General features: G+C 65.7%; 95 protein-coding genes, 2 tRNA genes and 1 pseudogene (2 of these 98 cut by a window edge). 59 read left to right on the top strand and 39 right to left on the bottom strand.

Annotated elements, in window-relative coordinates:
- Both gcvP and C7453_RS12280 read left to right on the top strand, forming a co-directional pair.
- On the top strand, positions 1 to 1,990 hold the 3' portion of the coding sequence (gene gcvP, locus C7453_RS12285; RefSeq protein ID WP_114727882.1) for an aminomethyl-transferring glycine dehydrogenase. Its footprint begins 893 nt before the window's first position; only the last 1,990 of its 2,883 coding nucleotides appear in the window; its start codon lies beyond the left edge, outside the window; it ends in the stop codon at positions 1,988 to 1,990.
- 226 nt (positions 1,991 to 2,216) lie between these two features.
- Positions 2,217 to 2,405: a hypothetical protein gene (locus tag C7453_RS12280; protein ID WP_114727815.1), complete on the top strand. Its 189-nt coding sequence runs from the start codon at positions 2,217 to 2,219 to the stop codon at positions 2,403 to 2,405.
- A gap of 260 nt (positions 2,406 to 2,665) precedes the next feature.
- On the opposite strand, the gene C7453_RS12275 is transcribed toward C7453_RS12280, so the two are convergent.
- Positions 2,666 to 2,920, bottom strand: coding sequence for a hypothetical protein (locus C7453_RS12275; protein ID WP_220791259.1), 255 nt, complete (start codon positions 2,918 to 2,920; stop codon positions 2,666 to 2,668).
- Between the two features lie 141 nt (positions 2,921 to 3,061).
- Between C7453_RS12275 and rpmH the strand changes: the two genes are divergently transcribed.
- The 9 genes from rpmH (at position 3,062) to C7453_RS12230 (ending at position 10,155) form a co-directional block, all read left to right on the top strand.
- Positions 3,062 to 3,196 (top strand): 50S ribosomal protein L34, encoded by a 135-nt coding sequence (gene rpmH, locus C7453_RS12270; RefSeq protein ID WP_114727814.1) that lies wholly within the window; start codon positions 3,062 to 3,064, stop codon positions 3,194 to 3,196.
- A gap of 78 nt (positions 3,197 to 3,274) precedes the next feature.
- Entirely contained in the window at positions 3,275 to 3,628 is a 354-nt protein-coding gene (rnpA, locus tag C7453_RS12265; RefSeq protein ID WP_114727813.1) for a ribonuclease P protein component, read from the top strand.
- The gene (yidD, locus tag C7453_RS12260; protein ID WP_114727812.1) at positions 3,625 to 3,915 is read left to right on the top strand and encodes a membrane protein insertion efficiency factor YidD; all 291 of its coding nucleotides are present in this window, start codon (positions 3,625 to 3,627) and stop codon (positions 3,913 to 3,915) included. Before rnpA ends, yidD begins: the two co-directional genes overlap by 4 nt.
- 21 nt (positions 3,916 to 3,936) lie before the next feature.
- Positions 3,937 to 5,724 (top strand): membrane protein insertase YidC, encoded by a 1,788-nt coding sequence (gene yidC, locus C7453_RS12255; protein WP_114727811.1) that lies wholly within the window; start codon positions 3,937 to 3,939, stop codon positions 5,722 to 5,724.
- Between the two features lie 10 nt (positions 5,725 to 5,734).
- A complete protein-coding gene (gene yihA / locus C7453_RS12250; protein WP_114727810.1) occupies positions 5,735 to 6,421 on the top strand; it encodes a ribosome biogenesis GTP-binding protein YihA/YsxC in 687 nt (228 codons plus the stop codon).
- Between the two features lie 28 nt (positions 6,422 to 6,449).
- Positions 6,450 to 7,379, top strand: coding sequence for an acetylglutamate kinase (argB, locus tag C7453_RS12245; RefSeq protein ID WP_174787987.1), 930 nt, complete (start codon positions 6,450 to 6,452; stop codon positions 7,377 to 7,379).
- Between the two features lie 138 nt (positions 7,380 to 7,517).
- On the top strand, positions 7,518 to 8,363 hold the full coding sequence (gene dapD / locus C7453_RS12240) for a 2,3,4,5-tetrahydropyridine-2,6-dicarboxylate N-succinyltransferase (protein ID WP_114727809.1): 846 nt from the start codon (positions 7,518 to 7,520) through the stop codon (positions 8,361 to 8,363).
- Positions 8,364 to 8,374: 11 nt separating this feature from the next.
- The gene (dapE, locus tag C7453_RS12235) at positions 8,375 to 9,520 is read left to right on the top strand and encodes a succinyl-diaminopimelate desuccinylase (RefSeq protein ID WP_170143213.1); all 1,146 of its coding nucleotides are present in this window, start codon (positions 8,375 to 8,377) and stop codon (positions 9,518 to 9,520) included.
- Entirely contained in the window at positions 9,517 to 10,155 is a 639-nt protein-coding gene (locus C7453_RS12230) for a hypothetical protein (protein ID WP_114727807.1), read from the top strand. Before dapE ends, C7453_RS12230 begins: the two co-directional genes overlap by 4 nt.
- A 54-nt stretch (positions 10,156 to 10,209) precedes the next feature.
- Here C7453_RS12230 and truA read toward each other — a convergent pair whose 3' ends face one another.
- The 3 genes from truA to def are packed head-to-tail and all read right to left on the bottom strand — an operon-like array spanning position 10,210 to position 12,489.
- Positions 10,210 to 11,019, bottom strand: a complete 810-nt coding sequence (gene truA / locus C7453_RS12225) for a tRNA pseudouridine(38-40) synthase TruA (protein WP_114727806.1) — start codon at positions 11,017 to 11,019, stop codon at positions 10,210 to 10,212.
- Positions 11,016 to 11,933 carry a methionyl-tRNA formyltransferase gene (fmt, locus tag C7453_RS12220; RefSeq protein ID WP_114727805.1) on the bottom strand — a complete coding sequence of 306 codons (918 nt, stop codon included), beginning with the start codon at positions 11,931 to 11,933 and terminating at the stop codon, positions 11,016 to 11,018. Before fmt ends, truA begins: the two co-directional genes overlap by 4 nt.
- Before the next feature lie 16 nt (positions 11,934 to 11,949).
- Positions 11,950 to 12,489 carry a peptide deformylase gene (gene def / locus C7453_RS12215; RefSeq protein ID WP_114727804.1) on the bottom strand — a complete coding sequence of 180 codons (540 nt, stop codon included), beginning with the start codon at positions 12,487 to 12,489 and terminating at the stop codon, positions 11,950 to 11,952.
- A gap of 176 nt (positions 12,490 to 12,665) precedes the next feature.
- Here def and C7453_RS12210 point away from each other — a divergent pair, with 176 nt between their 5' ends.
- Positions 12,666 to 13,154, top strand: a complete 489-nt coding sequence (locus C7453_RS12210) for an Hsp20 family protein (RefSeq protein WP_114727803.1) — start codon at positions 12,666 to 12,668, stop codon at positions 13,152 to 13,154.
- A gap of 144 nt (positions 13,155 to 13,298) precedes the next feature.
- A complete protein-coding gene (locus C7453_RS12205) occupies positions 13,299 to 13,562 on the top strand; it encodes a DUF1150 family protein (RefSeq protein ID WP_114727802.1) in 264 nt (87 codons plus the stop codon).
- A 67-nt stretch (positions 13,563 to 13,629) separates the two neighbouring features.
- Here the strand turns inward: C7453_RS12205 and hpf are convergent, their stop codons facing one another.
- The 12 genes from hpf to C7453_RS12150 all read right to left on the bottom strand — a co-directional run bounded on the left by hpf (position 13,630) and on the right by C7453_RS12150 (position 24,151).
- Positions 13,630 to 14,217: a ribosome hibernation-promoting factor, HPF/YfiA family gene (gene hpf / locus C7453_RS12200; RefSeq protein ID WP_114727801.1), complete on the bottom strand. Its 588-nt coding sequence runs from the start codon at positions 14,215 to 14,217 to the stop codon at positions 13,630 to 13,632.
- An 87-nt stretch (positions 14,218 to 14,304) separates the two neighbouring features.
- The gene (gene rpoN, locus C7453_RS12195; RefSeq protein WP_114727800.1) at positions 14,305 to 15,690 is read right to left on the bottom strand and encodes an RNA polymerase factor sigma-54; all 1,386 of its coding nucleotides are present in this window, start codon (positions 15,688 to 15,690) and stop codon (positions 14,305 to 14,307) included.
- Between the two features lie 9 nt (positions 15,691 to 15,699).
- Positions 15,700 to 16,491: an LPS export ABC transporter ATP-binding protein gene (lptB, locus tag C7453_RS12190; protein WP_114727799.1), complete on the bottom strand. Its 792-nt coding sequence runs from the start codon at positions 16,489 to 16,491 to the stop codon at positions 15,700 to 15,702.
- Positions 16,491 to 17,450 (bottom strand): LptA/OstA family protein, encoded by a 960-nt coding sequence (locus C7453_RS12185; RefSeq protein ID WP_114727798.1) that lies wholly within the window; start codon positions 17,448 to 17,450, stop codon positions 16,491 to 16,493. The genes lptB and C7453_RS12185 overlap by 1 nt, the downstream gene beginning before the upstream one ends.
- The gene (gene lptC, locus C7453_RS12180; RefSeq protein ID WP_114727797.1) at positions 17,447 to 18,220 is read right to left on the bottom strand and encodes an LPS export ABC transporter periplasmic protein LptC; all 774 of its coding nucleotides are present in this window, start codon (positions 18,218 to 18,220) and stop codon (positions 17,447 to 17,449) included. Before lptC ends, C7453_RS12185 begins: the two co-directional genes overlap by 4 nt.
- The gene (locus C7453_RS12175) at positions 18,217 to 19,266 is read right to left on the bottom strand and encodes a KpsF/GutQ family sugar-phosphate isomerase (protein WP_114727796.1); all 1,050 of its coding nucleotides are present in this window, start codon (positions 19,264 to 19,266) and stop codon (positions 18,217 to 18,219) included. Before C7453_RS12175 ends, lptC begins: the two co-directional genes overlap by 4 nt.
- A 70-nt stretch (positions 19,267 to 19,336) precedes the next feature.
- Entirely contained in the window at positions 19,337 to 19,966 is a 630-nt protein-coding gene (locus C7453_RS12170) for a ribonuclease D (RefSeq protein ID WP_114727795.1), read from the bottom strand.
- 224 nt (positions 19,967 to 20,190) lie between these two features.
- A tRNA-Leu gene (locus C7453_RS12165) sits at positions 20,191 to 20,277 on the bottom strand.
- 112 nt (positions 20,278 to 20,389) lie between these two features.
- The gene (locus C7453_RS12160; RefSeq protein ID WP_114727794.1) at positions 20,390 to 22,351 is read right to left on the bottom strand and encodes a Hint domain-containing protein; all 1,962 of its coding nucleotides are present in this window, start codon (positions 22,349 to 22,351) and stop codon (positions 20,390 to 20,392) included.
- Position 22,352: 1 nt separating this feature from the next.
- Complete coding sequence (locus C7453_RS18975) at positions 22,353 to 22,529, bottom strand: hypothetical protein (protein WP_170143211.1); 177 nt, start codon at positions 22,527 to 22,529, stop codon at positions 22,353 to 22,355.
- Positions 22,530 to 22,547: 18 nt separating this feature from the next.
- Positions 22,548 to 23,840 carry an autotransporter strand-loop-strand O-heptosyltransferase gene (locus C7453_RS12155; protein ID WP_114727879.1) on the bottom strand — a complete coding sequence of 431 codons (1,293 nt, stop codon included), beginning with the start codon at positions 23,838 to 23,840 and terminating at the stop codon, positions 22,548 to 22,550.
- 224 nt (positions 23,841 to 24,064) lie between these two features.
- Positions 24,065 to 24,151, bottom strand: a tRNA-Leu gene (locus C7453_RS12150).
- Positions 24,152 to 24,329: 178 nt separating this feature from the next.
- Between C7453_RS12150 and C7453_RS12145 the strand changes: the two genes are divergently transcribed.
- The 3 genes from C7453_RS12145 (at position 24,330) to gltB (ending at position 31,466) form a co-directional block, all read left to right on the top strand.
- Positions 24,330 to 25,253, top strand: coding sequence for a complex I NDUFA9 subunit family protein (locus C7453_RS12145; protein ID WP_114727793.1), 924 nt, complete (start codon positions 24,330 to 24,332; stop codon positions 25,251 to 25,253).
- Between the two features lie 205 nt (positions 25,254 to 25,458).
- Positions 25,459 to 26,913 (top strand): NAD(P)-dependent oxidoreductase, encoded by a 1,455-nt coding sequence (locus tag C7453_RS12140; protein ID WP_114727792.1) that lies wholly within the window; start codon positions 25,459 to 25,461, stop codon positions 26,911 to 26,913.
- Positions 26,914 to 26,918: 5 nt separating this feature from the next.
- Positions 26,919 to 31,466: a glutamate synthase large subunit gene (gene gltB, locus C7453_RS12135; RefSeq protein WP_114727878.1), complete on the top strand. Its 4,548-nt coding sequence runs from the start codon at positions 26,919 to 26,921 to the stop codon at positions 31,464 to 31,466.
- A 258-nt stretch (positions 31,467 to 31,724) separates the two neighbouring features.
- On the opposite strand, the gene rfaE1 is transcribed toward gltB, so the two are convergent.
- The 6 genes from rfaE1 to C7453_RS12105 form a co-directional block, all read right to left on the bottom strand.
- The gene (gene rfaE1 / locus C7453_RS12130) at positions 31,725 to 33,158 is read right to left on the bottom strand and encodes a D-glycero-beta-D-manno-heptose-7-phosphate kinase (protein WP_114727791.1); all 1,434 of its coding nucleotides are present in this window, start codon (positions 33,156 to 33,158) and stop codon (positions 31,725 to 31,727) included.
- Positions 33,159 to 33,264: 106 nt separating this feature from the next.
- The gene (gene rfbD / locus C7453_RS12125) at positions 33,265 to 34,173 is read right to left on the bottom strand and encodes a dTDP-4-dehydrorhamnose reductase (RefSeq protein WP_114727790.1); all 909 of its coding nucleotides are present in this window, start codon (positions 34,171 to 34,173) and stop codon (positions 33,265 to 33,267) included.
- Positions 34,173 to 34,724, bottom strand: coding sequence for a dTDP-4-dehydrorhamnose 3,5-epimerase (gene rfbC / locus C7453_RS12120; protein ID WP_114727789.1), 552 nt, complete (start codon positions 34,722 to 34,724; stop codon positions 34,173 to 34,175). The genes rfbD and rfbC overlap by 1 nt, the downstream gene beginning before the upstream one ends.
- Before the next feature lie 6 nt (positions 34,725 to 34,730).
- The gene (gene rfbA, locus C7453_RS12115) at positions 34,731 to 35,615 is read right to left on the bottom strand and encodes a glucose-1-phosphate thymidylyltransferase RfbA (protein ID WP_114727788.1); all 885 of its coding nucleotides are present in this window, start codon (positions 35,613 to 35,615) and stop codon (positions 34,731 to 34,733) included.
- Positions 35,616 to 35,638: 23 nt separating this feature from the next.
- Complete coding sequence (gene rfbB, locus C7453_RS12110; RefSeq protein WP_114727877.1) at positions 35,639 to 36,721, bottom strand: dTDP-glucose 4,6-dehydratase; 1,083 nt, start codon at positions 36,719 to 36,721, stop codon at positions 35,639 to 35,641.
- Between the two features lie 447 nt (positions 36,722 to 37,168).
- Positions 37,169 to 38,665 carry an LTA synthase family protein gene (locus C7453_RS12105; RefSeq protein ID WP_114727787.1) on the bottom strand — a complete coding sequence of 499 codons (1,497 nt, stop codon included), beginning with the start codon at positions 38,663 to 38,665 and terminating at the stop codon, positions 37,169 to 37,171.
- Between the two features lie 142 nt (positions 38,666 to 38,807).
- On the opposite strand from C7453_RS12105, the gene C7453_RS12100 reads away from it, so the two are divergent.
- The 5 genes from C7453_RS12100 (at position 38,808) to C7453_RS12080 (ending at position 45,488) form a co-directional block, all read left to right on the top strand.
- On the top strand, positions 38,808 to 40,010 hold the full coding sequence (locus tag C7453_RS12100; protein ID WP_114727786.1) for a glycosyltransferase family 4 protein: 1,203 nt from the start codon (positions 38,808 to 38,810) through the stop codon (positions 40,008 to 40,010).
- Between the two features lie 120 nt (positions 40,011 to 40,130).
- Positions 40,131 to 41,138: an NAD-dependent epimerase/dehydratase family protein gene (locus C7453_RS12095; protein ID WP_114727785.1), complete on the top strand. Its 1,008-nt coding sequence runs from the start codon at positions 40,131 to 40,133 to the stop codon at positions 41,136 to 41,138.
- 176 nt (positions 41,139 to 41,314) lie between these two features.
- Positions 41,315 to 42,991: a capsular polysaccharide export protein, LipB/KpsS family gene (locus C7453_RS12090; protein ID WP_114727784.1), complete on the top strand. Its 1,677-nt coding sequence runs from the start codon at positions 41,315 to 41,317 to the stop codon at positions 42,989 to 42,991.
- Positions 42,988 to 44,232 carry a glycosyltransferase family 4 protein gene (locus tag C7453_RS12085; protein ID WP_220791255.1) on the top strand — a complete coding sequence of 415 codons (1,245 nt, stop codon included), beginning with the start codon at positions 42,988 to 42,990 and terminating at the stop codon, positions 44,230 to 44,232. Before C7453_RS12090 ends, C7453_RS12085 begins: the two co-directional genes overlap by 4 nt.
- 62 nt (positions 44,233 to 44,294) lie before the next feature.
- Positions 44,295 to 45,488, top strand: coding sequence for a capsule biosynthesis protein (locus C7453_RS12080; RefSeq protein WP_114727783.1), 1,194 nt, complete (start codon positions 44,295 to 44,297; stop codon positions 45,486 to 45,488).
- Here the strand turns inward: C7453_RS12080 and C7453_RS12075 are convergent.
- From C7453_RS12075 to C7453_RS12040, 7 genes are all read right to left on the bottom strand, one after another.
- Positions 45,461 to 46,747 (bottom strand): aminotransferase class I/II-fold pyridoxal phosphate-dependent enzyme, encoded by a 1,287-nt coding sequence (locus C7453_RS12075; protein ID WP_114727782.1) that lies wholly within the window; start codon positions 46,745 to 46,747, stop codon positions 45,461 to 45,463. The genes C7453_RS12080 and C7453_RS12075 overlap by 28 nt on opposite strands.
- Positions 46,744 to 53,766 carry a type I polyketide synthase gene (locus C7453_RS12070; RefSeq protein ID WP_114727781.1) on the bottom strand — a complete coding sequence of 2,341 codons (7,023 nt, stop codon included), beginning with the start codon at positions 53,764 to 53,766 and terminating at the stop codon, positions 46,744 to 46,746. The genes C7453_RS12075 and C7453_RS12070 overlap by 4 nt, the downstream gene beginning before the upstream one ends.
- 246 nt (positions 53,767 to 54,012) lie before the next feature.
- Positions 54,013 to 54,237 (bottom strand): hypothetical protein, encoded by a 225-nt coding sequence (locus C7453_RS12065; protein ID WP_114727780.1) that lies wholly within the window; start codon positions 54,235 to 54,237, stop codon positions 54,013 to 54,015.
- A 542-nt stretch (positions 54,238 to 54,779) separates the two neighbouring features.
- On the bottom strand, positions 54,780 to 55,796 hold the full coding sequence (holA, locus tag C7453_RS12055; protein ID WP_114727778.1) for a DNA polymerase III subunit delta: 1,017 nt from the start codon (positions 55,794 to 55,796) through the stop codon (positions 54,780 to 54,782).
- Entirely contained in the window at positions 55,793 to 56,542 is a 750-nt protein-coding gene (locus C7453_RS12050) for an LPS assembly lipoprotein LptE (RefSeq protein ID WP_114727777.1), read from the bottom strand. Before C7453_RS12050 ends, holA begins: the two co-directional genes overlap by 4 nt.
- A 4-nt stretch (positions 56,543 to 56,546) precedes the next feature.
- Entirely contained in the window at positions 56,547 to 59,174 is a 2,628-nt protein-coding gene (gene leuS / locus C7453_RS12045; RefSeq protein WP_114727776.1) for a leucine--tRNA ligase, read from the bottom strand.
- Positions 59,175 to 59,296: 122 nt separating this feature from the next.
- Positions 59,297 to 59,818 (bottom strand): DUF3576 domain-containing protein, encoded by a 522-nt coding sequence (locus C7453_RS12040; RefSeq protein WP_114727775.1) that lies wholly within the window; start codon positions 59,816 to 59,818, stop codon positions 59,297 to 59,299.
- A 326-nt stretch (positions 59,819 to 60,144) separates the two neighbouring features.
- On the opposite strand from C7453_RS12040, the gene C7453_RS12035 reads away from it, so the two are divergent.
- On the top strand, positions 60,145 to 62,088 hold the full coding sequence (locus C7453_RS12035; RefSeq protein ID WP_245949004.1) for a glycoside hydrolase family 3 C-terminal domain-containing protein: 1,944 nt from the start codon (positions 60,145 to 60,147) through the stop codon (positions 62,086 to 62,088).
- 26 nt (positions 62,089 to 62,114) lie between these two features.
- On the opposite strand, the gene C7453_RS12030 is transcribed toward C7453_RS12035, so the two are convergent.
- The gene (locus C7453_RS12030) at positions 62,115 to 62,870 is read right to left on the bottom strand and encodes a competence/damage-inducible protein A (RefSeq protein WP_114727875.1); all 756 of its coding nucleotides are present in this window, start codon (positions 62,868 to 62,870) and stop codon (positions 62,115 to 62,117) included.
- 82 nt (positions 62,871 to 62,952) lie between these two features.
- On the opposite strand from C7453_RS12030, the gene C7453_RS12025 reads away from it, so the two are divergent.
- Positions 62,953 to 63,861 (top strand): SMP-30/gluconolactonase/LRE family protein, encoded by a 909-nt coding sequence (locus C7453_RS12025; protein ID WP_114727773.1) that lies wholly within the window; start codon positions 62,953 to 62,955, stop codon positions 63,859 to 63,861.
- A 17-nt stretch (positions 63,862 to 63,878) separates the two neighbouring features.
- On the opposite strand, the gene C7453_RS19650 is transcribed toward C7453_RS12025, so the two are convergent.
- The 3 genes from C7453_RS19650 to C7453_RS12010 all read right to left on the bottom strand — a co-directional run bounded on the left by C7453_RS19650 (position 63,879) and on the right by C7453_RS12010 (position 67,125).
- Positions 63,879 to 64,880 (bottom strand): bifunctional GNAT family N-acetyltransferase/(deoxy)nucleoside triphosphate pyrophosphohydrolase, encoded by a 1,002-nt coding sequence (locus C7453_RS19650; RefSeq protein WP_114727772.1) that lies wholly within the window; start codon positions 64,878 to 64,880, stop codon positions 63,879 to 63,881.
- A gap of 27 nt (positions 64,881 to 64,907) precedes the next feature.
- On the bottom strand, positions 64,908 to 65,993 hold the full coding sequence (locus tag C7453_RS12015) for an aromatic ring-hydroxylating oxygenase subunit alpha (protein WP_114727771.1): 1,086 nt from the start codon (positions 65,991 to 65,993) through the stop codon (positions 64,908 to 64,910).
- Positions 65,994 to 66,210: 217 nt separating this feature from the next.
- Positions 66,211 to 67,125 (bottom strand): ATP-binding protein, encoded by a 915-nt coding sequence (locus C7453_RS12010; protein ID WP_114727770.1) that lies wholly within the window; start codon positions 67,123 to 67,125, stop codon positions 66,211 to 66,213.
- Between the two features lie 140 nt (positions 67,126 to 67,265).
- Between C7453_RS12010 and yajC the strand changes: the two genes are divergently transcribed.
- Positions 67,266 to 67,646 (top strand): preprotein translocase subunit YajC, encoded by a 381-nt coding sequence (gene yajC / locus C7453_RS12005; protein WP_114727769.1) that lies wholly within the window; start codon positions 67,266 to 67,268, stop codon positions 67,644 to 67,646.
- A gap of 73 nt (positions 67,647 to 67,719) precedes the next feature.
- Positions 67,720 to 69,183: a sugar porter family MFS transporter gene (locus C7453_RS12000; RefSeq protein WP_114727768.1), complete on the top strand. Its 1,464-nt coding sequence runs from the start codon at positions 67,720 to 67,722 to the stop codon at positions 69,181 to 69,183.
- Positions 69,184 to 69,238: 55 nt separating this feature from the next.
- On the opposite strand, the gene C7453_RS11995 is transcribed toward C7453_RS12000, so the two are convergent.
- A complete protein-coding gene (locus C7453_RS11995; protein ID WP_114727767.1) occupies positions 69,239 to 69,847 on the bottom strand; it encodes a superoxide dismutase in 609 nt (202 codons plus the stop codon).
- A gap of 147 nt (positions 69,848 to 69,994) precedes the next feature.
- Here C7453_RS11995 and C7453_RS11990 point away from each other — a divergent pair, with 147 nt between their 5' ends.
- Positions 69,995 to 70,843: a squalene/phytoene synthase family protein gene (locus tag C7453_RS11990; protein ID WP_114727766.1), complete on the top strand. Its 849-nt coding sequence runs from the start codon at positions 69,995 to 69,997 to the stop codon at positions 70,841 to 70,843.
- 13 nt (positions 70,844 to 70,856) lie between these two features.
- On the opposite strand, the gene C7453_RS11985 is transcribed toward C7453_RS11990, so the two are convergent.
- Positions 70,857 to 71,753, bottom strand: coding sequence for an NAD(P)-dependent oxidoreductase (locus C7453_RS11985; protein WP_114727765.1), 897 nt, complete (start codon positions 71,751 to 71,753; stop codon positions 70,857 to 70,859).
- 110 nt (positions 71,754 to 71,863) lie between these two features.
- On the opposite strand from C7453_RS11985, the gene msrP reads away from it, so the two are divergent.
- The 3 genes from msrP (at position 71,864) to C7453_RS11970 (ending at position 75,384) form a co-directional block, all read left to right on the top strand.
- Complete coding sequence (gene msrP / locus C7453_RS11980; protein ID WP_114727764.1) at positions 71,864 to 72,820, top strand: protein-methionine-sulfoxide reductase catalytic subunit MsrP; 957 nt, start codon at positions 71,864 to 71,866, stop codon at positions 72,818 to 72,820.
- Positions 72,820 to 73,431 carry a protein-methionine-sulfoxide reductase heme-binding subunit MsrQ gene (msrQ, locus tag C7453_RS11975; RefSeq protein WP_114727763.1) on the top strand — a complete coding sequence of 204 codons (612 nt, stop codon included), beginning with the start codon at positions 72,820 to 72,822 and terminating at the stop codon, positions 73,429 to 73,431. The genes msrP and msrQ overlap by 1 nt, the downstream gene beginning before the upstream one ends.
- A gap of 456 nt (positions 73,432 to 73,887) precedes the next feature.
- Complete coding sequence (locus C7453_RS11970) at positions 73,888 to 75,384, top strand: malate:quinone oxidoreductase (RefSeq protein ID WP_114727762.1); 1,497 nt, start codon at positions 73,888 to 73,890, stop codon at positions 75,382 to 75,384.
- Positions 75,385 to 75,441: 57 nt separating this feature from the next.
- Here the strand turns inward: C7453_RS11970 and C7453_RS11965 are convergent, their stop codons facing one another.
- Positions 75,442 to 76,059, bottom strand: coding sequence for a LabA-like NYN domain-containing protein (locus tag C7453_RS11965; protein WP_114727761.1), 618 nt, complete (start codon positions 76,057 to 76,059; stop codon positions 75,442 to 75,444).
- 222 nt (positions 76,060 to 76,281) lie between these two features.
- Here C7453_RS11965 and folK point away from each other — a divergent pair, with 222 nt between their 5' ends.
- The 24 genes and pseudogenes from folK to C7453_RS11845 all read left to right on the top strand — a co-directional run bounded on the left by folK (position 76,282) and on the right by C7453_RS11845 (position 99,399).
- Positions 76,282 to 76,779 (top strand): 2-amino-4-hydroxy-6-hydroxymethyldihydropteridine diphosphokinase, encoded by a 498-nt coding sequence (folK, locus tag C7453_RS11960; protein ID WP_114727760.1) that lies wholly within the window; start codon positions 76,282 to 76,284, stop codon positions 76,777 to 76,779.
- A 106-nt stretch (positions 76,780 to 76,885) separates the two neighbouring features.
- A complete protein-coding gene (rpoZ, locus tag C7453_RS11955; protein WP_114727759.1) occupies positions 76,886 to 77,281 on the top strand; it encodes a DNA-directed RNA polymerase subunit omega in 396 nt (131 codons plus the stop codon).
- Positions 77,282 to 77,396: 115 nt separating this feature from the next.
- Positions 77,397 to 79,634, top strand: coding sequence for a RelA/SpoT family protein (locus C7453_RS11950; protein WP_114727874.1), 2,238 nt, complete (start codon positions 77,397 to 77,399; stop codon positions 79,632 to 79,634).
- On the top strand, positions 79,631 to 80,041 hold the full coding sequence (gene acpS, locus C7453_RS11945) for a holo-ACP synthase (protein WP_114727758.1): 411 nt from the start codon (positions 79,631 to 79,633) through the stop codon (positions 80,039 to 80,041). The genes C7453_RS11950 and acpS overlap by 4 nt, the downstream gene beginning before the upstream one ends.
- 189 nt (positions 80,042 to 80,230) lie before the next feature.
- Positions 80,231 to 80,965, top strand: coding sequence for a signal peptidase I (gene lepB, locus C7453_RS11940; protein WP_245949003.1), 735 nt, complete (start codon positions 80,231 to 80,233; stop codon positions 80,963 to 80,965).
- Positions 80,962 to 81,711 (top strand): ribonuclease III, encoded by a 750-nt coding sequence (gene rnc, locus C7453_RS11935; RefSeq protein WP_114727756.1) that lies wholly within the window; start codon positions 80,962 to 80,964, stop codon positions 81,709 to 81,711. Before lepB ends, rnc begins: the two co-directional genes overlap by 4 nt.
- Positions 81,712 to 81,758: 47 nt before the next feature.
- Positions 81,759 to 82,652: a GTPase Era gene (era, locus tag C7453_RS11930; RefSeq protein ID WP_114727755.1), complete on the top strand. Its 894-nt coding sequence runs from the start codon at positions 81,759 to 81,761 to the stop codon at positions 82,650 to 82,652.
- Between the two features lie 134 nt (positions 82,653 to 82,786).
- A complete protein-coding gene (gene pyrH / locus C7453_RS11925) occupies positions 82,787 to 83,527 on the top strand; it encodes a UMP kinase (protein ID WP_114727754.1) in 741 nt (246 codons plus the stop codon).
- A gap of 93 nt (positions 83,528 to 83,620) precedes the next feature.
- Positions 83,621 to 84,187, top strand: coding sequence for a ribosome recycling factor (frr, locus tag C7453_RS11920; protein WP_114727753.1), 567 nt, complete (start codon positions 83,621 to 83,623; stop codon positions 84,185 to 84,187).
- A 142-nt stretch (positions 84,188 to 84,329) separates the two neighbouring features.
- Positions 84,330 to 85,007 (top strand): polyprenyl diphosphate synthase, encoded by a 678-nt coding sequence (gene uppS / locus C7453_RS11915; protein WP_245949011.1) that lies wholly within the window; start codon positions 84,330 to 84,332, stop codon positions 85,005 to 85,007.
- Positions 84,973 to 85,893, top strand: a complete 921-nt coding sequence (locus tag C7453_RS11910; RefSeq protein WP_245949002.1) for a phosphatidate cytidylyltransferase — start codon at positions 84,973 to 84,975, stop codon at positions 85,891 to 85,893. Before uppS ends, C7453_RS11910 begins: the two co-directional genes overlap by 35 nt.
- 43 nt (positions 85,894 to 85,936) lie before the next feature.
- Positions 85,937 to 87,094 (top strand): 1-deoxy-D-xylulose-5-phosphate reductoisomerase, encoded by a 1,158-nt coding sequence (gene dxr, locus C7453_RS11905; protein ID WP_114727873.1) that lies wholly within the window; start codon positions 85,937 to 85,939, stop codon positions 87,092 to 87,094.
- A gap of 37 nt (positions 87,095 to 87,131) precedes the next feature.
- On the top strand, positions 87,132 to 88,235 hold the full coding sequence (gene rseP / locus C7453_RS11900) for an RIP metalloprotease RseP (RefSeq protein WP_114727750.1): 1,104 nt from the start codon (positions 87,132 to 87,134) through the stop codon (positions 88,233 to 88,235).
- A gap of 153 nt (positions 88,236 to 88,388) precedes the next feature.
- On the top strand, positions 88,389 to 90,809 hold the full coding sequence (bamA, locus tag C7453_RS11895) for an outer membrane protein assembly factor BamA (protein ID WP_114727871.1): 2,421 nt from the start codon (positions 88,389 to 88,391) through the stop codon (positions 90,807 to 90,809).
- Positions 90,810 to 90,816: 7 nt separating this feature from the next.
- On the top strand, positions 90,817 to 91,725 hold the full coding sequence (locus tag C7453_RS11890; RefSeq protein ID WP_114727872.1) for an OmpH family outer membrane protein: 909 nt from the start codon (positions 90,817 to 90,819) through the stop codon (positions 91,723 to 91,725).
- Between the two features lie 15 nt (positions 91,726 to 91,740).
- On the top strand, positions 91,741 to 92,814 hold the full coding sequence (lpxD, locus tag C7453_RS11885) for a UDP-3-O-(3-hydroxymyristoyl)glucosamine N-acyltransferase (protein WP_114727749.1): 1,074 nt from the start codon (positions 91,741 to 91,743) through the stop codon (positions 92,812 to 92,814).
- A 94-nt stretch (positions 92,815 to 92,908) separates the two neighbouring features.
- Positions 92,909 to 93,397: a 3-hydroxyacyl-ACP dehydratase FabZ gene (gene fabZ, locus C7453_RS11880; RefSeq protein ID WP_114727870.1), complete on the top strand. Its 489-nt coding sequence runs from the start codon at positions 92,909 to 92,911 to the stop codon at positions 93,395 to 93,397.
- Positions 93,398 to 93,604: 207 nt separating this feature from the next.
- Positions 93,605 to 94,459, top strand: coding sequence for an acyl-ACP--UDP-N-acetylglucosamine O-acyltransferase (gene lpxA / locus C7453_RS11875; protein WP_114727869.1), 855 nt, complete (start codon positions 93,605 to 93,607; stop codon positions 94,457 to 94,459).
- A 24-nt stretch (positions 94,460 to 94,483) separates the two neighbouring features.
- On the top strand, positions 94,484 to 95,356 hold the full coding sequence (locus tag C7453_RS11870; RefSeq protein ID WP_114727748.1) for an LpxI family protein: 873 nt from the start codon (positions 94,484 to 94,486) through the stop codon (positions 95,354 to 95,356).
- Positions 95,357 to 95,366: 10 nt separating this feature from the next.
- Positions 95,367 to 95,762: a lactoylglutathione lyase gene (gloA, locus tag C7453_RS11865; RefSeq protein ID WP_114727868.1), complete on the top strand. Its 396-nt coding sequence runs from the start codon at positions 95,367 to 95,369 to the stop codon at positions 95,760 to 95,762.
- A gap of 105 nt (positions 95,763 to 95,867) precedes the next feature.
- Positions 95,868 to 96,527: pseudogene (locus tag C7453_RS11860) on the top strand (IS5 family transposase); the annotation flags it as partial.
- 360 nt (positions 96,528 to 96,887) lie between these two features.
- On the top strand, positions 96,888 to 97,646 hold the full coding sequence (locus C7453_RS11855) for a TroA family protein (protein ID WP_245949001.1): 759 nt from the start codon (positions 96,888 to 96,890) through the stop codon (positions 97,644 to 97,646).
- Positions 97,643 to 98,659, top strand: coding sequence for a FecCD family ABC transporter permease (locus tag C7453_RS11850; protein ID WP_114727746.1), 1,017 nt, complete (start codon positions 97,643 to 97,645; stop codon positions 98,657 to 98,659). Before C7453_RS11855 ends, C7453_RS11850 begins: the two co-directional genes overlap by 4 nt.
- Positions 98,656 to 99,399, top strand: a complete 744-nt coding sequence (locus C7453_RS11845) for an ABC transporter ATP-binding protein (protein ID WP_114727745.1) — start codon at positions 98,656 to 98,658, stop codon at positions 99,397 to 99,399. The genes C7453_RS11850 and C7453_RS11845 overlap by 4 nt, the downstream gene beginning before the upstream one ends.
- Here C7453_RS11845 and C7453_RS11840 read toward each other — a convergent pair.
- Genes C7453_RS11840 through C7453_RS11830 form a run of 3 tightly spaced genes read right to left on the bottom strand, consistent with a single transcriptional unit; the run spans position 99,371 to position 104,113 of the window.
- The gene (locus C7453_RS11840) at positions 99,371 to 101,662 is read right to left on the bottom strand and encodes a GH92 family glycosyl hydrolase (RefSeq protein WP_114727867.1); all 2,292 of its coding nucleotides are present in this window, start codon (positions 101,660 to 101,662) and stop codon (positions 99,371 to 99,373) included. The genes C7453_RS11845 and C7453_RS11840 overlap by 29 nt on opposite strands.
- Positions 101,663 to 101,708: 46 nt before the next feature.
- Positions 101,709 to 102,911, bottom strand: coding sequence for a sensor histidine kinase (locus C7453_RS11835; RefSeq protein ID WP_114727744.1), 1,203 nt, complete (start codon positions 102,909 to 102,911; stop codon positions 101,709 to 101,711).
- Entirely contained in the window at positions 102,911 to 104,113 is a 1,203-nt protein-coding gene (locus tag C7453_RS11830) for a sigma-54-dependent transcriptional regulator (protein WP_114727743.1), read from the bottom strand. The genes C7453_RS11835 and C7453_RS11830 overlap by 1 nt, the downstream gene beginning before the upstream one ends.
- Positions 104,114 to 104,307: 194 nt before the next feature.
- On the opposite strand from C7453_RS11830, the gene C7453_RS11825 reads away from it, so the two are divergent.
- From C7453_RS11825 to C7453_RS11800, 6 genes are all read left to right on the top strand, one after another.
- Entirely contained in the window at positions 104,308 to 105,630 is a 1,323-nt protein-coding gene (locus C7453_RS11825; RefSeq protein ID WP_245949000.1) for an efflux RND transporter periplasmic adaptor subunit, read from the top strand.
- Positions 105,631 to 105,664: 34 nt separating this feature from the next.
- The gene (locus tag C7453_RS11820) at positions 105,665 to 106,348 is read left to right on the top strand and encodes an ABC transporter ATP-binding protein (protein ID WP_114727742.1); all 684 of its coding nucleotides are present in this window, start codon (positions 105,665 to 105,667) and stop codon (positions 106,346 to 106,348) included.
- A 33-nt stretch (positions 106,349 to 106,381) separates the two neighbouring features.
- Entirely contained in the window at positions 106,382 to 108,853 is a 2,472-nt protein-coding gene (locus C7453_RS11815; RefSeq protein ID WP_114727741.1) for an ABC transporter permease, read from the top strand.
- Between the two features lie 94 nt (positions 108,854 to 108,947).
- Positions 108,948 to 111,413, top strand: coding sequence for an ABC transporter permease (locus tag C7453_RS11810; RefSeq protein ID WP_114727740.1), 2,466 nt, complete (start codon positions 108,948 to 108,950; stop codon positions 111,411 to 111,413).
- A gap of 131 nt (positions 111,414 to 111,544) precedes the next feature.
- Positions 111,545 to 112,927, top strand: a complete 1,383-nt coding sequence (locus C7453_RS11805) for a TolC family outer membrane protein (RefSeq protein ID WP_114727739.1) — start codon at positions 111,545 to 111,547, stop codon at positions 112,925 to 112,927.
- Positions 112,927 to 115,343 carry the 5' portion of an ABC transporter permease gene (locus C7453_RS11800; protein WP_114727738.1) on the top strand. 1 nt of this gene lie beyond the right edge of the window, so only the first 2,417 of its 2,418 coding nucleotides appear in the window; it begins with the start codon at positions 112,927 to 112,929; only part of the stop codon is in view: it crosses the right edge, with 2 bases visible at positions 115,342 to 115,343. Before C7453_RS11805 ends, C7453_RS11800 begins: the two co-directional genes overlap by 1 nt.

Genomic DNA, 115,343 nt, shown 5'->3' with positions numbered 1-115,343 from the left:
CATGCCGGGCCGTCTGGTGGGTGTTTCGGTCGATAGCCGGGGCGAACCGGCCTATCGGCTGGCGTTGCAGACGCGCGAGCAGCATATCCGCCGCGAGAAGGCGACCTCGAACATCTGCACCGCGCAGGTGCTGCCGGCGGTGATTTCCGCGATGTATGCGGTCTATCACGGGCCTGACGGGCTGACGGCGATCGCGCGGCGGGTGCATCGTCTGACGGCGATTCTGGCGGCGGGGCTGCGTGCGCTCTCGGTGCGCGTCGAGACGGATGCGTTCTTCGACACGATTACGGTGGCGACCGGCGGCACGGCCGTGCTGGTTCGCGCCCGTGCCGAGGATGCGGGCATGAACCTGCGTGCGATCGACGAGGACCGGGTCGGGATCAGCCTGGACGAGACGACGACGCCGGAGATCGTCCGCGCCGTGTGGCGCTGCTTCTGCCCCGACGCGCAGCGCCTAGCGGCGATGGAGCAGACGCTGTCGGCACCGGACAGCCTGCTGCCGCAGGGGCTGTTGCGGCAGGGTGGGTTCATGACCCATCCGGTGTTCCATGCCCATCGGTCCGAGACCGACATGCTGCGCTATCTGCGCCGTCTGTCCGACCGTGACCTGGCGCTGGATCGCACGATGATCCCGCTGGGGTCGTGCACCATGAAGCTGAACGCGACGGTCGAGATGATGCCGATCACCTGGCCGGGATTCTGCGATATCCATCCTTTTGCGCCCGAGGCGCAGCAGCAGGGTTATGCCGAGCTGTTCCGCGACCTGGAGCGGATGCTCAAGGATATCAGCGGCTATGACGCGGTATCGCTCCAGCCCAATTCCGGGGCGCAGGGGGAATATGCCGGGCTGCTGGCCATTCGCGCCTATCACCGTTCGCGGGGGGATGAAGGGCGCGATATCTGCCTGATCCCGGCTTCGGCCCACGGCACCAACCCGGCTTCGGCCCAGATGGTGGGGATGCGGGTAGTGGTCGTGGCCTGCGACGACCAGGGCAATGTGGACATCGCCGACCTGAAGGCGAAGATCGCGCAGAATGCCGACCGTCTGGCGGCGATCATGATCACCTATCCGTCGACGCATGGCGTGTTCGAGGAATCGGTGGTCGAGATTTGCGACCTGGTGCACGCGGCCGGCGGGCAGGTCTATCTGGACGGCGCGAACATGAATGCGCAGGTCGGGCTGTCGCGCCCCGGTGCCTATGGCGCCGATGTCAGCCATTTCAACCTGCACAAGACCTTCTGCATTCCGCATGGCGGCGGCGGGCCGGGCATGGGGCCGATCGGGGTGGGCGCGCATCTGGCGCCGTTCCTGCCCGGTGCGCCGCAGGACGGCGGGGCGAACGCGGTTTCGGCCGCGCCGTTCGGCTCGGCGGCGGTGCTGCCGATTTCCTGGACCTACATGATGCTGATGGGCGATGCGGGGCTGCGCCGTGCCACCGAGGTCGCGATTCTGAATTCCAACTATATCGCGACCCGTCTGGCCGGCCATTATCCGGTGCTGTATCGCGGGACCAACGGCCGGGTGGCGCATGAATGCATCGTCGACCTGCGCCCGATCCGCGATACGGTCGGGGTGACGGTGGACGATATCGCCAAGCGGCTGATCGACCACGGGTTCCACGCGCCGACGGTCAGCTTCCCCGTGGCGGGTACCTTCATGATCGAACCCACCGAGTCCGAGGGGCGGGTGGAACTGGACCGGTTCTGCGATGCGATGATCGCGATCCGCGACGAGATCCGCGAGATCGAGCAGGGGCGGATGACGGCCGAACAGAGCCCGCTGCGTCATGCGCCGCATACGGTGCGCGACCTGACCGATCCGGACTGGGACCGCGCCTATGACCGGCGGCTGGGCTGCCTGCCGGGCGATGTGGTGCCGGAGTCGAAATACTGGTCGCCGGTCAACCGGCTGGATAACGCCTACGGGGACCGCAACCTGGTCTGTTCCTGCCCCGATATCTCGGTCTATGCCGAGGAAGGCGCGGCCTGACCTGATGTGGGGTGCCGTTCCGCCGGCGTGTCATGCGTGCGGCGCCGGGCCAGGCTCGGCTGCCGTGCGCCTGGCGCCGGGGAGCGGGCATTGTGTTTCAAGAGATTGCGACTGACCCCGAATCGCCTTTGGAAGCCGGCCCGACAGGGTACATGGTCATGATGCATCTGGACGAACCCGCCGCCGCGCGCGGCAAAGAAGAAGGGACGGTCCGGGGGAGGCATAGATGTTCCATATCGGTATGGCGGGACCGAAACGGTCTTTCGCGAACGGCACGTGGCATGCGATCGCCCTGCATCATGACGATCCGGCATGGATCGATGCGCGTGACCGGATGGTGGTCGGGCTGATCTGTTGCGGTCTGCTCAGCGCGTTTCTGATCGACATGGCCGTGCTCTACTTCTCGATGTTCTGAACCTGATTCTGTGGCCGGAGACGCGCGCTGGTGGCGATCCGGCGCGTGTCTCCGGCGCCCTGATGCTCACGGCCATCAAGGCCGCTGCGCTTCGGTGTTCGGAAACACGCGCCGGGCGTGTAGCCGCGCGACGGTCTCGTTCACCAGCCCGCGTTTCCGGGGCGAACCATGCGGCTAAAGCGGCGAGGGCACCCCGTCCCGGTGCGTTGCGCGCACGTTGGATGGAATCGCTAGCTCGCCAGGGCTGCCGACCTTTGTAGTCAGAAGCGAGGGAGGTCTTTCAGGCGTAGGGCGGCCTGTTCTATGGACCGGACGATCTGCTCGGCCAGTTCGCGTACCTTGGGGTCGGCGTGCAGGCTCAGCCGGTCGGCGGCGAGCATGGCCGGCGACAACTGGCCGCGTATATCGTGCAGCACCTTGGCGCGTGATGCCGGGGCGGCCACCGACTCGGCCTGGGTGTCCGAGGGAGGCGGGGCGGAATGATCGTCGTCCGGAAGCGGGTCTGGGCCTTGCATGGAGGCTCTTTTCTTGCACGTTGACGCGCGGGGAAACGGGACGTATAAGGCGCGCCTCAGGTCAGGCGGCCCTCGGGCTGCTCCGGCGCGTCGTGGATATAGCCGCGTCGCGTTTATTCTTGTCAATCGGGGAGTCGCGTCGTGAAGCGCACGTATCAACCGTCCAAGCTGGTCCGCAAGCGCCGTCACGGCTTCCGCGCCCGTATGGAAACCGTCGGTGGCCGTCGGGTCATCGCCAATCGCCGTTCCAAGGGCCGCAAGCGCCTTTCCGCCTGATCCATCAGGTCTGGTTGCGGTCAGGGCCCGGTTCTTCCGATCCGGGTCCGGATAGCGCGTTAGAGGGGGCTGCGAAGAGTGGCCGACCGTTCCGTCCGTCTCAAGAAGCGTGCCGAGTTCCTCCGGATTGCATCCAAGGGGCGCAAGGTGCCGTCTCCTGGACTGGTGCTTCAGGCATTGGGCCGTGACGATGCCGACCCGGCACGGGTCGGATTCACCGTAACGAAGAAAGTCGGCAACGCCGTCATTCGAAATCGCACACGCCGCCGTCTGCGCGAGGCCGTGCGGATCGTCGTGACGCGTGAGCAGCAATTGACGGGTGTCGATCTGGTCGTGATCGGCCGTGACGGGACGCGCGGGCGCGCGTTCTCCGCCCTGGTCGAAGACCTGCGGCGGGCCCTGCGCAAGGCCGGCGTGCGGGGGGCGGAATGATCCGTCTGGTCCGGGCCGCGACGGTCTGGACACTGGTCGGGGCGATTCGCGTCTATCAGCGGTTCGTCAGCCCGCTCCTGGGGCCGAATTGCCGTTTCGTGCCCTCGTGCAGCGAATATGCGCAGGACGCGATCCGCACCTATGGCCCCTTGCGGGGCGCATTTCTGGCCGGTTGGCGGATCTTGCGTTGCAATCCGTGGAATATCGGCGGATACGATCCCGTGCCCACCCGAGAGCAGGCGCATGCCTCCTGCTGTTCGTCCCCCCGCAGTTCTTCCCATAGATAACGAGAGTCTGGCCGGTCGCTGATGGATACCAAGCGCTTAATCGTGGCGACGTTGCTTTCCGCCATGGTCCTGGTTGGCTTCGAATATTTCATGCCGAAGCAGACCCATCAGGAGGTCGCGCAGCAGGCTGCGCAGACCAACCGGCAGACGCCGCCGTCCGACGCGCGCCGTCCGGCGGCACCCGTCGCGGGCGTCAGTTCGCAGCCGGTTTCGGTTGCGTCGCCGCAGGCGGAAACGCGGTTGGAGATCGACGCCCCGGCCGTGCGCGGGTCGATCGACCTGCTGGGCGCGCGGCTGGATGACATGGTGCTGCGCGACTATCACGAGACGGTGGCCGCCGGCAGCCCGCTGGTGCGCATCCTCGAAGCCGCGCACGACCCGCAGCCCAATTACGTCGAGATCGGCTGGATGAACCTGGCCGGCGGCCAGGTGCGCGTGCCCGATGCCAGCACCGTCTGGACCGCCGACGCGCCGAAGCTGACGGCCGACCATCCGGTGACGCTGTCGTGGGATAACGGCGAAGGCGTGACCTTCCAGATCGTCGTCGGCATCGACGCGCATTACATGTTCGCGATCGAGCAGCGGATCGTGAACCATTCGGCCCAGCCGGTGTCGCTCTATCCGTTCGCCCGCGTCAACCGTGCCTACACGCCCGAGGAAACGGGCGGGTATCTGGTGCATGAGGGGCCGATTTCGGTCGTTGACGGGCGGCTGGACGAGAGCAGCTACAAGAGCCTGCGCACCGGTGCGACGCCGCCGGGCAACACGTCCTGGACCAAGGCCGGGCAGGGCGGATGGGCCGGCATTACCGACAAATACTGGCTGACCGCCGTGGTGCCCCAGCAGGGCGTGCCGGTGACCGGCAGCTATGGCTATCAGGCCAATGGCGGGGCGGGCGTCTATCAGGTCGGCTTCATCGCGCAGACGCCGACCGTGGTGGGGGCGGGTGCGACGGCCTCGACCGCCAGCCATGTCTTTGCCGGCGCCAAGGAAGTCAACCTGCTGGAGCAGTATCAGTCCAGCCTGCATATCCCGGATTTCTGGAAGGCCGTCGATTTCGGCTGGTTCGCGTTCCTGACGCGGCCGATCTTCTATGTGCTCGACTATCTGAACACGCTGCTGGGCAATTTCGGCCTGGCGCTGATGGCCTTCACGCTGCTGGTCAAGGCGCTCTTCTTCCCGCTGGCGACGCGGCAGTTCCGCTCCATGGCCCGGATGCGCAAGCTCCAGCCCAAGGTGCAGGAGATCCGCGAGCGGTACAAGGGCGACCAGATGGCGATGAACCAGCACATGATGGCGCTGTACAAGACCGAAGGCGTCAATCCGGCTGCCGGCTGCCTGCCGATGGTGGTGCAGATTCCGGTGTTCTGGAGCCTGTACAAGGATCTGTACATCACCATCGAGATGCGGCATGCGCCGTTCTTCGGCTGGATTCACGATCTGTCCGCACCGGACCTGACCAATCTGTTCAATCTCTTCGGCCTGATCCCGTGGGACCCGAACGTGCTGTCGCCCTACCTGCAACTGGGTGTGTGGCCGATCCTGTTCGGGGTGACGATGTTCCTGCAACAGAAGCTGAACCCGGCGCCGATGGACCCCGCGCAGCAGCGCGTGTTCCAGGTGATGCCGGTGCTGTTCACCTTCTTCATGGCGCGTCAGCCGGCTGGCCTAGTCATCTATTATTGCTGGAACAACCTGCTGACGATGGCGCAGCAGATGGTCATCCAGCGTCGTATCCAGGGCGCGACCAAGCCGACCGCGGCCGTGGTGGCGCCTACGCCCGCGCCGAAGCCGGCCAAGCGGAAATAAGGTTGGTCTGATGTCGGAGTTCGTCACCCCCGCGCCTTCGCCCGAGGAGCAGGAGCGCCTGCGCGAAGCGGGGCGGCTGCTGTTTGCCGGGCCGTGCGACTTTTTCTTCGGGGCGCAGAAGCTGGAGCAGCTTCCGCCGATCACGGTGCCGGAGATCGCCTTCGCCGGGCGGTCGAATGTCGGCAAGTCCAGCCTGATCAACGCCCTGACCGGGCGCAAGGCGCTGGCGCGCGCCTCGTCCGAGCCGGGGCGCACCAAGCAGCTCAATTTCTTCAACCTCGGCGACCGGCTGACGCTGGTGGACATGCCGGGCTATGGCTACGCCAAGGCCGCGAAGGATGTGAAGGAAGACTGGCAGGGCATGATGTTCGCGTATCTGCGCGGGCGGCCGACGCTTCAGCGCGTCATCCTGCTGCTGGATTCGCGGATCGAGATCAAGGCGTCGGATCGCGAGATCATGACCCTGCTGGATCGTGCCGCCGTGACGTTCGAGATCGTCCTGACCAAGTGCGACGCACTCAAGCCCAGCCCGCTGGAAGCCAAGCGCGCCCAGGTGGCCGATCTGGCGCGCCAGCATCCCGCCGCCTATCCGGAAATATTGCTGACCAGCAGCGAGAGCGGGCTGGGCATGCCCGAACTGCGGGCCGGCCTGGCCAGTCTGGCCCTGCCGCCGGCGGACGAACCGGTTTTATCCTGATCACGAGCACAAGACAGGGCACGACCCGATGAGCCAACCGACAAGCGAGACTACCGGCGATATCGTCCAGACGATGAAGGACGCCCAGGAGCGCGCCGCCGTGCTGGCCCAGGCGCTGCCGTTCCTGCGTCGCTATGCCGGCGATACGATCGTGGTCAAATATGGCGGCCACGCCATGGTGGACGATTCCCTGTCCAACGCCTTCGGGCATGATATCGCGCTGCTGAAGCTGGTCGGGGTCAATCCCGTGGTCGTCCATGGCGGCGGGCCGCAGATCAGCGCCATGCTGAACCGGCTGCAGATTCCCTCGACCTTCGTCGACGGCCTGCGGGTGACCGACGCCGCGATGGTCGATGTGATCGAGATGGTCCTGGCGGGCAAGGTCAACAAGCAGGTGGCCGGGCTGATCAACCAGGCCGGCGCGCTGGCCGTGGGCATCTCGGGCAAGGATGGCGGCCTGATCGCCGCGCGCCGCCTGCGCCGCACGGTGCGCGATGCCGACAGCCAGATCGAGCAGGTGCTGGATCTGGGCTTCGTGGGCGAGCCGGTGCGCATCGACCCCCGCGTGCTCTATGCCCTGTCGGGGTCGGGGCTGATTCCGGTCGTGGCTCCCGTGGGCATCGGCGAGAAGGGCGAAACCTACAATATCAACGCCGACACGGCGGCCGGCGCGATTGCCGGGGCCGTGCATGCGACGCGGCTGCTGATGCTGACCGACGTGCCCGGCGTGCTGGACGAAAACGGCGAACTGATCCCGGAACTGACGGCCGAGGAAGCACGGCGCGGCATCGCCAGCGGCATGATCAGCGGCGGCATGATCCCGAAGGTGGAAACCTGCCTGGAGGCGGTGCGTGCCGGTGCCAAGGCGGCGGTGATCCTGGACGGGCGGGTACCGCATGCCTGCCTGCTGGAGCTGTTTACCGAGGCTGGTCCGGGTACGCTGATCCGCGGCGAATAAGGCGAGGCGGGCCTGTGGCGACGCATCGCAAGATGCGTTGACAGGAGGGGGCATCCTTCGCATGGTCCCGCCACATAGCGAAACACATGGCGAAAATGGGCGCCGGCCGGGCCGGCGCGGACAGAGGATTGCAGGAATATGAACGACGCACACGCCCTTCGGACCCATATCGAGGCGGTGTGGGAACGGCGCGATACCCTGTCCTCCGCGACGACGGGTGCCGACCGCGAGGCGGTCGAGCAGGCGCTGGCCGGGCTGGATGCCGGCACGCTGCGCGTCGCCGCCCCCTCCGATTCCGGCTGGGTGGTCAATGAATGGCTCAAGAAGGCGGTGCTGCTGTCGTTCCGGCTGAATGACAGCGCGGTGATGCCGGGCGCTCCCGCGCCGTTCTACGACAAGGTGCCGCTGAAGTTCGCCGACTGGGACCAGGCGCGCTTTGCCGAGGCCGGCTTCCGTGCCGTGCCTGGCGCGATCGTCCGGCGTTCGGCCTATGTCGCGCCCGGCGTGGTGCTGATGCCCAGCTTCGTCAATGCCGGCGCGCGCGTCGAAAGCGGCACGATGGTCGATACCTGGGTGACGATCGGAAGCTGTGCCCAGATCGGGCGCAATTGCCATATCAGCGGCGGCGTGGGCATCGGCGGCGTGCTGGAGCCGTTGCAGGCCGCCCCCGTGATCATCGAGGATGACTGCTTCATCGGCGCACGGTCGGAAGTGGCCGAGGGCGTGATCGTGGAGCGCGGAAGCGTCCTGTCGATGGGTGTGTTTCTCGGCGCCTCGACCAAGATCGTCGATCGGGCGACGGGCGAGGTGTTCGTGGGCCGCGTGCCGGCCTATTCGGTCGTGGTGCCCGGCACGCTGCCGCCGCGTCAGCCGACAGGGCCCGATGGCGCGCCGCTGCCGTCGCTGGCCTGTGCCGTGATCGTCAAGCGTGTGGACGAGCGCACGCGCGCCAAGACCTCGATCAACGAATTGCTCCGCGATTGACCGGCGCCGTCATGGAGCCGGAACTGGTCGATGCGCTGCATCTGGCGCAGGAACTGATCCGCGCGCCATCCGTCACGCCCGATCGCGGCGGGGCGATCGGCGTGCTGGGCGACGTGCTGCGCCGGCTGGGGTTCGATGTCATCGACCTGCCGTTCGGTGAAGGGGCGGAGCGCACGGCCAACCTGTTCGCCCGGCTGGGCATGGTGGGTCCGCATCTCTGTTTCGCCGGCCATACCGACGTGGTGCCGCCGGGCGACGAAGGCTGGACCACGGGGCCGTTCGATGCCGCCGTGCGGGGTGACGTGCTGTACGGGCGCGGCGCCTGCGACATGAAGGGCGGGATCGCCGCCTTCGTCAGCGCGGTGGCGCGGCACCTGGGGGGCGGCAAGCCGCTGAACGGGTCGATCAGCCTGCTGATTACCGGCGACGAGGAAGGCCCCGCCACCTACGGCACCGTGAAGGTGCTGGAATGGATGGCGGCCAATGGCCAGATCCCCGATTTCTGCATCGTCGGAGAACCGACGAACCCCGAGCATATGGGCGATGTGGTCAAGATCGGGCGGCGCGGCAGCCTGAATGCGCGCATCGTCGTCCATGGCATTCAGGGTCACGTCGCCTACCCGCAACGGGCCGACAACCCGATCCACCGGTTGATGGCGATCCTGTCGGACCTGACGGCCCATCCGCTGGACAAGGGGTCGGAGTGGTTCGAGCCCTCGAGCGTGCAGGTCACGACTGTCGATGTGGGCAACACGGCCACCAACGTCATTCCGGCCAGGGCAACGGCCCGGTTGAACATCCGGTTCAACGACCTGCACACAGGCAAGGATCTGGCACGATGGATTACCGAGACCGTCCGGGCGCGCGCGCCGGGGGCGGAGATCGATATCCGTGTCAGCGGTGAAGCGTTCCTGACCCCGCCGACGCCGCAACTGGGCCTGCTGGTCGAAGCCGTGCAGGACGTGACGGGGCATCAGCCCCGGCTGGATACGGGTGGCGGCACGTCGGATGCGCGCTTCATCAGCCGCTATTGCCCGGTCGCCGAATTCGGCCTGGTGGGCGCCAGCATGCACAAGGCGAACGAGAATGTGTCCGTCACCGACCTGCGGACGCTGACCGATATCTACGCGGCGTTTATCGAAAGGCTGATGGGATGACGCAGGGACGCGGCGCGCCGCCCCGACCGATGCCCGGCTCCCCCGGGGGTATCTTCCGGGGCATGATGCTGCTGGGCCGTGGCAGGCGTGACGGCATGAGCTGTTTCGGCAACACCCCCGATGCCGTGCTGGCGGCGCTGGCGCCCCGTGTCGCCCTGTGGCTGGTCGGCGGCGTGCTGACGCTGGCGCAGGCGCCGACGATGTTGAGCGGCGCCAAGATCGTGTTCTCGCTGTGCCTGGTTCTGACGCCGGTGGTCCTGACCCACCAGTTGGCCCGTCTGTGGGGGCGCGAGGCCCTGTGGCCGCGCTACATGGCGGCGGCCCTGTGGTGCGACTGGCTGGTCCTGTTCGTGATGCTCGCGGCGGTCGCGGTCGTCGCGGGCCTTATGCCCGCCGCAGTGGGCGTGACGCGTTCGGCGCTGCTCCTGAACGGGATCATATTCGCCTATAATCTCTGGCTGACCTGGTTTGTCGCGCGGGCGGGGCTGGCACTGGGGGTATGGCGGGCGCTGCTGGTGGTTCTGGCCATTGCCGCCGCCATCATGGCGTTGAGCGGGGTCTCGTCCGTGCTGCCGCCGCATTATGCGCCATGGCAGGATTTTCTGGCGCTGCCGTCGGGGCACGGCGGCCGATAGGCCGCATGTCCCGGACGGGCGGGGAATCCTCCCCGGCTGCTCGGGCCCGTGCGGTCAGGAAGACAGGCTAAAGGGGTCGGGATCGTAGCCGACGCCGGTCAGGTACAGCCCGTCCGGCGGTGCCGTGGGGCCGGCGGCGCGGCGGTCGCAGGCGCGCAAGGCCTCGCCGACGCGCTCGGGGGCCCAGGTGCCTTCGCCCACCAGTTTCAACGTGCCCACCATGTTGCGGACCTGATGGTGCAGGAAGGAGCGGGCTTCGGCTTCGACCGTGATTTCTTCGCCGTGGCGGATGACCGCCAGCCGGTCCAGCGTGCGCAGCGGGCTTTTGGCCTGGCAGGCGCTGGCACGGAAGGATGTGAAATCGTGGCGGCCCAGAAGCTGTCGCGCCGCCTCGTTCATCGCGTCGATGTCGAGGGCGCGCTTGACCAGCCAGACGCGGCCTTCGTCGAGCGCCAGCCGGCCGCGCCGGTTCACGATCCGGTAGCGATAAAATCGGCGGTTGGCGGAAAACCGGGCGTTCCATGCGCTATCGACCGGCATGGCCTGAAGAATGGCGACCGGGTGGGGCTTCATATGGAAATTCAGCGCATCACGGACCTTGGAGCCCGTCAGTCCGGTGCCCGTGGGAAAATCCAGATGCGCGACCTGACCGGTTGCATGCACGCCGGCATCGGTGCGGCCGGCGGTGATGCTGGCGACGGGGCGACCCGCCGCCAGGCGGCCCGCCGCCTCTTCCAGCACCTGTTGCACGGACAGGCCGGTGATCTGGCGCTGCCAGCCGACGAAGGGGCGGCCGTCATATTCAATCCGGACGGCCCAGCGCTCTACGGCCGGTTCGGGCGCGGTACCCGCGTCGGCGGTCACGAGCCCAGGACCGTTCCGGGCGCTACGGCTTGGCCGCGCAGGAACGAATCGGCATCCATCATGCCGCGACCGGGCCGTTGAATGCGCGTGATGCGGAGGGCGCCCTGACCGCAGGCCACGGTCAGCGCGTCGTCGAGAATGGTCCCCGGTGGCGCGGAACGGGGGGCTGAAACAAGGGCGGCACCGCCGATCTTCAGAACCTGCCCGTCCAGGGTGGTAAAGGTGCCGGGCCAGGGGGTCAGCGCCCGGATCTGCCGGTCCAGCGCGGCGGCGTCGCGCGACCAGTCGATGCGCCCGTCCTCGCGCGTCAGGCGGCCCGCGTAGGTTACACCCTGTTCCGGCTGGGGCTGGCCGGGGCCGACCGGCTGGCTCAGGGTCGTCACGATCAGGCGTGCCCCCATGGCGGCGAGCGCGTCATGCAGTGTGGTGGCGGTGGTGGTCGGCGTCAGCGCAACCTGGTCGGACAGCAGCATCGCGCCGGTATCCAGCCCTTCGTCCATGCGCATGATGGTGACGCCGCTCTCGCTGTCGCCGGCCAGGATCGCGGCCTGGATGGGGGCTGCGCCGCGCCAGCGGGGCAGCAGGCTGGCATGGATGTTCAGGCACCCCAGGCGCGGGGCATCGAGCATCGCCGCCGGCAGGATCAGGCCGTAGGCGGCGACCACGGCGGCATCGAGGTTCAGGTCGCGGAAGGCGGCGTGTTCGTCCGCGTTGGTCCGCAGGCGCGCGGGCGTGCGCACCGGCAGGCCAAGCGTCTCGGCGGCCTGATGGACGGGCGACAGGCGGACCGACTGGCCGCGCCCGGCCGGCCGGGGCGGCTGGCTGTAGACGGCGGCGATCTCGTGCCCTGCCGCGTGGAGGGCGAGCAGCGCGGGCACCGCGAAATCGGGGGTGCCCATGAAGGCCAGGCGCATGACGGGTCTCCAGCCTTTATCGTTTCTGGCGCTGTTCCTTGGCCAGGCGCCGCATGATCATGTTGCGCTTGAGCGTGGAGAGATGATCGACGAAGAGGATGCCCTCCAGATGGTCGATCTCGTGCTGGATGCAGGTGGCCAGCAGATCGTCGGCCTCCATCTCCTGCTGGGCACCGTCCAGGGTGCGGTAGCGGATGCGCACCTGCTGGGGGCGGACGACCTCGGCATACTGGTTCGGCAGCGACAGGCATCCTTCCTCGCGTGAGACGAGGGTCTCCGATTCCGCGATCACTTCGGGATTGATCAGGACCAGCGGTTCGCGCTGCCGTTCCTCGCCCAGGTCGACGATGGCGAAGCGCAGGCCCATGCCGACCTGCGGCGCGGCCAGGCCGATGCCCGGCGCCTCGTACATCGCGGCGAACATGCGGGGCAGGGCGTCGCGCAGCATCGGCTCGTCCTCGGGCCGGACCAGGCGGGTCTTCTGGCGCAGGATGGCCTGGGGGGCCACCAGGATCGGCATGGGCGTGGCGGCGGCGATTTCGTCGTGACTGATCATAGGGGCGATGTAGCGATCCTGGCGCGCGCGCGCCAGTAGGAACGCGCGCGTCAGGCAGCATGGCGGCGCGGCGTTCCCGCGCGGCCTTGCGGAACGGGCCGGGCGTCCCATATCATGACGACGCGGACGCCGAAGGCGGGTCCGCGTGATCGTCTCGCTCGGTTGAGGAGGCCTTGATGTCGGGTAGACTTTTTGGATCCCCCATGTTTCTGGGGTTTGACCATCTGGAACAGATGTTGGAACGCGCGTCGAAAGGGACGGCCGATGGCTATCCCCCGTATAATATCGAGCAACTGAACGCCACGTCGCTCCGGATCTCGCTCGCAGTTGCGGGATTCGTGATGGATGATCTGCAGATCACGCAGGAAGACAATCAGCTTGTCATCCGTGGACGGCAGACCGACGACACGCAGGGGCGCGTTTTCCTGCATCGGGGCATTGCCGCGCGGCAGTTCCAGAAGGCGTTCGTGCTGGCCGAAGGGATCGAGGTCAGTGGGGCCTGGCTTGATAATGGCCTGCTCCATATCGATCTGGTAAGGCCGCAGCCCGAAGTCCGCGTGAAGCTGATCGAGATCACGCAGGGACGTTCGGGCGGGGCACCGACCGAGATCGACCTGCCGAAAGCCCGCCCACAGCGCGTCGTGCGGGCGCTTGAGGACGATTGAACGGCCTGCGGGCCGTGAAGTCCGCTTTTTTAGATCTCCAGCTATCGACATGGCCGTCAGCCCGCGAACAATGACACGACAGGCGCGCTGGCCAACGGGACGATCGCCGCATGATGGGGAATCGTCCTTACGGAGGATCGAATCATGAGAATTACGACACAGAACGGGCAGGTCGTGCTCCAGGCCGACCATACGCCCATGGCCGCCGATGTGCGTCATCTGACGGATATCCAGATGCGGGCGCTTGGAGTCTCGCGGGTTGCCTATATCAAGCCCGTGATCATCGAGGGGGAAGATGCGTTCGCCATCCACGCGGCGGACGGAACCCCGATGGCCCTGACCGAGGACCAGGAGACGGCCGTGGAGGCGATCCTGCAACACGAGATGGTGCCCGCCCTGCTGCACTGAGCTGCCCCTGCCAGACCGGCCGGGACGATACCAATCGTCCCGGCAGCGGGGTTGCCCCCCCCCGGCGTCAGCCGGGAGACGGGTCCAGCCAGCCGATATTGCCGTCCTGCCGGCGATAGATGACGTTGATCTGCTCGCTGATGCTGTTGCGGAACATCAGCAGGGTAGAGGCCGCCAGATCGAGGCGCATCACCGCCTCGCTGACGCTCAGCGTGGCGATTTCCGACGGGCGTTCGGCAATGATGGTGGCATGGGCGCCGGAATCCTGCGCCGCGCCGTCCGCCGCCAGCCCGGAATCGTCGGAGGGGCGGAGGATGTAGCTGCGCCCCATTTCCGGTGATTTGCGGCGGGGCAGGGTGCGGATATGGTCGTTGACCCGCTCGCGATAGCGGCGAAGGCGGCGGGCCATGTGTTCGGCGGCATCATCGAAGGCGCCGTGGGCATCCGTGCCTTCGCCCTCGCCCCGCAGGGTCAGGCCCCGCGCGGCGTGAAGATTGATATCACAGGTAAAGAAGGACCGCGCGCGGCTGAAGGTGACCTGGGCTTCCAGGGCGCGATCGAAATATTTGTCGGCAAGCCGATCGAGATGGCCCGTAACTCGGTGTTTCAGGGCGTCGGAGAGGTCGATCTGTTTGCCAGCGACACTGATCTGCATGTGACATCACCCCTTGCATGGAGGAGCGTCCGAAACCGGACGGAACCGTGCCGGCGGTCCGTAATGCGTGTTCCACCGGGCATGGCGTCAGGCTTCGAAAGCCTTTTCCCGTTTTCTCTGCGCCGAATTGGGTATCCTCAGCGCATCGCGGTATTTGGCCACGGTTCGGCGGGAAATGTCTATTCCTTCCTTTCTTAAATTGTTCACGATTGCATCGTCGGACAGGATGTCCTGATCGGATTCCTGTGAAATTAACAGCTTGATCCGGTGCCGCACGGCCTCGGCGCTATGATCGCCGCTGCCCGTGCGCCCAGGGATGGCGGTGGTGAAGAAATATTTCAGTTCAAACAGGCCGCGTGGGGTGGCGATGTATTTGTTCGCCGTCACCCGGCTCACGGTGCTTTCGTGCAGCCCGACCGCCTCGGCGATATCGCGGAGCACCAGTGGCCGCAGGTGGCTGACGCCATGGGCCAGGAAATCGCTCTGCCGGCGCATGATGGCGGTGGCCACGCGGATGATGGTTTCAGCCCGCTGCTGAAGCGCGCGGACCAGCCAGTTGGCACTGGCCAGGCGTTCGGTCAGGAAGGGCCGGTCCGCGTCACGCAGCGCGGTTCGCAGGGTCAGGGCCGAATTGACCACGACGCGCGGCATGGTGTCGGGATTGAGCTCGATGATCCAGTCATCGTCCGCTGCCGGCAGCATCAGGATGTCGGGTACGATGATGCAGGCTTCGTGCGTCGTCGCGTCCAGCGCCGGGCGGGGCGACAGGGCGCGGATTTCCGCGATCATGGCGGCCAGATCGTCCTGGTCGACGCCGCACAGGGTGCGCAATCGGCGCAGGTCGCGCCGGGCCAGCAGGTCCAGGTGCCGCAGCAGCATGGCCATCGCCGGGTCCAGCCGGTCGCGCTCCCGCAGTTGCGCGGCCAGGCATTCGCCCAGATCGTGAGCGAACAGGCCGGTCGGTTCGAACTGCATCATGGCCAGGCGTACCCGTTCGACCTGCGCCGCTCCGGCGCCCTGGGGCCCTATGCCGAAAGCCTGAATGCCGAGCGCCTGGGCGATATCGGCGGAAGGCGTGACCAGACGGCCGTCGGCATCCAGCAGGGTAATCAGGTGGGCGGCGATCCGCCGCTCGTCGGCATCGAAGGGGGACAGCCGTACCTGCTCCGCCAGTCGTTCGTGCAGCGGCGGGGCGGGGCCGGCCAAGCCATCCTGCGGATCGTGCCATGTACCCGGAGTCCGGGACGTGCCGAGCATGGGCAGGACGGGGTGGCGCGGTATGCCCTCCAAGGCCGGCAACGATGCGTCGGCCGTCTCGGGGCGCTCCAGCAGGGGGTTGCGCTCCATCTCCTGCTCGACCACGGACCAGGCGTCGAGATTGGAGAGTTGCAGCAGCAGGATCGCCTGCCGCAACTGCGGCGTCATGACCAGGGATTGGGCCTGCCGGAGGGCAAGCTTGGGTCCGATCGTCATGGCGGGCGGTCAGAGGGAGAAATTTTCTCCCAGATAAACCCGCCGCACGTCCTCGTTGGCGACGATCTCCTCGGGGCGGCCTTCCATCAGCACCTGGCCGCTATGCATGATATAGGCGCGGTCGATCACTTCCAGCGTCTCGCGGACATTGTGGTCGGTGATCAGCACGCCGATTCCGCGATCCTTGAGGTGCGAGACCAGATCGCGGATTTCACCCACCGCGATCGGGTCGATGCCGGCCAGGGGCTCGTCGAGCAGGATGTAATGCGGCTGGCTGGCCAGGGCGCGAGCGATTTCCAACCGCCGCCGCTCGCCGCCCGAGAGGGCCAGCGAAGGCGAGCGGCGCAGATGAGAAATCCCGAATTCGCCCAGCAGGCCGGTCAGCATTTCCTCGCGCCGGTCAGGGTCGGATTCCACGACTTCCAGCGCCGCCATGATGTTCTGTTCGACGTTCAGGCCCCGGAAGATGCTGGCTTCCTGCGGCAGGTAGCCAATGCCCAGTCGGGCGCGGCGATACATCGGCAGGCGCGTGATATCGGTGCCGTCCAGGGTGATCGAGCCGCTGTCGGGCTGTACCAGTCCCACGATCATGTAGAAGCTGGTGGTCTTGCCCGCGCCGTTGGGGCCCAGGAGGCCGACGGCCTCGCCGCGATTGACCTGGATCGAGACGTTCCGGACGACGGGGCGCTTCTTGTAGCTCTTGCCGATGCCGTTGGCGATCAGTCCACTGAGGGCGCTGCCGAAGGAGGCCCCGGCGGCATTCTTTGCCTCGTCGGACAGGGCGTAGGGGATGTCGTTCATCAGTGGGTTCCGGCAGGAGGGGGATTGGCCTCGTTGGGGACGATCAGGCCGCTGACCCGTCCGCCCGGCCGTTCGGTCATCGTGGCGATTCCGGTACGCATGTTCACGATTGCCGCCGCTCCGCTGATCTGGTTCTGGCCCCGCGTGATATGCACGTTGCCGACAATCCGCGCGATTCCCGTGTCGGGAACGTAGACGCCACGGTCGCCGGTCACGGTCTCGGTCTGCGTGCGGACGAACACATGGCCGAATGCGTTCACTTTTTCCAGCTTCCCCGAACCCGTCAATGGCTCTCCACCATGCCCGGCGGGTTGCGGGGAGGCAGGTTGCGCCGCCGGCTGGTTCGGCGCGCTGTAGCCGACCAGCACGTCGGCTCGGATCTGCCGCCCGTCATTGGTGGTGACCGTGGCATCGCCCCTGCCAACGGACATCCGGGTCTGGGAATAATATTCCATCGAATCCCGGGCTGTCAGGACATCCTGCGGGGTGGTCAGTTTCAGCCCGTTGCCGGTCAGGACCATCACCGCCTGATCGATGTCGTAAACCGCCTTGTCGCCCCAGGCCTGGTCGGTATCGGTGAAGATATGGACATGCCCCAGCGCGTTGAGGCGATAGACCTCGTTGGCGCCCGATCCGGCCTCCATGCCCTGGGCGCCGTCGGCGGCGGGCTGGGCCGGGGGCTCGGCAGGGGCGGCTGCGCCGGCTGCGGCCTTCTTGCGGTAGAAGGCGATCAGGCGGTCGGCGGTCACGGTGACGTTGCCCCTGGTGGCCTGGGCCTTGTCATAGGCGGTGACGGTCTGGGTCTTCTGGTCCCAGTCGAAGCCGCCGGCCGCCGTGACGTTGATCTGGCCGCCATGCGACAGGTCGATGGCCTGGGCGCACGCGCCGCCCGAAGGAAGAAGGAACGCCGAGGCGCCTAGGAACAGGAACGCGGAGGCGACCTTTGCGGGGGCGGTCATCGACTGGGCTCCGTCTGGGGGGCTTGGGGAGGGGCCGGCGCGGGGCCGGCATGGGCGTCGTCGTTCAGGATCAGCCGTCCCGGACCACGGAACTGGGCAATCCCTTCATGCTGGGACAGCAGGAATCCCTGCGCGTCCAGCATGCCGAATGGGCCCTCGGCATGCACCCACTGGTCGGATGCGATGATTCCCTGCCTGAGATCCATATCGGCGGTGACCCCGGTCATGATCACGCCGTCCTCGCGGTAGAGCGATACGTCCTGCGTCAGGTCCAGTACCTGTTCCCGTTGCAGATACACGCCCTGGGCGGCGCTGACCATCATCCAGTCCCCGCCCTGGGTCTGGGTGTCGGCGGCCGGGCGGGTCAGGTTGATGCGGTCCGGGCCGATCTGCTGGGCCTGGTCGGCGGTGATCATGAATGGCCGGTCGTGCTCGTCCAGCCCCCGATAGACGGCACCGAGCATGTTGCCGCTGGAGACGCGCAGGCTCTCCATCTCGCGCAGGGCGCCACGCTGCATGTTGATCAGCCGGTCGACGGCCGGCCACACGGCGATCGATCCCAGCAGCAGCAGGGCCGCCGCCGGCAGGGCCCATTTGGCCCAGCGGACCAGGCGCTGGCGCCGGGCGATGTCGCCGGGCCGGAGCACGCGCCGCAACCGGGACGTATCCTGGTGCAGCGCCGACCGCTGCCGCGCGACCTGATCGGCGGAGCGTGCGAAATCCTCGCGCCGGGGCGGGCTTTGGCCGTCGGAGGGCGGGGGAGTGCTCATGCCACGCCCGCGCGCAGCAGGTCATGGACATGGAGGATGCCGACCGGAACGCCCTCGCCATCCAGCACGAACAGGCTGGTGATCGGGCGGGCGCGCGCATTCATCAGCCGCAGCGCCTCGGCCGCCAGCACGTCGGGTCCGGTGGTCAGGGGCTCGGTGTTCATGATGTCCGCCGCGCGGGTAAGGTCCAGGTCGCGGTCCAGGACGCGGCGCAGATCGCCGTCGGTGATCAGCCCGCACAGCCTGCCGTCGGCGCCGACCACGCCCATGCAGCCGAACGCCTTGCGCGTCATTTCCATGATGACCTGGCGCAGCGAGGTGTCCGGCGTGCCCAGCGGCATGATGCCGCCGCGATGCATCAGGTCGGCGACCCGGCGCAGCCTCGTGCCCAGCCGCCCGCCGGGATGGAAGATGCTGAATTCGGTCGCGGAGAAACCCCGCCGCTCCAGCAGGACCACCGCCAGGGCATCGCCCAGTGCCAGTTGCATCATCGACGAGGTGGTGGGGGCCAGACCCATCGGGCAGGCTTCCGGCGCATCGGGGATGATCAGGGGGATGTCGGCGGCGCGCGCCAGGGTCGATTCGATACGTGTCGTGATCGCCACCAGCAGCAGGCCGTAGCGCCGCGTATGCGCCACGATGTCGGCCAGTTCCGCCGTTTCGCCCGAATTGGACAGGGCCAGCACGGCATCGCCCGGCTGGAGCATCCCCAGGTCGCCGTGCGAGGCTTCCGACGGATGGACGAAGACCGAGGGCGTGCCCGTGGAGGCCAGCGTGGACTGGATCTTGCGGCCGATCTGTCCGGACTTGCCGATGCCCGTGACGACCACGCGCCCCGCCAGGGTGGAGAAGGCCGCGATCGCTCGCGTGAATGTCTCGCCCAGGGGCGGCGTGTCGTCGCCGTCGCGCGCGGGGGCGCGCAAGGCGGCTGCCATCTGCATCAGCCCGTCGGTCTCGCGCGCCAGCACCCTGCACGCTGCCGCGATGTCCGTGTCGGACTGGCCGGAATCGGAAGCGTTACCGATGGGAGGGGCGGATTGGGTCATGCCAGAGGTGTATTGCCATGGCGGCGGTCCAGGTCAAACGGAACGATGGAGCGCGCGGGGGAAAGGGGCGTCATGCCCGGTGGGCGAAGATGTCCGGCTCTTCGTATCCCAGCAGGTCCAGCCGCGCACGGGCGGGCAGAAAATCGTAGCAGGCCTGGGCCAGGTCGCGTCGGCCCTCGCGGTGCAGAAGCGCTTCCAGTCTGGCCCAGAGCGCATGCAGATACAGCACGTCCGATGCGGCGTAGACTTTCTGCTCGGGCGTCAGGTCCGGCGCACCCCAGTCGGATGTCTGCTGCTGCTTGCTCAGGTCCACCCCCAGCAATTCGCGGCAGAGCTGCGCCAGTCCGTGGCGGTCGGTGAAGGTGCGGACCAGTTTGGAGGCAATCTTGGTGCAGATGACCGGGGCGACGGTGACGCCGAGCGTGTGCTGAAGGATCGCCACGTCGAACCGCGCGAAATGCATCAGCTTGGTGATGGCGGGGTCGGCCATCAGCCGGGCAAGGTTGGGGCTGGGGGTGCCGGGCAGGATCTGCACCAGATGGGCGGCGTTGTCTCCGGCCGAGATCTGCACCAGGCACAGGCGGTCGCGATGCGGTTTCAATCCCATCGCCTCGGTATCGACGGCGATCGGGCCGTGAAAGGTCACGTCGGCAGGCAGGTCGCCGCGATGCAGATAGATCGTGGGCGCGGTGGCAATCATGCGTAAATCCCCACAATGCAGGCGTAACGACCAAAAATGAAAGGACAGTCCATGATTCCCAACCCACAAGACGCATGTCCGCGCCGACACGCCGTCATGAGCGGAGGCCGGTGCAGTGACGGACATATAATATCGGAAGCGCCGTTGCGCGAGAGGGATGCCGATCAGTTGCCCGAAGGCTCTTATGTCGCCCGAGCGGGCAATGCCTGATCCGGCTGAAGAGATGGTGCCCAGAAGAAGACTCGAACTTCCACGACCTTGCGGCCACAGGTACCTGAAACCTGCGCGTCTACCAATTCCGCCATCTGGGCTTAGAAGGCCCCCGTTTCCGGGGTGGTGAGGGCGTTTAACCTGAACATACGGAGCGGTCAACTCCGTATGTTCATAATTCTTTACAGGGCATGACGCCGCCCCGCCGATCCGTCAGGCGATGCGGGCGACGGCGTCCGCATCGGTCCCGGAGACGATGTAAGGGCCGCCCGCCCTGACCTCCAGCGCCAGCAGCGCCATGCGATCCGATCGACGTGCGCCGAGCGGCAGGGTGGCGTTCCCTGTGGTCCAGCGCAGCCTGTCCTGCCACGACGTGGTCCAGCCATGCCGTTCGTTCGCGCTCAGATGGGCGGTCAGAGCGGTCGAGTGGCTGCCTTCGAAGAGCGTGATATCGCCGATCAGGACGCCCAGATGGCGGCGGTCGTCGACGAAGGGACCGATGACGTCGCTGGGCCTGCTGGTGCGCGAGACGATGCGGACCTCCTGGATGTCGGCGGGGAGCATGAACAGGACGTGCTCGCCGTTCTGGCGGACGGGCCGGATGATGGCGCCCGTGCCGGTGACCAGATGCAGGTCCGTGTCGTCGGTGAGGGCATGGTCCGGCTCGCGCGTCGGCGCGCCGATCTGCGCGGCGCGGGCCGCGATCCGCCGGAACAGGGGTTCGACGAAGGGGCGGCTGACATCCAGCGGGCAGGCCGCGTCATTCCAGGTCAGGGCGCGGTCGGGGGCCAGGCTGGCGACCCGCCCGTGCTGCCGGAAGGCCTGGCGGTTTCCGGTATCCAGATAGCTCTCGGTCAGCACGCCGTCGGCCATGACGATGGCATGGTCCTCGGTCTCGATATGGTAATAGGCATAGGCGGGGATGGAGCGGTCGTAGAAGATCGATTGTCCGTTTGCCAGCATGCGCGCCGGCACGAACGCGCCGTTGAAGAACAGGCAATGTTCCGAGGTGATCAGCATGTCCTTGTAAGGCACGCCGTCGGCGAAGGCGTCCTTCACGATGCGCAGGGGCCAGCCGGCTTCGTCCCCGGCCGGCCGCGGGCGGACATGGACGCGCGCCATGCCGGCCCAGACGATCGTGCGCGCGACCGGCTGGCCGTCGACATAGGCCAGGATGGTGTCGCCGGTCGAAAGCTCTTCCACCGCGACGTCGCCGGTCGGCGTCCGGATCATGGTGCCGGCCAGGAAGCACGCTTCGTAGGCGGCGCCCTTGTTGACCGTCAGGGTCTGGTTGACGACGCTGGGGGCGGTGATGCTGCCGCCGGAATTGACGGTGACGCTGGCAGTGCCATCGCCGCCGGCGAAGGCGCTGCCGTTGAGCGTGCCGGTCGTCCAGCCGGAAGTGTAGGATTCGGTGAAGACGTCGTTGGTGGAAGAGCCACCGGCATAGATGGTGGTGACTTCCGATTCGTAGGTGTTGTTCTGTGTGACGCCACCCGAATAGACGTTGAGGTAGCCGTTTGCGGTATAGGAATTCTCGATGGTGCCGCCGGCGCTGACATTGATTGTCGGGCCGACATTGCCGTAGGCGGCGACGGCGGTGAGGCCGGAGACGACGGCGCCGCTGGTCACGTTGAGGGTGGAGCCGCTCCACAGATTGACCGGACCGCTGACGGTTGTGGAACCGCTGGTATAGACGGTGACGCCGCTGGCATTGAGCGACGCGGTCCACGGCCCGCCTGAAATGGTCGTGGCCGTATTGGTGATCGCTGGAGGCGCGGCCGGCGTGGTCGCGGACTCGTAGGAAGCCCCCTTGTTGACCGTCAGGGCCTGGTTGGCGACGGTGGGGTCGGTGATGCTGCCGCCGGAATTGACGATGATGTAGCTGCCTCCGTCGCCACCGGTGAAAGCAGTGCCGTTGAGCGTGCCGGAGGTCGTGCCGGAGGTGTAGGATTCGGTGAAGATGTCCCTGGTGGACGAACCGCCGGCATAGATGGTGGTGACCTCCGATTCGTAGGTATTGTCCTGTGTGATGCCACCCGAATAGACGTTGAGATAGCCGTTGGCGGTATAGGAATTCTCGATGGTACCGCCGGCGCTGACATTGATCGTCGCGGCGACCCCGCCGTAGGCGGCGACAGCGGTGAGGCCGGAGACGACGGCGCCGCTGGTCACGTTAAGGATGGCGCCCCCCCCATAGATTGACCGGACCGCTGATGGTGGCGGAACCGCTGGTATAGACGGTGACGCCGCCGGTATTGAGCGACGCGGTCCACGTCCCGCCCAAAATGGTCGTGGCGGTATTGGTGATCGTCGGAGGAGGCAGGGGGACTGTCGAGGATACGGTAGCCATGGCCGGTTCCGCCTTTCATCATTCGGTGGGTTTGCGTGGTCCGGGCGAGAGAAGCCGCTCGATCACCCGGATCACGTAAGCCGACGGGATAAGCCGGGTGCATTCGAACTGGCGGTCCGTGCCGCGATGTCGCGGACACCACAGGAAGTCCTGATGGTCGAACCGTTCGCGGGGGTCGTTCCAGCAGGCGTTGCAGGTGTGCCAGTTGATGATGCGGCCCGGCGTCGCGAATTCGTTGTCGGGATGCGTGAAGCCCGAAATCATCGTCACCGGACATCCGGCGGACCAGGCCAGCCAGGCTAGGCCGGAACTGCCGCCGATGAACAGTGCCGCATGTTTCAGCCACCACGCGCGCTCGGTCAGCGGGCGGTCGCCCGTCTGGTCCTCGACGCCGAAGGGGATGTGGTTCCACACCAGGCCGGTGCCGTGGACGGGTTTGCGGTCGATGCACACGACGCGATAGCCCCGCTCCTTCAGCCAGGCGATGACCTCCGCCCACCCGAACGGGTTGTTCCAGTATTTACATTGGGACGATGCCTGGACCGCGATGCAGACATAGGGCTCGGCCAGCGGCCGGCCGGGGTCGGCGAACGCGATCCTGGCCGGTTCCTCCTCCGGGCTGACCCCCAGGATATAGGCCGCCGTCTTGTGCAGGCCGACATGGCGGAAATCGATCGGATGCCAGTCACGCGCCGCATCGTCGAAGAAAAGCCCGAGATAATAGGTGGCATAGGCGGACTGCATGATTTCCCGCGGGCCGAGTTCCTCCGGTGTGACGAAGAGGATATGCGGATAGGCCGTCTCGAAGAGCGGCCGGATCAGATCGGACAGGGCGCAGATGACGCGCGCGCCGTGGCGTTCCGCGAATCGCGCGGCGTAGGGCATCCAGGCCAGCGTGTCGCCAAGGGTGCCGACGGAGAACTGGATCAGGACGGTCCGGTCGCGCAGATCCATGGCATGGCGCAAGACCGGCGTTTCGTCGCCGCCGGCCGGCTCTTCCACCCAGACCTCAATCTCGAAGCGCACGTACCAGCGTTTGCTGGAGCGGACCAGGCCGCTCTCCATGCCGCGCCGTTCGAACAGGATGTTGCCGGTATCCAGATCCGACAGGCGGATGTGCCATGTGCGTCCATCCTCCCTGACGGGCAGCAGCACGCGACATCCCAGGTTGAAATCGAAGACGATCCCCTCGGCACCCTTCTGCGTCGGCGACGTGGCAGCGGCATGGGCAAAGGGCGTGGGTGCGGGGGCAGGCACGTCCGGCGGCGATACGGCCTGGTCGGCAGGTTCGGAAAAAGAGAGGTCGAACATCAGCCAGTACCCGCCCGCGATCGGTTGTTTTTTTAGATACAACACCGATGGGTAAACAAAATCATAAGGCTGTTCGGGCGGATACGCGGACAGAATGGAGGGCGGACATGACTGTGCCGCGCCATAGCGCATGCTATGCGCCGCATATCATCGGATATTCAGGGGAGGGGGGAGAGGTCGACCGGTCATACCGTGACGGGTCGATCATGATCCATCGAAATGGATGGTGCCCAGAAGAAGACTCGAACTTCCACGACCTTGCGGCCACAGGTACCTGAAACCTGCGCGTCTACCAATTCCGCCATCTGGGCACAGAGGCTCCCCGTTTCCGGGGTGGTGAAGGGCGTTTACTCTGCCCATGGGGGGCGGTCAACATGGGGGGAACGATTCGGGTCGTTTTTATTGCATGGGTGGGGAGAAGGGGCGGGTCCGGCCGCATGGGGCAGGCATTGTGCTAGAGATGAGGAAAAAACAGGGCAGGGGCGGGACATGACGACGCGAAAAGTGGCAGCGGTAATCGGCGGTTCAGGGTTCCTGGGGCGCCACGTGGTGCGTCGCCTGGCCGAAGACGGCTATGTGGTGCGGGTGGCCGCGCGGCGCGCCGACCGGGCGGCATCGCTGCGCCCGCTGGGCGATGTGGGGCAGATCGTGCCGCTGGGCGCCTCGATTCTGAATCACGACTCGCTGGTGCCGGTCGTGGAAGGCGCCAGGGTGGTGGTGAACCTCGTCGGAATCCTGGCCGAACGCGGGCCGGCGACGTTCCAGGCCGTGCATGTGGACGGTGCCGCGCAGGTAGCGCGTCTGGCAGCGTCGGCGGGCGTGGAGCGGCTAGTGCATGTCTCGGCCATCGGGGCAGCGCCGGACAGCCGCTCGGCCTATGGCCGCAGCAAGGCGGCCGGCGAGGAAGCAGTGCTGCGGGCAATGCCGGAAGCGACGATCGTGCGGCCGTCCATCCTGTTCGGGGCGGAAGACCATTTCACCACTCTCTTCGCCACGCTCGCGCGGTTCAGCCCGGTGGTGCCGGTCTATGGCGCGCGGACGCGCCTGCAACCGGTCTATGTCGCCGACGTGGCCGAAGGGATACGGCGTCTGGTGGCGGCCAGCGGGCAGGAGGGTGCGATCTTCGAATTCGGCGGCCCGGCGGTTCGGACAATGGAGGAGATCGCGCGGCTGATCGTGGCGGCGGTTGGCCGACGCCGATTGGTGATCGCGGTGCCCCCGGCCCTGGCCTGGTGGCAGGCCATGTGGCTGGAGCGTCTGCCCGGACGGATGCTGACGCGCGACCAGCTTGCGATGCTCGCGAGCGACAATGTGGCGGCCGACGGCGCCCCCGGCCTGGAGCAGCTTGGTATTCAACCCGCGTCGATGGAAATGATTGTTCCGTCCTATCTGAGCGGATATAAAATTACATAAACAAGCGTGCTCAAAGCATTATATGGTCAATTGGTCCGGATCGGACCAATGTGACCGAATGATTCATTCTCCCGGACGGCTCCCGAGCGGCCTTTTTGGCATAAAGGGCAGCAATGCTGTCTTTTATGCTGGATGTGTCTGGCGTAGGTGTTCCGCCAACACAACGTACCGCAGGTGACGGTCGGGCGTTATCCAGGGGGGACCGATGGTCGAGCACATGCTGAAATTCGTCTCCGTGCCGCAGAGCCAGCCCGACAAGCGGCCGGCCGTGGAGCGGAACGGCGATTTCGACGAGATCTATCGCGCATTCGCGGTCGAGAAGGCGGAGCAGCAGGCCAGCCGCTGCTCGCAATGCGGCGTGCCGTTCTGCTCGGTTCATTGTCCGCTGGGCAACAACATTCCCGACTGGCTGAAGATGACGGCCGAAGGGCGGCTGGAGGAGGCATATGCGCTGTCTTCCGCCACCAACAATTTTCCCGAGATCTGCGGCCGGATCTGCCCCCAGGACCGGCTGTGCGAAGGCAATTGCGTGATCGAGAAGGGGTTCGAGAGCGTCACCATCGGCGCCGTCGAACGCTTCATTACCGATACCGCCTTCGCCAGCGGCTGGGTCGAGCCGATCCGCCCGCCCTTCGAGCGCGAGACCTCGATCGGCATCATCGGTGCCGGCCCCGGCGGCCTGGCGGCGGCGATGCAGTTTCGCCAGCAGGGTTATCAGGTGCATGTCTATGACCGGTACGACCGGATCGGCGGCCTGATGATCTATGGCATTCCGGGCTTCAAGCTGGAAAAGGACATCGTCGCGCGCCGTCACCTCTATCTGGAGGAATCGGGCGTTCAGTTCCATCTCGGGGTGGACATCGCGGACGGCGACGGTGCGGGCACGCTCTCTTTCGCGACCTTGCAGGCGCGGCATGACGCGGTGCTGATCGCCACGGGCGTGTACAAATCGCGCGATATCGGCGGGCCGGGTGCGGGGCTGGGTGGCATCGTCAAGGCGCTGGATTATCTGACGATGTCCAACCGGCTATCACTCGGCGACCAGTTCGCCCCGGAGGAAAGCGGCGCGCTGAATGCAGCCGGCAAGTCGGTGGTGGTGATCGGCGGTGGCGACACGGCGATGGATTGCGTGCGCACCGCCATTCGCCAGGGCGCGAAATCGGTTAAATGCCTCTATCGCCGCGACCGCGCGAACATGCCCGGCTCGATCCGCGAGGTGAAGAACGCCGAGGAGGAAGGTGTGTCCTTCGTCTGGCTGGCGGCGCCCGAGGCGTTTCTGGGGGATGACACCGTCAGCGGCGTGCGCGCCGTGCGCATGAAGCTGGGCATGCCTGATGCCAGCGGCCGCCAGTCGGTGGAGCCGGTGGAAGACAGCGCCTTCGTGCTGGAAGCCGACCTTGTGATCAAGGCGCTGGGCTTCGACCCGGAGCCGCTGCCGACCCTGTGGGGCCAGCCGGATCTGGCCGTGTCGCGCTGGGGCACGCTGCGGGTTGACCATGAGAGTTTCATGACCAGCCTGCCGGGCGTGTTCGCGGCGGGGGATATCGTGCGTGGGGCCAGCCTGGTGGTGTGGGCGATACGCGATGGACGGGATGCGGCGGCGCAGATGCATCGCTGGCTGGAAAACCGGGCGGCCCAGTGCGCCCAGGCTGCGGAGTGACGAACATGGACCAGTTGACCCAGGATCACGGATCGCGGGATGCCGGCCAGGACTTCGTGGCCGAGTGGCAGGATAACGCGCAGGCGATCAGCGGGCTGTACGACGCCACGCAGGAGCGCGATGCCTGCGGTGTCGGCCTGATCGCCTCGCTGGACGGGCGCAAGCGGCGCGAGGTAGTCGAGGCCGGGATCGCGGCCCTGAAGGCCCTGTGGCATCGCGGCGCGGTGGATGCGGACGGCAAGACCGGTGACGGTGCGGGCATTCACCTGGAAATTCCGCAGGATTTCTTTGCCGAGGCGATCCATAGCGGCGGCGAGGGCTGCGTGGATACGCAGATCGCCATCGGCATGGTGTTCCTGCCCAAGACGGACCTGGCCGCGCAGGAGCGGTGCCGCCAGATCATCGAGACGGAGATCCTGGCCGTCGGTTACGGCATCTATGGCTGGCGCCAGGTGCCGATCGACACGGCGTGCATCGGCGAGAAGGCCAATGCCACCCGGCCCGAGATCGAGCAGATCATGATCCGCAACCTGCCGGGGCGGGACGAAGAGGCGTTCGAGCGCGACCTGTATGTGATCCGCCGCCGGATCGAGAAGAGCGCGCAGGCCAATTCGCTCGACCTGTATATCTGCTCGATGTCCTGCCGGTCGGTGATCTACAAGGGCATGTTCCTGGCCCAGAACCTGACGGATTTTTATCCCGACCTGCTGGACACGCGCTTCGTCAGCCGGTTTGCGATCTATCACCAGCGCTATTCGACCAACACCTTCCCGACCTGGAAGCTGGCGCAGCCCTTTCGCCGGCTGGCGCATAACGGCGAGATCAACACGATCTCGGGCAACGTCAACTGGATGAAGAGCCACGAGACGCGGCTGGCCGACCCGGTGCTGGACCCGGTGATGGAAGACCTGAAGCCGGTCGTGCAGGCCGCGGGCTCCGACACCGCGATGCTGGACAATGTGTTCGAACTGCTGACCTTTGCCGGGCGTGACGCGCCGATGGTCAAGGCGCTGATGGTGCCGGCCAGCGTCGGCGGCAATTCGGGCATGCCGCAGAAGCACCAGGATCTGTATGCCTATTGCAACGCGGTGATGGAGCCGTGGGACGGGCCGGCGGCGCTGTGCGCCACCGACGGGCGCTGGGTCGTGGCCGGGCTGGACCGCAGCGGCCTGCGCCCCCTTCGCTATACCGTGACGGCGGACGGGCTGCTGATCGTGGGCTCGGAAACCGGCATGGTGAAGGTGCCCGAGACCGACATCGTGCGGCGCGGGCGGCTTGGGCCGGGGCAGATGATCGGCCTCGACCTTCAGGAAGCCAAACTCTACGGCCACGAGGCACTGCTGGACCTGCTGGCCGGGCGCCGGGATTTCGGTACCTGGGTGAAGAGCATCCAGAAGATCGGCTCTGTGGTGCGGGCCGACGTGCAGGAGCCGGTGCTGTTCGGCCGGGACGAACTGCGCCGCCGGCAACTCGCGGTCGGCACGACCCTGGAGGAGCTGGAAACCATCCTGCATCCGATGGTCGAGACCGCGGCCGAGGCCATCGGCTCGATGGGCGACGATGCGCCGCTGGCGGTGCTGTCCTCGCGCTATCGGGGGCTGGCGCATTATTTCCGCCAGGCGTTCAGCCAGGTGACCAACCCGCCGATCGACAGCCTGCGCGAGACGCGGGTGATGAGCCTGCTGACCCGTCTGGGCAATCTGGGCAACATCCTGGAAGAATCCGAGGTCCAGTGCGACCTGCTGCAACTGCCCAGCCCGGTGCTGACCAGCGGCGAATTCGAGGCGCTGCGCAATTTCTGCGGTGACAGCGGCTTCGTGATCGACTGCACCTTCCCGGCGGTGGAAGGCGAGGCAGGCCTGCGCGAGGCGATCGCCCGCATCCGGCGCGAGGCCGAGGACCGGGTGCGCGAAGGCTGCACCCATCTGTTCCTGACCGATCAGGCGCAGTCGGGCGACCGCGCCTATATCCCGATGATCCTGGCGACGGCGGCGGTGCATACGCATCTGGTCCGCCAATCGCTGCGCACCTTTACCTCGCTGAACGTGCGTTCGGCCGAGGCGCTGGATGTGCACGCCATCGCGGTGACGATCGGCGTCGGGGCGACCAGCATCAACCCGTACCTGGCGCAGGAGAGCATTGCCGACCGGCAGCGGCGCGGCCTGTTCGGCGAGATCTCGCTGCGCGAGGCGGTGGAACGCTATCGCAAGGCGGTGGACAAGGGGCTGCTGAAGGTGATGTCCAAGATGGGCATCTCGATCGTCTCGGCCTATCGCGGCGGGTATAATTTCGAGGCGATCGGCCTGTCGCGCGCGCTGACGGCGGAATTTTTCCCCGGCATGCCCTCGCGCATCTCCGGCATTGGCCTGTCGGGTATCGCGACCAACGTGCTGAGCTTCCATCGGACCGCGTGGGACCAGACGGTGATCGCGCTGCCGGTGGGCGGCCAGTATAAGATGCGGCGCCATGGCGAGGTCCACGCCTTCGACGGCAACCTGATCCATATGCTGCAGACGGCGGTGGCGACCGACAGCTTCACCATCTATCGACGCTATGCCGATGCGGTGCGGCGTCAGCCGCCGGTGGCATTGCGCGATCTTCTGGATTTCCGTGGTGGGCGGACGCCGATCCCCGTCGAGGCGGTCGAAAGCATCACCCAGTTGCGCAAGCGGCTGATCGCACCGGGGATCTCGCTGGGGGCACTGAGCCCCGAGGCGCACGAGACCCTGTCGATCGCCATGAACCGGATCGGCGCGAAGTCGGATTCGGGCGAGGGGGGCGAAGACCCCGCGCGTGCGAAGCCGCGCCCGAACGGCGATAATGCGTCCTCGGCCATCAAGCAGATCGCCTCGGGGCGCTTCGGCGTCACGGCGCAGTATCTGAACGATTGCCGCGAGATCGAGATCAAGATGGCCCAGGGCGCCAAGCCCGGCGAGGGCGGGCAGTTGCCGGGCTTCAAAGTGACGGGGCTGATCGCGAAGCTGCGGCATGCGACACCGGGCGTGACGCTGATCTCGCCGCCGCCGCATCATGACATCTATTCGATCGAGGATCTGGCGCAGCTCATCTACGACCTCAAGCAGATCAATCCCGAGGCCACGGTGACGGTGAAGCTGGTCGCGCGCTCGGGCATCGGCACCATTGCCGCCGGCGTGGCGAAGGCCAAGGCCGATGCGATCCTGATTTCCGGCCATAGCGGCGGCACCGGGGCCAGCCCGCAAAGTTCGGTCAAATATGCCGGGCTACCCTGGGAACTGGGGCTGGCGGAAGCGCACCAGGTGCTGATGCTGAACCGCCTGCGCCACCGGGTGAAGCTGCGTACCGATGGCGGGCTGAAGACCGGGCGCGACGTGGTGATCGCGGCGATGCTGGGGGCCGAGGAATTCGGCATCGGCACCGCCAGCCTGGTGGCCATGGGCTGCATCATGGTGCGGCAGTGCCATTCCAACACCTGCCCGGTCGGCGTCTGCACCCAGGACGAGGCGCTGCGCGCCAAGTTCGAAGGCTCGCCGGAAAAGGTGATCAACCTGTTCTCGTTCATCGCCGAGGACGTGCGCAACATCCTGGCCTCGCTCGGTTTCTCGTCGCTGAACGAGATCATCGGGCGGACGGACCTGCTGAAGCAGGTGTCGCGCGGGGCGGATTATCTGGACGATCTGGACCTCAATTCGCTGCTGGCCCAGGCCGATCCGGGGCCGCACGCGCGCTACTGCACCCGCGAAGGGCGCAACGAGGTGCCCGAGACGCTGGATGCGCAGATGATCGCCGATGCGCGGCCGCTGTTCGACCATGGCGAGAAGATGCAGCTGCACTACAACGTGCAGAACACGCACCGGGCGATCGGCACGCGCATTTCCTCGCTGATCGTGCGGCAGTTCGGCATGGCCAAGCTGGCACCGGGACACCTGACGGTGCGCCTGCGCGGTTCGGCGGGCCAGTCTCTGGGGGCGTTCGCGGTCCAGGGGCTGAAGCTGGAAGTGCTGGGCGATGCCAACGATTATGTCGGCAAGGGCCTGTCGGGCGCGACCATCGTGGTGCGGCAGTCGCCGTCGTCGAACCTGGTGTCGAACGAGAACGCCATTATCGGCAACACGGTGCTGTATGGCGCGACGGCGGGGGCGCTCTATGCCGCCGGCCAGGCGGGCGAGCGTTTTGCCGTGCGCAATTCGGGTGCCACGGCGGTCGTGGAAGGCTGCGGGTCGAACGGCTGCGAATATATGACCGGTGGTACCGTGGTCATTCTGGGTGAGGCGGGTGACAATTTCGGCGCCGGCTTCACCGGGGGCATGGCCTTCGTCTATGACGAGAACGGCACGTTCGAGCAGCGGATCAACCCCGATACGCTGCTGTGGAACCGGGTCATCGATCCGAAATGGGAGGGCGTGCTGCGCGGACTGGTGGAGACCCATGCGCGCGAGACGCACAGCCGCTACGCCGCGCTGATGCTGCATAAATGGGAGAATATCCTGCCGCGCTTCTGGCAATTGGTGCCGCGCGAATATGCGAAGGTGATCGGCTACAACCCGATCACCGAAGCGGCGCGTAGCGCGTAAAGGGTTTTTGAGCGTCCAATCCATCCCGCTGCTCCACTTCCTTGCGAGGAGGCGGAGCAGCGGGAATATGCCATGACAGTTCTTGCTTCGATAAAAACGGACGGATCGAGCGCTTTATCGCGCATCGGAGCGCGCGATTCTTTCATTCGTCGATAGGGCGCACGATCAGCGCAAGACTGAACGCGCTCCACGCCATTCCAGGCGTCAGGACTCACGCTCCGCGTCATCCCTCACAATTCATGGTCCAGTGGAAATGCTCTATCCCGGCAGCATTTTCCGCACGATCGACGTGGTCGAACGTCCCGCGACCAGATCGACGAGAACCACCGATCCGCCATAGGATTTCACGATATCCCCGCCAACGACTTCATGTTCCTGATAGTCGCTGCCCTTGACGATAACGTCGGGCCGCAAGGCACGGATCGTCTCCAGCGGCGTGTCCTCGTCGAAGATGACGACCAGGTCCACGTCGCGCAGGGCCCCGATGACGGTCGCCCGGGCCTGCTCGTCCTGTAGTGGCCGCGCCGGGCCTTTCAGGCGGGCGACGGAGGCATCGCTGTTCAGGGCCACCACCAGCTTGTCTCCCTGCCGCGCCGCCGCGCGGATCAGGGAGATATGGCCGGGATGGATCAGATCGAAACAGCCGTTGGTAAAGACGATGCGCGCGCCATGATGCCGCCATCCCTCCGTCAGGGTGCGGGCACGGTCGATCGAGACCAGGGCGCCGTCCTCGCGCATTTCGGCATTCAGTGCGGCACTGAGTTCGTGACGGGTCACGGTGGCGGTGCCAAGCTTGCCGACGACGATGGAAGCGGCGCAGGTCGCGATCACGATCGCGGTTTCCAGGTCCTGGCCCGCCGACAGCACGCTCGCGATCGTCGCCACCACGGTATCGCCCGCACCCGAGACGTCATAGACCTCGGACTTGCGCGCACGGGCATGGGTCACCCGTCCATCCCGCCGCACCAGGGTCATGCCTTCTTCCGAGCGCGTCACCAGCACGTCACCGCCGAACTGGTCGGAAACTTTGCGGGCGGCACGCTCGATATCGGCATCGGTGCCCAGGGACATCCCGGTCGCAACGGCGATTTCGCCCCGATTGGGCGTCACCAGCGAGGCTCCGCGATAGGCCGCGAAATCCTTGCGCTTGGGGTCGACGATCACCGGCACGCCATGCTGCCGCGCATGGCCGATCACGGCTTCCAGAACGTCGTCGCAAAGCACGCCTTTGGCGTAATCGGAGCAGATCAGCACGTCGGCGCGCTCGATCGCCCGGCAGGCGGCATCGATCAGGCGGGTCCGGGTATCCTGCGCGATGGGGTCGATAAATTCCTCGTCGATCCGCACGATCTGCTGCCGGCCGCTGATGACGCGTGTCTTGGTGATCGTGGTCCAGGCGGGGTCGGCCACGATCCCGGACAGGTCGATGTTCCGGCTTCCCGACAGGGTCTTCTTCAGCGTGTCGGCGGGGGCGTCACATCCCACAAGGCCGATCAGCTCAACCATGCAGCCCAGGGTGGCGGCATTCATCGCGACATTGGCGGCTCCGCCCGGCACGGCGGTATGGTGGGCGCGCAGCAGCACCGGCACCGGGGCTTCGGGTGAAATCCTGCCCACGGAGCCGTTGATGTAGCAGTCGAGCACCAGGTCACCGAGAACGGCGACACGGCCAAAATTGAAATTTTCGATCATGATACGCCAGAATCTCGCAACCGGTCCAAGGCGCCCCCAAGCGGAGGGTGGGGCCGATTGTTAGTCCATAATCGCCGCGACCGCCATGGCGGTCGCGGCGGACCCATCAGGCGGCAGGCACCGCCATCAATCGCGCGACGCTGCGGGCAACGCCGTCGCGCCAGTCGGGCAGGCGGATGCCGAACACGTCATGCAGACGGGTGCAGTCCAGGCGGGAATCCTGCGGCCGGGCGGCCGGGGTCGGCCAGTCGGCGGTGCCGATGGCCAGAACCTCCGGCATCGGCTGGCCGGCCTTCGCCGCCTCCTGCAACGCCGCGACCGCCAGCCCGTGCCAGGTCGTCTCCCCGCTGCCGGCGGCATGGAACAGGCCGGCATAGTCATCGTGCCAGCCCGTACGGCCGATCGTGTCGATGATGGCCAGGATGGCGTCCGCCAGATCATCGGCGCTGGTCGGGTTGCCAAGCTGGTCGCCCACCACCCGCAGAACGGGATTCTTCATTCCCGCATTCAGCATGGTGCGCACGAAATTCCGGCCATAGGGCGAATAGACCCAGGCGGTGCGCAGGATGATCGCCCGGCCATGGGCGGCCAGGATCGCGCGCTCGCCCTCCGCCTTGCTGCGTCCGTACACGGTGCGGGGCGAGATCGGATCGCTCTCGACATACGGCGCGCCCTTGGTGCCGTCGAACACATAGTCGGTCGAGACATGGATCAGAGGAATCCCGCGTGCGGCGCATAGCCGGGCCAGCAGGGCAGGGCCGTCGCAATTGGCACGCGCGGCGCCCTTGGGGTCGCTTTCGGCCGCGTCCACGGCCGTCCAGGCGGCGGCATTCACGACCAGGGCGGGGGAAAGCGCGGCAAACGCCGCCGCCAGCGTCTCCGGTCGGTCGAAATCAATATCCGGTCGGCCAAGACAGTGGATGTCCGATCGGTCGGTACGCCCCAGCGCGGTGGCCAACTGGCCGGACCGGCCGACGACCAGAATCGGAGAAAGCCGGGCCTGCGCCGTGTTCATCAGAACCAGTCCCGCACGGCGGAGAAGCCCGGGGCCTCGGCATCCTTGTCGGACAGGATCGCCTCGCCGGCCGCCACAGGCCAGGCAATCGCCAGTTCCGCCGAATCCCAGCGCACCGAACGTTCGCAGTCACGGTCCCACAGATCGGTGCATTTATACTGCACCTCCACGTCCTCGCTCAGGGTGCAGAACCCATGCAGGAAACCGGGCGGGATCCATAATTGCGATCCGTTCTCCGCGCTGAGTTCCGCCGAAACCCATTTGCCGAAGCTGGGCGAAGCCTGCCGGGCGTCAACCGCCACATCCCAGATCGCGCCGTGCGTGCAGCGCACCAGCTTGCCCTGGGCGTGGGGGGCAAGCTGGCAATGCAGCCCCCGGATCACGCCGCGCTGGCGCGACAGGCTATGGTTGTCCTGCACGAAAGGCTGGGCAATGCCGGCGTCAGCCATCGTGCGGATATTATAGGTTTCGCAGAAAAAACCGCGTGCGTCCGCGAAACGGCGCGGCGTCAGCAGCAGGATGTCGGGAATGGCCAGGCGTTCGATCTGCATCGGTCTCTACTGCGCTCCGTCGGCGATGTCGCGCAGCACGCGACCCAGTTCGGTCTTGGGAATCTCGCCGGCAATCACGCGCAACTGCCCGGCGTCGATAAAGCCCATGCGAAAGGCAACCTCGGCGGGCGAGCCGACCAGCATGCCCTGGCGGGATTGGATGGTCTGCACGAACATGCCGGCCTGGAGCAGGGCGTCGGGCACGCCGGCATCGAGCCACGCACAGCCCCGGCCGAGTTTTTCGACCTGGAGCGAGCCTTCTTCGAGATAGATGCGGTTCAGGTCCGTAATTTCCAGTTCCCCCCGCGCCGAGGGGCGGATTTCGCGGGCGAAGCTGCTGACGCGGGCATCATAGAAATACAGTCCCGTGACCGCCCACGGGGAGGCCGGATTGGCGGGTTTCTCCACCAGCGCGCTTGCGCGGCCCTCGGCATCGAAACTCACCACGCCATAGCGTTCGGGGTCGCGCACCTGATAGGCGAACACCGTCGCCCCGCTGGCGCGCGCGGCCGCCTGCTGCATCAGCGCGCTGAGATGATCGGCGAAGATCAGGTTATCGCCCAGCGCCAGGGCGCAGGGGGCACTGTCCAGCCAGTCCTCGGCGATCAGAAAGGCCTGGGCGATGCCGTCCGGGCTGGGCTGGGCGCGGTAGCTGAAGCGCACGCCATAGCGCGCTCCGTCGCCCAGCAGGCGCCGGAACTGCGGCAGGTCGTCGGGGGTGGAGATGATCATGATATCGCGGATGCCGGCCAGCATCAGCGTCGAGAGCGGATAATAGATCATCGGTTTGTCGTAGACCGGCAGCAACTGCTTGCTGGTGGCCAGCGTCATGGGGTGCAGCCGGGTGCCCGACCCGCCGGCCAGCAGAATGCCCTTCGTCCCAGTGTCCATCGCCGGCCTCTTCGCGTTCCCGCTCATGGTGTGGCCGCCCCCGTGGCCTCTATTCTGGCCGTTCCCAGGCGCTTCGTGCTGTCGTGCCGGGCCTGGAGCGCGGTCCACCAGTCGCGATGCTCCAGATACCATTGCACCGTGCGGCGCAGACCGGTTTCGAAATCATGGCGGGGGCGCCAGCCCAGTTCGGCCTCGGCGTGCGACGGGTCGATCTCGTAGCGGAAATCATGCCCCGGCCGGTCGGTGACATAGCGGATGAGCCGTGCGTGCGGCCCCGCCGGGTCGGGGCGCAATTCGTCCAGAATGGCGCAGATGGCGTGGACGACCTCCAGGTTGGTACGCGGCTGGCGGGCGCCGATGGCATAGGTCTCGCCGGGCCGGCCGCGTTCCACCGCCAGCACCAGGGCTTCGGCGTGGTCGTCGACGAACAGCCAGTCGCGCATGTTGCCGCCATTGCCATAAACGGGCAGGGCGCGCCCGTTGATGGCATTGATTGTCACCAGCGGGATCAGCTTCTCGGGGAAATGCCAGAAGCCGTAATTGTTGGTGGTGTTGGTCACGAAGGTCGGCAGCCCGTACGTATGCTGCCAGGCCCGCACCAGATGGTCCGAAGCCGCCTTGGAGGCCGAGTAGGGGCTGCGCGGGTCATAGGGCGTGGTTTCGGTAAAAGGCGGATCGCCCGGCAGCAACGTGCCGAAGACCTCGTCGGTCGAGATGTGATGAAAGCGGAACGCCGCCTGCCGCGCCGCGTCCAGCCCCGACCAGTAGTCCCGCGCCGCTTCCAGAAGGGTGAAGGTGCCCAGCACATTGGTCGTCATGAACACGCCGGGGCCGTCGATCGAACGGTCCACATGGCTTTCGGCGGCCAGATGCATCACCGCATCCGGCTGATGGGTCGTAAAGACGGCCCGCATCGCCGCGCCATCGGTAATGTCGGCCTGGATATGCAGGTAACGCGGGTCCGTCGCCACATCGACCGTGGAGTCCCGCGTGGCGGCATAGGTCATGGCATCGACATTCACCACGGTGTGGCTGGTGGCCCCGATCACATGCCGCACCACCGCCGATCCGATAAAACCGCATCCACCTGTTACCAGTATACGCACACTCATGCCTCGTTTGTTGGTACGATCATGCTACAATCAAAAAGCCACTGCGCAAGAAAATAAATGTTATAAGATGTTTCGTTATTTTGTTTTGATGGCAGAGTTTTTGTTATTTATTTAACCTCTGTCTGGCTGGAGGAACTGGCCGAATGGATGGCTGGTTATTTCGTATTTTCCTGCCACCAGTTTCGTCCTGCATCGCGGCATATGGGCGGCAGGATATCGGGCAGAAGATAATGGGTCGTAAAGGCGCTTGTCGCTGCATCTCCCTGCAACGGCTGCCGTCCGGTCGAGTTGCGCAATCGGGCACGACACGACGAAAACCCCGGCCTGCATGCAGGCGCCACGCGGGGCATAGGCGCCCGGCGTGGCGACCGTTGCCACGGTGCCGTCGTGCACGGAACCGCAGCGCCAGCCGCGCGTCCCGTGCGCTTTTGAAACAGCCTCTTACCGGCCGGCCGCGGCGCGCGGCAGGGGGGTATGGTTCATCAGGCATCCGGCAAGCTCCCGGCCAAGCTGATCGACGCGGATATCGTGCCGCGGGCCGGCAGGACGCGTGCGGTCGAGAATGAAATAATCGGTCGAAGCGCCGATATGCGCGCCATCGTTCATGAGAACCGGCAGGCTGGGCTGGTGGTCGCCATAGAGCGCGAAGATCCCGCCATCCTCGTTCAGCCAGCGGGAGCCTGCGAGTTGGCCGATCATCCGGTCGGTGCCCATCAGACTGTCGAGGTAACCGCCCAGTATGGGCGCGAACGGGCTTTCGGTTTCGGCCTGCGCGGACCATGGGCCGTGATTGGCGACCTTGATGGCGAACAGGAAGACGGGCCGCGTCTCGCGGGCGATGAAATCGTTGATCCAGTCGCCCAGCACTTCGTCGGGCACCAGTTCGCCGCGCCGGGATTCGAACGCCTCGCCGCCGATGAAGTGATCGAAGCCGAGATTGGGCATGACCTTGTGCCGCCCATAGAACCGGCGGTCATAGGGATGCACGCACACGGTCAGGTAGCCGGCCTGCCGCATGCGCGCCGCCAGCGTGTCCAGCGGCCGGCGCGCGAAGGAGTAGTAGGGATTGAAACGGTCCAACCCCAGATCGGCCGGGGTGGCGCCGCTGATGGTCGCGAATTCGCTGCGGGTGGTATTGGCCCCCCACGAATCGACATCCAGGCGCCCATGCCGCCACGCCTGGTCGCGGCAGGCTTGGAATTCCGTCAGCGGCGACGGCAGGGCCGGGTCCAGCCTGCCAATATCGAAGAACGATTCGGCCTGGACCAGCACCACCGGCGGCTTGTCCGGCGGCACGGTCACACTGCCGAAACGGCAGGCCGCCTGGCGAGCCGGCCGTTCCTGGCGCGAGCAGACGGTATGCGCGGCGAAGCTGCCCAGCATGCCCAGCGTCCTGGCGTCCTCCACCGGGTCGCCGGTGGGCCGCAGCAGGCGGATCACCCTGGCCATGACGTTCAGCGATGGCCGCCAGAAATAGGCGGCGATCGGCACGACCAACAGCAGCGCCCCGATCAGCCGTGACAGGGCCGGGTCGCCCGGCATGGCCGGGGGCTCGATGGAAAACAGCAGTGCCGTCGCCCCCACCAGCAACCCGCCGATCCCATAGAAGATCGCGGGATGGACATAGGGCAAGTAGAAGCGCGGATGGGTGAAGACCAGCAGCAGTTCGCTGGCATCGGCAAACACGATCGGCTCGCGCAGAACCGCCCGCTTGGTGTGGTCGGCCAGCAGCAACCCCGCCGCCAGCACCACCCACAGCAACGCTGACGACGCCGGACGCTGCGTCAGCAACGCCAGCGAGAGCCATAAGATCAGGGCGACCACCACATCGGGCAGATCGTTCCAGATCGGCCGGAACGGTCTGCAACTCGTGATCCGAAGAATGACAAGTGCGATAATCGCGAGGCCCGATACGGCGGCGACAGCCCAGCCGTGCATCCTATGCTCCCGTTTTCTGCGTGCGGCGCGGTGCGGTCATCTGTCGCGACTGGGCAGTTGGGGGCGTGCTCGGCAAAATTCGGTTCTCGTCGCGTGGGTATCGATGGGGCATGTCTCTTACCGGGAAGAAGGAGCTTTTGCCATGCCGATGATCTGGCTGGATGCCCGGAACATGAACCGGACTGGTGGCACTGGTGTGGCACGCTATACGGAACTCACTGCGGAATGTCTGGCCGGGGCTGGCATGCAGCCGACCTACCTCACCGACTACGCCCCCGGCACGGCCCCCGCCCGCCCGCACACGCTGGCCCGCCAGATATGGCGCCGGCTGCAAAGCCTGCGCCCGCACTATCGCGCGACCCTGCACCATGCGAATCTGGGCGGGCCGGCCGATGGGGCAGGGCAGGCACCCAGTGCGGCGCCTTGGGCGGTCTGTCCCGACATTTTCCGGATCGCCCATGTCAAGTTCACGCATCAGGGCACCCTGGCACGGGTCAGGACAGCCGCGCCGCCCGATATCATGCACTGGACCTATCCCCTGCCGATCCGGCTGGAAGGCGCGCGCAACGTGGTCACGGTCCACGATGCCGTGCCGCTGACCCATCCGGACCTGACGGGAATCGATTCCGAACGGTTCCGGCACCTGATGATGCGCCTGGCCGAAAGCACCGATGTGATCGTAACGGTTTCCGAAACCGCGCGGCAGGACATCATCACCCAGTGCGGCATCGCCCCGTCGCGCATCCATAACCTCTACCAGGCCGTGACGTTCTCCGAAGACGAACTGCGGCAGGCGCGCGCCGCCCGGCCACCGGCCCCGCCGGGCTATTTCGTGCATGTCGGCCGGGTCGAGCGACGCAAGAACATCTGCCGCCTGGTCGCCGCCCATGCGCGCAGCGGCACGCGCCGGCCGCTGGTGCTGATCGGCCCCGATGGCGACGACAGGCCGGATTACGCACCGTTCGTCGGCGACACGCCGGTCATCCGCCTGCCCTGGAGCGATCGCGCCACCCTGATCAGGACGATGCAGGACGCCCACGCCCTGCTCTTTCCCTCCCTGGCCGAAGGATTCGGCATCCCGATCATCGAGGCGATGCTCCTGGGCACCCCGGTCCTGACCGCGCGCGGCGGTGCGACCGGCGAGATCGCGACGAAAGACGCTGCCATCCTGGTCGATCCGCTCAATGTGTCCGCCATCGCCGAGGGGATTCGCGTGCTGGATGGCTGGGGCGAGAACGATCCGGCCCGCCTGGCGCTGATTGCAAGGGGGGCGGCCCGCGCCACCCACTTTTCGCCCGATGCCTATCTCGACCGGTTGCGCGGGTTTTACGATTCGCTGATGTGATGCGCGTCATGCCGGCGTGTTCCTGCCGGGCAGCCTGTGTATAGAGCGGGGCATCATGGGGTCGGAACCGGGGCCGGCAGGGCCCTGGCGTGGTTCGTCCGGTGTTTCCTGGAGTTACAGATGCGTATTCTCGTGACCGGCACGGCAGGTTTTATCGGGTTTCATGTCGCCAGGCGGCTGCTGGAAGACGGCTACACTGTCATCGGCATCGACGGGATGACGGATTATTACGACGTTTCCCTGAAACGCCGGCGTCATGCCATCCTGCATCTGTTCGAGAATTTCACGTCCCACGAATTCATGCTGGAGGATGCGCGGGCGCTGGGTGACGTGTTCGCGCAACAGGTGCCGCAGATGGTCCTGCATCTCGCCGCCCAGGCGGGCGTCTCCCACAGCCTCGACGCACCGGGCACCTATATCGGCTCCAATATCGTCGGCACCTACACGCTGCTGGAGGCGATGCGCCGCAACCCGCCCCTTCATTTCATGATGGCCTCGTCCTCATCGGTCTACGGGGCGAACGCGGTCCTGCCTTTTTCCGAAGCGCATCGCTGCGATCATCCACTGAGCCTGTACGCGGCGACCAAGAAGGCGGCCGAAGACCTGGCGCATGCCTATGCCAATATCTGGAAAATCCCCACCACGGTCATGCGTTTCTTCACCGTCTACGGCCCGTGGGGGCGGCCGGACATGGCACTGTTCAGGTTCATCGCCAACATCCATGCGGGCCAGCCGATCACGCTGTACAATAACGGCGAGATGGCACGCGATTTCACCTATATCGACGATGTGGTGGAAGCCGTCCTGCGCCTGTCCAGGGTTGCCCCCGAAAAGGCGGGGGAGAGCGATCCGGGGAGCAGCCCCGTGGCCCCCTATCGTGTGGTCAATATCGGCAACAGCCAGCCCGTCAGCCTGGCGGCATTTGTCGAGGCGATCGAAAAAGCGACCGGCCGGCCATCCGTGCGCCATTATTTGCCGATACAACCGGGTGACGTGCCCCGAACCTGGGCCGACTGCTCGGCCCTCAAGGCCCTGACCGGATTCCGTCCTTCCACGCCCCTTCAAACCGGCGTGGATGCGGTCGTCGCGTGGTACGACGCGCAATACGCGCCTTCCAGCCAGCGATAAACCCGGCGCCAGCCACCGGGGCCGGATGTTTCGGTGCGGAGACGAGCGTGCTAGGAGACGGGCGTGCTAACAGACTGTTCCATAAGTCTTCGACAGGAGGGTGGTGACATGCAGGCAGCACACGGGGGGAACGCCCGACCCTGCTTCGCCTTCCTCTCGGCGGGCCGTCCCCGCGCATGACCGGGTTCCTGCGGATACCGCCCTTCCACCGATCCGTGCCCGTTCTCGCCCGCGCGCGGCAGGACGCAGCGCCTGCGTTCCCCGTTCTGGATGCGGAGCGGCAGCAACTGGCGGAGCGGATCTGTCGCGAACGGGTCGGCGGGTGTTTCTGGGCTCCGGCACCGGCACAGTGGCGTCCGGTCCTGGTCGTCCTGTCCCGCACGGCGCGCGCGCGCCATCGCGCCGTGGCCATGCTGAAGCACGTCCTGGCGGCCCATCCCGCGCGGGATGTCCTGCTGGTCCGCCGGGGACCGGCAGAGGCCGCCTCCGGGCTGGCTGGGCGCTTCGGCATCGCGCATGCGCCCTGGCAGAGCGATCCGCATGCGCTGCTCGACGGCGTGACGCGGGTCTATGCCGATTCTGTGGGCGATGTCGTGCGGCTGGCGGCCCTGCGCGGCCTGCCTGTCGTGCTTGGGGCGGAAGGCGGGCAGGAGCAGCCCTTGCTGCGGGCCGATGTGCTGGCCGATCTTCTGGACCGCACGGATTACGTCAGTCCATACACCTCAGCGCCAATCCCCTGTGCCGAGGCGATCACCCTGCTGGCCGACTGGCGCCGCACGATCCTGGTCAATCGCCAGATCGGGGCCTGCCTGGGCATGTCGCGATGGAAGCGGCGGCGCATCGCCGATTTCCTGGCGCAGGCGCCCGGTGCTCCCCCGTTCATCCCGGCTTTTCGCGCCGGCCTGCCGGGTGCCATCGCGGTCTGGGCAACGCGCCTGCCACCGGGGCTGGAGGACGATGCCCACCGGGCCGGCACGCCTGTCTGGCGCGTGGAAGACGGTTTCGTCCGCTCCATCGGCCTGGGCAGCGCGCTGATGCCGCCTTCCTCGATCACCCTCGACACGCGCGGAATCTATTACGATCCAGCGCAGGAGAGCGACCTGGAACATATCCTGGCAACCGCTTCCTTCGACCCGGCACTGCGTGCCCGCGCCGGACGCCTCGTCGATTCCCTGGTCCGGCTCGGTATTTCCAAATACGGCGCGGGCCATGCCTCCCGCGTGTCCGAAGCATGGGACAGCGGAGACCGGCGGACGATCCTGGTGCCCGGACAGGTGGCGGACGACCAGTCGGTGCGCTGCGGCGGCGGCCGGATCGGCGGCAATCTGGAACTGCTCCAGGCCGTCCGGCGACATAATCCTGACGCCTTTATCGTCTACAGGCCCCATCCGGATGTCGAGGCAACGCACAGATTGGGCCACATGGAGGATTCCGTTGTCATGCAACTGGCCGATCGCATCGACCGGGGCGGCGCGATCCTCGATACGATCGCCCGGGTCGACGAGGTCCATACCCTGACCTCCCTTGCCGGGTTCGAGGCGCTTATGCGCGGACGGCGGGTTGTGACCTATGGCGCGCCGTTCTATGCGGGGTGGGGGCTGACGGTCGACCTGGGGGATGTTCCCGCACGCCGGACACGGCGCCTGACCCTGGAAGACCTCGTTGCCGGAGTGCTGATTCTGTTTCCGCGTTATCTCGACCCGGTTACGCGACTGCCCTGCGGCCCGGAAGTTCTGATCGACCGTCTGCAAACCCCCGGCCTGTGGCGCCCCACGCCATGGATGCGCGCGCTGGCCGCGCAGACGGCGCTGCGCAAGGCATGGGCGCGCGTCCGGTCGGCCCGCCCCGCATGAGCGGCAGTGTGGTGCACGGTTCGCGACGGCCGGCCGAGATACTGCCCCGTCCGGTTCTGATGGATATCTCCCGTCTGCTGTCGCGCGCCGGCAGCGCCGTGCCGACGGGGATCGACCGTGTGGAACTGGAATATGCGCTGTATCTCATGCGCTTTCCCGCGTCCCAGGTCATGTTCGTGGCCTTTCATCCGGTCGGGCGCATCGGCCTCCTGCCGCGCCGGCTGACCGATCGTTTCCTGCGCATCCTCGCACGGGCCTGGGCGGGCGGCACGCGGCCGTCGCGCACGGCGTCGCTGCTGGCCGGGCTGCTGTTGCAGGCTGCGGCCCTCGGGGCCGCTGGCCGTGCGAAACACCGCCGGACCTATCTGCTGCTTTCGCATCATCACCTGATGCGCGACGACGTGATCGAGGTTTTTCTGAAACGGGCCGATGCCACGATGGCGGTCATGGTCCACGACCTGATCCCGATCGAATACCCCGAATATGCCCGCCCGACCGAACCCGACCGCCATCGCCGGCGCATGGATACCGTGGGGCGGCTGGCGGAGCGCGTGATCGTACCCTCCCGGCCGGTCGATGAGGCATTGCGGGATTATCTGGCGCCCCACGGGCATTGTCCGCCGGTCGGCGTTGTGCATCACGGTTGCCTTGTCCCATCCAATGTTCCGGCATCGGTGGGCAATCTGGTGCCCGACGCCCCTTATTTCGTGATCCTGGGCACGATCGAGCCGCGCAAGAACCACCTTCTGCTGCTGAATCTGTGGCGCCAGATGGCGATGGAGGGCGGCGCCACGCCCCTGCCGCATCTGGTGATCATCGGCCGACGCGGATGGGAAAACGAAAACATCCTGGACATGATCGAACGATGCCCCGCCTTGCAGGGGGTCGTACACGAACATGCCACGTTATCCGATCAGGCCGTGGCGGGGCTGGTCCGGGGTGCGCGTGCGCTGCTGTTCCCGTCATTTGCCGAAGGGTTCGGCCTTCCGCTGCTGGAAGCATTGGCAATGGGCGTTCCGTGCCTGTGCAGCGACCTGCCGGTCTTTCGCGAAATCGCCGGGGACCTGCCGGTCTATCTCGACCCTCTGGACGGCCCCGGCTGGCGGCATGCGATCCGCGAACGGTGCGGGCATGACAGGGGGGCGGCCGCCCAGGCACCCCCGTCATTCGCCGACTGGCCGACCCAGGTGGTGGCCGGCCTCGCCGCCCTGGCCGTAATCGACTGCGGAAACGGGCCATAGCGGTATCGCGGACAGGCGCGCCATGGGGCGTTCATGTGACGGATGGGGAAGGTGGGAACGGTTTGCTAAGTTTTCTGATGCTGCAAGGGAATGCCACGCCGTTCTTTTCCGAACTGGCGATTGCGCTCCGGGCTGCCGGCCATCATGTCCGCCGCATTGCTTTCAATGGCGGCGACGTCGTCTTTTCGCACGATGTCACATGGTTTCGCGGGCGCGAGCGCGCCCTGCCTGCCTTCCTCGAAAAGATCATCGCCGCCGACAAGCCGGATGCGATCATCCTGTTCGGCGACTGCCGCCCGATTCATCTCGTGGCAACCGAAATCGCGCGCGCGCACGGCATCGCCATCTGGGTGTTCGAGGAAGGCTATCTCAGGCCCGGCTGGATCACGCTGGAGCCCCATGGCGTCAACGGCTTTTCGGCCCTGCCGCGCGATGCCGCGCATATCCGCGAACGGGGCCAGGCACCGTGGCCCCCCATGCATTACGAGCCTCATTCCGATTTCCTGCGGCGCGCGGTCTACGATGTCTCCTATCACGGCCTGCGCGTGGCCATGACGGCGCTGTTTCCCCACGCGCGTTTCCATGCGGCGGTCAGTCCGTTCGTGGAATATGCAGGGTGGCTGCGGGACTGGACGGGGCGCCTTGTGCGCAAGCCCAAGGACGCGATCCTGCCCCAGGGGCCGTTCATGCTGGTGCCGATGCAACTGGATGGCGACTACCAGTTGCGGGTCCATTCGCCGTTTCGCGGCATGGCCGAGGCACTGGAACAGATCCTGGCCTCCTTCGCCGCGCATGCGCCCGACACGCTCTCCCTGGTCGTCCGCCGCCATCCGCTCGATCCGCGCCTGATGGACTGGGAAGGGCTGATCACCCAGCGCGCGCGCGCTCTGGGCATTGCGGCACGGGTCTATTTCATGGCCGAGGGCCTGCTCGAACCCGTGCTGGACGCCAGCGAAGGGATCGTCACGGTCAACAGCACGGTCGGGCTGCTCGCCCTGCGGCGCAACCGCCCGGTCAAGATTCTGGGCGAAGCGATCTACGACGTTCCGGGCTTGACGTTCCAGGAACCGCTGGATCTCTTCTGGCGCGAGGCCAGCAGGCCCGATGCCGAACTGCTCGATGCGTTCTGCCGCATGCTGATCCAGGAAGTCCTGGTCGAAGGCGATTTCTTCACCCCCGAGGGGCGAGCCCTCGCGGTCGAGGGCTCGGTGCGGCGGATATTGTCAGCCTATTCCGACAGGGCGCGCAGCGCCTGAGTCACGATCGAGACCGTCTGCTCGATCTGCCCGGACGTGTGTGAGGCGCTGACGAAGAAGCGCAGCCGGGCCGCCTTCTCCGGCACGGCCGGGTGGATGATGGGCTGGACATTCAGCCCGCGTTCGAACAGCGCCTGCGACAGCCGGCCGGCCAGCAGCGAACTGCCGGTGACCAGCGGCACGATGCCGTAGCCTTCCGAGGTCCCGGTATCGAAACCGGCCTCGCGGAACAGACGCAGCAGCAGCGTCGCGTTCTCGCGCAGGCGCGCGATGCGCCAGGGTTCCTCGCGGATAATGTCCAGCGCCGCCATCGAGGCCGCCGCATTGGTCGGCGGCAGGCCGACGGAATAGACAAAGCCCGCGGCGGTGCGCTTCAGGTAGGTAATGATATCGGCCCGGCCGGCAATGTAGCCGCCGCACGAGATCAGGCTCTTGCTGAGCGTGCCCATCCACAGATCGATCGAGTCGGGCGGCACACCGGTCTCTTCGGCAATGCCATGCCCGCGCGCGCCCAGCACGCCGGTCGAGTGCGCCTCGTCCACCAGCGTCATGCAGTCGAACTCGCGGGCCAGCTCCACGAACGCCGCCAGATCAGGGATGTCGCCATCCATGCTGTAATGGCCTTCAAGAACCAGCAGCGCGCGCTTGTGCGCCCTGCGGTGCATCCATAATTGCTCGCGCGCCGCCGCCACGTCGTTATGCGGAAACGCAATGCGCCGCGCGCCCGACAGGATCGCGCCCTGGATCAGGCTGTTATGAGCCAGCGCATCATGGATGATCAGGTCGCCCGGCCGCATCAGCTGCGCCAGCGTGGTCACGTTGGTCGCGTGGCCCGACACCATCACCACGCAATCCTCGGCACCATGCCAGTCGGCCAGCGCCCGCTCCAGTTCCCGATGGAACGGCCGTTCGCCGGAGACCATGCGGCTGGCGGAAACCGTCGTGCCGTAGCGGTGCAGGGCCTTTTCCACCTGGGCGATGACGCGCGGATCACCATTCAGCCCCAGATAATCGTAGGACGAGAAATTGATGTATTCCCGCCCGTCGATCAGGGTCGTGGCGGCGGCCAACCCGTCATGCTGGCGAAAGAACGGGTCGGAGACGCCCAGCGCCGCCGCCCGCTTGGCGATGAACTCCATTTCCTCCACGCCCGGCAGCGACCAGCCGCGCGTGCTGCTCTCCGCCGGTGCGCTGCCCGACAGGCTGGCCAGCAGCTTGATGCGTTCGCCCAGCCGTCGGCCGAATTTCGGTCCTGTCATCGAGTCGCTTCTTCTTCGTTCGAAAACACGGGCTCGGGCGTCCCGGTCCCTTCGGCAACCTCGCCGGCCTCGACCACCACGTTCCGTTCCTCGTCCGAGGCCAGATGGCGCGCCATCACCGCCTCGTCCGGCGTGGTGGCGGCGGTTTCCTGCCCCTTGTTGCCCAGCAGGGTGGAGACCTGGCGCGCAACGCGCCGCACCGTCATTTCCTGCCAGGCAAAACCGGGCAGCGACACGCCCAGCCGGCGTTCCAGCCCCAGCGCCAGTTCGACCGCCGTCAGCGAATCCATGCCCAGTTCAGCCAGCGGCTGGTCCAGGGGCAGGGCCTCGCGGTCGGTCTGCATGATGCGGGTCAGTTCACCCAGGATCAGGTCGGCGACGATCTCTTCCCGCCGTTCCTCGGTGGCCGTGGCCAGCAGGCTCATCAGGTCGCCGCTATCGCCGTCCTCGTCCCGGCGCCGCGCCACGGCGCCGAACAACGGTTCGCTCAGAATCGGCAGGCTGCCCGTGGCCTGCCAGTCCATTTCCGCCAGCACCGGCCATGGGTCGGAGGAAGCCAGCAGGTCGGGCAGGGCATCCAGCGCGGCCATCGAGCGCATCGAGCGCGCGCCCAGCCGCCGGTCCAGCGCCTCGCGCGCCGCTTCGTTGCGTTCCAGGAAGCCGGCATCGCCGATCGGCCCCCAGCGCACGGCGCAACCGGGCAGCCCCGCATCGCGCCGGCGCTGGATCAGCGCCTCGACCGCCGCATTGGCCGCCACATAGGCACCCTGGCCCGGCGCGCCGAGCGTGATGGTGGCGGACGAGAAGACCAGGAACAGCGCCAGCGGATCATCCCGCGTCAGTGCGTCCAGCGACAGCGCGCCGGCCAGCTTGGCCTGCACCGAAGCCGTCACCTGTTCCTCGGACAGCGTCGCCACCAGCCCGTCCGCCACCGTGACGGCGGCATGCACGATCCCGCCCAGAGGCGGCATGGTCGCGCGGATCTCGGCAATCAGCGCCGCCAGCGCCGCATGGTCGGTCACGTCGCAGGCCCGCACCTCCACGGTCCGGGCGCCGGCCTCCAGCAGCGTTTCGCGCAACGCCGCCACACCTTCGGCCGCCGGTCCACGCCGGCTCACCAGCACCAGATGGCGCGCTCCACGGGTCACGAGCCACCGCGCGGCCCGTGCGCCGAAGCCGCCGGTCCCGCCCGTCACCAGCATGGTGCGGTCGGCCGGCACATCCAGCGCGGGCGGCACATGCACCGGCCCCATCGTCAGCACGATCTTGCCGACATGCGCCGAGGTCCGCATCAGCGCAAACGCATCCGTCGCGGCCGAGGCCGGGAAAGCGGTATAGGGCAGCGGCCCGATCGCCCCGTCCTCAAGCAGCGTATGCAGGCGGTCGGTCACGGTCGAAACCAGGTCCGGCCGGTGCCGCACCAGCGCATCCACGTCGATCGCATGGTAGCTGACATTCTGTCGCAGCGGGCCGATGCCGACGCGCGTATTGGCCAGGAAGTCGCGCTTGCCCAGTTCCAGGAAGCGGCCGAACGGGCGCACCAGTTCCAGGCTGCGCTCCATGGCCTCGCCGCTCAGGGCATTCAGCACCACATCCACGCCCTGCCCACCGGTCGCGGCCAGCACATCGGCCCCGAAGCGCAGCGACCGGCTGTCCAGCACGGTCTCGATCCCCAGTTCGCGCAGGGCCGCCCGCTTGGCGGGCGAGCCGGCGGTGGCGATGATGCGTGCGCCGACATGGCTGGCGTACTGAATGGCCGCCAGACCGACACCGCCGGCCGCGCCATGGATCAGGATCGTCTCGCCGGCCCGCAACTGGCCAACGGTCTCCAGCGCATAGAGCACGGTCAGATACGTCACGGGGATGGTCGCACCCGCCGCGAAAGACAACCATTCCGGCAGCGCGAAGACGCTGCGCCGGTCGGTCACCACCCGGCTGGCATGGGCGGCGGCAGCCAGCGCCATCACCCGGTCGCCGGGGGCAAGGTCGGTCACCTCCGCACCCACCGCCAGCACGGTCCCCGCGCATTCCATGCCCAGCGTGGCACCGGCAAAACCGTCCAGCAGCAATTCGTCGGGCAACATGCCGATGGCCGACAGCACATCGCGATAGTTCAGGCCGCTGGCCTGCACGTCGATCACCACGTCGCGCGGGCCGGGTTCAACCCTGGGCTCGGGCATCCAGCACAGCCGGTCCAGCGGGCCGGGCACGGGCTGAATCAGTCGAACATCTTCCTTCGGACCAGCGGCGCGGGCCGGCAGGCCCTCGCGCAGGCGGCGCACAAAGCGTCCGTCTGCCGTCCAGCGCACTTCGCGCTCGTCATCGGTCGCATTGCGCTCCGCGTCCAGCGCCGCCGCAACCGCCGTCTCCGACAGGCCGGCGGACAGGTCGATCCGGCGACAGCGCAGGGCAGGGAACTCGTTGGCGATCGTCCGGCCCAGCGCGACACGTGCGGCCTCATGCGGCGTGGTCGCCGCATCGCGGGTCACGATTGCGAGGCACTCCCCGGCCTCGGCGGCGGCACGGGCGTCACGGGCCAGGGCCAGCATCGCTTGGGCGGTCCGCGCGGTGTCATCCCCGGCAGCCTGCCCGGGAGCATGCGACAGGCGAATCACCGGCGCCGCCGAGACGGCTTCAACCTCGGCTTCTTCTGCGTCGATCGCGACCGCCGCAAGCAGGGCGAGCGGGAAGGGCGCCTGGGCGGGCACGCTTTCCGCCACCGCGCGCAGGCGGTGCGGCAGGTCGCGCCAGGCTCCGATCGTCAGTAGCGGCTCGGGCGACAGGTCGCGCAACGTGGCCCAGCCGGCATCCTCGGCGGCTTCCACCACCAGGATCAGGCCGCCCGGCGCCAGACGATCGGCATGGGCCAGCGTCGCCGCCGGCACCTGGCCGTGCAGGCCGGGTGCATAGGCAACCAGCACGTCATACGCGCCCGCCGGCACGGTCTCGGCCATGACGATGCCGGGCAGATGTGCCAGCACGGTCGGCCGCAACCGCGCCTGCCGCTCGCGGTTCGGCTCCAGGATCGTGTAGTCCAGCCGGCCCGGCAGGTCTGCCAGACGCGGCAAAAGCTGCCGCGTCAGCGCGGCGCGGTCGGCGTGCAGTTCCAGCACGCGCAGCGGGCGGTCCTGCGGCCAGTCCTGCGCATAGGCCGCGATGGTGGTCGCGATCTGCTCGGCCGCCAGTTCCACACTGCGGCCGGATAGCAACTGCCGGAACGCCACGTCGGGGAACGCATCGTCGGCGGCGACCGCCGCATTCTTCCGCTCGTCGATCCACGCCAGCAGCAACGCCGCCGGCAGCCATTGCGGCAGGTCGAGGAAAAGCGTCTGCCACAACCGCGCGGTATCCGGAGCATCCCCGGTCGGCGAAGACTGACCAGACAGGATCGTATGAGCCAGCAGCCCGGCATCCTTGTCGTCCGCATCGCCGGCCGGCGTTTCCATGGCCGGGCGCAGCGCCAGGAACCGCTCGTCGGACAGCGGAGCCGACGCCACGGGAGACGGCAGCCAGATCTCGTGGAAACTGCGCTCGGCGACCGGCACCGGCCGTTCGCCCGGCATGCGGGTAAACCAGCAGCCGGTTGCCGACAGCACGGCGCGGCCGGTAGCATCCAGCATCACGATATCGGCCTCGGTCTCGCGCGGGCCGGACGTTGTAACGGCAGCCTGTCCCCGGGCAGCGGGCCCGGCCGACAGGTCCAGCCGGATCACGCCGAACTTGCGCGGCAGAGGCGCTTCGGCCGCATCGGCATGGTTGACCGCCAACCCGACCAGCGCCTGGAAAGTCCCGTCCAGCGCCGTCGGGTCCAGGGTCAGCCCGTCGAGCGGCGCCGCGCCCGTCAGGGTCGCCTCGACCCGCCCCTCGGCCATCGAGATCGCACCGACACGGCGGAAGGCTGGTCCATAAGCCAGTCCGGCAGCACGCGCGATGGCATAGAGCGCATCACCGGTCATGTCGGTATCGGTCGCGGCCGCCGGCAGGGCCGCAGGCGCGACCGGCGACAGGCCGGCACGGGCGGTGGCATGGCGCGTCCAGACCGCCTGCGACAGCCGGGGCCGGCTGTCGATGGTCACAGCGCCGTCTGCCCCCAATCGCACCCGAATCTCGCGCAACTGCGTCTGTTCGATGATCACCGGACGCAGGATCTGGAAATCGCGCAATTCCAGAATCTCGGCCTCGGGCCACGTCGCCCGCGCGGCGGTAAAGGCGAATTCGATCAGGCAGGCGGCCGCCAGAACGATCGTCTCGCCCACCTTGTGGTCGGCCAGCCAGGGCTGCACCGCTCCATCCAGATGCGCGGTCCATTCGCTGGCATCCGTCTTGCCATGGCCGCCCAGCAGGGGATGCGTACCCTGCTGGTTCCACAGCACCGCCAGCGCTTCCTCGGTCGGTTCGTACCAATGCCGCTCGCGCTGCCACTGCACGCCGGGCAGGCCCCGCACATGGGCAGGTCCTGCGAAATGCGCCGCGGACAGAATGTCGCAGCCCGCCGCAAAACATGCCAGCGCGGTGCGCGGGAACGGGTCGGTGGTAATCTTGGCCGGCACGGCCGGCATCACGCGCGACTGCGTATCGCCACCGCGCAGAATGTCGCGCAGATAATGTTGAAGGACCGGACGGGGGCTGATCTCGATAAAGACCGAGCCCCCTTCGGCCGACGCCTGACGCACCGATTCCGCAAACAGCACCGGCGCGCGGACATTCCGCCACCAGTAATCGGCATCGGGCAGCACCGTGAAAGGCTGGCTGGTCACGGTCGAGATCATCAGCCGCTCAGGCTGGCGTGCGGTGATCGCACCCAGATCGCGGATCAGCGCCTCGGCAATCCGGTCCATGTGGCTGCTATGATACGCATACCCCACCTTCAGGCGGTGGATCAGCAGCGACGAGCTGCCCTTCGCCGCCTCCAGTCGGTCCAGCGCGTCGGCCTCGCCGGCCACCGCCAGCGCGTTGGGTGCATTGAAGGCCGCAATCTCCAGCGTCGGCCCGGCTTCGGCCAGAAGCCGCCGTGCCTCTTCGGCATCGCCATGGAGCGCGATCATGCCACCGCCGGGCGCGGTCGCCTGATGGCGGCTGCGTAGAGCAACGATGCGCGCGGCCTCGTCCATCTCCAGCATGCCGGCATGCACCCCGGCCGCGATTTCCCCGACGCTATGGCCAACGACGATGTCGGCCTTGAGTCCCTGCCGTTCCAACCCGCGCAGAACGCCGATCTGGAACGCAAACAGCATCGGCTGCGCAACATCGGCCGGATCGGCCGACCAGTCGCCCGAGCGCATCGCCTCCAGAACCGACCAGCCGAGATGCGGACGCAATGCCACATCCGCCTCCGCCACCCCGGCGGCGAAAACGGGGCTGATTTCCAGCAGATCCTGCCCCATGCCCGAGAACTGGCTGCCATTGCCGGAAAAGACAAAGACGGTGCGCGCCTGTGCAAGGGCCTGTCCGGTGACGACATCGGTCTGGGCGCGGGTCTCCACCCACGTCGCCAACGCCGCGCGCATCTCCGCCGCATCCCCGCCAGGAACACCCAGACGATGCGGCAGGTGGGCGCGTCGGGTCGCCAGGCCGCGCAGTTCGGAATCGGTCCAGGTCCGCGTGGACCAGACCCGCGCAAGACTGGCCAGACCAGCCTCGGAGCGCGCGGATAGCAGCAATGGCACAGCATCGTCCGACGCCGGCACGGCGACCGGCGCGTCTGCCGGTTCGATCGGCGCGCTGGCCAGAACCACATGGGCATTGGCGCCGCCGAAACCGAAATTATTGACACCGGCAATCAGCGGGCCATCGTCAAGCGGACGCGCCTCGGTGACGACTTCCAGATTAAGCTCGGCGAAGGGAATGGCCGGGTTCGGGTTCGCGCAATGCAGCGAGGCCGGCAGGCGTCGGTTCTGGAGCGCAAGCATGGCCTTCAACATGCTGACCAGGCCCGATGCCGGTTCCAGATGGCCGAGATTGGTCTTGATCGAGCCGATCGGCAGCGCCGTTGCGCGCAACTGGCCCAGGGCCTTGCCCAGCGCCGTCGTCTCGACCGGATCTCCCGCCTGGGTGCCGGTGCCGTGGGCCTCCACGAAGGCGATCTGATCCGGCGAGACGCCGGCCCGATCATAAACCTCGCGCAACAGGTCGGCCTGGGCCTGGGCGCTGGGGAAGGTCAGCCCCGGCGTCCGTCCATCGGCATTGATCCCGCTGGCCATGATGACCGCGCGGACATCGTCGCCATCCCGCCGCGCCGCCGACAACGGCTTGAGCAGCAGCATGACGCCACCCTCGCCACGGACATAGCCATCGGCATCGGCACTGAAGGCGTGGCAGCGCCCGGTCGGGGACAGCATGCTCGCCGCGCAGAACCCGATGAAGGGATAGGGCGTCAGCAGCATGCTGACACCACCGACCAGCGCCACGCTCGTCCGGCCGGCGCGCAGGTCCTCGCAAGCCTCATGCAGGGCGAACAGCGACGACGAGCACGCCGTATCGATGGTCATGCTCGGCCCATGCAGGCCCAGCGCGTACGACACGCGATTGGAGAAGATGCTCAGCGTGTTGCCGGGCATGAAATAGGCATTGCCCGACGAGGGGTCGGTCAGGCGCAGATTGGCATATTCCAGGCCCGACGCACCGACATACACACCGGCCGACGCGACGCGCTCCGCCGTCGTGCCGGCGTCTTCCAGGGCTTCCCACGCCAGTTCCAGCAACAGCCGCTGCTGCGGGTCCATCTGTCGGGCCTCGCGGGCCGAAATGCCGAAAAAGGCGGCATCGAACAGTTCAATCTCGTCCAGGGTGGAGGCACGGGTGGCATAGAACTTGCCCGTCTCGCCGCGACGAGGATGCCAGTAATCCCGTAATGGAAAGCGATTCTCCGGGATCGGCCGCACGCTTTCGCGTTCCTCGTCCAGCAGCTGCCACAGGCTGTTAACGTCCGGCGCCCCGGGAAGGCGGCAGGATGCGCCGATGATGGCGATGGGCTCATCCCGAGTAGTGGTCTTGGGCTCGGACGTCGAACTGTTATGCATGAAGAGATATGTGCCCCAATGCGATGATCGGATTACGATGTAACGCGGTCGGGTCGGAGGGAAAAGCCATATCGGCGTTGAAAAAATAGTTCGGCGCGTTTCATGTGCTTCCCTCGCCCGTAAACAAGGCGTCAATGTCGGAACAGGCGATGGTCTTCTGCTGTAAGTATATGGCGGAATACGAACTTCAGATTTCCAGCGACTGCCGGCTATCACGTTTTGCCTAAATTTTAGTCATACTATCGCCTATTGAAACGGCATCTGCCGTGCTTGCCCGACAGGAGCCATGCGCGCCCGGGCATCGAGCCTGACCGGCGGTGCCAGCATCTGGCTGCCCATTCCCGGCGATTGGCAGCCATGCAACGCTTTACGACAGTCTGGCATCGTCTGGCCGGCCTTCAGGCGATCCCCGTACTTTTCTTCTTCGGTAGCGCCGCCGGTAAAACGAACAGGCACGCCGACCAGCCACATATCGGGCTCTACAGGTACAAATTCTTTATATCTGTGTTCTTTTTATGTCTTCTGGCGACCGAGGGCCGAAACGACCCTCTCCGTGCAGGCGCGTGGAAGACATATCAGTGTCCCGCTCGCCAGACATGCCGGGAGATCGGGGCGGGGAGCGTGCAATGCATCCCGGCGCAATATGGTGTCCGCGGCGGGATTCGAACCCACGGCCCCAGGATTCATCCCACTTCGGCTTTCACCGCCGCCATCCGAAAATGGCGTTCGTGGTCTGGACTGTCCCTTCACCCTGGGCCCGAAGGCCGACAGGTGCCGCCCGTCCAGTCTCTACACCTTCCCGGCAAGGCCGGGCTTGGCTCGGGATCGGCACGACACACGGTGTCAGAGCGTTCCCCGAATTTGAGCGGATCCGTCATGAGGTTTCCCGCCATAACGCCCAATTTGAAAACCAGGAATCCTGTGCTCTATCCTGCTGAGCTACGCGGACACATGCTCTGCTTCTAGCCGAGCACAGGGATTCGGGCAAGCGTCCCCGGCGGCCGGAAGGCGCTTCAGCGGTCGCGGCGCAGTATCGCCGCGGTCGCGGCCAGCCGCGCGATATGCCGCCGGCATAATGCGAGGTCGGGCGACCCGGTCTGCTTGCAGTCCTTCTCCAGCGCCTGGGTCTGTTCGGCGGCATCCATCAGACGCTCGGCGCTCCAGAGCGACAGCGCCTGGCCAAAGGATTCGGTCCGCTTGAAGAACACGGGCGGCCGCAATCCCCGCATCGCATCCGCCCGGCTCTGCCCCGAATCCATCGCGATCCGCGCGCGCCTCAGCCGGTGCAGGTGCGACAGCAGCGCCCGCGCAACGGCGATCGGGCTGGTGCCTTCGGCCAGCGCCCGCTCGATCGCGGTATCGGCGCCGGCCCGATCACCGGCGGTGGCGGCAAACGCCGCATCTTCCAGCGACACGCCGGCAGCATCGCCGATGCAGGTACGCACATCGTCCAGCGTCAGATGCCCGCCACGCCCAGCATAGAGCGCCAGCTTTTCAACCTCGCCCCGCATCGCGGCCCGATCGGGCCCCAGCAACCCGGCGAACCACGCCAGCGCATCGGCGTCGATGCGGATATCCTCTTCCCCAAGGCTCTGGCGAATCGTGCCTTCTAGCGCCCGGCCTTCCTCGGGATAACAGCCGATGGCCGCGCAACTGGCCTGGGCTTCGACCAGCGCGCGCAGGCGCGAGCGACTGGCAAGGCCGGGGGCCTCGATGATGACAAGCGTATCGGACTCGCGGGCCAGGCTGGCCTTCAACGGCGCCGTCAGACTGTCCCCCCCGTCGCGTACCCAGACGACCCGCCGCCCGCCCCTGAGGGAAAGAGAGAAGATTTCCTCTTCCAGCCGCTCCGCTGCATCCCGGTCCAGCACCGCGACGCGAAAGGGGTCGTCCAGTTGCGGGGCAATAGCGGTCGCGGCCTGACGAGCCCGCTCGCGGATCAGCCCGGTATCCTCGCCATGCAGCAGAATGGCCCTTAGCGCACCGGGCTCGCGCAGGACCCGGGCGACCGAGCGCGCATCGATCTTCACTGGTTGTTGACTGTTCCGTTGCCCGGATCGCTGCCCGCCGTGCCGGACGGATCAGGCGAGGACCGGCCGATGGCCATGCCCGGCAGGCCATCCTCACCGACCGACTGACGCGGAATTTCGGTGCTGGAATTGGGCATCACGTTCGGGTCGACATAAGTTGCCTGCGGCGTCACCGTCCGCTGGGCGGGGGCGGCATGGGTCTTGAACCAGATTGCAAGCTGCTGGGTAATGCGGTCGGCAACGGCCTGGGCCACCCGGCGCGCCAGTGCGGTCTGGTTCAGGTTCTGGGCGAAATACTGCTCGAACGTCTCGTTTTCGCCGTCCATGACCTGCGTATCGCCCTGGGTCACCAGCATCGGGGTGGGCGCGACGGTGTAGAGCATCCAGTGCGCGTGGGCGGTGGCACGGGTCCGGCCGGTCGTGTTGTCCGAATGGATGTCGATCGCTTCGTTCATCACATAGGAATTGACGCGCAACGTATAGCCGGTCGGGTCTTCCTGCTCGGCTCCGGCCAGATTCTGTTGCAGGAACAGCCGCAATTCCTGCCCGTAGCGTTCAGGGATACTGGCCACGTAGATCTGGCGCAACTGGTCGGGGATCGTCCCGCCCGCGACAGTGCTGCCGGCCGGCGATCCATACAGGGGCTGAAAGCCGCACCCGCCCAGCATCGCCACCATGGCCATCAGCACGGCCCGGCGCAGCGGGCGATACGAATGGGGCGCGTCGGGACAGGGCAGATGCGACATCCGATCAGCCCGCGATCACGAAATTGACGATGCGGTTGGGCACATGGATACGCTTGACGATGCGCTTGCCCTCCAGCAGCCGCGCCACATTGGGCTCGTTTTCGGCCAGGGCGATCACCGTCTCGGCCGGCGCATCGGGCGGCGCGGCCACGGTCCCACGCAGCTTGCCCATGATCTGGACCGCGATGGTCAACTCGCGCGCCACCAGCAATTCCGGCTCGGCCACCGGCCACGGACGATCGACGGCCGGTGCCTTGTCGGGCTCCAGCAGGGCCAGCATCTCTTCCGCCTGATGGGGCACCATCGGCGCTGCCAGCAGGCACAGGCTCAGCGCGGCCTCACGCCGGGCATAAGCCATGCCGGCATCGTCGGCCGCGCGCTCGGCATCCGCCAGGGCGGAGGTCAGTTCATGCAGGCGCGCCACCGCCACGTTGATCGCAAAGCCTTCCAAGGCCTCGCTCACGGCCGCGATGGCGTGATGGGTGGCGCGGCGCAGCGTGTCGGCGGCTTCAGACAGCACCGTCTCCGGTGCCTCCTCCGGGGCCGCGGCGACCGGAACGGTCTCGGCCACGATCCGCACCACGCGATAAAGCCGTTGCAGGAAGCGCGCCGCACCGGCCACGCCGGCCTCGGTCCATTCCATGTCGCGTTCCGGCGGGCTGTCCGACAGCACGAACCAGCGCGCGGTATCGGCCCCGAACCGCTCGATGATCGCCACCGGCGCCACGGTGTTGCGCTTGGATTTGGACATCTTCTCGACGCGGCCGATCGTCACCGGCGCACCGGTTTCCCGATGCACCGCGCCATCACCGCGCCGCTCGACCTCCTCGGGATACAGCCACAGCCCATCGGTATCGCGATAGCTTTCGTGATTGACCATCCCCTGGGTGAACAGGCCGTCGAACGGCTCGTCCAGCCCCAGATGCCCCGTTTCCCGCATCGCCCGCGTGAAGAAGCGGGCATAGAGCAGATGCAGGATCGCATGCTCAATCCCGCCGATATACTGGTCGACCGGCAGCCAGCCATCCGCCGCCGGGCGCACGGTCGGCGCGGCCGCGTGCGGGGCGGTAAAGCGCGCGAAATACCACGAACTGTCCACGAAAGTATCGAACGTGTCGGTCTCGCGCGTGGCGTCGGCGCCGCAGCGCGGGCAGGCGACATGCTTCCAGGTCGGATGATGGTCCAGCGGGTTGCCCGGCCGGTCGAACGTCACGTCCTCGGGCAGGGTAACAGGCAACTGGTCGTCGGGCACCGGCACCGGGCCGCAGGCGGCGCAATGAATGACCGGGATCGGGCAACCCCAGTAACGCTGGCGCGAAATGCCCCAGTCCCGCAGCCGCCAGTTCTCGACGCCCCGGCCGACGCCCAGCCCTTCCAGGCGGCTGATGGCCCCGGCCCGCGCCGCCTTGGTGTCCTGCCCATCCAGAAAGCCGGAATTGATCATCGTGCCGTCACCGTCCCACGCCTTGGCGGTGATGGCGAAGGTCGATGCATCCTCGCCCGGCGGCAGAACGACGGGGCGGAAGGGCAGGTGATAGGCGTTGGCGAAATCGAGATCGCGCTGATCGCCGCACGGACAGCCGAAAATGGCGCCGGTGCCGTAATCCATCAGCACGAAATTGGCGATCCAGACCGGAAAGCTCTGGTCGGGCATGAACGGATGCGACACACGCAGGCCGGTATCGAACCCGCGCTTCTCGGCCTTCTCGATGGCTTCCTCGGAGGTGCCGAGGCGGCGGCATTCGGCGATGAAGGCGGCAGCGTCCGCATTGTCGCGCGCAACCTTGGCGGCCAGCGGATGGTCGGGTGCAACGGCCAGGAACGCCATGCCGAACAGCGTGTCGGGCCGCGTGGTATAAACCTCGACCGAATCCAGGTCGGTATCGAACCCCTGTGGCGGGCTATGCAGCCCGAAGCGCACGCGCGCGCCGACCGAACGACCGATCCAGCGCTCCTGCATGACGCGGACCCGCTCCGGCCAGCGCGGCAGATGCGACAGTCCCTCCAGCAGGTCGGGCGCGAATTTGGTGATGCGCAGGAACCACTGCGAGAGCTTTTTCTTCTCGATCAGCGCGCCCGAACGCCAGCCGCGCCCGTCCACCACCTGTTCGTTCGCCAGCACGGTGTGGTCCACCGGGTCCCAGTTGACCCAGCTTTCACGCCGCTCGACCAGATCGCCCTGGAGCATGTCCAGAAACAGCTTCTGCTGCTTGCCGTAATATTCGGGCAGGCAGGTCGCGATTTCCCGATCCCAGTTGAACGAGAAACCCAGCCGCTTCAGCGTGCCGCGCATGGCGGCGATATTGTCCAGCGTCCAGGTCTGCGGATGCACGCCGCGTTCCCGCGCCGCGTTTTCCGCCGGCAGGCCGAAGGCATCCCAGCCCATCGGATGCAGCACCGAAAACCCCTTGGCCCGTTTGAAGCGCGCCACCACGTCGCCCAGCGTGTAGTTGCGCACATGCCCCATATGAAGCTGCCCCGACGGATACGGGAACATCTCCAGCACGTAATATTTGGGGCGGTCGGCCGGCGGCACGTCGGGCACGTCGAAGGCGCCCGCCCGCTCCCACTCGGCCTGCCAGCGCGGTTCGGCCGTGCGGAAATCGTAGGAAGCGGGGGTCATTTCAGTCATGTCAGGGTCCAGGAGCATGGGCCGGAACGTCACGGTCTGTCACGACCGGCCGATACGAAGCAGAAGGATGCCGGGCAACGGCCCGGCATCGTCCCCGGCGCCGGAACGCCGGGGGAAGGGGCTTACTTGCCGCCGCCATTATCGGCGCGAAGCTGCCGCGCCCGGGTCAGGATTCGCGTCGTGATGTCCGACACCGTGTTCGGGGCGACCGGGGTATCGACCCACTGGCCGTCCGTGAACGCCTGGCGGAAGACCGACACGCGCAGCGCGTCCGACCGCAGGTTGCGCGACAACACATAGGCCGTGATCTTGAAGCGTTCGTTCTTGGTAGCCGGCGGGGTGTACCAATCCGTCAGGATCACGCCACCGATCGCATCGGCCGAGGCGAAGGGCATGAACGACAGCGTGTCGATCGCGCCGCGCCACAGATAGGCGTTCACGCCGCTCTTGCCGATCTGGTCGTCGCCGCCGTTGGCGGAGCGGTCCTGGGTGATCAGATGGTTCTGCGGCATCGCCAGCCCCGCGTCCGCGCGGCGCGACGAGGAACAGGCGGTCAGGCCCAGAATCGGGGAAAGGGCCAGCACGCCCAGCAGGCGGGCCGATGGCGAAAGGCGGCGAATGGCGGATGGCGGTCGAACGGTCATGTTGCCCCTGTGGTCCCCTCGGGTCTGGCCCCGCTGATGGATCGGCGGCCGTGGCGGTTCCTGCCCGTCCGGGGCCGGCGGTCGGACCACGGTTCAGCCGGTTTCACTGCCGTCTTCATATCCCGGTGCGCCATCCCCGCCAAGCCGGGCGGTGATTTTCTCCCCGCCACATGCGCGGGTCGCCCACGTCCCGGCAGGAACGGACCATCGGCAAGGACATCCCGAGCCTTGCCTTCACGGGTCCGGCCGGTTTGAAAAGACCCATCAGACCGGGCCGCGCGGGGAGTCGCCGCGCGACGGGACGAAAGATTCGGAGGGGCGGCGGCGTGGCAGGCATCGCGGGCAGGGGGGCAAGGCGGGCCGGCGGGCCGTGGCGGGGCATGGCCCTGCTGGCGGCCCTGACACTGTCCGCCCCCTCGGCCGGCGCGGCCGACCGTCCGGCGCGGACAGCCTCCGCCGCCCGCCTGACCCAGACGGAGAAACTCACCCTGGTGCGGGCGGAGATCATGGCCGGCCCGGTCGCCGGCGTGTCGATCGTCACGCTGCCCGGCGTGCCGCGGGCCGGCCTGCCGGCCCTGCGCATGGCCCTGCTGGATGATGGCGCGGGGCAGCGCTCGCCGCTGGCGCTGATGGCGACCTGGGACCGCGATCTGGCCCGGCGGGCGGGGCAGGCCCGGGCCCGCGCGATCCGGGCCGGCGGCCGGGCGATCACGGCGGTCGGCGGGGTCGGCCCCCTGCCGGCCGGCCGCGCCTATGAAGGCGAGGACCCATTGCTGGCCGGCCGGATGATGGGCGCGGTCGCATCCGGGCTGATCGCCGGCCATGTGCTGCCGTTGTTCGGCGGCCGCGGCCAGCCCGGCGCCGACGCGGTGTCCGAGGACCGTATGCAGGCCCTCCATGTCGCCCTGGAGCAGGCAAGGGGGGCGGGCATGCTTTGCCATGTCACGGTCGTGGACGCGCGGCCATGCGGCGCGCTGGACGGCATGGAGCGGACGCTGCGCGACGGATGGCATTATGGCGGCATGATCGCCCTGCTGGCGGACCGCCCGACACCGGACGACCCGGCGGCCCGCCGTCCGATACTGCTGTCGGCACTCGCGGCCGGCATCGACGTGGAGGGCGAGCCCGGGACCGCCGATACGGCGTTGTTCGGGGTGTCGCTGCGGCAGGCGGTCATGAAGGGGGGCTTCCTACCGCCCGCCCGGCTGGACCGCATGGCCGCCCACGTCATGCAGTCCATGGACGACGCCGGCGTGATCGAAAATCCGCCGCCATTCGGCGCGCTGCGCGCCCCCGCGCTCTATCGCGATCCGCTGGCGGAAGACGTGGTCGCCGAAGGCACGGTGCTGCTGCGCAACGAAAACGCGATCCTGCCCCTGGCCGGCACCACCGCCGAGCCCATCCTCGTCCTGGGCACCGGGGCGGCACGGGAGGCCGCGGATATCATGGCCGACGCCCTGGGTCGGGCAGGGCAGGTCGCGCGCCGGGCAGCCGATGCGCCGGCGGAAGGCCCCCTGCCGCCCTATATCGCCCAGGCCGGCCATATCGTCTTCTTTTCCGCCGGCCCCGAGGACGACCGCCTGATCGGCGCGGTGGCCGACACGGGCGCGCATGTTCTCGTCGTCCTGCTGTCGGACGATCCCGCCCGCTCCATGCCGTGGCTGGATCAGGTCGACGGCGTGGTGCAGGCCTGGTCGTGGCGCGAGGGCGGCGGCGACGCGCTGGCGGACCTGCTGACCGGCCAGCGCGATTTTTCCGGACGCCTGCCCGTCACCTTTACCGGCGGCGCCGCGCCGCCCCATCCGCATCTGGCGGCATACAAGGCATTCGACCGGGCGCATGTCGCGCCGCTGTTCCCGTTCGGATACGGGCTCTCGGTCCGCGCGCGTTTCACCTATGGCGATCTGAAGGTGACGCGGGACGGCTCACGGCTGCTGGTCGCCTTCAGCGTGTCCAATCGCGGGGCCATGGCCGGTCGCGACGTGCCGCAGATCTATCTCGACCTCCCCGAAGGAAGCGCCGACGCCCCCAAGCGCCTGATCGGCTGGCGGACCGTGCAGCTTACCCCCGGACAGGCCGCGCGCCTGGCGGTGGGGATCGACGCGCGCATGCTGGGCCACTGGAATCCGGTGACGCTGGAATGGGTGGTGCCGGCCGGCGAGTACGGCGTGTCGTTGGGCGCGCACGCCGCCAATCTGGGGCAGCAGATGACGCTGCACCTGCCGGAGATGCACATCTCCGGCGCATTGCCCGATGCCGAAGGCGGCTGAGACTCCGGCGTTGCAGGCTCCCCAGGTCAGGGCGGCGGCTCGCCTTCCTGTGGCGTAAAGCCCAACTGCGCGATCAGGTCGTGCGTCGCCTGCGCCGCCGCCAGCACGGCGCCGCGATCCAGCCCCTTGCAGACGAGGGCCACGCCCCGCCGTCCATCCGGCCGTCCGAACGGATAGGAACCGATATCGAGGTCCGGATAACGGTCCTGAATCTCCGACAGGCCGGCGGCCAGCGTCCCTTCGAACAGGCCCAGCGCGTACCAGCTTCGCGAGGTCACGGGCGTGCCATGTCGCAGGGTTGGGGCCACCGCCTCGAACATTGCCTGCATGATGCGCGGCACGCCGGCCAGCACATGGACATTGCCGATGCTGAATCCCGGCGCGATCGAAACGCTGTTGGTTATCGGGGTCGCCCCCTGCGGCAGGGTCGCCATGCGCTGACGGGCGGCATTGAACTCGCCTGGCCGAAAATGCGCCTCCAGCAGCCGGAAGGTCTCCGGATGGACGACCCACGGCACCCCGAACGCCTCGGCGACGCAGGGCGCGGTAATGTCGTCGTGGGTCGGCCCGATGCCGCCGGTGGTGAAGATATGCTCGAATCGCGCCCGCACATCGCACAGCGTGGTCACGATCACCTCGCTGCGATCGGGGATGATCCGCACTTCGGCGAGCGTGATCCCCAGTTCGGACAGGCGCCGTGCGAGATATTGCACGTTGACGTCCTGCGTCCGGCCCGAAAGAATCTCGTTGCCGATGACCAGGATGCAGGCTGTCGGGTTCATGATGGCGGGTTCCCGTCCAATGGCATGGAATTGCATTATGAGCCCGGAATCCGCTTCCGGCCAGACAGGAGGGAATGGGGCGATGAGGGAAGGACCGATGTGCGGCGTGCCGCGCTGCGTGTGGGATCTTCCAGCCATGCTGGGCGAAGGCCCCGTCTGGTCGGAAGCCGAACAGGCCGTCTATTTCGTCGATATCGTGGGAAAGGCGATCCACCGCTACCGGCCGGAAAGCGGCGAGCGAACGTCGTGGCCCGCTCCGGACCGGCCCGGCTTCCTGGTGCCGCTCGCCGACGGCACCTTCCTGTGCGGCCTGCGCGACGGGCTGCACCGGTTTTCCCCCGCCACCGGCCGATTCGGTCTCGACCTGCCCGTCGAGCCCGACCAGCCCGGCAACCGGATCAATGACGGCCATGTGGACCGGTTCGGCCGCCTGTGGTTCGGCACCATGCACGATGCCGAGACCGACCCCACCGGTTCGCTCTATTCCGTGCGTCAGGACCGGGGCGCGCTGTCGATCCGGCGCGAAGATACGGGCTACGTGGTCAGCAACGGCCCGGCTCTGTCGCCTGACGGCCGCACGCTCTACCACAACCACTCACCCGCCCGGACCGTCTACGCCTTCGACGTGTCGCCCGAGGGCACCCTGTCGAACCGCCGGGTCTTCGCCACCCTGCAGGACGGCTACCCCGACGGCGTCGCGGTCGACAGCGCAGGCTTCCTCTGGATCGGCGTATGGGACGGCGGGCGGATCGAACGTCTGGCCCCCGACGGCACCAGGGTCGAGCCCATTCCCATGCCGGCCCGCAACGTCACCAAGGTTGCCTTCGGCGGCGCCGATTACCGCACCGTCTTCGTCACCACCGCCCGCAAGGGCCTGTCGGCCCGCCAACTCGTGGACCAGCCCCTCAGCGGCAGCCTGTTCGCCTTCGGCACCAGCATCGCCGGCCAGAAACAGGCCACCTTCACGCTCGACGCACCATTCGCTCTATAGAGGGCAGTCGCCGTCTCTCACACCAGATCACGCAGCAGAGGCACCAGCGGCAGATCCGCTTCCGGCATCGGATAGGTCGAAAGATCGTCCCCCCGAACCCACGCCAGCGTCTGTCCCTCACGCGGGCGGGGAACATTCTTCCAGCGTCGGCAGACATAGACGGGCATCAGCAGATGAAAATGCCCGTAATCGTGTGATACGAACGTGTAGGGCGCGAGGCACGAACGGCTGACATCCAGGCCAAGCTCTTCGTCCAGTTCGCGGATCAGCGCCACTTCCGGCGTTTCTCCGGCCTCGACCTTGCCGCCGGGAAATTCCCACAGGCCCGCCATCGGCTTGCCTTCCGGCCGACGGGCCAGAAGGATGCGGCCATCGGTATCGATCAGCGCAACGGCGGCCACCAGCACCACACGCTTCCGCTCTCCGGCCTGAGTGGTCAAGACGTCGGACGACGCATCCATCGCCATATCCTCCCGATTCGCCTCGAACAGCAACACCGGATGCTCCCCGCCGCGCGAGACGAATTCCTGGTGTCCGGTCCCGGTCTCGCGAAACCCCAGCCTCCGCAGCACGGCGATCGAGGCCGGGTTATCATGCGCGACGGCAGCGGCCACGCGGTCCACCGGCATGCTGGCCAACGCCCAGCGCGCAATCCGCCCCACCGCGCTGGTGGCGACCTTGCGGTTCCAGTAGGGGCGGCCGACCCAGTATCCCACGGTGGCCGACCGGCGGCCCCGATCGACCTGCAACCCGATGCAGCCAATCAGCGAATCGGGCGTATCCGATTCGGGGTGCGTAATGGCGAAATGATAGGCCGCTCCCCGCCGGGCCAGTTCGGTGGTGGAGGCGATCCATTCATCCGTCAGCCCGCGCGGGTAGGGAAACGGTACCCGGCTGAGCATCCGGATCACGCTCCAGTCATTGACCAGCCGGTGCATCGCGCCCGCGTCCGACGACAGAAGCGCCCGCAGCCGGAAGGGGCCGGCCTGCAGGGTGGTATCCGTCCGTTCGTCGATCATGGAACTGGCATGGACCTGGCGAAACCCTCAGCCGGCTTCGGGCGCGGGAATGCCGCATTCGGCCAGAAGCTGGCGCAGGTCGCGAATCACCGGGAACACTTCCTGGTTATGGTCGCCTCCCAGTTCGTTCCAGGCATTCTGCTCCAGTTCCACGATCTCGCGATCCTCGCGGAAGATCCGCTCGGTAAACGCGACCAGGAACGGCCATGCCAGGTCCAGCACGCCCGGCAGCTTGGGGCGCTTGATCGACAGCAGCCCGAAGACCCGGTTGGTCAACTGCTCTTCGTCCTGCGGCACGTAGGCAATCCACAGATCCATCACCGCTTCGCCGCCGGTCGGCTCGATCTTCAGCGTCTGGTAAGGATATTCGGTGCGGATGGTCATGACGTCGCGATGGGCGAATTTCGCGCTGTTGTCGCGCTTCTGCCCGAAGACCAGCGCCTCGCCGATCGGCTGCTTGCCGCCGGTGCGGGCGAAGGTATAGCGCGCCTCGATCATGCCGGGGGCACGATCCTGGCCCAGGAAGCGGGGCTTCATCTGGCCCATCTGCTTCATGTGCATGAACTGATGGTTCATATCCATCAGGTTCTCATGCATGAAACTGTAATGGCATTTCACATGCCGGCCGAAGCGGCGGGTCTTGTAGTCGGGGTTGGCGACCTGCGACAGCCGGGGCATCGGCACGGTCTCGGCCTTCTCCGGGTCGCCGGGGAAGATGAAGATCAGCCCGTCCTGCTCGCGGCAGGGATAGGTCTTCACCCCGTTGGGCAGCTTGCCCTTGCCCAGATAAGGCACGTCGATGCAGCGGCCCGAGCGGCCGTAGGCCCAGCCATGATAGCAGCACTGCACCGCCTGGCCCTTCACCGTGCCCTTGCTCAGCGGCACCTGCCGATGGGCGCAGCGATCCTCCAGCGCGAAGACCTCGCCTTCGACGGGGCGAACAAGCGCGATCGGCAAGCCGGCATAGCGGGTGCCGATGGTCTTGCCGGCCTTGAGTTCGCGTGACCAGGCCACGGGATACCAGAAATCGGGATCACAGCGGATGCGACGCAGATCCTCCCCCAGGGTCAGGGTCGGGCGGGGCATGCTATCCGTCGAAAAGATCTGGTTCATCGTCTCTCTATGCGCTCGGTCGCCTGCGGCTGTCCGGTGGGTCGCGCGGCATCATGACAGAAGCCGCACGCATTAAAGAGGCATCTCATCCTGTCGCGCAATTGATAATCCATGTCATTGCCCAACAGCGGCAAAGGCCTGGTTTCTCTATCCCGCCGGTCAGGCTGCAAGCCCTCATGATATCAGGCATGACACCGGTCACGGGCCTTGATTCTGATCAAGGACGTGTCGATTCCCCAACGGGCTCCCCACCATGCGGCGCGGCGGCGAGTTCGGCGGTCAGGTCCTCGATAAACTGCCAGGCGACGCGCCCCGAGCGCCCGCCACGGGCAACCGACCAGGCATTGGCGCGCCGCGCCAGTTCCTCATCCCCGATCGCCAGGTTCCGGGTCGCGGCATAGGCCCGCACCATGTCCAGAAAGGTATGCTGCGCGCAGTTATGAAAGCCGATCCAGAGCCCGAACCGGTCGGACAGCGAGACCTTCTCCTCGACCGCCTCGGAGGGATTGATGGCGGTGGAGCGCTCGTTGTCGATCATGTCGCGGGGCATCAGGTGCCGCCGGTTGGAGGTCGCGTAGAACAGCACGTTCTCCGGCCGGCCCGAGATTCCCCCATCCAGCACCGATTTCAGCGCCTTGTAATCGGCATCCTCGCTCTCGAACGACAGGTCGTCGCAGAAGACGACGAAGCGGCGCGCACTGGTGCGCAGCAGGGCCAGCAGATCGGGCAGGGTGGACAGGTCCTCGCGCTGGATCTCGATCAGCACCAGACGGCCCTGGCCGGGCGCTGCCGGCACGCCCTCCGCCGTCAGGTTGGCCTGCGCATGGGCGGCCTTGACCAGCGAGGACTTGCCCATGCCGCGCGCGCCCCACAGCATGACGTTGTTGGCCGGCAGCCCACGGGCGAAGTGCAGCGTATTGTCCAGCACCAGCCGGCGCTGGATCTCGACGCCGCGCAGCAGGTCGATATCGACATGCGCCACATGGGCCACCGGCTCCAGGCGCCCCCGCGCGGGGTGCCAGACGAAGGCATCGGCGGCATCCAGCCCGGCCAGGCTCGGCGGCGGAGGCGACAGCCGCTCCAGCGCTTGTGCGATACGGTCGAGAAAGGGCAGGAGAGGGTGAGACTCCATCGTCGGTCCTGTGGCTGGAAAGGCGCGATCGGACCCGGAGCGCGGCGGAGGGCAAACCGACGCCTTGACGGGAAACGGACGAAAACTATGGTCCACTGCCTCAGCCCGCAACCCACTAAATGACGGCCGGAAACACGACAATGACTGCACTTTCAGATTTCCTTGTGACCCCGGCATATGCCCAGAGCGCCGGAGGCGAGGGAGGTCTCCTGAGCGCCGGCGGCCTGATGTCGATCCTCCCCTATGTCGCGATGTTCGCGATCTTCTATTTCCTCCTGATCCGCCCGCAGCAGCAGAAGCAGAAGCAGTTGCGCGCCCAGCTCGCGGCGATCCGTCGCGGCGACCGGGTGCTGACGGCCGGCGGCATCATCGGCGTGGTGCAGAAGATCCGCGACGATTCGAACGAGATCGAGATCGAAATCGCCCCCAACGTCCGCGTGACGGTGGTGCGCGAGACCCTGACCTCGGTCGTCACCAGCACCGCCAAGCCCGCCAACGACGCGGCTCCCAAGGCCGACTGAACCGCACCCGGCCGGGGCAGCCGGCGAACCGCCTGCTTCGCCGGCCGTTAACCCTTCTCCGGGGGGAAGGGGCATGACGCTGTACGGAGAGATCGACGCAACCAGGGCCGAGCGGGGAACCGACCGGGGGGCCGAACGGTTCCAGCCCGCCTCCGTGCGGGGCCAGGCCGGCGTGGCCTCGGGCCTGGCATCGGTGGCCGGCCTGATGTTCGGTCTCGATATCGGCGTCATCTCCGGCGCACTCGGCCCGGTCGCGCGCGAATTTCACGCCGGCCGCCTCCTTCAGGAATGGATCGTCGCGGCCATGATGGTGGGCGCGGCCTTGGGCGTGCCCATCGCGGCGCGGCTCTCCTTCGGCTGGGGGCGCAAGCACACGCTGCTGATCGGCGCGGCTCTGTTCGTGGTGGGGTCGCTGTTCTGCGCCGTGGCCGGCTCGGTCAGCACGCTGATCGCGGGCCGGGTGATGATGGGCCTTGCAGTCGGCATCTCCACCTTCACGGCGCCGCTCTATATCGCCGAGATCGCCGATCCCCGGCATCGGGGCGCCATGGTCGCGATCTATCAGCTCATGATCACTATCGGCATCATGGCGGCGTTCGTCTCCAACGCGCTGTTTTCCTATTTCGACACATGGCGCTGGATGCTGGGCATCGTGGCATTTCCCGGCATCGTCTTCATGATCGGCGTCGCCTTCCTGCCGGCCAGCCCGCGCTGGCTGATGATGCGCGGCAAGCGGGAGGCCGCGCGGCGCGCGTTGCAGGACCTGCGCGGCCAGGGCCAGAGTGTCGCCCGCGAGTTGCGCGAGATCGATGCCCGCCTGCATGTCCGCACCTCAGGCTGGGCACTCTTGCGCAAGGACCGGAATTTCCGCCGCTCGGTGGCGCTGGGGGTGACGTTGCAGCTTGTCCAGCAATTCACCGGCATGAACGTGGTCATGTATTACGCCCCGCGCATCCTCGGCCTGGCCGGTTTCATCGACCATGCGCGGCTGTGGGGCACCGTCAGCGTGGGCGCGGTGAACGTGGCCGCCACCTTCGTGGCGATCGGGTTGGTCGATCGCTGGGGCCGCCGCCCGCTGCTGATCTGCGGCCTGGTCGTGATGGCCATCGGCATGGCGCTGCTGGGCTATTCGCCCTCCGCCGAAGTGCGCGAGACGACGGCGCGGGCGCTGGCCATCGGCGGCATGATCTGTTTCGTGTCCGGATTCGCCTTTTCAGCCGGGCCGGTGACGTGGGTGCTGTGCGCGGAAATCCAGCCGCTCCAAGGCAGGGAATTCGGCGTGGGCTGCTCCACCGCCGCCAACTGGATCGCCAACATGATCGTGGGCGTGTCGTTCCTGTCGCTGATGGACCGCCTGGGCCTGTCCGCGACCTTCTGGCTCTATGCGGGGCTGAACGCGCTGTTCGTGCTGGTGGTCGCGCTGTTCGTGCCCGAAACCAAGGGCCTGACGCTGGAGCGGATCGAGCGGGACCTCGCTACGGGCGTCAGGCTGCGCGATATCGGGCGCGCCGGCCCGCTCTCCGGCGGCCGTACATGAAAAACCCGGCCCCAAAGGGGCCGGGCATTCCAGGTCACGCGGTACCGTCGGCCGTTCAGGCGGCCTTCAGCTGCGCCTCGGCAAACTCGTAGTTCGCCAGCTTGTCCAGATAGTTGGTCACGTAGTCGGGGCGACGGTTGCGGAAGTCGAGATAGTAGGAATGCTCCCACACATCGAGGCCCAGCAGCACCTTGCCCTGGCCTTCGGCCAGCGGGTTGGAGCCGTTGGCGCTCTTGGTCACCTTCAGCTTGCCGTCCGAACCCAGCACCAGCCACGCCCAGCCCGAGCCGAACTGCGAGGTCGCAGCCGCCTTGAAGTCGGTCTTGAACGTGTCGACGCTGCCGAAATCCTCGGCGATCTTCGCCGCCAGCGCGTCGGGGATCACCCCGCCGGTCGGCGACAGGTTCTGCCAGAACAGGATATGGTTCCAATGCTGGCCGGCATTGTTGAACACCGGCGCCAGGGCGGCATCACCCTTGACCGCCAGGATGATTTCATCCAGCGACTTGCCCTGAAGTTCGGGCTTGGCTTCGACGAAGCCGTTCAGCGCGGTGACATAGGCCTGGTGGTGCTTGCCGTGATGCAGCTCCAGCGTTTCCTGGCACATGCCGCGCGCCGCCAGCGCGTTGGTCTGGAACGGAAGAGTGGGCAATTCGAAAGCCATGGACGTTCTCCTTGGAATTGCAGCGGCGAAAACGCCGCCCGTCAGAGCTATGAGGGCGGGGAAGGGGCGTCAAGTGACGGAACAGGGACGGCCGACCCGCCGGCCGAAACTCTTGCGCCACGCCGTTGCGCGCGGCAAGCCATTGTCATGACACGCACTGCCACGACGGCCCCCCCGGAAAGACGCGCCGCCGCCGCCGGAGTTTCCCCCGGCGCCGCCATTGCCCGGCGCGCCGACCCCGACCGCTTCCTGTGCGCGCTGTTCCTGCCGGCGGCGGCGCGCGAGGCCGCGTTCCCCCTGCTCGCCTTCAATCACGAAACCGTTCGCGCCCTCGGCGGCATGCAGTCCCGCGCCGTCGCGGGGCCGATGGCGGGGCTGATCCGCCTGCAATGGTGGCGCGAAATCATCGAGGGCGCCCCCCACCCGCACGAAATCGCCGACCCGATCCGCGCGCTGATCGCCCAGGGCCGCGTGAAGCCCGAAACCCTGCTGGGCATCCTCGACGCCCGCGAGGCCGAACTGGACGGGCTGGCGGACTGGCCCGCCTGGCGCACGGCGATGCGCGGCGGCGCGGGCGGCATACAGGTCGCCATCGCCCAGGCAGCCGGCGTGACGGACCCGGACCTGCTGAAAGCCGTCGAATCGCACGGCGCCGCCTACGGCGCGGGCGGCCTGGTGCGGCATCTGGAACGGGTGCTGGCCAGCGGCCGATGCCCGGTGCCCGATTCCGCGCTGGCCGAATCCGGCCTGTCGGGCGACACGATTCGCGACGGCGCGACCCTGACGCCGGACATCCTGCGGGCGCTGCGCGCCGCCCTGTGCCGCGAAGGGCAGGCATTCCTGGCCGAGGCCGGCCGCCGGCGCCTGCCGCGCCCGGCCAGGGCGACTGCGCTGCCGGGCGTGCTGGCCCGGCGCGACCTCGCCCGTGGGGCCGACCCGGCGCCACGGGGCCTCGGCGACCGGCTGGCCGTCATGGCCGCAATGGCATTCGGCTGACGGCCGGCACGCCTTACGGCGTATTGGCCACCATGCTTTCCAGCACCGCGAACAGCGCGGAATAATCGTCGTTCGCATGCCCCCGCCGCGTCAGCGACAGAAGCTGGGTGGTGGTCGCCATGGTCGGCACCGGGGCGGCGACACGGGCGGCGGCGTCCAGCAACAGCCGCATGTCCTTCTGCATCAGGCGGGTGGGGAATTGCGGCCGGAAATCGCCCGCCCTGGCCGCCTTGAGCTTGCGCTTGTGATGGGGCGAGATCACCGCGACCGAATCGAGCGCCTCGAACAGCATGTCCCGGTCCAGCCCGGCGGCCACGCCGTAACAGAAGCCCTCGGCAACCGCCGCCAGCCCCACACCCATAATGCCGTTGATCACCAGCTTCAGCTTCGAGCCACAGCCGGCCGGCCCGGCATGGATCGTCGTCTGACCGATAATGTCGAAAATCGGTTGGGCCCGCGCCACAACCTCCACCTCTCCGCCGACCAGCACCACCAGCGTGCCGGCCTCTGCTTCCGGCGTGCTGCCCGAAACCGGGGCATCGAGGGCGGCGATCCCCCGTTCGCCGGCCGCTTCCGCCAGCGCCAGCGAGGCTTCCGGCGACACCGAACTGGTATTGATCAGCAGCGTGCCGGCCGCCATGCCCGCCAGCGCGCCGTCGGGGCCATAGGCGGCACTGGCCAGCGCCTCGTCATCGGGGACGCAGAGAATGACGGTCCCGCCCGAGGCTTCGGCCAACTGGCGGGGCGAGGGCAGGAAGCGGGTCGTGCCGTCGCCACCCTTGCCGGATGGGGTATAGGCTACGATCTGATAGCCGGAAGCTTCAAGATTCCGGCCCATGCGGCTGGCCATCGCGCCAAAGCCGATAAAGCCGACAGTCCCTGCCGTGCCGTGATCAGAGGAATCGGTCATGGTCCTGCTCCTTTTCATTGCCGTCCCGTTCCCGGCAAGGTGCCGGACGATCCCGGCGGTGTCACGCCCTCTGCCCGGCACGTGCCGCGACTCAGGAAAGAAGGCCCCGCATGCGTGTCTTTCGCTACCCCGCACCGCCATCCTCCGCCATCACGCCACACGCTCTGTGGCTGTCGCGGCGCAACATGCTGGCCGCCGCGGCCGGCGCCGGCCTGACGGGAATGATCATGCCGCCACGCCCGGCCGGGGCGGCGGACCTGGCGGCCCATCCGGGCGCCCTGTCGGGCACGGGGCTCAAGCCCACGCCCCTGCGCGACGTGACGCACTACAATAATTTCTACGAATTCGGACTGGAGAAGACCGACCCGGCCGAACGGTCCGGCGCGTTCCACCCCCGCCCCTGGACCGTGCAGGTCGACGGCATGGTGGCCAAGCCCCGCACCTACGACATCGACGCGCTGCTGACCCGCCCCCTGGAAGAGCGGATCTACCGCATGCGCTGCGTCGAGGCGTGGTCGATGGTCATCCCCTGGATCGGCTTCGCGCTGCGCGACCTGCTGGCCGAGGTCGAGCCGCTGGGCAGCGCGAAATATGTCGCCTTCGAATCGGTGGTGCGCCCGTCGGAGATGCCGGGGCAGGGCGGCGTCCTGCCGGTGCTCGACTGGCCCTATGTCGAGGGGCTGCGCCTGGACGAGGCCATGCACCCGCTCACGATCCTGGCGGTCGGGCTGTACGGCCAGACGCTGCCCAACCAGAACGGCGCGCCGATCCGGCTGGTCGTGCCGTGGAAATACGGGTTCAAGGGCATCAAGTCGATCGTGCGCATCCGCCTGACCGACCGGCAGCCCCGCACGTCGTGGAACCTCCGCGCGTCCGACGAATACGGTTTCTACGCCAACGTCAATCCGGCCGTGGACCATCCGCGCTGGAGCCAGGCCAGCGAGCGGCCCATCGGTGCCGGCGGCGGGTTCTTCGGTGCCGCCCGTCAGCCCACCCTGCCGTTCAACGGCTATGGCGAACAGGTGGCCGGCCTCTATGCCGGTATGGACCTGCGGCGCGATTTCTGATGGCGGCACGGCACGCAAGGCCCGCCGGCCTGATCCGGCTGGCCCTCTATGGTTTCGGGCTGCTTCCGGCGGCGGTATCGTTCGTCCTGGGGGCGACCGACCGGCTGGGCGCCGATCCGGTCAATACATTCGAGCGCACGCTGGGCCTGTGGGCCCTGCGGTTCCTGATCCTGTCCCTGTGCGTCACGCCGCTGCGGGACATGACCGGGATCAATGTTCTCCGCTACCGGCGGGCGCTGGGGCTGCTGGCCTTCTGGTACGCGCTCTTCCACCTGTCGGCCTATGTGGCGCTGGACCAGGGGTTCGACCTGCACACCCTGCTGGCCGACGTGACCGAACGACCCTTCATCATCCTCGGCATGGTCGCCTTCACCATTCTGGCCGCGCTGGCCGCGACATCGAACGGCTGGTCGATCCGCCGGCTGGGCAGGCGCTGGAAGGTGCTCCATCGCCTGGCCTATGCGGCCGCGATTTGCGCCGCCATCCATTTCATCCTGTCTTTCAAGGTGATCCGGGCGGAAACGCTGCTCTATGGCGGGGTCGTGGCCGGCCTGCTGGCCTTCCGGGTCTGGCGGGCCCTGTCCCGGCGGGCGAAGCCGCCGCCAGCCTGAACCGGCCATCAGGATTTCGGTGATGGTTCCCTTGCCACGATGCGGGAAAAGCCTGACAGTCATGCGCTGCCGGAATGGAAAGACCCGCGATTCCGCCGGGGAACTCCAGAAAATGGAAGCAATAAGAAGGAACAGGCCGGATCGGTCTTCTCCCCCCGCTTGCCGCGCCCGATGGAGCGGGTCAGGATCGGCTCGCGCAGAGATGATGTCTCGGAATGCCGGTTCAGATGGCAAGAGGTTGGGGCGTTCCGGAGGACCGGACCGGGTTATGGCTCTGCGATCCCGTTTGTGCGATGGGCGAATTGTCCGCGACGATACGGCCCGCATGCCACCCGGTTCAGGTTCGTCCGGTCCTTGGACGACCACTCTTTCCCGCCTTCGGTCCGCCGCGATGGGACCGGCGGCCCAGACCGTATTCACAGGCTTCGGCCTGCGCGCCTCGTTCCGGAGAATGTCATGACCTCGAATACGACCCGAACCGAATCCGCCTATGACGTCGTCCTGATCGGCGGAGGGGTCATGAGCGCGACGCTCGGCGCGCTGCTCAAGCTCCTGCAGCCGGACTGGTCGATCGGGATGTTCGGACGGCTGGACGACGTGGCGAAGGAAAGCTCCAACGCCTGGAACAACGCCGGCACGGGCCATTCCGCGCTGTGCGAACTGAATTACACCCCATCGCGCGCCGACGGCACGATCGACATTTCCAAGGCGGTCGGCGTGAACGAGGCATTCCAGCTTTCGCGCCAGTTCTGGGCCTATCTGGTCGAATCGGGCGTCATTGCCTCGCCTCGCGCGTTCCTCAATCCGATCCCGCACATGAGCTTCGTCTGGGGCGACGAAAACTGCGATTATCTGCGCCGCCGGTACGAAGCCCTGAAGGATCATCCGCTGTTCAGCGGCATGCGCTTCTCCACCGACCCGGCGCAGCTTGCGCAATGGATGCCGCTGGTGATGGAAGGCCGCACCGCCGGCACCAAGCTGGCCGCGACCTGGATCGCGGCGGGCACCGACGTCAATTTCGGCGCGCTGACGCACCTGCTGGTCAATTTCCTCTCCGGTCAGCCGGGTTTCGACCTCAAACTGTCGCATGAGGTCGAGGATCTGAAGCAGGACGCCTCCGGTTCCTGGCGGCTGGCGGTGCGCGATCTCACGTCGAACGCCACGGTGTCGGTCGGCGCGCGCTTCGTCTTCATCGGTGCCGGCGGCGGCGCGCTGCCGCTGTTGCAGAAGACGGGCATCCCCGAATCGAAGGGCGTCGGCGGCTTCCCGGTCAGCGGCCAGTTCCTGCGCTGTACCAACCCGGATATCGTCTCCCGCCATCATGCCAAGGTCTACGGCAAGGCGTCGGTGGGTGCGCCGCCGATGTCCGTGCCGCATCTCGACACCCGCGTGATCGACGGCAAGGAGGGGCTGCTGTTCGGCCCCTATGCCGGCTTCTCGACCAAGTTCCTCAAGCAGGGCTCGCTGTGGGACCTGCCGAAATCCATTCGCATGGACAATCTCGGCGCCATGCTGGCGGTGGCGCGCGACAACATGCCGCTCACCCGTTACCTGGTGCAGCAGGTGCTGCAATCCAACGAGACGCGCCTCAATGCCCTGCGCGATTTCGTACCGAACGCCCAGGCGAAGGATTGGGAACTGATCACCGCCGGCCAGCGCGTGCAGGTCATCAAGAAGGACGCCAAAAAGGGCGGCGTGCTGCAATTCGGCACCGAAGTCGTCACCGGGGCCAACGGCACGGTCGCGGCACTGCTCGGCGCGTCGCCTGGGGCCTCGACCGCCGTTTCGATCATGTTGACCGTGATCAGCAAATGCTTCCCCAGCGAACTGCCGCGCTGGGACGCGAAGCTGCGGGAAATGATCCCGTCCTACGGCGCCCCGCTGGCCGACCGGCCCGAACTCTGCGCCCAGGTGCACGAGCGCACGACGCGCAGCCTGCAACTCGAAAGCTGAAGTCCGCGCGTCTCGGCCGGGGAGGGCGCATGGCGCCCCGCCCGGCGGTGCCGGATGTCAGTCTTCGTCGTCGTGGTCGAGTTCGCTGAACTGGTCGGCGGGGTGGCGGATCGGGGCCTGCTGCTGGCGTGCCACCCGTGCCTCGCCCTGGCGCCGGGTGAAGTGCGACGCGATATCGGCCAGATCGACGAACTGGTCGGCCTGCCGCCGCAGGTCGTCGCCGATCAGCGGCGGCGAGGTACGCACGGACGAAATGACCGTGGTCCGCACGCCCTGGCGCTGTACGCTTTCCAGCAGGCGGCGGAAATCGGCATCACCGCTGAACAAAATGGCATGGTCCATCTTCGGGGCCATCTCCATCATGTCGACGGCCAGTTCGATATCCATGCTGCCCTTCACGCGTCGGCGCCCGTTCTGGTCGACGAACTCGCGCGCCGTCTTGGTGACGAGCGAGTAGCCGTTATAGACCAACCAGTCGGTTAGCGGTTTAAGGGGGGAATATTCCTCGCTTTCCAGAATTGCCGAATAGTAATAGGCACGGATGATATGGCATTTTGAGCGAAAGAACGTCAGCAGATTGCGGTAATCGACATCGAACCCCAGATGACGCGAGGCCGAGTAGAGACTTGAGCCGTCGATGAAAAGACAAGTACGTTCGTCGGGTTGAAAAAACATGGGCTATGAATCCTTGTAAAATCGCCTGAACTTGAAAAGTCGTGCGGATGAAATGCCGCACCTGAACAATAAGCCCATCAAACGTCAGATTAGAACCGTCGCGGACAAATTGATACGGTCGAAACGGAATGTATAGGACGTTTCTGGGCGAAAATATAAAAAATCAATTGGATATTCCATGTTTCAGAAGGTTTCGATCCTATCGTCCGCGAGGCAGTTGCCATGATTCTCATCGCCATCGGGGCCAATCTGCCGCGTGAAGGGGGCAGCACGCCCCGCGAGACCTGTCGCTGGGCCGTCGGGCGCATCACCGCCATTCCCGGCCTGCGGGTGGTCGCTGTCTCGCCATGGTACGAAAGCGCGCCGGTTCCCCCCTCGGGCCAGCCGCCTTATGTAAACGGGGTGGTGAACGTGGCGGGCGAGATCGACCCCGCCGCGCTGCTGGCCGCCTTGCAGGCGATCGAGGCCGAGGCAGGGCGGCGGCGGACGGTCGCCAACGCGGCGCGGCCGCTGGATCTCGATATCGTGGCGATGGGCTCTTGCGTGCGTGACGCGCCCGATCCCATCCTGCCGCATCCCAGGGCAGAGGACCGGGCGTTCGTCCTGCTCCCGCTGCGCGATGTGGCGCCAGACTGGCGCAATCCCCGCACGGGGCATCGTGTCGGGGAGGCGATCGCAGCCCTCCCGGTGCAGGAGATCCGCCGGCTGGACGGTGCGTGATAGGGCAACCCACCAAACGGGCAACCCACCAAACCCGGCCTTGCGTTTGCGCCGCACTGTGGATAAAATCGTTTTTTTAATAATGTAAATACCGGAGGCTTGCCTTATGGCTCGCGTCACCGTCGAAGATTGCGTTGAACGGGTTCCTAATCGCTTCGAGCTGGTTCTGCTGGCGGCGCAGCGCGCGCGCGGCCTGTCGCGTGGCGAGGAGATGACGATCGACCGCGACAACGACAAGAACCCGGTCGTCGCGCTGCGGGAAATCGCCGACCAGACGATCGAACTCGAACAGATCCGCACCGATCTGGTCCGCTCGCTGGCCCGCGCGCCGGAGCCCGAGCCGGCCGACGAGGAAGTGATGGACCTGATCCCGACCGAACAGAATATCTTCGGTCTTCAGGACGTCTCGGCCGAGGAAGAGGCCGCCCACGGCGCCGGCATGTCGGCCGAAGAGCTGGAGGCCGCGATCGAGGCCGAACTGGGCGGCCGTTCGCGGCGATAAGCCCATGGCAGCGGATGCGGCCGGCCCGACCGACACGGTCGTCGATGTCACCGCCCAGGCACCGGCCTCGCCCGCGTCGGGCGATGGCCGGGGGCTGGTTTCCGCTGCTTCGACCATGCCTGAAGATGCGGGAGGGAATGTGGCGCCCGAGCCACCGCCCGCCCGCGTCATTTCCTGCGAAGGGCTGGTGCGGCGTGTCCGTGCCTATGCCCCGGATGCCGATCTCGACCTGATCCGCCGCGCCTTCGCCGTCGCGCAGGAGGCCCATGCCGGGCAGGTCCGCGATAACGGCGACCTCTATATTACCCATCCGCTGGCTGTCGCCAGCATCCTCGCCGGCTTCCATCTCGACCCGGCCTCCATCGCGACCGCGCTGCTGCACGACACGATCGAGGATACCGGCGTCACGCACGATCGTCTGCGCGCCGAATTCGGCCCGGCGATTGCCGATCTGGTAGACGGCGTCACCAAGCTGACCCGGCTGGAACTCCAGTCGGACCGCACCAAGCAGGCCGAAAATTTCCGCAAGCTGGTGCTCGCGATGTCCAAGGACATCCGGGTCCTGATCGTCAAGCTGGCGGACCGGCTGCACAACATGCGCACGCTGCATTACGTGCAGCGGCTGGACCGGCGCCAGCGCATCGCCCGCGAGACCATGGAAATCTATGCGCCCCTGGCCGGGCGCATCGGCATGGACAAGGTCAAGACCGAACTCCAGAACCTGTCATTCGCGGAACTGGAGCCGGAAGCCAACACCACCATCCGCGCGCGGCTCAACTACCTGCGCGGCCAGGGCGCGGATGTGATCGAAGAGGTCCGGCGCGATCTGGTCCGGCTCTGCCGTGAGGCCGGCCTGGGCGAGGTCGAGGTATCGGGGCGCGAAAAATCGCCCTTCTCGATCTGGGAGAAGATGCAGAAGCGCAATGTCGCCTTCGAGCAGCTTTCCGACATCATGGCCTTCCGCATCCTCGTGCCGACCCGCGAGGCCTGTTACGTGGCCCTGGGCGCGGTTCATGCGGCCTTCCCGGTCATTGTCGGCCGGTTCAAGGATTACATCTCCACCCCCAAGGCCAACGGCTACCAGAGCCTGCATACGGGCGTGACGCTGCGCTATCCGCGCAACCAGAAGATCGAGGTGCAGATCCGCACCGCCGAGATGCACGACATCGCCGAAAACGGTGTGGCGTCGCACTGGATGTACAAGCAGTTGCCCGGTGCGGGCGGAGCAGGGCAGGTCGTCACCGGCCTGCGCTGGGTGCAGGATCTGCTGGACATCCTGGAGGATTCGGCGGCCCCGGACGAGTTCCTGGAAAACACCAAGCTCGAACTCTACCAGGATCAGGTCTTCTGCTTCACGCCCAAGGGGCAACTGATCTCGCTGCCGCGCGGCGCCACGCCGGTCGATTTCGCCTACGCGGTGCACAGCCAGGTCGGCGATACCTGCGTGGGCGCGCGCATCAACGGGCGGCTGATGCCGCTGCGTCACGAATTGCAGAACGGCGATCAGGTCGAGATCATGACGGCGCGCGGCGGCACGCCGTCACCGTCGTGGGAGCGATTCGTCGTCACCGGCAAGGCACGGGCGCGCATCCGCCGCCATGTGGCGGCCCAGCAGCGCGAAGCCCATGTCGATGGCGGCCGCGCCGCACTGGCCAAGGCCTTCCGGCAGGAGGGCGTGGATGGGTCGGAAAAGGTGCTGGAGAGCATTCTCGCCGATCTCAAGCAGGCGTCGGTCGAAGATCTGTACGTCGCGGTCGGCAACGGCAATATCGGGCCGCGCGACGTGGTGCATGCCGCCTATCCCGAACTCCGCCAGACGCCGCGCGCGCCGCGCATGGTCCCCGGCATCCCCATGCGCGCGCCCGCGCGCACCGCAAAGGCCAGGTCGGGCGGCGGCATGGCGCTGGCCGGCATCGGGCCAGGCATCGCGGTTCATTTCGCGGGGTGCTGCCATCCCCTGCCGGGCGACCGCATCGTGGGTATCGTCGCGACCGGCAAGGGCATCACCATCCATACCGCCGGCTGCCAGACGCTGGAAAGCTTCGCCGCCACGCCCGAGCGCTTCATGGATGTGGACTGGGATTACGACGTGATCGGTCGCGGTCATGGCGAGCCGCATATCGGGCGGTTGAGCATCGTCGCCGCCAACGAGCCTTCCATCCTCGCCACCCTGACCAATGTTGCCTCCAAGCATGACGGCACCATCGTCAATCTGCGCATAGTCAATCGCCAACTCGATTTCATGGAGATCCTGGCGGATATCGAAGTACGCGACCTGCGCCACCTGTCATCGCTGATCGCGGCGATGCGTGCGGCCAGCAGCGTCGTCCAGGTGGAGCGGGCGAAGGGATGAACCTGCTCGGTATCGGCTCCGACCTCTGCGACATCCGCCGCATCGAGCGCGCGCTGGGCCGCCATGGCGAACGCTTCCTGGACCGGGTATTCACCGAAGCCGAACGGCGACGCGCCGACCGGCGCAACGGGCAGGCGCGCCTGGGGGCCTATGCCAAGCGGTGGGCGGCCAAGGAAGCGTGCGCCAAGGCGTTAGGGACGGGGTTTTCCCACGGCGTGTTCCACCGAGACCTGGGGGTGGACAATCTGCCGACCGGCCAGCCCGTCATGGTGCTGACCGGCGGCGCGCGGGCAAGGCTCGACGCGCTGCTGGCGCCCGGCGCCACGGCCCGCATTCTCCTGACCATGACCGACGAATATCCCTATGCGTTCGCACAGGTGATGATCGACGCTGGCCCCGTGGGTTAGGATCGGGCTAATAAGATCGCGCGCCGGTTGACAGGGGATGGTCCCCCCGGCTTCATCCGCTGGCCCCACGGGCGGCCCCCGCATCACCTTCCGGATTCAGACATCATACCTATGGATGACCCGCACAAGACCCATACATCACCCCTCTCGTCAGGGGGCGTTCTTCCGGCCTTGCGCGGCGCCTGGGACATGGCCCGCACCATCATCATCGCCGGCGCGCTGGCGATCGGGGTGCGCACCGTCCTGTTCGAGCCGTTCAATATTCCCTCCGGGTCCATGATCCCGACCTTGCAGGTCGGCGACTATCTCTGGGTCGCGAAATACAGCTACGGCTACTCCCATTTCTCGCTGCCGCGCTCGCCCGACCTGTTCAGCGGGCGCATCTTCGAGCGCACGCCTCATCGCGGCGACGTCGCGGTCTTCCGCTTCACCAAGGACACGTCGATCGACTACATCAAGCGCATCATCGGCCTGCCCGGTGACCGCGTGCAGGTGCGCGGCGGCGAACTCTATCTCAACGACGTGCTGGTCCCCCGCGTGTCGAAGGGCGATTACGTAGCGGTGGACGAGCACCGTACCCGCATGGAAGGCCAGCGTTTTCAAGAAGATCTGCCGGGCAGCGCCGGCGCGCCGACGGTCCGGCACGACATCCTGAAGCTGACCAACGAGGGCTTCCAGAACGATACCCCGGTCTATGTCGTGCCGCAGGGGTATTTTTTCGCGATGGGCGATAATCGCGACGACAGCGCCGACAGCCGCTTCATGGGCGACGATCCGGAAGATCTCGGCTTCGTGCCGATGGAAAACCTGATCGGCCAGGCCAAATGGATCTTCCTGTCGCTCGATACGCGCTATCCGGTGTGGGAATTTTGGATGTGGCCGGCCGAAATCCGCTGGAACCGCCTCTTCATGGGCGTGAAATGAGTGCCGAAGGCGCCGTGGAAGATGTCGCGCCCGGTGGCGACGTGGCGGCGGTCGAGGCCCGGTTAGGCTATCATTTCCGCCGCACCGACCTGCTGCGTGAAGCCCTGACCCATCGCTCCGCCGCCCACCAGCGCAGCGGCGGAACGGGCCGCCGCGGCCGTCAGCCCGCATCCCGCCGCGGCGCCGGCTCCAACGAACGGCTGGAATTCATCGGTGACCGCGTCCTGGGTCTGCTGATGGCCGAATGGCTGCTGGAGCGCTTTCCCGATGAGCAGGAAGGCGCGCTGGGGCCACGCCATGCGCATCTGGTTTCGCGCCCGATCCTGGCGGCCATCGCGGCGACGATGGACCTGACGCAGGCGCTGGATGTGGCCGAGCACGAGGCCCGCGCCGGCGTACGTCAGGTCGCCAACGTGCTGGCTGACGCGGTCGAGGCGATTCTGGGTGCGATGTATCTGGATGGCGGCCTGGAACCCGCGCGCCGCTTCGTGCGCTCGGCCTGGAACGAAGCGATCATCGCCCAGGCCCGCCCGCCCAAGGACCCCAAGACCGCCTTGCAGGAGTGGGTGTTGGCCCGCGGGCAGCCGCTGCCGTCCTATCAGACGGTACTGGTCGACGGGCCGTCGCATGCCCCCCGGTTCGTGATCGCGGTGACGGCTGGTGGCCAGTCGGGCGAAGGGGAGGCGGGCAGCAAGCGTGCGGCCGAAAGTGCTGCGGCGGCAGACCTGCTGCGGCGGATCGGATGACGGATTATTGTGGCGAGGGGACGACCTCGCCGGAAAGGGTACACGACATGACCACCCGCTGCGGCTTTGTCGCCATCGTCGGTGCGCCGAATGCCGGGAAATCGACTTTGCTGAACCGGATGGCGGGGGCGAAACTGTCCATCGTCAGTCCGAAGGCACAGACGACCCGCTTTCGCGTGCTGGGTATTCTGATGCGCGGCGCCAGCCAGATACTGCTGGTGGACACGCCGGGCATCTTCAAGCCGCGTCGTCGGTTGGACCGCGCCATGGTGGCGGCGGCCTGGACCGGTGCCGAGGATGCAGACATCACACTGCTGCTGATCGACGCACGTCGCGGCCTATGTGACACGGTGCGCCCCATTATCGAGCAGTTGGCCAAGACGCGCCGCCGCGTCTGGCTGGTGCTGAACAAGACCGACCTCGTGGATCGCCAGGCCCTGCTTCCGCTGACGGCTGAGTTGTCCGGCTTGCTGGATGTGGAGCACGTCTACATGGTCAGCGCGCGGAGCGGTGACGGGGTTGACGACCTCCTGGATGCGCTGGGCGCGGCATTGCCCGAGGGACCGTACCTGTATCCCGAGGACGACCTGACCGATCTGCCCGATCGCCTGCTGGCGGCTGAACTGGTGCGCGAACAGATCTTTCTCCAGACGCACGAAGAAGTGCCCTACGCCGCCACTGCGGAAACCGAGAGCTTCCGCGAGCAACCCGATGGCTCGGTGCGGATCGAGGTGACGATCTATGTGGCGCGCGCCGGGCACAAGGCGATCCTGATCGGCGAAAAAGGCAGCCGGATTCGCGCGATCGGCGAGAAGGCGCGCAAGGATCTGTCGCGTCTGCTGGGCCGGACGTGCCATCTGTTTCTGAATGTGAAGGAACGCGCCGGCTGGGATGAGGAGAAGGCCCGCCTGCGCGCACTCGGACTGGACGACGCCTCCTGACGGGAGGATTGAGTTTGGAATGACGAGTGTGCTTGTGACCGGTCATCAGGGGGATTAAGAGGGTCGGCGTAAGTGTGGTCCAGGCGGGGAGCATTCCCCGTGAGGAGTCATCATATAAGCAATCGGGGGACCTCGTGACGGATCGTGAAGCACAAGACGTTCAGGGTTACCGCCGTGTCCTGCTGAAAATTTCGGGCGAGGCCCTGATGGGCGACGGCTCGTATGGCATCGACCCTGAAATGGTGGACACCATCGCCGCAGACGTGGCGACCGTGGCCCAGACCGGGGTCGAGGTCTGTCTGGTGATCGGTGGCGGCAACATCTTCCGCGGTGTTGCCGCTGCTGCGCGCGGCATGGACCGGGCGCAGGGCGATTATGCCGGTATGCTGGCGACCGTGATCAACGCCCTGATGGTGCAGAATGCCCTGGAGCGCCATGGCGTGCCGACGCGCGTGATGTCGGCGATCCATATGTCATCGGTGGCCGAGCCCTATATCCGCCGGCGGGCGGTCCGCCATATGGAGAAGGGCCGGGTCGTCATTTTTGCGGCAGGGACGGGTAATCCGTTCTTTACCACGGATACGGCGGCCGCGTTGCGTGCTGCTGAAATGGATTGCGATGCGTTGCTGAAGGGCACGCAGGTCGATGGCGTCTATTCGGCCGATCCGCGCAAGGTGCCGGACGCCACCCGTTTCGAGACGCTGACCTATCTCGATGTGCTGGCGCGCGACCTGCATGTGATGGATGCCGCCGCCATCAGTCTGGCGCGTGAGAACCGGCTGCCAATCCTCGTGTTCAATATCCACGCACCGGGCGCGTTTCCCCAGGTGATGCGGGGCGAGGGGCTGTATACCAAGATCGTCGAGGCGTCCTGACAGTCAGGGCGGTCCGACGTTCCTGTGGCGAGTATGATGTGTATGACGGGTGACCGCTCCGGCGGCCGCCCTGCTTGAGTGTGGAGGGCCACTGTGGCTGCTGATCAGAAGACACTGCTGGATGACCTTGTCCGCCGGATGGACGGCGCGCTGGAAAGCCTGCGCCGCGATTTCGCCGGATTGCGGTCGGGGCGGGCCAGCCCGGCCCTGATCGAACCAGTGCGTGTGGAAGCTTATGGCGGTGAAGTGCCATTGACGCAGGTCGGGTCGATCGCAGTGCCGGAAGCCCGGATGCTGACGGTGCAGGTGTGGGACCGTTCGCTGGTCGGCGCTGTGGAGCGTGCGATTCGCGATAGCGGGCTGGGGTTGAACCCGGCGGCCGATGGCCAGACAGTGCGGGTGCCGATTCCGCAATTGACCGAAGAGCGTCGCAACGACCTGGCGCGCACGGCCGGCAAATATTCCGAAAATGCCAAGATCGCGGTGCGCGGGGTGCGGCGCGACGGCATGGACCAGACGAAGACGTTCGAGAAGAAGAGCGAAATCAGCCAGGACGACGTAAAAGTCTGGTCCGAGGCGATCCAGAAATTGACCGACCAGTATGTAAAGCGGATCGACGACATGCTCGCGGAGAAGGAACGCGAGATCAAGCAGGTCTGACCTCGCTGTGACCATGGGCTCCGTACCTGGCCCGGCGGCCGGGACAACAGACGCGCAGACACCCCCCAAGACCCCTCTCGATGTAGTGGGGCGGAGGAATGGTGGCGCTGTGCCGGCTCCGCCGGGGCATGTGGCGTTGATCATGGATGGCAACGGCCGCTGGGCCATGGCGCGCGGACTGCCCCGCGCCGCTGGGCACAGCGCGGGCGCGGAGGCCGTGCGGCGCTGTGTTCAGGCCGCGATCAGGCGCGGGGTCGGTTATCTGACCTTATATGCATTTTCGTCTGAAAATTGGCGCCGTACCCCAGACGAGGTGGCGGACCTGACGTCGCTCCTTCGCTATTATCTGCGCCACAAGGTGGCCGAATTATCGCGCGAAGGGGTGCGGATCCGCATCATCGGCGATCTGTCGCGCTTTGACGACGATGTACGGGCCGAAGCGAAACGGGCGCAGGACGTAACGTCCGCAAACCGCCGGCTCACGTTGGTGCTGGCACTGTCCTATGGTGGGCGGGCGGATATCATGCAGGCCGCGAAGCAGGTGGCTTTGGCGGTGCGTGATGGCGCACTGGACCCGGCACAACTCGATGAATCGTTGTTCGGCCGTTTTCTGCTCACGGCCGATCTGCCCGATCCCGACCTGATTATTCGGACCAGCGGTGAATGCCGGCTGTCCAATTTTCTGCTCTGGCAGTCGGCCTATGCGGAGTTGGTGTTTCTGGACACTCTGTGGCCGGATTTCAATGAACAGCATTTCGACGCGGCGTTGGACATGTTCGCGCGGCGTGAAAGGCGTTTCGGTGCCCGACCCACGCTCTGAGCCTTCCGCCATTCCGCGCGGAGGCAGGAACTGGAAAGATCTGCGTGCGCGTCTGATCTCTGCCGCGGTTCTGGTTCCCGTGGCTGCATTGTGTATTTGGGTGGGCGGAGTGGCCTATGCGCTGCTGGTCCTGCTGGCCAGCGCAGGCATGGCGATGGAATGGGGGCGCCTGTTCGGGCTCAATCTCCGGTCCTGGCGTGGTGCGCTCTATGTCGTGTGGCCGGTTGCCGTTATGGCTGCGGCGCTAGGCGGACATTGGCTGGAATCATTTCTGGTGATCGGCGGTGCATTCGTTTTCGGACCAGCGCTGTGGAGCGGCCAGATGGTGATTGGCTGCGCCGGCCTGGCGTTGCTGTGGCTGCGCCTGATGACAGTGCCAGGCGCAGGTGTCGTGCTGTTCGTCATCACCTGTGTCGCCGTTAGCGACAGCGGGGCTTATCTGATCGGCCGCCTGATCGGTGGCCCCAAGCTGGCTCCGGCGATCTCACCCGCTAAGACATGGTCGGGATCGCTGGGGGGATTGGGCTGCGCCATGGTGGCCGGCAGCGTAATCTGCGCGCTTGTCTCCGGCTCGGGTGCCTGGGGGCATGGAGTGATATTCGGTGGCATAATGGCCGTGGCAGCTCAAATTGGGGATCTGGCGGAAAGTGCGCTGAAGCGGGCGCGCGGGGTAAAGGATTCCGGTGCGATCATTCCGGGGCATGGTGGACTACTGGATCGATTCGACGGGCTGCTGGTCGCGGCGCCGCTGGCAGCCCTGTTGTCTCTGGGGGCGGCGGGGGCTGGGGCATTTTGGTATGTGACGCCCACTGGTTTGCTTTCCGCCCTGTTCGGGACGTACACGGATACGCCGCTTATGGCGCGTGGCGGGCATACGGTCGAATGAGAATGATGGCGTGTCGACGCCGAACGGCAGGGAAGAAAAAGGCATGAAGTCAGTCACCGTTCTGGGCAGCACCGGCAGTATCGGGTGCTCCACGGTCGATCTGCTACTGCAGGCACCGGAGCGTTTTCGTGTAGTGGCGCTGGTTGGCGGCCGTAACGTCCAGCGCTTGGCCGAGCAGGCGCGGGCGCTGCGGGCCGAGCAAGCCGTCATCGCCGATGAGGCTTGTCTGCCGGAACTGCGCGCGCTGTTGGCGGGCACGGGCATTATGGCTTCGGGCGGCCGCTTGGCGGTGATCGAAGCGGCTGCGCGTCCGGTAGACTGGACCATGGCCGCCATTACCGGGGCAATTGGACTGGAACCCACCCTGGCGGCAGTTCGGAATGGTGGTTTTGTCGCGCTGGCGAACAAGGAAGCTCTCGTTTGTGCAGGTGACGTCATGCTGCGTGCCGTCGAACAGGCCGGGGCAACCTTGCTACCGGTCGATTCCGAGCATAATGCGATTTTCCAGTCGATGGCCGACCGTCAGGTTGCCGAGGTGGAAAAAATTGTGCTGACCGCCTCGGGGGGGCCATTCCGCCGGGCCACGCTGGCCGAGATGGAAAAGGCCACGCTGGAAGCTGCGCTGAAGCATCCGACATGGACAATGGGCGCCAAGATCACCATCGATTCGGCCACCATGTTCAACAAGGGTCTGGAAGTGATCGAAGCCGCGCGCCTGTTCGCGCTGACCGAGGACCAAATCGGCGTTGTGGTTCATCCGCAATCAGTCGTGCATGGGCTCGTCCAGTATAGTGACGGCAGCATTGTGGCACAGATGGGCTCGGCTGACATGCGTATTCCCATCGCGCACACCCTAGCCTGGCCAGCACGCATGGCGACGAACTCGCCGCGGCTGGACCTTGCTGCGCTTGGACGAATGGATTTCGAGGAACCGGACGAGGTACGTTTCCCCGCCCTGCGTTTGGCGCGTGAATCCTTGCGTGTCGGCGGTGCTGTCCCCACTATTCTGTCAGCAGCGAATGAGATCGCGGTCGAGGCCTTCTTGGGCGGCTCCATAGGGTTCCTCGACATTGCGCGGGTGGTGGAGGGCGTGATGCTGGCTCTCGGGCGCCAGAGTTCTGATTCGCTTGAAGAAGTGCTGCATTGGGACGAGGAAGCTCGTCGCGCTGCCCGTCTGCGCACGACATCCCTCGCTGCCTGACCTCAGCGATATCGTTATGAGGAGCTGATCCATCATTATGCCCGAGTTGCTTCGGACCCTTCTTGCCTTCGCCCTGGTGCTGGGTGTGTTGGTCTTTATTCACGAGTTGGGCCACTATCTGGCCGCCCGCTGGCGGGGCGTGCATGTCGAGGTCTTCTCGATTGGCTTCGGGCGCCCCCTGCTGCGCTGGCACGATCGTGTCGGTACGGAATGGCGACTATGTCCGATTCCGCTGGGGGGATACGTCAAGCCACATGGGTTCGAAGGACCTGATGAGGCGACGCCGGAACAGATGGCGGCTTGGCTGCCAGGACGAACCTTTCATGACAAGCCTGTGCTCTCGCGGGCGATCGTCATTGCCGCTGGGCCGATATTCAATTTTCTGCTCGCTATCGTGCTGTTTGCGGGCCTGTTCATGTTCGCTGGTCGGCCGGAGGTCCGCAATGTCGTGGGACAGGTGGTGGCCGGCGGTGCAGCCGAAGCCGCTGGAGTGAAACCGGATGACGTGATTGTCAGGATCGGGGATCATACGGTCTCGGATGTCGCGGATATTCAGGCTCGAATTATTGCGGAACCTGGGGCGCACACCGAACTGGGCGTTCGGCGCGGTGGTCAGGTTGTGACGCTGCCCGTGACTGTGGGGACCGTGACGGATAAGAGTGGCGCCAGAACCGGACAGCTTGGGGTGATGTTTACTGCGACAGTCGGCAAACCGATGTTACCCATGGAGGCGGTGGGCGCAGCCGTGCTGGAGACATGGCGCCTCATAATTCAGACGCTCGGCGGGTTGTGGCAGATGCTGATCGGGCAACACAGCGCGAAGGACTTGGGTGGTCCCCTGCGCATCGCTCAGATGTCGGGCCAAGTGGCACAGTACGGGGTAGCCAGTCTCGTGTCGTTCATGGCGTTGCTGTCCGTCAATCTGGGGTTGATCAATCTGTTTCCGATTCCTGTACTGGATGGCGGGAGGTTAGTGTTCTACGGGCTGGAGGCGCTGCTCGGGCGTCCGGTTTCGCGCCGTGTGCGCGATATCAGTTTCCAGGCGGGGTTTGCCGTGATCGCGGGACTATTTCTCTTTTCCACATTTAATGACCTGTCACATTTCGGCCTGTTTCGCTGGGTTGCGTCCTTGAACGGTTGACGCGCTCGCATATTCGAGCATGCGGGTGCTTGCGCGAGGGGGGCGATTTCGGATACGTCCGCCAAGCGGATATGATCAACCCCGTGCACTACGACTCTGTTTGTGTGGTGCGGTTATGAGTTCGCAGAGCGTCTGGTTTGGGGGAAGCTGAATTTGCCGACTAAACGTTCAACGCTTCTTGCGTCGGTCTGCCTCGTACCGTTGTTTCTTGCCGGGTCCGCCGAGGCTCGGCGAGGAGTGGCGGCAGATCATGCTCCGGCGGCACACACGGCTCGATCCGGCGGCATTATCGAAGCAATAAAGGTCACCGGTAATGACCGGATCGAGACCAGTACCGTGCTGTCTTATATGGTGGTGCAGCCTGGGGATCCGTTCAATCAGGACCAACTCGATCGTTCGCTGAAGACATTGTATGCTACCGGTCTGTTCCGGGACGTAACATTGCATCGTGCGGGTGATGTGCTTCAAGTACGTTTGGCCGAGAATCCGATTGTCAATCGCATTGCTTTTGAGGGCAACCATGCTGCGAAGGACGAGGATCTGCGTAAGGTGATTGCGTTGCGTCCGCGCGCGGTGTTCTCCACCCAGATCACGGCGGCCGATCGCAAGAAGATCCTGGAGGTCTACGCCAGCAAGGCCCGGTATGCTGCAACGGTAACACCGCAGATTATCCGACTGGCTCATAATCGGGTTGATGTGGTCTTCCAGATCAATGAAGCCCAACAGACGCTAATACACAAGATTTCATTCGTTGGCAACAAGGCGTTCAGCGAGGCCCGTCTGGCTCAGGTCATATCCTCGAAGGAGACAGCATGGTATCGTTTCTTCGCCTCGTCCGATGAATATAATCCCGAGCGTATCCGGTATGATTCTGAGCTATTGCGCCGATTTTACCTCCGCAATGGATTCGTCGATTTCCAGGTGCGCAACCAGACGGGCGAACTCTCGCCTGATCGCAAATCATTCTATGTGACCTTCACGGTGGATGAAGGGCCGCGCTACCGCTTAGGCAAGGTAAATATTCGCTCGTCGCTGAAGCATGTCAGCGCGGTATCAATGCGCAAATATATCGAGTTGTTTGCGAACCAATGGTACGACGGCAGCGCAGTGCAGCATAATGCGACTGACATGCAGGAGATTTTGCAGGGACAGGGATACCCGTTTGCGATGGTTCGGCCAGAAATAGCCCGCAACCCTGAAAAGCGCGTTGTGGACCTTCTGTTCGATGTGAGCGAAGGGCCACGAGCCTATGTTGAGCGGATCGATATCAATGGCAACACGATTACCCAGGATTCGGTGATCCGTCGCCAGATCCCGATGTCTGAAGGTGACCCTTACACTCCCACCGAGCGGAAATACACCAAGGCAATCCTGCAGGATCTGGGTTTCTTCAGTACCGTTTCGGTTGACCAGACACCGGGCTCTGCTCCAGATCGAACGAACGTCGCGGTTAATGTCGTCGAGAAGCCAACAGGCGAATTCTCGCTGGGGGGGGGCTATTCGACCGATGTGGGGATTCTCGGTAATATTGGACTGAAGCAGCATAATCTGCTGGGATCGGGCGTCGATGCTGGAATTTCCGGGACGATGGCCTATTACCAGCGGCAGGCGGACGTGTCGGTCAGCGATCCATATTTCCTGAACCGTAACTTGGTTGCTGGTGTCGATCTGTTCGTCATTGAGAATAATTACCAGACTTACCAGAACTATTCGGAAGGGCGCTACGGTATAACGCTGAGGATGGGGTATGCATACACTAACCGTCTGTCGCAGTCTTGGAGTTACACGCTGACAGATCGTCACGTTGATAACGCGTACAGCGATGCATCATGGTATGTTCTCGACCAGACCGGCTGGTCGCTGCTGTCCCAACTCAGCACGACCATCACGTACGATACACGAGATAACCGCATGCAGCCACATAGCGGCTACGTCGTAAGACTTGGCGGTGATTTCGCTGGTTTGGGCGGTAACGAACGATATGTGCGCGGCAAGGTGGATCTTGGTTACTATATTCCGATGGACGACCTCACGGGTAACCATGACTGGACACTGGCGTTGACGGCTGGTGCGGGCGAGATAGCCAACTGGGGTGGTGGCCGTAGTGACATCATCGACAACTTCTATCTAGGCGGCAATACACTGCGCGGCTTCTTGGACGGTGGTGCCGGGCCACGTAGCATGGGTATTCCAGCTTATACTTGGAACGGCCAGTCCTATGCGATGCATTCGCAGGAGGATTTCGTCGGCGGCCGCTTCCTCTATACCGCCTCGGCTACCCTTAATTTCCCTATGCCTTTCGGGGCGGATATGGGGATACGCGGCCGTTATTTCGTAGATATGGGTGGTTTGGACGGTCTCCGTGTGCGGAATCGCTATACTGCCTATCCGCAAGACATGCCCCGTTATACGCCGGTTTATGGTGACACGTTGACGCCCCGTGTCAGTACTGGCGTAGGTTTCGCGTGGAAAAGCCCATTCGGCCTGATCAATATCGACCTTGGTATTCCGGTCCTGAAGCAGAAACATGACCGGACCCAATTGTTCCGCTTCGGCTTCGGCCAGCAATTCTGAGGTGACAATGCTTCGTTCACGTGGCGTATCCGCTCTGGTCGCGGCTGTGGTGCTGTCATACGGTGGCACGGCCTGTGTTCCGGCATGGGCGCAGGGGGCAGCGGCTTCCGGTGGAAATGCCGGTTGGTTCGTTCCCAAGACTGCCCAGCCCGGCCCGGCTGCGTCGGCTCCCCGTAGCCCGGCTCGCACTGCGCCGGTTCCGATGCCTGCTTCCCCTGCCGACGGGGATGAGGCCCAATCCCAGACACCGCCTGTGCTGCCGCTACCGCCTGTACCGCCGTCGCCCGATATTCCGCGTGGCGTCGCACCGCCAGTACCTGTGATTGGCGTGATCAGCGTGCCCGACGTAATGCGCCTTTCCAGTGCCGCGCAGCAGGCTGAGCGCGTGCTGGGGGGGCGGCGTGATGAACTGGCGCGCGATGCGCAGAAGGAGCAAGCCGGCTGGCGAGACGAGCAGCAGAAGCTGCAGGCTCAGGCGAAGAATATGGCTTCTGATCAGATTCAGCAGCGCGAGCGTCATCTGCAGGAGCGTGTAATCAGCGCCCAGCGTGATTTCCGTAACCGCAATCGCGTGGTTCAGGAAGCGGCTCAGGTCTCGCTGGGGCAGATTGAGCGTGAACTGGTTCAGATCATTCGTCAGGTGGCGAGCAGTCGGGGAATGAACCTGATCCTGCATCGCGAGCAGGTGGCTCTAAGCCAAGACGGGTTGGACATAACCCAGCAAGTTGCCGATCAACTGAACAAGGTATTGCCGACGGTGTTTATCCCGGCGGCCAATGTCGATCCCGAAGTGTTGGCAAAGTCAGGCACGATGCCCACCACCGCCGATGTCGAACGTCAGCAGCAGGAGGCCCCGGCCCCGGTAGCGTCACCTCAAACTCCTGCCGCGGCTGCGCCCGCGGCGGCACATCACTGAGGGGCGCAGCTGGGAATGAAAGGGCAGGTCGACGCCGCCCTGCCGGGTGATGAGCGATTCTTCGAGCGAAACGGCCCGTTTTCGCTCCAGAAGCTGGCGGAATGTGCGGGTGCTCAAATCGTTGGGGATGACGGCGTTGATTCCGATAGACTGTATGTCGGTATAGCGCCGCTGCAATCGGCTGGCCCACAGGATGTCAGTTTCTTGGATAATCGCCGCTATGCACCGTTGCTGGAGCAGACGCGCGCCGGTGTAGTGCTTCTGGGTCAGGCTTTTGTCGACCGATTGCCCAAGAATACGGTCGGGTTGGTCTGTCAGGCGCCCTATCTAGCATGGGCACGGGTGGCTAGCCTGTTTCATCCGGCGCCAGCCGTGGTTCCAGGCATTCATCCGACGGCGTTGTTGGGAACGGAGGCTGTCGTCGATCCTTCGGCGCAGATCGGTCCCTTCGTTGTGATCGGAGCGCGAGCATCCATCGGGGCAGAGACCAGAATCGATTCGCACGCGGTGATCGGTGAAGGAGTAAGGATTGGTGAGCGATGTAGAGTGGGCGCCCATACCTGCGTATCACATGCGTTTTTGGGTGATCGGGTGACGTTGCTGGCAGGGGTAAGAATCGGTCAGGAAGGATTTGGTTTTGCTGTGGGTCCTGACGGTTTCGAGACTGTTCCACAATTGGGGCGTGTGATCTTGGAGGATGGGGTCGAAGTCGGGGCAAACTCCACGATAGACCGTGGCTCGTCACAAGACACTATTATCGGCGCAGGCTCGCGCCTCGACAATCTGGTGCAGATTGGTCATAATGCGCGCTTGGGTCGCTGCTGTATCGTGGTTTCTCAGGCGGGGATATCAGGATCTACGGAACTCGGCGATTTCGTTACCGTTGCCGCCCAGGCTGGCTTGATTGGCCATATTCGTATCGGCACCAAAGCCCGGATCGGTGCGCAATGTGGAGTGATGTCGGACGTGGAGGCTGGGGCTGATGTTATCGGCAGTCCCGCGATGCCATTCCGGGAGTTTTTTCGGAATGTGGCAGTGTTGCGGCGCTTGGCGAAAAAGACGCCGCGCGACGGTGGAGGAGAGGCCTGAGACAGCAGGCCCCCGGAATTCAACCGGGATAGGTGGGTGTTCGTATGAAAAGGTGCTTGGACCTGCCGTCCTGAGCAAAATATGGTCGGACGACGTGAATAAAGAAGTAGAGGTTCCCGCGGGGGGCGATAGCCCGACGACGAGTATTGAGTCGATCGACGTGATGCGGATTATGGAGGCGATTCCTCATCGCTATCCGTTCCTGTTGATCGATCGAATGGTCGATATAATTCTGGGTTCTTCCGCTGTAGGCATCAAGAATGTTACCGCAAGTGAACCGCATTTCCAGGGGCATTTTCCATCCCGCCCTGTAATGCCCGGTGTGCTGATAATCGAGGCGATGGCACAGACGGCGGCGACTCTCGTCGTATTGACCTTAGGGGCGGCCTTTGAAGGTAAATTGGTCTATTTCATGACCATCGACGGAGCCAAGTTCCGCCGCCCGGTGGAACCAGGCGATCAGTTGCGGATCCATGTCGAGAAGGAACGCAGCCGTGCTAATGTCTGGAAATTCAAGGGCATTGCACGAGTGGATGGCGTATCAGTGGCCGAGGCGACATTCAGTGCGATGATTATGGGCTGAAGCTGCCGCTGAGTCGGCTTGAAACGTTCCGTTGCGGGGCAATAGTTTCCTCCTAGCGTGGAATGCGATATCCGGTTCGTTGGTATGCGGTGCTTGACGAGAGATTGCCGCGCTAAAGATGAACGCAGGCTGAACCGAGGCATCGACACGCAGGCGGTTCTGGGCCGAGCCCCGCTGTGGGAGAGCATATTGACCGATTTGGCACAAATGGACTCAGTAAGCCGAGCCGCAGAGATACATCCTTCCTCGATCGTCGCGGACGGGGCTGTGATTGGGCATGGGGTCCGGATTGGTCCATGGTGTTCGATTGGTCCCGATGTTGTGATCGAAGATGGTGTGCATTTGATCGCCAACGTGATCGTCGATGGTCATACGCGGATTGGCCCCGAAGTGGTCTGTTATCCATTCACTACGATCGGCATGGCACCTCAGGACCTGAAATACCGAGGTGAGGCGACACGCTGTATCATCGGAGCACGAACCGTGATCCGCGAGCATGTGACTATCCATCGTGGCACTGCGACCGGCACCGGCGTGACACGCGTGGGTGACGATTGTCTGATCATGGCCAATTCTCACGTTGCGCATGACTGCTTGCTGGGGAACAGTGTGATCATCGTGAACAATGTTGTCATGGGAGGGCATGTCACAATCGGTGACCACGCGCGTATCATGGGGGCGGCGGCACTGCATCAGTTCGTGCGTATCGGTCATGCGGCGCTGGTCGGCGGCGTCTGCGGTGTCGAGGCTGATGTTATTCCCTATGGCAGTGTGTTGGGAAATCGAGCCCGCTTGGTCGGGCTGCATTGGATTTGGCTAAAGCGTAATGGCGTGCAAGCCGAAGAGATGCATCGCTTGCGGCGTGCGTTCCGCGCCCTCTACCCCCGCGCGATGGAAGAAAACTCGACGGCGTTCAGCCAGCGTATGGCTTCGGTACGGACGGAATATAGTGATGAGCCGAAGGTGGCTGAGATTTTAACCTTCATCGAAGCTCCAAGTCATCGCGGATTAGTGCGAGTCGCTGGTGGTGGTGCCGCATCGATCGAATCTGACGGGGTATAATAGGGCGCGGACAGGGCATCGGTAATGGTTGTCGGTGGCGGCCCGAGACTCGCCGGAAGCTGCTTGGGCATTTTGGCCGGAGGGGGGCCGTTGCCGGGGCAGATAGCGCGTACTGTGGAAGGGCTTGGGTGTCGCGTCTTCATCGTTGGGTTTCAGGATTTTGCCGAACCTCGCGTGATCGAACCTTGGCCGCACCGGTATATCAGGCTGGCTGCTGCCGGTGAGATCCTGTCCTGTCTGCGAGCGGAAGGGTGCCGAGACTTGGTCTTGATCGGACCAGTGCGTCGGCCGTCTTTTTCCGATCTTCGCCCTGATGCTGCGGGTGTGCGGATCATGGGACGAATCGGACGGGCGCTGTTCTCAGGTGATGATGGATTGCTCGCGGCGATCATGCGTGTGCTGACCGAAGAGGGCTTTGTTATTCATGGTGCCCACGAGTTTCTTTCGGGCTCAGTTGGGCGTTCTGGCGTATTGGGGCGTATCCAGCCCGATTTGCGAGCCTTGGCCGACATCCGTCGCGGTCAGGATGTCGTCGAAGCGATCGGGCGGCTGGACATCGGGCAGGGTTGCGTGGTGCAGGATGGTTTGGTGCTGGCCGTCGAGGCAATGGAAGGTACTGATCGGATGCTGCTTCGGGCGGGAGAATGCAGGCAACCGGGCCGGCCAGGTGGTGTTCTAGTCAAGATGCTCAAACCTGGGCAGGATTTCCGCGCCGATCTGCCGACGATTGGATCGGATACCGTCCGGCGTGCTGCAGAGGTTGGACTGCGTGGCATTGCCTTTCAAGCAGGTGCGACTCTGATGATCGATTCGGCGGCCTGCATTGCTGCTGCCGACGAAGCCGGCCTGTTCCTGATGGGGATTGATGAAGGGGCGGCGGGTATGCCAACCACATAGGAGAATGACGATGGCTACCTATCTGCACACAATGGTGCGTGTCCATAATCTCGATACTAGCATCGCTTTCTATAAGCTCCTCGGTATGCATGAATTGCGCCGACGCGACGTACCCGAGGGTAAATATACCTTGGTCTTCATCGGTTATGCTGACAACGAGGCAGGCCAGGCAGAAATTGAACTGACCTATAACTGGGGTGAAGATGACGGATACCAAGTCGGCACTGGATTCGGTCATTTTGCGGTCGGCGTACCGGATGTTGCGGCGACGGTTGAAGCGGTGCGGGCAGGTGGCGGTAAAATTACCCGCGAGGCCGGACCCGTGAAATTTGGCACTACCGTCATTGCCTTTGTTGAAGACCCTGACGGGTACAAGATCGAACTGATTCAGAGACCCCGAGTTTGAGTCCAAAAACGCGGGCAGGTAGCGACTCTGCGCATGTTTCATGCGCTCTCCGAGTCAAGTGCTCAATACTTTAGCACTACAGGTGTATTTTTCTGAGAGTTCTGAATCGTCACCACGGACTGCCAGTGGCGACAATTGCCACGTCACTTTCCCGCCTTCACGGCCGTACAGGGCTATTTCTAACGTTGGATCAGCGAGGGACGATGGGAGGCCATGAACCATATTCTCGTGATCCTGTCGCGTGAGCAGGACGGTGGGACGCGACACCTTCGGTGGGCATTATCGACAGCCAGTCAGTTAAAACCTCTGAAAATGGCGGCCCACGCGGTTATGACGCGGGCAAGAAGATCAAGGGACGCAAGCGGCATATCGCGACCGACACGCTGAATCATGTCGTGGCGGCTGTCGTGCATCCCGTCGACGTTCAGGATTGTGACGGTGCGCCGCTGGAAGCGGCCAGGATACGCTCCTTGTTCCCCTGGCTTCGCCATCTGATCGGTGACGGGGGATATGCGGGCGAGAAGTTGCGTGCTGCGCTGGCTGAACTCGGCCGATGGATGATCGAGATCGTCAAGCGTAGCGATCGGGCCGAAGGCTTCGCCGTCCTAGCAAAACGCTGGATCGCGGAGCGTAGCTTTGCATGGCTCGGACGCTGCCGCCGCCTCACGAGGGATGTCGAGGCAACAATCTCCTCATCACACGCGTGGCTGATGATCGCTCATATCCGCAGAGTTCTGCAAAAAAATCAATCAAACCACTTTCTGATTCAGGCTCTAAGGTTCAGGCATCCGACTGCCGCAGATTAACGTGGGGTGACGAATCTATCTGACGGGATATAGTCCACTGTCAAATAGAGGGCCGGAAATGAGACCATGTGCCAGCTTGCGGATTCTTGCTGTGGCTTCGTGCATTGTCTGGCCTGCGATCGGGCAGGGACGGACAGTCGTGGATATGGTGGGGCGGAGTGTGCTTGCGCCGGATCACCCAGTCCGGATCGCCGATCTGTGGTTTGCGCACAATGCCGTGACGATCATGTTGGGTGCGGGCGGGCGCATCGCCGTGACCAACGACCTGCCGGAGACGCGGCCGTGGATGTATCGCGTGGCGCCGGGATTGCATCGCGCGATGGGTGTGGTCGGGGTGGTGCCGAATGTGGAGATGTTGCGCCATGCCGGTGTGGATGTCGCGTTCGTCTCCAGTGGTTCACCGGCTTTGGGGCCGATGCGGCGGATCGGGCTGCCGGTGGTGCAGGCGGGATTTACCGATGAGGCGTCGTTGCGGCAGGCGGTGGCGCTGACGGCGGAGGTACTGGGTGATCCGCGCGCTCATGAGATTGCCGGGCGCTATGTGGCGATGCTGGATGCGACGCGGGACCGGGTGGCATCGGCGGTGACTGACATACCGCAGTCCCGCCGTCCGCGTGTGCTGCATATCCAGTCGTTGGTTCCGTTGAAGATTGACGGTACACACACGATTATCGACGAGTGGATCACACGGGCTGGCGGGCGGAACGCGGCCGATATTTCTGGCAATATGCATCCAGTTTCCGTTGAACAGATCGCGGTATGGGATCCAGACATTATCATTCTGGGGAGCGATGCTGGCGTGTTTGATCCAGCCGCTGCCCAATGGGTCGGGCTGCGCGCGGTGCGAGGGGAGCGGGTCTATCGCAATCCGGCGGGGGTGTTTCCATGGGACCGCTATGGAGTGGAATTTCCGCTCCAGCTTCTGTGGACGGCGCAAATCCTATATCCGGATCGTTTCGCGAAGATCGATATGATATCTGAAACGGTCAGATTTTATCATGATTTTTTTGGATATGACCTGCCTGCCTCCGATGCGGCGCGCATCCTGGCGGCCAAGGGACCTGATAGCACACCATGAATGTATGGCGCGAGCGCGCGCTGTGGGGGGTGGCGCTGGGGGGATTGCTGGTACTTGTCGTGGTGTCACTGGGACTTGGTCGGTACCGAGTGCCGCAGGGTGAACTGATGACGGTGCTACTGGACCGTGACGGGGCGATGCCCGAGGCGCGGCGGACTCTGTTGCATTCCATTCTGTTCGCGACGCGTTTGCCACGGGTGGCCGGTGCGGTGATTGTGGGGGCTGCCTTGTCGGTTTCGGGGGCGGGTTTTCAGGCCGTATTCCGTAATCCGCTGGTGTCGCCCGGGCTGCTGGGGGTGTTGGCGGGGGCCGGGTTCGGGGCTGCGCTCGGGATTGTGGCCGGGGCTTCGCCTATGGGCATGCATCTGCTGTCGTTCGTGGGGGGGGCTGTTGCCGTTGCTGCGGCGGTGGGGGTGGCGCGGCTGTTTGATGCGGCGTCGATGCTGATGCTCGTGTTTGGCGGGTTGGTCAGTACGGCCCTGTTTACCGCGTTGCTGTCGTTGCTGAAATATGTGGCAGATCCTGATAAGCAATTGCCTGATATCGTTTTTTGGTTGCTAGGTAGCCTGACGCAGGTGACGGAAACCGATGTAGGCATGATGGCGGTTCCGGTCGCGATCGGCGTTGTGGGACTTACGCTTTGTGGGCGGATGCTGGATGCATTGGCCATGGGTGATGACGAAGCGCGGACTCTTGGCGTGCCAGTTGATGTGTTGCGTTATGGGGTGATCGCGGTTGCGACCGTGTTGTCGGCGGTGACGGTTTCCGTGGCGGGGATGATTGGTTGGATCGGGTTGATCGTGCCGCATGTCGCGCGGTTGTTGGCGGGGCCGTGCAACGCCCGTGTTCTGCCGCTCAGTGCCTGTCTGGGGGGCGGGTTTCTACTGATTTGCGATGATCTGGCACGGTGTGTGTCGGTGGAGGAAATTCCTGTCGGGCTGGTTGCGGATCTGCTTGGGGTCTGTGTCTTTCTCTGTGTGTTGCGGTTGATCCGGCGTGGGTGGGCGGAATGACCGAACTGGTGGTCGATCGCCTGTCATTCGCGCGGGGTGGACGAGGGGTGTTGGAGGGGATTTCGTTCGCGATCAGGGGGGGCGAGATGGTCGCGCTGCTGGGGCCGAACGGGGCAGGTAAGACCACTTTGCTGCGGCTGGTCCTCCGCCTGTTGCAGCCTCGGTCGGGGCAGGTGCTGCTTGACGGGCGGTCCATATCGGGCATGACACGACGCGCCCTGGCGACCCATCTGGCGTATGTGCCGCAGGGGCATGGAGTCGTCTTTCCCTATCGGGTGCGCGATGTGGTGGCATTGGGGCGGCTGGCCGGTGGAGCGATGCTGGCGCCGGTTGTGCCGGCGGCGGATCGTGAGGCCGCCGAACAGGCATTGGCGCGGCTGGCCGTGGGGCATCTGGCGGATCGGTCCTATGCCGCGCTCTCCGGGGGGGAGCGGCAGGCGGTTCTGATCGCGCGGGCGCTGGTTCAGGGGGCGCGCCTTCTGGTACTGGATGAACCCGAGACGGGCCTGGATTACGGGCAGCAGCAGCGCCTGTCCGATCTGCTACGCCGGTTGGCGGCCGAGGGCTACGGCATTCTGGCTACGACGCACGACCCGCTGCGGGCCGCGCGGATTTTCAGTCGCGCGATCCTGATGCGAGAGGGCCGGATCGTCGCTGACGGGCCGGCCGCCGAGATGCTGTCGGCACAGGCGATTGCAGACCTGTACGGACTTAATGCTGTTTCGGTTCGGCCTGCATGACGAAATGCAGTTCGCCGCCCTTGAGGATGTCGTCATGTCGCAGGTGCTGCAGGTCCTGCTGCCTGCCGTTGAGGGTTACGGATGCGACATAGGGATGGTCCGCATCCAGATGTTCGGCCGTTATGGTGAAGGTTCGGCCGTTGGGCAGGTGGATCGCCGCTTTTGACACGAACGGGCGGCCGATCGTGTAATCGTTGCTGCCCGGGGCGACGGGGTAGAAGCCGAGTGCGGTGAACAGGTACCATGCCGATGTCTGGCCCAGATCGTCATTGCCGGCCAGGCCGTCGGGACGGGCGTTGTACTGGCTCTCCATGATCTGGTGTAGACGCTGCTGGGTCTTCCATGGTGCGCCGGCATAGTCATAGAGATAGGCGATATGGTGGCTGGGTTCGTTGCCGTGGGCGTACCAGCCGATCAGGCCGCTGATATCCTCGACATTTTTGAATTGTGCGGGATCGACTTTCGTATCGAACAGTTCGTCCAGCTTTGCGATGAAGGTCGCGTTGCCGCCGATGGTCGCAATCAGGCCGGGGACATCCTGCGGTACGAACCAGACATACTGCCAGGCATTGCCCTCGGTATAGTCGCTGCCATAGGCTGCGGCGGTGGGGTCGAAGGGCGTGTGGAATGCGCCGGTGCTCAGGCGCGCGCGGAGGAAGCCGGCCTTCGGGTCCCACTCGTTGCGCCAGTTGCCGGAGCGTTTTTCGAATTCTTCTGCAATACGCGTCTTGCCCATCGCGCGGGCCATCCGGGCAAGGGACCAGTCGTCATAGGCGTATTCCAGTGTCTTGGAGCCGGCTTCGGCTTCCTTGTCGATCGGGACGTAGCCCAGCTTGATGTAGTCCGTCAGGTCGCCGTAGACGGGGGATCTGGCGGAGGCGACCATTGCATTCAAGGCGGCCTCGGCGTCGAAGCCGCGCACACCGGCGAGATACGCGTCGGCGATGATCGGCACGGCGTGGTAGCCGGTCATGCACCATGTCTCCAGCCCCTGGTATGACCAGACCGGCAGGACGCCCACCGGGCTGGCCTGCTGGGCCGCGATCAGCGACCGCACGAACTGCGTGCTCATGTCCGGGCGGAGCAGTGCCATCAGTGGCTGCTGGGCGCGATAGACATCCCAGGTGGACCATGTGGAATAGAAGCCGAAGCCCTGCGCCTTGTGAATCTCCTGATCCGGGCCACGATATTCCCCGTTGGCGTCCATGCTCAGGGTCGGGGCGAGCATGGCGTGATATAACGCGGTGTAGAATTGCGTCTGCTGATCCGGCGTGCCGGAGGCGTCGATGACCGATAGGGCACGGTTCCATGCTGCGGTGGCGTCCGCGCGGCGGGCATCGAAATTCCAGCCCTGGCCTTCGGCATCGAGATTGGCGATTGCGTTCGTCTCGCTGACGGGGGAGATCGCGACTTTTACTTCCAGCGGGCCATTCAGCTTGCCGAAATTGAAGACTGCTTCGACCGCGCGGCCGTTTTGCACATTTTGATCTGTTGGCGCGTTGCCCGGCCCGCGAAAGCCACGATAGGGAACGTTGGTTTCCCGGTTGTAGAGCATGCGGCTGGTCGTGGGGCGGGAGAAGCGCATTGCAAAGCAAAGTGTGCGCCCCGGTGCCCAGCCGCGCGTGGTGCGGCAGCCGGTTACCGTGCCGTCCTCGCGCACGCGCAGCCGCGCCCACAGCACCTTGCCCGGATAATCGTAGATGCTGGGCCGGAGATCCAGCAGCACATGGGCGGGCTTGTCGGTGGGGAAGGTGTAGCGGTGCCAGCCGACGCGCGGGCCGGCCGTGAGTTCGGCGCGGACGGCGTAATCATCGAGCGTGACGGCATAATATCCGGGATGCTCCACCTCTGTCGTATGGCTGAAGCGGGAGCGATAGCCGCTCTGCGGTTTCGCCGGGTCGCCCGGTTCCATCCTGACATCGCCGGAGATGGGCATGAGCAGCACGTCGCCCAGGTCGGAATGCCCTGCGCCGGAGAAGTGCGTGTGGGAGAAGCCCATGATGGTAGGATCATTGTACTGGTAGCCGCCGGCCCAGTCATAGGCGTGGTGGAATTCCGGCATCGCGGTGTCGGGAGAGGGTTGGATCATGCCGAAGGGAACCGTTGCCCCCGGAAAGGTGTGGCCCGGGCCGCCGGTGCCGATGCGCGGGTCGACTATGGCGGCGGGACCTCTGTCCATCTCGGTGGCAGCAAGCACGCGGCCGGACGGAAGGGCGAGCACCAGCGTAGCGGACAGACAGTACAGGATCGAATGACGCTTCATGAAGGGACCTTGCGGAAATCTGCGACGCACCATGCGATTTACAGCATTACAGGCTGAGGAGGAATGCGGTGCGCCATGGCGTGTCGGGCCTGGGTGCCTCCAGGGTGAGCGAGCCGCCGTGGGCCAGGGCGATCTGGCGGGCAAGGCTGAGGCCGATGCCGCTGCCGTTGGGCTTCAGCGAGAAGAACGGGCGGAAGACCGCGTCGCGGTAGGTCTCTGCGATGCCGGTGCCATTGTCGCGGATGGCGATGACCATGCCGGTCGATGTGGCGTGGCCTTGAAGCCAGACGGTGGGGCCGGCGGGATCGGTGGTGGCGAGGGCCGCTTCCGCCGCGTTGGTGAGAAGATTCAGCACGGCCTGTTCCATCTGCGCCACGTCGAGGCGCACAATGACGCGGCGGGGCGGCATGGTGGTATCCAGACGGACGCGGTGATCCCAGCGGGCGTGGAACAGCGCGCCCAGTCCGCGCAGCAGGTCGTGCAGGTCAGTCGGGCGCGGGTCGGGCGGCGGCAGGCGCGCCAGGTCGCGATAGCCCTGCACGAAGCGGTCGAGCCCGCGGGTGCGGCGCAGGATGGTGCCCAGGGCGTCGCGGATCGTCTCCGCCGCTGCCGGGTCCAGCGGGGGGGCGGCCAGTTCGTGCGCCGTTTCGGCCAGCGAGATGATCGGGGTGAGCGAATTCATGATCTCGTGGCCGAGGATCTGGAGCAGGTCGCGCAGGGTACGGGCGTCGGCGGCGTTCAGTTCCGCCTCGATATCGGTCAGGGCCAGGAAATGCGTGACGCCGCCTGAACCGCTGCCCTGCGCGACGGCCAGGGCAAAGGTGCGCGGTGGGGCATCCTGCATTGTGGGAATGCGCACGACGCGGCGTTCCGGCGACGGCGTGCCCAGCAGGGCGGCCGTGTCGGCGGGCAGGCGGTCCTCGGTGCCGAACAGGCGGCGGGCGGCGCGGTTGGCGGCGTGGAAGGCACCGTCGCCCGTGCGGTAGAGCAGGGGGATGGGAGCATGGTCCAGCAGGGCGCGGTTGCGCAGCCGCTCCCGGTCCGACGGGCGGACGATGGCGCTTTCCACCCGCACGGGGCGCCGGGCCAGGCCGGCCAGCAGCGCGACATGGACCAGCGTCGCCGCCAGTGCGGCCAGGGTCAGCAGGGTGGCGGTGGCATAGAGGCCAGCGGCCAGCGCGCGCGGCGCCAGCAGGCAGGCGCCCGCGACCACGACGATGCAGACCGCGAAGCTGCGGATGGCGCGCATTACAGGCCGTAGCGTGCCATGCGGCGGTACAGGGCGGGACGGGTGAGCCCGAGGTCGCGCGCCGCATGCGAGACGTTGAACCCGTGGCGGCGCAACGCGGCTTCGATCAGCGCCTGTTCGGACTGGGCCAGTGTGGGGGCATCCTGCGTATGTGTGCTGTCGCCGGGAAGGGGAGCGGCTGCGTCGCCCAGGACGACCATCCGTTCCATTGCCGCGCGCAGTTCGCGGATATTCTGCGGCCAGGGGCGCAGACGCAGGGCGTCGAGAGACGCTGTGTCCAGCGCGGGTTCGGCCAGGCCGTGGCGGATAGCGAAATAATGCAGGAAATGTGTGGCAAGTGCGGGAATGTCGTCCTGGCGGCTGGCCAGCGGCGGCAGCGTGACGCGCACCGCTTCGAGGGGCAGCCACAGGCGCGGCGGCAGGCGGGCGGCAAGCTCCTCCACCCCCAGGGATGAGAGGGCGAGGATGCGTGGCGGGGCGGTGCCGTCCAGCCGGTCGGCAAGGGTGCGCTGGAGTGGAGGCGGCAGGGATTCGATCCCGCGTATGATCCAGGTGCCGCGTCCGGGAGGGAGGGTGGATAGGCCCTCCGCGTCGAGCATGACCGGTGGTGCCGTGTCGCCGGAGCGTGCATGGATGCGGCGGGCGAGCAGGGTCTTGCCGCTGCCGGGCGAGCCGGAGAGCAGCATGTGCGCGCGGGTGGGCGCGATGCGGTCGGCGAGGGCGACGGCTGTGCGTATCGGGCCGGAGACCGCGATCAGAACCGGCTCGCCGGTTTCGGAATCCGCCTCGGCCGGCCCGGCTTCGCGTCGCAGGCGGTCCAGCGTGTCGTGCAGCAGGGTGACCAGCCGTTCGTTATTCCATGGCTTCATGACGAAATCTGTGGCGCCCTCGCGCATGGCGGCGACGGCGATGGCAACCCCGCTATGGCCCGTGACGACGATGACCGGCAGGGCGGGGCGGAGCGCGTGCAGGTCGCGCAGCAGCGCCAGCCCTTCCGCCCCGGTGGTGGCGCCTGGCGCGTAGTTCAGGTCCAGCAGCACCAGGTCGATCGCGTCGGCGGCGACGCGGGTCAGGGCCTCCGCCGCGTCGTGGGCCGCGAGTACGCGAAAGCCGCGTCGGGTCAGCAGCAGGCGGGCGGCGGACTGGATGTCGGTATCGTCGTCGACGAAGAGGACCGTTGGCTGGCCGGCCGGGTCCGTCATGGCGTGGGTGCTCCCGATTCGTTTCGCGGTTGTCCGGATATCCGTCTTGACAGGCCTGCCCGGCTGTCCGGTTCCGGACAGTTTGTCCGATGGCGGACAGAGGGAGGGGATGATCCGAAAAACATCGTTTTCTTACAATGGGATAAAAATCCGTTTGGGTACCATACACTGTTTGCGAACGAGGGAAACAGAGCATGGACCGACCGATTTCATCCCCCGACGCCGTGCCGTCGCCAGCACGTCCGGTCCCCGGTGGCGGGATGGATCGGACGGTGCGTCGTCCGCGCCACCACGTGCTGGTACGGCGTGCCGTGCGTTGGGGGGCGGCCGTGGCCGTGGTGGTGGCCGGTGTGGTCGTGTGGCGGATGGTGCCGGCCTCCGGCACGCTGTCGGTACGCAATGACCAGTTGACGATCGAGACCGTCCGCTCGGCGCCGTTTCTCGATTATCTTCCCGTTCGCGCTAGCGTGGCGCCGCTGCATGTGACCTATGTGGGCGCGGTGCAGGGTGGCGAGGTGGCGGAGGTGGTGGCGCGCGACGGCGCGCTGGTGGCCAGGGACGATATTCTCGTGCGGCTGACCAACCCGCAGCTCCAGCTCGACGTCACGTCCCGCGAGGCGCAGATCGCCAGCCAGTTGGGCACGGTCAGCGCACAGCGTCTGGCATTGCAGCAGACGCGGACCAGCGAGGAAAGCCAGCTTGGCGAGGCGCGCTATAATCTGCTGAAAGCCCAGCGGGAACTGGAGATTCACGAACAGCTTCATGGCCAGGGGTTCGAATCGGACGCCAATCTGCAAAGCTATCGCGACGAAGCCGACTATGACGCGAACCGTGTGGCTCGGCTGGATGCAGCGCGGACGCAGGACATGGCGGTCGCGGCCCGGCAAAGTGATGAGATCGACCGTGAGGCGCAGCGCCTGCGCAGCAATCTGGAAGTGGTGGAGGACAGTCTGAACGCGCTGGTGCTGCGTGCGCCGGTGGCGGGGCGGCTGACGAATTTCGACCTTCAGCCGGGGCAGTCGCTGAAGGCGGGTGACCGGATCGGGCAGATCGACAGCGAAGGCCAGTATCGCCTCGATGCCGATATCGACGAGTTCTATCTGGGCCGGGTCTCGGTCGGACAGCGGGCGGATGCCGAGATCGGCGACGCCAAAGTGGCGATGACGGTGGCGCGCGTGCATCCGCAGGTGACGAACGGGCAGTTCCGCGCCGAACTGACCTTCGACGGGGCGATGCCGGCCGGGTTGCGGCGGGGCGAGAGCGTGGATGTGCGGATTACGCTGGGTGAGACGCATCCGGCGCTGGTGCTGCCCAACGGCGCCTGGCTGGAAGCCGGGGGCGGGTCGGCGGCCTTTGTCATGACGCCGGACGGGCATGGTGCCGACCGGGCGACGATTACGTCCGGGCGGCGTAACCCCGAGCAGGTGGAAATTACGGGGGGGCTGCACGCGGGGGACCGCGTGATCGTCTCGTCCTACAATTCCTACAAGAATTTCAATCATCTTTCGATTCACTGACCAACGGCCACCGAACGAACGGAATGCAACGGACATGCTGATTTCCCTTTCCCACATCCAGCGCCTCTACCGCTCCGACGAGGTGGAGACGACGGCGCTGCTCGATATCGAGCTTGGTATCGAGGCGGGCGAATTCGTTGCCATCATGGGGCCTTCGGGCTGCGGCAAGTCCACGCTGCTGAACATTCTCGGCACCATCGACCGGCCGACAGGGGGCTCCTATTCCTTCGGCGGGCAGGAACTGACCGAACTGGGCGAGGCGGCACTGGCGGCGTTCCGGCGCGAAAACCTGGGTTATGTCTTCCAGAGTTTCAATCTGATCGACGAACTGACGATCGAGGAGAATATCGAGCTGGCGTTGATCTATCGCCGGATGCCCAAGGCCGAGCGGCGGCGGCGGGTGGCGCATGCCATGGACCATGTGGGGATTGCCCATCGGGCACGGCATTATCCCTCGCAGCTTTCGGGCGGCCAGCAGCAGCGCGCGGCGATTGCCCGTGCCATCGTCGGTGAGCCGCGCCTGATCCTGGCGGACGAACCGACCGGTAACCTCGATACCGAAAACGGCGCGCAGGTGATGGATATTCTCCAGCGCCTGAATGACGAGGGGGCGACCATCGTGATGGTCACCCATTCGCCCAGCCATGCCGACCTGGCGAAGCGCCGCGTGGACATGCTGGACGGGCAGGTCGTGATCTCGGTCCGTAATGCGATCTGAGCGGTCTCCGTCAGGATCAGGGGAGTGTCGGCGATGCTGATGACCATCGTGCGCGGTGTCCTGCGGCAGGCGCGGCGGCACCCGGTTTATGTCGGGCTCGATCTTCTGGGGCTGGCGCTGGGGATCGGCGTGTTTCTGAGCCTGGCGTTGCTGGTGCGGTATGAATACAGCTTCAACGCCGGCCTGCCGGGTGTGGGGCGGCTGGTGCGGGTGGACGAGCACTGGACCCCAGCGGGTGTCGTGCCGCTCGAGGAAGCGGATGCGACCTTTCATGCCTTGCCTTTTCTGAGACAGGATTTTCCGGAAATCGAAGAGGCGCTGCGTCTCCTCGGCACGACATTCCGGATCGAACGGGACGGAAAATTCACGAGATTCGACGGTTATGCGACCGACACGTCGTTTTTCCGCGTGTTCGGGATCGGCCTGTCGCGTGGCGTGGCGGACGACGCGCTGTCACGGCCGGACGGGTTGGTACTGTCCGAAAAGGCCGCGATGAAGGCATTCGGCACGCTGGATGTTCTGGGACGGCGCGTCGAACTGAACCGGTCGGGGGAGCGATCGGCCCATGTCGTGACCGGGGTCATGAGACCGGTGCGCGGACCGAATCTTCTCGCGAATACCGAAATGGTCGTGCCCATTCCGGGCGAGGAAGAGCGTACGCGGTCGTGCTTTCAGTATTGGGGCTCGTCTTGCGGGGAGGTCATCCTGCGTCTGAAAAAGCCGGAGGATATCGATGCCATGCGTGCGCGGATGCGCGATTTCGTCATCCGTCATGCATCGGGTGCCGAGAACGATCATGTCGCTATCGGCCCGCATCCGGAAAAAATGTACCAATTGCTGTTGGTTCCGCTGCGTCAGACGCATTTTTACGATGTGAATGTCGAGGATTCGGACGACGGCGTGGATCGCAATGTCGTCAATGCGATCGGGCTGATCGGGTTTCTGGCCCTGGTGCTGGCCTGCGCCAATACGGTCAATCTGGCGACCGCGCGCGCCGGGCTGCGCGCGCGGGAAGTGGCTGTGCGCAAGACGCTGGGTGCCACGCGACGCCTGCTGTTCGTGCAGTTCATGGGCGAGGCGCTGTTCGTCACCACCATCGCCGGGGTGGTCGGCCTGGTGTTGTGCGAGATTCTGACACCAGAGATCGCAAGCCTGACGGGCGAGGCCGTGACCGTTTCATACGGGTTCGTGCTGGCTGTCCTGCTAGTGGTGATCGTGCTGTCCGGGCTGGCCAGCGGGTTTCATCCGGCTGCCGTCCTTTCCGGCTATCGCCCGGCTGCCGTGCTGGCGGCGGCGCGGATGCCCTCGGGTGGTCGGGGGGCGGCACGGCTGCGCAATAGTCTGGTTGCGGGGCAATTCGCGATCGCGATCGCCATCATTATCTGCACGCTTGTGATCGACCGGCAGACCGCGTTCATGCGCAATGCGGATCGGGGCTATGAGAAATCGGGCCTGCTGATCGGCCAGCAGATGCGCGGCAGCGACCCTGTGCTGCAACGCAGGCTGCTGGACACCCTGCGATCGGTGCCCGGTGTGGTGGCGGTCGGCTTTGGGGAACTGGAGCCGGCGCCCCATTCCCTGTCCCACACGATCTATCAATATGCCGGACCGAACGGACCGGTCGAAATCCAGATGCTGTTCGACCGGGTTGGGTCCGGTTATTTCGAGGTTTATCGCCCGCGGCTGCTGGCGGGCCGCTGGTTTGACCCCATGCGCGGGCAGGACGAGGGGCCGGATGCCGGCAATCTTCAGGATGGTACGGGAAGTTTCAATGTCGTGGTCAATGCCAAGGCGACAGTAAAGCTGGGTTTTTCCACGCCCGGGCAAGCGGTCGGCCAGGTTCTGACGGCGGGTGGATTGAAGGCGCGGATTATCGGCGTGATCGACGATGTGCGTTTCGTTTCGCCGCGCGACCCGGTGGGGCCGGAGATCCTCTTCTTCGATACGCTGTCGCGGGTGCCGTTCGTGAATCCCATTCCGGCTGTCCGTTTTCAGGGTGTGACGCGCGCGGTGATGGCCGAACGGCTGAACCGGGCGTGGACCAGCGTTACGCCGGACCTTGCGAGCAATTTCCAGCCCGCCGATGAACGGATGGCGGCGTTTTTCACGGGTGATGAACGGCGGGGACATATCTTTACCGTCGGTGCGGTGGTGGCGCTGCTGATCGCCTGTATGGGGTTGTATAGTCTGGCGGCCTTCTCGGCGATCCGGCGGGTGCATGAGATCGGCATTCGCAAGACGCTGGGGGCTTCGGGCGGGCAGATCGCCATTCTGCTGCTGCGCGATTTCCTGCGGCCGGTGGCGCTGGCCTGTGTGCTGGCGTGCCCGGTGGCATGGGTTTTGATGCGGTCGTGGCTGTCGGGCTTCGACCAGCGCGTGTCGCTTAGTCCGCTGCATTTCCTGATTGCCACCGCAGGGGCATTTCTGATCGCGACGCTGACGGTGCTGGGGCAGACGTTTCGTGTCGCGCGCGCCGAACCTGCGCGGGCGCTGCGGGCGCAGTAACCGACATGACGGTATTTGTTTCCATCCTGGCTCTGCCTCCCGCCATGGCGGGAGGGGGGACCTGTCGCCCTGACGCGATCTGAGGAGCATTCCTGTGTTTGCGACCATCCTGAAAAGCGTCCTGCGCCAGATGCGGCGGCATCCGCTTTATGTCGGGCTTAATATGTTCGGGCTTGCGCTGGGGGTCGGCGTGTTTCTGACGCTGACCCTGCTGGTGCGGTATGAATACAGTTTCAACGCTGCCTTGCCGGATGTGGACAGGCTGGTACGGGTGGACACCCATTGGACGATGCCCGGCACCCCGCCTGGTGAGGTCGCGGGCAGTACGTTTCGTGCCCTGCCGTTCCTGCGCGAGGATTTCCCAGAGATCGAAGCGGGTACCCGGTTTGAAAACACCGAACTGCAGACGGAGCAGGACGGGGTTTTCTCCTCGTTCGTTTCCGGCCTGACCGATCCCGCCTTCTTCAGCGTCTTCGGGCTGAAGCTGCTGCATGGGGCGCCGGACCAGGCGCTGGCGCAGCCGGATGGGCTGGTACTCTCGGATCATGCTGCGATCCGCTTGTTCGGAACGACCGAGGTGATGGGACGAACTGTGCGGCTCAATCGCAATGGGGTGACCGTGACGCATACGGTGACCGGCGTACTGGCGCGCCGGACGACGCCGGACCTTTTCTCCGGGATCGAGATGATGGCGCCGTTTTCCTCGGAGGACATGACGACCCGGTTCTGTTTCCTGAGCTGGGGAAGCGATTGCGGCAGGATTTACCTCAAGTTTCGCAGAGCGGGGGATATTGATGCGGTGAGCGCGCGGCTGCGCGATTTCGTCATGCGCCATGCGGCGGGAGCGGACAGCGATTCCCACGCGCTGGGGACGCATCCTGAGAAGATCTTCGGGCTGTTGCTGGCGAAGTTGGGGGAGGCGCGCTTCCGTGATTTCCATGTCCTGTATGCCGAGGACGGGGTGGACCGCACCGTTATCAACAGTATCGGACTGATGGGTTTGCTGGCGCTGGCGCTTGCCTGCGCCAATGCGGTCAATCTGGCCACGGCGCGGGCCGGCCTGCGGGCGCGCGAGGTGGCGATCCGCAAGACGCTTGGTGCTTCGCGGCGGACGCTGTTGGTGCAGTTCATGGGGGAAGCGGTACTGGTGGCATTCATTGCCGGCGTGCTTGGCCTGGCCCTGTGCGAGCTTCTGGTGCCAGAGGTTGCGAGCCTGACGGGAGAGGCGCTCGTGGTGCGCTACGGGCTGGTCGGCGTGGTTCTGCCACTCATCATACTGGTCTGCGGATTTGCCTGCGGGATCTATCCTTCCCTGATCTTGTCGGGCTATCGCCCGGCCGCCGTGCTGGCTGCCGCACGGATGCCGTCCGGTGGACGGGGGGCGGCGCGGCTGCGCGATGCGCTGGTGACGGGGCAGTTCGGCATCGCGATCACGATCGTGATCTGCATGCTGGTGATCAACCATCAGACAGTCTTCATGCGCACCGCCGATCCGGGTTATGTGCGCTCCGGGTTGCTGATCGGGTCTGCGATGCCGGGCCACGATCTGGCTGCCCAGCGGAAGATGCTGGATGCGCTGCGTGCCGTGCCGGGAGTGATCACGGCCGGCTTCGGCGAATTGGCGCCGCGCCCGGACACGAAGAACCTTGGGACCTACAGCTATGACAGGCCGGCCGGGCCAGTAAGCGTCTATCTGCTACAGGACGTCGTGAGTGTCAGCTATTTCGAGGTATATCGGCCGCGCCTGCTCGCCGGGCGCTGGTTCGATGCTGCCCACGGGCAGGATGACCTGCCGCCGCGCGACGAAGCGCCAACCCGGAAGGCCAACGTCGTTCTCAATGCCGGGGCTGTGTCGCGATTCGGCTTTGCCGCACCGGACCAGGCGATCGGCAAGATCATCAAGAGCGGCGGCATGACGGCCAGAATCATCGGCGTGATCGACGATATGCGCTTCGAATCGCCTCGCCAGGCCATCTATCCGGAGATCATCTTCTTCAACACGCTTGCGAATCAGCCATTCAACGACCCCATCCCCGCGGTTCGGTTTCAAGGTATCGTGGAAGCTGACATGGTACGTCGGTTGAATCGTGCATGGGCGGGCATTCTCCCCGATGCTTCCAGCGATTTTTCGGCCGTCGATGCACGGATGTCGGCCTATTACAGTGGTGATGAGCGGCGGGGACGGATCTTTACGCTGGGTGCAGCGGCTGCGCTGCTGATCGCCTGCCTGGGGTTGTACGGGCTGGCGGCTTTTGCCGCCGCGCGGCGGGTGCATGAGATCGGCATTCGCAAGACGCTGGGCGCGACCGGGCGCCAGATCGTGGCGCTGCTGCTGGGGGATTTTCTCCGACCGGTGGCCTTGTCCTGCGTGCTGGCCTGTCCTGTCGCCTGGGTTGTGATGCGGCGTTGGCTGGCGGGGTTCGACGAACGGATCACGCTGACGCCGGCGCATTTCCTGATCGCGGTGGCTGGAGCGTTTGCCATCGCCATTCTCACCGTCCTTGGACAGACCTTTCATCTTGCGCGCGCCGAGCCTGCGCGCGCCTTGCGGGCGGAGTGATCGCCATGCGTGTTTATTCAGAGCCTGACCGAACATGTGCCCTGCCGGACGCGACCTGGCGGGCCGTTCCCGTGCTTCCGCGCAGATTTTCTGCAAGGCTTGCCGCTGCGTGCGGGCTTTCCCTTGCCGTCATGTCGCCTGCCGCGGGGCAGACGCTTCAGGAATCGCTCGGGTTGGCCTATCGCGGTAATCCGACGCTGCTGGGCGAGCAGGCGAACCAGCGGGCCGTGACCGAGAATTCGGCGCAGGCGCGCAGCGGATGGCGGCCGACCGTGTCGGTCAACATGGATGCGAACTACCAGCAGGGGCCTTATACCAGCGCCTTCGCGCTGGGCACCTTCACGTCGAATTACGCGGAAGGCTATGTGTCGGCCAAGCAGACGCTTTATTCCTTCGGCCATGTCGCCAATCAGGTGCGGGCGGCGGATGCGCGCTCGCGGGCTGAGGGGGAAAACCTGCGGCTGACGGAATCGCAGGTCTTCACCGCCGCGATCAGTGCCTACATGGATGTGCTGCGCGACCGGTACGTGTTGGACGTGCGGGTGGCCGACCTCGAGATGCTGGTGCGGCAGGTGCGGCTGATCACCTCGCGCTATAATCTGGGTGGCGCGCCGGGCGAGCAGGTGACGCGCACCGATGTGGAGCAGGCCGAGACGCGCCGACGGTCCGCCGAAGTGGCGCTGACGCAGGCACGGGCGACGCTGGCGGCGTCGGAGGCGAATTTCCGCGCCGTTATCGGCGTCATGCCGGCGCAATTGACCATGCCGGAGGGGTTGCCCGGTCTGCCGCCTTCGATCGAGCAGGCCGTCAGGGAGGCCATTGCCGCCAATCCGCAACTGGCGCAGACGCGCGAAATGAAGTCGGCGACCGAAGCCGATATCGATACTGCGCGCTCGCAATGGGGGCCGCAGATTCAGGTGCAGGGGCTGTTGGGGACCGTGGGGCCGGCGGCGCCGTTTCGGGGGCATGAATATTCGGAACAGGTCAGCGGTACGGTGTCGCTGGTGCAGCCGCTTTATAATGGCGACCTTTATAATGCGCAGATCCGGCAGGCGCGCGACAAGGACGAACAGGCGCGGCAGAATCTGGAGCAGGCCCGGCGGGCGGCGTTGCAGGATGTGGTGACCAACTGGCGAGCGGTGGAGAACGGCCTGCAGGCGATCCAGGCCGGCACCGCCGGGGTGCGATCGGGCGAAACGACGCTGAAAGGATACCAGATCGAATATGGCTATGGGCTGCGCAGCACGACAGACGTGCTGTATGCCGACCAGACTCTGCGGGCCGCGCAGGTGGATCTGGCGACCAGCCGCCATGATACGATCGTGGCCGAAGCGAAGCTGCTGGCCTCGATCGGGCGTTTGCAGGCCCGCGACCTGTTGCCGGGGGGGCAGCATTACGACAGCACGGCCGCGTTGCAGCGCGCGCGGACGCGCGGGTGGGAGCCGCTTCAGACACCGATTGCCGCGCTCGACCGGGTGGGCTGGTCCTCCGGGCCGACAGGGGAGAGCAAGTGATGTTTGCGTCGGGTTTCAGAATTCTGCCCCGGCATGGGGGCTATGGGGCGATCAACCTGCTAGGACTGGGGCTGGGGGTTGCCGTCTTTCTGACGATGATGCTGATCGTGCGGTACGAATACGGGTATGACAGCTATCTGCCCGGTGCGTCGCATATCTATCAGGTCGATGATGTTTTTCGCCCGGCCGGGCGGGCGCCTTATGAATCGAGCTATATCAGTTTCGTGCCCGTTCCTTTCATGGAGCAGGATTTTCCGGAAATCAGCCAGGCGGTTCGCGTTTTCGAAAATCAGGTGCCCGTGCGGGCCGGGGACGTACTGGGACGCGATGCGGTGACATTGACCGACCGGAATTTTTTCTCGGTCTTCGATCTGCCTCTTCTGGAAGGGAACAAGGCGACCGCGCTCGATGGGCCTGGCAAGGTGGTGCTGTCGGCGAGCATGGCGCGGAAATATTTCGGCACCGTCCATGCGATCGGTCGCCGGATGCGGATCGACAATAGCCATGACGAGAGTGTGGTGTCGGCCATTGTGGCGGATACGCCGCCCAATGCCACCGGCGATTTCAGGATCATCGCCGTTTTTCCCAGTTCCTGGATGGATAAATGGCCATTTCGCAACTGGGGAAGCCAGTGGGGGCATATATGGGTAAGAATTGACGATGCCGCAGCGGTGCCGCGGATTGCCGCCGGATTGCGCCGATACCCGTATCGACACCCCGGAAACTGGAAGGAAAGCCTGGTCCGTTTCACCTATGGCGATGGCGGGTTGACGTTGGTGCCGTTGCGCGCGGTGCATTTTCATAATGCGTCGATCGGGGAGGGTGGGGCCAGCCGGCGGCTGATCGATATCCTGGGGTTGGTCGGCGTGGCGGCGCTGGGGACCGCGATCGTGAATTACGTCAATCTGGCCACCGCGCGGTCGGGGCTGCGGGCGCGTGAGGTGGCGATGCGCAAAGTGCTGGGGGCGACCCGCGCCGCGCTGATCGCGCGCTTCATGGGCGACGCGATCATGCTGGTCGGGGTGTCGGTGCTGATCGGGCTGGCGCTGACGGAACTCTCGCTGCGCTGGGTCAACATGCTGGGGGGATGGGATGTCGCCTTCGACTGGCGCTTCGTGTTGCCGGTATCGGTATTGATCGTGCTGGTCGTGGGGATCGTTGCCGGGATCTATCCCGCGCTGGTGCTGTCGTCGTTTCGTCCGGCGGCGGTGCTGGCAGCGAGCCGGATGCCGACGGGCGGGCGGGTCGAGAGCATGTTGCGCAGCGTGCTGGTGGTGCTGCAATTCGGGTTTGCCATCGTGCTGGCCGTGTGCACGATCGTGATGACCGATCAGGCGGCGTTCGTTCGGGTGCTGGATCGGGGGATCAGCAAGGATGGCGTGATCGTCATTAATGCGTTGGCGGATGCCGGTCTGACGGTGCGGCAGGAGGAGATCGTGCGGCGGCTGGGCGAGGTGCCGGGGGTGCGGATCGCCACGCGATCGGACATGTATGCTCATTATGTCAACAACGCCGACAATTTTCGCCGTCCGGGCGATGCGCGCCTTGTTCCCGTTCACTGGGGCCGTGCGGCTCCGGGCTATTTCGAGGCGATTGGGGCGACGCTGGTTGCAGGGCGTTTGTTCGACGAGCATCTGGGCAATGATTATCACGCCGACCCGCAGCATGAGGGGACGGATGTCAACGTCGTCATTTCGCGCCTGGCGGCGGAACGGTTCGGGTTTGCGTCGCCGCAGGCGGCGGTGGGGCAGGTCGTGCGCCCGGATCTGGCTAATCGGCCCTGTTGTCGTATCATTGGGGTAATCGACGACATTCGTTTCGGCGACGCTCATCAAGCGATGCAGCCGCTGCTGTATCTGGGCCGGACGGGATCCTTCGAGGATGCGGTGGTGATCATCCGCTATGACGGTGTGTCGCAGGCCGAGGAAATGGCGCGCCTGCGGTCGGCCTGGGCAAAAATCGCGCCGGATGTTCCGTTTTCGGGTCAGGGGGTAAGCGATATTTTTGCCGACGATTTTCGCAGCGACCAGAATTACGGCACGTTGTTCGGCATTGGTTCCGCTGTGGCGATCGGGATTGCCTGTCTGGGGCTGTTCGGCCTGTCGTCGTTCAACGTGTCGCGTCGCCGGCATGAGATCGGGGTGCGCAAGGTGCTGGGCGCGGATCGTCGGCAGGTCCTGACCTTGCTGGTGGGCCAGTTTCTGCGGCCGGTCTTTATCGCGAACGTGATCGCCTGGCCGGTCGCCTGGGTGTTCATGAGCCGGTGGCTGTCGGGGTTCGATCAGCGGATTGCGCTGACGCCGTGGCCTTTCGTGATCGCGGCCGGTGGGGCGGGATTGATCGCGCTGCTGACCGTGCTTGGGCAGTCGGCCAGGGCTGTGGCCAATCCGCCGGCTGCTTCGCTGAGGGCAGGGTA

The organism is Gluconacetobacter liquefaciens (genome assembly GCF_003350405.1).
GTDB classification, from domain to species: Bacteria; Pseudomonadota; Alphaproteobacteria; order Acetobacterales; family Acetobacteraceae; genus Gluconacetobacter; species Gluconacetobacter liquefaciens.
Note: the sequence above shows the minus strand (reverse complement) of the source record. Positions and strands in the feature narration are given on the sequence as shown.

Coding starts and splice junctions, on each gene's coding strand:
- C7453_RS11835 (WP_114727744.1), bottom strand. CDS start 102,911: ATGCGCGCCATCCGCAGCTTCGCGGTCTGCATCGTCGTGGTCGCGGGC.
- C7453_RS12040 (WP_114727775.1), bottom strand. CDS start 59,818: ATGACCGTTCGACCGCCATCCGCCATTCGCCGCCTTTCGCCATCGGCC.
- C7453_RS11845 (WP_114727745.1), top strand. CDS start 98,656: ATGACCGAACTGGTGGTCGATCGCCTGTCATTCGCGCGGGGTGGACGA.
- C7453_RS12210 (WP_114727803.1), top strand. CDS start 12,666: ATGTCGGGTAGACTTTTTGGATCCCCCATGTTTCTGGGGTTTGACCAT.
- rseP (WP_114727750.1), top strand. CDS start 87,132: ATGCCCGAGTTGCTTCGGACCCTTCTTGCCTTCGCCCTGGTGCTGGGT.
- C7453_RS12095 (WP_114727785.1), top strand. CDS start 40,131: ATGCGTATTCTCGTGACCGGCACGGCAGGTTTTATCGGGTTTCATGTC.
- rfbC (WP_114727789.1), bottom strand. CDS start 34,724: ATGCAGATCGAACGCCTGGCCATTCCCGACATCCTGCTGCTGACGCCG.
- C7453_RS19650 (WP_114727772.1), bottom strand. CDS start 64,880: ATGATCGACGAACGGACGGATACCACCCTGCAGGCCGGCCCCTTCCGG.
- C7453_RS11950 (WP_114727874.1), top strand. CDS start 77,397: ATGCCTGAAGATGCGGGAGGGAATGTGGCGCCCGAGCCACCGCCCGCC.
- C7453_RS11815 (WP_114727741.1), top strand. CDS start 106,382: ATGCTGATGACCATCGTGCGCGGTGTCCTGCGGCAGGCGCGGCGGCAC.
- C7453_RS12065 (WP_114727780.1), bottom strand. CDS start 54,237: ATGTGGCTGGTCGGCGTGCCTGTTCGTTTTACCGGCGGCGCTACCGAA.
- C7453_RS12185 (WP_114727798.1), bottom strand. CDS start 17,450: ATGACCGCCCCCGCAAAGGTCGCCTCCGCGTTCCTGTTCCTAGGCGCC.
- leuS (WP_114727776.1), bottom strand. CDS start 59,174: ATGACTGAAATGACCCCCGCTTCCTACGATTTCCGCACGGCCGAACCG.
- C7453_RS11965 (WP_114727761.1), bottom strand. CDS start 76,059: ATGTTTTTTCAACCCGACGAACGTACTTGTCTTTTCATCGACGGCTCA.
- C7453_RS11825 (WP_245949000.1), top strand. CDS start 104,308: ATGGACCGACCGATTTCATCCCCCGACGCCGTGCCGTCGCCAGCACGT.
- yihA (WP_114727810.1), top strand. CDS start 5,735: ATGTCGGAGTTCGTCACCCCCGCGCCTTCGCCCGAGGAGCAGGAGCGC.
- C7453_RS12100 (WP_114727786.1), top strand. CDS start 38,808: ATGCCGATGATCTGGCTGGATGCCCGGAACATGAACCGGACTGGTGGC.
- C7453_RS12145 (WP_114727793.1), top strand. CDS start 24,330: ATGACGACGCGAAAAGTGGCAGCGGTAATCGGCGGTTCAGGGTTCCTG.
- dxr (WP_114727873.1), top strand. CDS start 85,937: ATGAAGTCAGTCACCGTTCTGGGCAGCACCGGCAGTATCGGGTGCTCC.
- C7453_RS11870 (WP_114727748.1), top strand. CDS start 94,484: ATGGTTGTCGGTGGCGGCCCGAGACTCGCCGGAAGCTGCTTGGGCATT.
- C7453_RS18975 (WP_170143211.1), bottom strand. CDS start 22,529: ATGGCTACCGTATCCTCGACAGTCCCCCTGCCTCCTCCGACGATCACC.
- era (WP_114727755.1), top strand. CDS start 81,759: ATGACCACCCGCTGCGGCTTTGTCGCCATCGTCGGTGCGCCGAATGCC.
- rpoZ (WP_114727759.1), top strand. CDS start 76,886: ATGGCTCGCGTCACCGTCGAAGATTGCGTTGAACGGGTTCCTAATCGC.
- uppS (WP_245949011.1), top strand. CDS start 84,330: ATGGATGGCAACGGCCGCTGGGCCATGGCGCGCGGACTGCCCCGCGCC.
- rnc (WP_114727756.1), top strand. CDS start 80,962: ATGAGTGCCGAAGGCGCCGTGGAAGATGTCGCGCCCGGTGGCGACGTG.
- C7453_RS12280 (WP_114727815.1), top strand. CDS start 2,217: ATGTTCCATATCGGTATGGCGGGACCGAAACGGTCTTTCGCGAACGGC.
- msrQ (WP_114727763.1), top strand. CDS start 72,820: ATGGCGGCACGGCACGCAAGGCCCGCCGGCCTGATCCGGCTGGCCCTC.
- folK (WP_114727760.1), top strand. CDS start 76,282: ATGATTCTCATCGCCATCGGGGCCAATCTGCCGCGTGAAGGGGGCAGC.
- C7453_RS11830 (WP_114727743.1), bottom strand. CDS start 104,113: ATGACGGACCCGGCCGGCCAGCCAACGGTCCTCTTCGTCGACGACGAT.
- gloA (WP_114727868.1), top strand. CDS start 95,367: ATGGCTACCTATCTGCACACAATGGTGCGTGTCCATAATCTCGATACT.
- C7453_RS11850 (WP_114727746.1), top strand. CDS start 97,643: ATGAATGTATGGCGCGAGCGCGCGCTGTGGGGGGTGGCGCTGGGGGGA.
- argB (WP_174787987.1), top strand. CDS start 6,450: ATGAGCCAACCGACAAGCGAGACTACCGGCGATATCGTCCAGACGATG.
- lpxA (WP_114727869.1), top strand. CDS start 93,605: ATGGACTCAGTAAGCCGAGCCGCAGAGATACATCCTTCCTCGATCGTC.
- C7453_RS12025 (WP_114727773.1), top strand. CDS start 62,953: ATGAGGGAAGGACCGATGTGCGGCGTGCCGCGCTGCGTGTGGGATCTT.
- C7453_RS12275 (WP_220791259.1), bottom strand. CDS start 2,920: ATGCAAGGCCCAGACCCGCTTCCGGACGACGATCATTCCGCCCCGCCT.
- C7453_RS12030 (WP_114727875.1), bottom strand. CDS start 62,870: ATGAACCCGACAGCCTGCATCCTGGTCATCGGCAACGAGATTCTTTCG.
- C7453_RS12010 (WP_114727770.1), bottom strand. CDS start 67,125: ATGGAGTCTCACCCTCTCCTGCCCTTTCTCGACCGTATCGCACAAGCG.
- yidC (WP_114727811.1), top strand. CDS start 3,937: ATGGATACCAAGCGCTTAATCGTGGCGACGTTGCTTTCCGCCATGGTC.
- C7453_RS11820 (WP_114727742.1), top strand. CDS start 105,665: ATGCTGATTTCCCTTTCCCACATCCAGCGCCTCTACCGCTCCGACGAG.
- lptB (WP_114727799.1), bottom strand. CDS start 16,491: ATGAACGACATCCCCTACGCCCTGTCCGACGAGGCAAAGAATGCCGCC.
- yidD (WP_114727812.1), top strand. CDS start 3,625: ATGATCCGTCTGGTCCGGGCCGCGACGGTCTGGACACTGGTCGGGGCG.
- rfbD (WP_114727790.1), bottom strand. CDS start 34,173: ATGAACACGGCGCAGGCCCGGCTTTCTCCGATTCTGGTCGTCGGCCGG.
- C7453_RS12000 (WP_114727768.1), top strand. CDS start 67,720: ATGACGCTGTACGGAGAGATCGACGCAACCAGGGCCGAGCGGGGAACC.
- C7453_RS11990 (WP_114727766.1), top strand. CDS start 69,995: ATGACACGCACTGCCACGACGGCCCCCCCGGAAAGACGCGCCGCCGCC.
- hpf (WP_114727801.1), bottom strand. CDS start 14,217: ATGCAGATCAGTGTCGCTGGCAAACAGATCGACCTCTCCGACGCCCTG.
- rpoN (WP_114727800.1), bottom strand. CDS start 15,690: ATGACGATCGGACCCAAGCTTGCCCTCCGGCAGGCCCAATCCCTGGTC.
- C7453_RS12230 (WP_114727807.1), top strand. CDS start 9,517: ATGACGCAGGGACGCGGCGCGCCGCCCCGACCGATGCCCGGCTCCCCC.
- dapE (WP_170143213.1), top strand. CDS start 8,375: ATGGAGCCGGAACTGGTCGATGCGCTGCATCTGGCGCAGGAACTGATC.
- gltB (WP_114727878.1), top strand. CDS start 26,919: ATGGACCAGTTGACCCAGGATCACGGATCGCGGGATGCCGGCCAGGAC.
- C7453_RS11995 (WP_114727767.1), bottom strand. CDS start 69,847: ATGGCTTTCGAATTGCCCACTCTTCCGTTCCAGACCAACGCGCTGGCG.
- C7453_RS11970 (WP_114727762.1), top strand. CDS start 73,888: ATGACCTCGAATACGACCCGAACCGAATCCGCCTATGACGTCGTCCTG.
- C7453_RS12015 (WP_114727771.1), bottom strand. CDS start 65,993: ATGAACCAGATCTTTTCGACGGATAGCATGCCCCGCCCGACCCTGACC.
- yajC (WP_114727769.1), top strand. CDS start 67,266: ATGACTGCACTTTCAGATTTCCTTGTGACCCCGGCATATGCCCAGAGC.
- C7453_RS11890 (WP_114727872.1), top strand. CDS start 90,817: ATGCTTCGTTCACGTGGCGTATCCGCTCTGGTCGCGGCTGTGGTGCTG.
- C7453_RS12085 (WP_220791255.1), top strand. CDS start 42,988: ATGAGCGGCAGTGTGGTGCACGGTTCGCGACGGCCGGCCGAGATACTG.
- C7453_RS12140 (WP_114727792.1), top strand. CDS start 25,459: ATGGTCGAGCACATGCTGAAATTCGTCTCCGTGCCGCAGAGCCAGCCC.
- msrP (WP_114727764.1), top strand. CDS start 71,864: ATGCGTGTCTTTCGCTACCCCGCACCGCCATCCTCCGCCATCACGCCA.
- C7453_RS12175 (WP_114727796.1), bottom strand. CDS start 19,266: ATGACCCAATCCGCCCCTCCCATCGGTAACGCTTCCGATTCCGGCCAG.
- lpxD (WP_114727749.1), top strand. CDS start 91,741: ATGAAAGGGCAGGTCGACGCCGCCCTGCCGGGTGATGAGCGATTCTTC.
- C7453_RS12155 (WP_114727879.1), bottom strand. CDS start 23,840: ATGTTCGACCTCTCTTTTTCCGAACCTGCCGACCAGGCCGTATCGCCG.
- rfaE1 (WP_114727791.1), bottom strand. CDS start 33,158: ATGATCGAAAATTTCAATTTTGGCCGTGTCGCCGTTCTCGGTGACCTG.
- lptC (WP_114727797.1), bottom strand. CDS start 18,220: ATGAGCACTCCCCCGCCCTCCGACGGCCAAAGCCCGCCCCGGCGCGAG.
- C7453_RS11840 (WP_114727867.1), bottom strand. CDS start 101,662: ATGAAGCGTCATTCGATCCTGTACTGTCTGTCCGCTACGCTGGTGCTC.
- C7453_RS12070 (WP_114727781.1), bottom strand. CDS start 53,766: ATGCATAACAGTTCGACGTCCGAGCCCAAGACCACTACTCGGGATGAG.
- def (WP_114727804.1), bottom strand. CDS start 12,489: ATGATCAGTCACGACGAAATCGCCGCCGCCACGCCCATGCCGATCCTG.
- C7453_RS12170 (WP_114727795.1), bottom strand. CDS start 19,966: ATGATTGCCACCGCGCCCACGATCTATCTGCATCGCGGCGACCTGCCT.
- acpS (WP_114727758.1), top strand. CDS start 79,631: ATGAACCTGCTCGGTATCGGCTCCGACCTCTGCGACATCCGCCGCATC.
- C7453_RS12105 (WP_114727787.1), bottom strand. CDS start 38,665: ATGCACGGCTGGGCTGTCGCCGCCGTATCGGGCCTCGCGATTATCGCA.
- C7453_RS11985 (WP_114727765.1), bottom strand. CDS start 71,753: ATGACCGATTCCTCTGATCACGGCACGGCAGGGACTGTCGGCTTTATC.
- dapD (WP_114727809.1), top strand. CDS start 7,518: ATGAACGACGCACACGCCCTTCGGACCCATATCGAGGCGGTGTGGGAA.
- C7453_RS12050 (WP_114727777.1), bottom strand. CDS start 56,542: ATGTCGCATCTGCCCTGTCCCGACGCGCCCCATTCGTATCGCCCGCTG.
- C7453_RS12090 (WP_114727784.1), top strand. CDS start 41,315: ATGACCGGGTTCCTGCGGATACCGCCCTTCCACCGATCCGTGCCCGTT.
- C7453_RS11855 (WP_245949001.1), top strand. CDS start 96,888: ATGGGTGTGGTCGGGGTGGTGCCGAATGTGGAGATGTTGCGCCATGCC.
- C7453_RS11805 (WP_114727739.1), top strand. CDS start 111,545: ATGTCGCCTGCCGCGGGGCAGACGCTTCAGGAATCGCTCGGGTTGGCC.
- fmt (WP_114727805.1), bottom strand. CDS start 11,933: ATGCGCCTGGCCTTCATGGGCACCCCCGATTTCGCGGTGCCCGCGCTG.
- rfbA (WP_114727788.1), bottom strand. CDS start 35,615: ATGGACACTGGGACGAAGGGCATTCTGCTGGCCGGCGGGTCGGGCACC.
- C7453_RS12205 (WP_114727802.1), top strand. CDS start 13,299: ATGAGAATTACGACACAGAACGGGCAGGTCGTGCTCCAGGCCGACCAT.
- C7453_RS12075 (WP_114727782.1), bottom strand. CDS start 46,747: ATGACAGGACCGAAATTCGGCCGACGGCTGGGCGAACGCATCAAGCTG.
- lepB (WP_245949003.1), top strand. CDS start 80,231: ATGGCCCGCACCATCATCATCGCCGGCGCGCTGGCGATCGGGGTGCGC.